The organism is Paenibacillus sp. FSL H7-0326, assembly GCF_001955535.1.
Lineage (GTDB): Bacteria > Bacillota > Bacilli > Paenibacillales > Paenibacillaceae > Paenibacillus > Paenibacillus shunpengii.
Genome location: NZ_MPVN01000001.1, coordinates 747,802 through 863,144 on the forward strand (window position 1 = coordinate 747,802; position 115,343 = coordinate 863,144).

117 protein-coding genes, 3 tRNA genes, 1 other RNA gene and 1 pseudogene (2 of these 122 only partly in view) are annotated in these 115,343 nt (G+C 45.3%); 39 read left to right on the plus strand and 83 right to left on the minus strand.

Going from position 1 to position 115,343, the window contains the following annotated elements; genetic code table 11:
- Nucleotides 1–69 carry the 5' portion of a response regulator gene (locus BK126_RS03475; RefSeq protein ID WP_256209552.1) on the minus strand. It extends 1,581 nt beyond the left edge of the window, so only the first 69 of its 1,650 coding nucleotides appear in the window; the start codon lies at nucleotides 67–69; its stop codon lies beyond the left edge, outside the window.
- A complete protein-coding gene (locus BK126_RS03480) occupies nucleotides 29–1,798 on the minus strand; it encodes a sensor histidine kinase (protein WP_076311306.1) in 1,770 nt (589 codons plus the stop codon). The genes BK126_RS03475 and BK126_RS03480 overlap by 41 nt, the downstream gene beginning before the upstream one ends.
- A gap of 185 nt (nucleotides 1,799–1,983) precedes the next feature.
- Here BK126_RS03480 and BK126_RS03485 point away from each other — a divergent pair, with 185 nt between their 5' ends.
- The gene (locus tag BK126_RS03485; protein WP_076311307.1) at nucleotides 1,984–3,180 is read left to right on the plus strand and encodes a glycosyltransferase family 4 protein; all 1,197 of its coding nucleotides are present in this window, start codon (nucleotides 1,984–1,986) and stop codon (nucleotides 3,178–3,180) included.
- A 145-nt stretch (nucleotides 3,181–3,325) separates the two neighbouring features.
- Here the strand turns inward: BK126_RS03485 and BK126_RS03490 are convergent, their stop codons facing one another.
- Nucleotides 3,326–4,519 carry an ornithine--oxo-acid transaminase gene (locus tag BK126_RS03490; protein WP_076311308.1) on the minus strand — a complete coding sequence of 398 codons (1,194 nt, stop codon included), beginning with the start codon at nucleotides 4,517–4,519 and terminating at the stop codon, nucleotides 3,326–3,328.
- 147 nt (nucleotides 4,520–4,666) lie between these two features.
- Between BK126_RS03490 and BK126_RS03495 the strand changes: the two genes are divergently transcribed.
- Nucleotides 4,667–6,067 (plus strand): hypothetical protein, encoded by a 1,401-nt coding sequence (locus BK126_RS03495; RefSeq protein WP_076311309.1) that lies wholly within the window; start codon nucleotides 4,667–4,669, stop codon nucleotides 6,065–6,067.
- A 121-nt stretch (nucleotides 6,068–6,188) separates the two neighbouring features.
- Here the strand turns inward: BK126_RS03495 and BK126_RS03500 are convergent, their stop codons facing one another.
- The 4 genes from BK126_RS03500 to BK126_RS03515 all read right to left on the minus strand — a co-directional run bounded on the left by BK126_RS03500 (nucleotide 6,189) and on the right by BK126_RS03515 (nucleotide 10,060).
- A complete protein-coding gene (locus BK126_RS03500; RefSeq protein WP_076311310.1) occupies nucleotides 6,189–6,842 on the minus strand; it encodes a DUF1796 family putative cysteine peptidase in 654 nt (217 codons plus the stop codon).
- 131 nt (nucleotides 6,843–6,973) lie between these two features.
- A complete protein-coding gene (locus BK126_RS03505; RefSeq protein ID WP_076311311.1) occupies nucleotides 6,974–7,171 on the minus strand; it encodes a YwbE family protein in 198 nt (65 codons plus the stop codon).
- Nucleotides 7,172–7,215: 44 nt separating this feature from the next.
- Nucleotides 7,216–7,974 (minus strand): polysaccharide deacetylase family protein, encoded by a 759-nt coding sequence (locus BK126_RS03510; protein ID WP_143757663.1) that lies wholly within the window; start codon nucleotides 7,972–7,974, stop codon nucleotides 7,216–7,218.
- 82 nt (nucleotides 7,975–8,056) lie between these two features.
- Nucleotides 8,057–10,060 carry a Na+/H+ antiporter gene (locus BK126_RS03515; RefSeq protein ID WP_076311312.1) on the minus strand — a complete coding sequence of 668 codons (2,004 nt, stop codon included), beginning with the start codon at nucleotides 10,058–10,060 and terminating at the stop codon, nucleotides 8,057–8,059.
- A 127-nt stretch (nucleotides 10,061–10,187) separates the two neighbouring features.
- On the opposite strand from BK126_RS03515, the gene BK126_RS03520 reads away from it, so the two are divergent.
- Nucleotides 10,188–10,487 carry a hypothetical protein gene (locus BK126_RS03520; RefSeq protein ID WP_076311313.1) on the plus strand — a complete coding sequence of 100 codons (300 nt, stop codon included), beginning with the start codon at nucleotides 10,188–10,190 and terminating at the stop codon, nucleotides 10,485–10,487.
- Between the two features lie 60 nt (nucleotides 10,488–10,547).
- Here the strand turns inward: BK126_RS03520 and BK126_RS03525 are convergent, their stop codons facing one another.
- Entirely contained in the window at nucleotides 10,548–11,006 is a 459-nt protein-coding gene (locus BK126_RS03525; RefSeq protein ID WP_076311314.1) for a MarR family winged helix-turn-helix transcriptional regulator, read from the minus strand.
- A 211-nt stretch (nucleotides 11,007–11,217) separates the two neighbouring features.
- Here BK126_RS03525 and BK126_RS03530 point away from each other — a divergent pair, with 211 nt between their 5' ends.
- Entirely contained in the window at nucleotides 11,218–12,312 is a 1,095-nt protein-coding gene (locus BK126_RS03530; protein ID WP_076311315.1) for an FAD-dependent monooxygenase, read from the plus strand.
- Between the two features lie 94 nt (nucleotides 12,313–12,406).
- Here the strand turns inward: BK126_RS03530 and murB are convergent, their stop codons facing one another.
- Nucleotides 12,407–13,438: a UDP-N-acetylmuramate dehydrogenase gene (gene murB / locus BK126_RS03535; protein ID WP_256702693.1), complete on the minus strand. Its 1,032-nt coding sequence runs from the start codon at nucleotides 13,436–13,438 to the stop codon at nucleotides 12,407–12,409.
- A 109-nt stretch (nucleotides 13,439–13,547) separates the two neighbouring features.
- The gene (locus BK126_RS03540) at nucleotides 13,548–13,997 is read right to left on the minus strand and encodes a hypothetical protein (protein WP_076312522.1); all 450 of its coding nucleotides are present in this window, start codon (nucleotides 13,995–13,997) and stop codon (nucleotides 13,548–13,550) included.
- 260 nt (nucleotides 13,998–14,257) lie between these two features.
- On the opposite strand from BK126_RS03540, the gene BK126_RS03545 reads away from it, so the two are divergent.
- From BK126_RS03545 to BK126_RS03555, 3 genes are all read left to right on the plus strand, one after another.
- The gene (locus tag BK126_RS03545) at nucleotides 14,258–16,030 is read left to right on the plus strand and encodes a DEAD/DEAH box helicase (protein WP_076311317.1); all 1,773 of its coding nucleotides are present in this window, start codon (nucleotides 14,258–14,260) and stop codon (nucleotides 16,028–16,030) included.
- On the plus strand, nucleotides 16,027–16,989 hold the full coding sequence (locus tag BK126_RS03550) for a YqhG family protein (RefSeq protein WP_076311318.1): 963 nt from the start codon (nucleotides 16,027–16,029) through the stop codon (nucleotides 16,987–16,989). Before BK126_RS03545 ends, BK126_RS03550 begins: the two co-directional genes overlap by 4 nt.
- A 262-nt stretch (nucleotides 16,990–17,251) precedes the next feature.
- Nucleotides 17,252–18,166, plus strand: a complete 915-nt coding sequence (locus tag BK126_RS03555) for a hypothetical protein (protein ID WP_143757664.1) — start codon at nucleotides 17,252–17,254, stop codon at nucleotides 18,164–18,166.
- Between the two features lie 85 nt (nucleotides 18,167–18,251).
- On the opposite strand, the gene BK126_RS03560 is transcribed toward BK126_RS03555, so the two are convergent.
- Complete coding sequence (locus BK126_RS03560; protein WP_076311320.1) at nucleotides 18,252–18,464, minus strand: YqzE family protein; 213 nt, start codon at nucleotides 18,462–18,464, stop codon at nucleotides 18,252–18,254.
- Between the two features lie 159 nt (nucleotides 18,465–18,623).
- Between BK126_RS03560 and BK126_RS03565 the strand changes: the two genes are divergently transcribed.
- On the plus strand, nucleotides 18,624–19,331 hold the full coding sequence (locus tag BK126_RS03565) for an N-acetylmuramoyl-L-alanine amidase family protein (protein ID WP_076311321.1): 708 nt from the start codon (nucleotides 18,624–18,626) through the stop codon (nucleotides 19,329–19,331).
- On the opposite strand, the gene BK126_RS03570 is transcribed toward BK126_RS03565, so the two are convergent.
- Nucleotides 19,306–20,094: a divergent polysaccharide deacetylase family protein gene (locus BK126_RS03570; protein WP_256702694.1), complete on the minus strand. Its 789-nt coding sequence runs from the start codon at nucleotides 20,092–20,094 to the stop codon at nucleotides 19,306–19,308. The two genes, BK126_RS03565 and BK126_RS03570, sit on opposite strands and share 26 nt — an antisense overlap.
- A gap of 247 nt (nucleotides 20,095–20,341) precedes the next feature.
- Here BK126_RS03570 and BK126_RS03575 point away from each other — a divergent pair, with 247 nt between their 5' ends.
- On the plus strand, nucleotides 20,342–20,713 hold the full coding sequence (locus tag BK126_RS03575; protein ID WP_076311323.1) for a YhjD family protein: 372 nt from the start codon (nucleotides 20,342–20,344) through the stop codon (nucleotides 20,711–20,713).
- Between the two features lie 70 nt (nucleotides 20,714–20,783).
- On the opposite strand, the gene BK126_RS03580 is transcribed toward BK126_RS03575, so the two are convergent.
- From BK126_RS03580 to BK126_RS03595, 4 genes are all read right to left on the minus strand, one after another.
- The gene (locus BK126_RS03580; RefSeq protein ID WP_371264511.1) at nucleotides 20,784–21,158 is read right to left on the minus strand and encodes a carboxymuconolactone decarboxylase family protein; all 375 of its coding nucleotides are present in this window, start codon (nucleotides 21,156–21,158) and stop codon (nucleotides 20,784–20,786) included.
- Nucleotides 21,159–21,228: 70 nt separating this feature from the next.
- Nucleotides 21,229–21,447, minus strand: coding sequence for a hypothetical protein (locus tag BK126_RS03585; protein ID WP_076311324.1), 219 nt, complete (start codon nucleotides 21,445–21,447; stop codon nucleotides 21,229–21,231).
- Nucleotides 21,448–21,549: 102 nt separating this feature from the next.
- On the minus strand, nucleotides 21,550–21,876 hold the full coding sequence (locus tag BK126_RS03590) for a hypothetical protein (protein ID WP_047909830.1): 327 nt from the start codon (nucleotides 21,874–21,876) through the stop codon (nucleotides 21,550–21,552).
- Between the two features lie 112 nt (nucleotides 21,877–21,988).
- On the minus strand, nucleotides 21,989–22,558 hold the full coding sequence (locus BK126_RS03595; protein ID WP_076311325.1) for a xanthine phosphoribosyltransferase: 570 nt from the start codon (nucleotides 22,556–22,558) through the stop codon (nucleotides 21,989–21,991).
- 185 nt (nucleotides 22,559–22,743) lie between these two features.
- Between BK126_RS03595 and BK126_RS03600 the strand changes: the two genes are divergently transcribed.
- Nucleotides 22,744–23,799: a YkvI family membrane protein gene (locus BK126_RS03600; protein WP_076311326.1), complete on the plus strand. Its 1,056-nt coding sequence runs from the start codon at nucleotides 22,744–22,746 to the stop codon at nucleotides 23,797–23,799.
- Between the two features lie 11 nt (nucleotides 23,800–23,810).
- On the opposite strand, the gene BK126_RS03605 is transcribed toward BK126_RS03600, so the two are convergent.
- A complete protein-coding gene (locus BK126_RS03605) occupies nucleotides 23,811–24,941 on the minus strand; it encodes a glycosyltransferase family 4 protein (protein ID WP_076311327.1) in 1,131 nt (376 codons plus the stop codon).
- Between the two features lie 104 nt (nucleotides 24,942–25,045).
- On the opposite strand from BK126_RS03605, the gene BK126_RS03610 reads away from it, so the two are divergent.
- The gene (locus tag BK126_RS03610) at nucleotides 25,046–26,422 is read left to right on the plus strand and encodes an RsmB/NOP family class I SAM-dependent RNA methyltransferase (RefSeq protein WP_076311328.1); all 1,377 of its coding nucleotides are present in this window, start codon (nucleotides 25,046–25,048) and stop codon (nucleotides 26,420–26,422) included.
- 163 nt (nucleotides 26,423–26,585) lie between these two features.
- Here BK126_RS03610 and BK126_RS03615 read toward each other — a convergent pair whose 3' ends face one another.
- The 4 genes from BK126_RS03615 to BK126_RS03630 form a co-directional block, all read right to left on the minus strand.
- Nucleotides 26,586–27,656: a hypothetical protein gene (locus BK126_RS03615; RefSeq protein WP_076311329.1), complete on the minus strand. Its 1,071-nt coding sequence runs from the start codon at nucleotides 27,654–27,656 to the stop codon at nucleotides 26,586–26,588.
- A gap of 96 nt (nucleotides 27,657–27,752) precedes the next feature.
- The gene (locus BK126_RS03620) at nucleotides 27,753–28,556 is read right to left on the minus strand and encodes a Cof-type HAD-IIB family hydrolase (protein WP_076311330.1); all 804 of its coding nucleotides are present in this window, start codon (nucleotides 28,554–28,556) and stop codon (nucleotides 27,753–27,755) included.
- Between the two features lie 44 nt (nucleotides 28,557–28,600).
- Entirely contained in the window at nucleotides 28,601–29,359 is a 759-nt protein-coding gene (locus tag BK126_RS03625; RefSeq protein ID WP_371264512.1) for a pseudouridine synthase, read from the minus strand.
- Nucleotides 29,356–30,936 (minus strand): RsmB/NOP family class I SAM-dependent RNA methyltransferase, encoded by a 1,581-nt coding sequence (locus tag BK126_RS03630; RefSeq protein ID WP_076311331.1) that lies wholly within the window; start codon nucleotides 30,934–30,936, stop codon nucleotides 29,356–29,358. The genes BK126_RS03625 and BK126_RS03630 overlap by 4 nt, the downstream gene beginning before the upstream one ends.
- Nucleotides 30,937–31,096: 160 nt before the next feature.
- Here BK126_RS03630 and BK126_RS03635 point away from each other — a divergent pair, with 160 nt between their 5' ends.
- The gene (locus BK126_RS03635; RefSeq protein ID WP_083655700.1) at nucleotides 31,097–31,672 is read left to right on the plus strand and encodes a thioredoxin family protein; all 576 of its coding nucleotides are present in this window, start codon (nucleotides 31,097–31,099) and stop codon (nucleotides 31,670–31,672) included.
- Nucleotides 31,669–32,160, plus strand: a complete 492-nt coding sequence (locus BK126_RS03640; RefSeq protein WP_076311332.1) for a PCYCGC motif-containing (lipo)protein — start codon at nucleotides 31,669–31,671, stop codon at nucleotides 32,158–32,160. The genes BK126_RS03635 and BK126_RS03640 overlap by 4 nt, the downstream gene beginning before the upstream one ends.
- 90 nt (nucleotides 32,161–32,250) lie before the next feature.
- Here BK126_RS03640 and BK126_RS03645 read toward each other — a convergent pair whose 3' ends face one another.
- From BK126_RS03645 to BK126_RS03655, 3 genes are read right to left on the minus strand one after another with little or no spacing between them, the layout of a single operon-like run.
- Nucleotides 32,251–32,730 carry a DUF309 domain-containing protein gene (locus BK126_RS03645; protein WP_076311333.1) on the minus strand — a complete coding sequence of 160 codons (480 nt, stop codon included), beginning with the start codon at nucleotides 32,728–32,730 and terminating at the stop codon, nucleotides 32,251–32,253.
- Complete coding sequence (gene yjbM / locus BK126_RS03650) at nucleotides 32,723–33,535, minus strand: GTP diphosphokinase (protein WP_076311334.1); 813 nt, start codon at nucleotides 33,533–33,535, stop codon at nucleotides 32,723–32,725. Before yjbM ends, BK126_RS03645 begins: the two co-directional genes overlap by 8 nt.
- A gap of 49 nt (nucleotides 33,536–33,584) precedes the next feature.
- A complete protein-coding gene (locus BK126_RS03655) occupies nucleotides 33,585–34,679 on the minus strand; it encodes a quinone-dependent dihydroorotate dehydrogenase (protein ID WP_076311335.1) in 1,095 nt (364 codons plus the stop codon).
- Between the two features lie 309 nt (nucleotides 34,680–34,988).
- Between BK126_RS03655 and BK126_RS29275 the strand changes: the two genes are divergently transcribed.
- Entirely contained in the window at nucleotides 34,989–35,135 is a 147-nt protein-coding gene (locus BK126_RS29275) for a hypothetical protein (protein WP_177178625.1), read from the plus strand.
- Here BK126_RS29275 and BK126_RS03660 read toward each other — a convergent pair.
- From BK126_RS03660 to BK126_RS03670, 3 genes are all read right to left on the minus strand, one after another.
- Nucleotides 35,132–36,604, minus strand: coding sequence for a L,D-transpeptidase family protein (locus BK126_RS03660; protein ID WP_083655701.1), 1,473 nt, complete (start codon nucleotides 36,602–36,604; stop codon nucleotides 35,132–35,134). The genes BK126_RS29275 and BK126_RS03660 overlap by 4 nt on opposite strands.
- Nucleotides 36,605–36,703: 99 nt before the next feature.
- Nucleotides 36,704–36,946 carry a ferredoxin gene (locus BK126_RS03665; RefSeq protein WP_076311336.1) on the minus strand — a complete coding sequence of 81 codons (243 nt, stop codon included), beginning with the start codon at nucleotides 36,944–36,946 and terminating at the stop codon, nucleotides 36,704–36,706.
- Nucleotides 36,947–37,068: 122 nt separating this feature from the next.
- Entirely contained in the window at nucleotides 37,069–38,349 is a 1,281-nt protein-coding gene (locus tag BK126_RS03670) for a DNA polymerase IV (protein WP_076311337.1), read from the minus strand.
- Nucleotides 38,350–38,641: 292 nt separating this feature from the next.
- On the opposite strand from BK126_RS03670, the gene cimA reads away from it, so the two are divergent.
- Complete coding sequence (gene cimA, locus BK126_RS03675; protein WP_076311338.1) at nucleotides 38,642–40,258, plus strand: citramalate synthase; 1,617 nt, start codon at nucleotides 38,642–38,644, stop codon at nucleotides 40,256–40,258.
- Nucleotides 40,259–40,320: 62 nt separating this feature from the next.
- Here the strand turns inward: cimA and BK126_RS03680 are convergent, their stop codons facing one another.
- A complete protein-coding gene (locus tag BK126_RS03680) occupies nucleotides 40,321–40,881 on the minus strand; it encodes a TlpA family protein disulfide reductase (protein WP_076311339.1) in 561 nt (186 codons plus the stop codon).
- Between the two features lie 244 nt (nucleotides 40,882–41,125).
- Between BK126_RS03680 and BK126_RS03685 the strand changes: the two genes are divergently transcribed.
- Nucleotides 41,126–41,551 (plus strand): M67 family metallopeptidase, encoded by a 426-nt coding sequence (locus tag BK126_RS03685; RefSeq protein WP_076311340.1) that lies wholly within the window; start codon nucleotides 41,126–41,128, stop codon nucleotides 41,549–41,551.
- Here the strand turns inward: BK126_RS03685 and BK126_RS03690 are convergent.
- Together BK126_RS03690 and BK126_RS03695 are read right to left on the minus strand one after the other, a co-directional pair.
- Nucleotides 41,537–42,274 carry an exonuclease domain-containing protein gene (locus BK126_RS03690; protein WP_076311341.1) on the minus strand — a complete coding sequence of 246 codons (738 nt, stop codon included), beginning with the start codon at nucleotides 42,272–42,274 and terminating at the stop codon, nucleotides 41,537–41,539. The genes BK126_RS03685 and BK126_RS03690 overlap by 15 nt on opposite strands.
- Complete coding sequence (locus BK126_RS03695) at nucleotides 42,271–43,353, minus strand: DUF294 nucleotidyltransferase-like domain-containing protein (RefSeq protein ID WP_076311342.1); 1,083 nt, start codon at nucleotides 43,351–43,353, stop codon at nucleotides 42,271–42,273. Before BK126_RS03695 ends, BK126_RS03690 begins: the two co-directional genes overlap by 4 nt.
- Before the next feature lie 437 nt (nucleotides 43,354–43,790).
- On the opposite strand from BK126_RS03695, the gene BK126_RS03700 reads away from it, so the two are divergent.
- Nucleotides 43,791–44,219 carry a MerR family transcriptional regulator gene (locus tag BK126_RS03700; RefSeq protein WP_076311343.1) on the plus strand — a complete coding sequence of 143 codons (429 nt, stop codon included), beginning with the start codon at nucleotides 43,791–43,793 and terminating at the stop codon, nucleotides 44,217–44,219.
- Between the two features lie 35 nt (nucleotides 44,220–44,254).
- Nucleotides 44,255–44,923: a zinc metallopeptidase gene (locus BK126_RS03705; protein WP_076311344.1), complete on the plus strand. Its 669-nt coding sequence runs from the start codon at nucleotides 44,255–44,257 to the stop codon at nucleotides 44,921–44,923.
- A 24-nt stretch (nucleotides 44,924–44,947) separates the two neighbouring features.
- Here BK126_RS03705 and gltC read toward each other — a convergent pair whose 3' ends face one another.
- Together gltC and BK126_RS03715 are read right to left on the minus strand one after the other, a co-directional pair.
- Entirely contained in the window at nucleotides 44,948–45,859 is a 912-nt protein-coding gene (gene gltC / locus BK126_RS03710) for a glutamate biosynthesis transcriptional regulator GltC (RefSeq protein WP_076311345.1), read from the minus strand.
- A gap of 92 nt (nucleotides 45,860–45,951) precedes the next feature.
- Complete coding sequence (locus BK126_RS03715; RefSeq protein WP_076312527.1) at nucleotides 45,952–46,566, minus strand: rhomboid family intramembrane serine protease; 615 nt, start codon at nucleotides 46,564–46,566, stop codon at nucleotides 45,952–45,954.
- A gap of 99 nt (nucleotides 46,567–46,665) precedes the next feature.
- Between BK126_RS03715 and tpx the strand changes: the two genes are divergently transcribed.
- Complete coding sequence (gene tpx, locus BK126_RS03720; protein WP_076311346.1) at nucleotides 46,666–47,184, plus strand: thiol peroxidase; 519 nt, start codon at nucleotides 46,666–46,668, stop codon at nucleotides 47,182–47,184.
- Nucleotides 47,185–47,268: 84 nt separating this feature from the next.
- Here tpx and BK126_RS03725 read toward each other — a convergent pair whose 3' ends face one another.
- The 3 genes from BK126_RS03725 to BK126_RS03735 all read right to left on the minus strand — a co-directional run bounded on the left by BK126_RS03725 (nucleotide 47,269) and on the right by BK126_RS03735 (nucleotide 48,955).
- Complete coding sequence (locus BK126_RS03725; protein ID WP_076311347.1) at nucleotides 47,269–47,664, minus strand: DUF1499 domain-containing protein; 396 nt, start codon at nucleotides 47,662–47,664, stop codon at nucleotides 47,269–47,271.
- A 188-nt stretch (nucleotides 47,665–47,852) separates the two neighbouring features.
- A non-coding RNA gene (gene ssrS, locus BK126_RS03730) (6S RNA) lies at nucleotides 47,853–48,043 on the minus strand.
- 123 nt (nucleotides 48,044–48,166) lie between these two features.
- Complete coding sequence (locus tag BK126_RS03735; protein WP_076311348.1) at nucleotides 48,167–48,955, minus strand: YesL family protein; 789 nt, start codon at nucleotides 48,953–48,955, stop codon at nucleotides 48,167–48,169.
- Between the two features lie 301 nt (nucleotides 48,956–49,256).
- On the opposite strand from BK126_RS03735, the gene BK126_RS29280 reads away from it, so the two are divergent.
- On the plus strand, nucleotides 49,257–49,394 hold the full coding sequence (locus tag BK126_RS29280; RefSeq protein WP_177178626.1) for a hypothetical protein: 138 nt from the start codon (nucleotides 49,257–49,259) through the stop codon (nucleotides 49,392–49,394).
- Between the two features lie 63 nt (nucleotides 49,395–49,457).
- Here the strand turns inward: BK126_RS29280 and cshA are convergent, their stop codons facing one another.
- Complete coding sequence (cshA, locus tag BK126_RS03740; protein WP_076311349.1) at nucleotides 49,458–51,041, minus strand: degradosome RNA helicase CshA; 1,584 nt, start codon at nucleotides 51,039–51,041, stop codon at nucleotides 49,458–49,460.
- Between the two features lie 321 nt (nucleotides 51,042–51,362).
- On the opposite strand from cshA, the gene BK126_RS03745 reads away from it, so the two are divergent.
- The 3 genes from BK126_RS03745 to BK126_RS03755 all read left to right on the plus strand — a co-directional run bounded on the left by BK126_RS03745 (nucleotide 51,363) and on the right by BK126_RS03755 (nucleotide 54,101).
- Nucleotides 51,363–52,184: a YitT family protein gene (locus BK126_RS03745; protein WP_177178627.1), complete on the plus strand. Its 822-nt coding sequence runs from the start codon at nucleotides 51,363–51,365 to the stop codon at nucleotides 52,182–52,184.
- 185 nt (nucleotides 52,185–52,369) lie between these two features.
- Nucleotides 52,370–52,558: a hypothetical protein gene (locus BK126_RS03750; protein ID WP_170862358.1), complete on the plus strand. Its 189-nt coding sequence runs from the start codon at nucleotides 52,370–52,372 to the stop codon at nucleotides 52,556–52,558.
- 184 nt (nucleotides 52,559–52,742) lie between these two features.
- Entirely contained in the window at nucleotides 52,743–54,101 is a 1,359-nt protein-coding gene (locus tag BK126_RS03755) for an MATE family efflux transporter (protein ID WP_076311351.1), read from the plus strand.
- 78 nt (nucleotides 54,102–54,179) lie between these two features.
- Here the strand turns inward: BK126_RS03755 and pfkA are convergent, their stop codons facing one another.
- Nucleotides 54,180–55,151 (minus strand): 6-phosphofructokinase, encoded by a 972-nt coding sequence (gene pfkA, locus BK126_RS03760; RefSeq protein WP_076311352.1) that lies wholly within the window; start codon nucleotides 55,149–55,151, stop codon nucleotides 54,180–54,182.
- A gap of 23 nt (nucleotides 55,152–55,174) precedes the next feature.
- Nucleotides 55,175–56,203, minus strand: coding sequence for a tetraprenyl-beta-curcumene synthase family protein (locus BK126_RS03765; RefSeq protein ID WP_076312528.1), 1,029 nt, complete (start codon nucleotides 56,201–56,203; stop codon nucleotides 55,175–55,177).
- Nucleotides 56,204–56,554: 351 nt separating this feature from the next.
- On the opposite strand from BK126_RS03765, the gene BK126_RS03770 reads away from it, so the two are divergent.
- The gene (locus BK126_RS03770; RefSeq protein ID WP_076311353.1) at nucleotides 56,555–57,892 is read left to right on the plus strand and encodes a multi antimicrobial extrusion protein MatE; all 1,338 of its coding nucleotides are present in this window, start codon (nucleotides 56,555–56,557) and stop codon (nucleotides 57,890–57,892) included.
- A gap of 136 nt (nucleotides 57,893–58,028) precedes the next feature.
- Here BK126_RS03770 and BK126_RS03775 read toward each other — a convergent pair whose 3' ends face one another.
- Entirely contained in the window at nucleotides 58,029–58,226 is a 198-nt protein-coding gene (locus BK126_RS03775; protein ID WP_047909861.1) for a cold shock domain-containing protein, read from the minus strand.
- Nucleotides 58,227–58,389: 163 nt separating this feature from the next.
- On the opposite strand from BK126_RS03775, the gene BK126_RS03780 reads away from it, so the two are divergent.
- The 4 genes from BK126_RS03780 (at nucleotide 58,390) to BK126_RS03795 (ending at nucleotide 61,954) form a co-directional block, all read left to right on the plus strand.
- Nucleotides 58,390–58,623 (plus strand): hypothetical protein, encoded by a 234-nt coding sequence (locus BK126_RS03780; protein WP_076311354.1) that lies wholly within the window; start codon nucleotides 58,390–58,392, stop codon nucleotides 58,621–58,623.
- A 6-nt stretch (nucleotides 58,624–58,629) separates the two neighbouring features.
- Complete coding sequence (locus BK126_RS03785) at nucleotides 58,630–58,812, plus strand: hypothetical protein (protein WP_076311355.1); 183 nt, start codon at nucleotides 58,630–58,632, stop codon at nucleotides 58,810–58,812.
- 237 nt (nucleotides 58,813–59,049) lie between these two features.
- Complete coding sequence (gene pepF / locus BK126_RS03790) at nucleotides 59,050–60,840, plus strand: oligoendopeptidase F (RefSeq protein ID WP_076311356.1); 1,791 nt, start codon at nucleotides 59,050–59,052, stop codon at nucleotides 60,838–60,840.
- Nucleotides 60,841–60,916: 76 nt separating this feature from the next.
- Nucleotides 60,917–61,954, plus strand: coding sequence for a M42 family metallopeptidase (locus BK126_RS03795; RefSeq protein ID WP_076311357.1), 1,038 nt, complete (start codon nucleotides 60,917–60,919; stop codon nucleotides 61,952–61,954).
- Nucleotides 61,955–62,082: 128 nt separating this feature from the next.
- Here BK126_RS03795 and BK126_RS03800 read toward each other — a convergent pair whose 3' ends face one another.
- The 8 genes from BK126_RS03800 to hemE form a co-directional block, all read right to left on the minus strand.
- Complete coding sequence (locus tag BK126_RS03800; RefSeq protein ID WP_076311358.1) at nucleotides 62,083–63,021, minus strand: hypothetical protein; 939 nt, start codon at nucleotides 63,019–63,021, stop codon at nucleotides 62,083–62,085.
- Nucleotides 63,022–63,048: 27 nt separating this feature from the next.
- Complete coding sequence (locus BK126_RS03805) at nucleotides 63,049–64,977, minus strand: ABC-F family ATP-binding cassette domain-containing protein (RefSeq protein ID WP_076311359.1); 1,929 nt, start codon at nucleotides 64,975–64,977, stop codon at nucleotides 63,049–63,051.
- 91 nt (nucleotides 64,978–65,068) lie between these two features.
- Nucleotides 65,069–65,884, minus strand: a complete 816-nt coding sequence (locus tag BK126_RS03810; RefSeq protein WP_076311360.1) for a DUF92 domain-containing protein — start codon at nucleotides 65,882–65,884, stop codon at nucleotides 65,069–65,071.
- 169 nt (nucleotides 65,885–66,053) lie between these two features.
- Nucleotides 66,054–66,680, minus strand: coding sequence for a fumarylacetoacetate hydrolase family protein (locus BK126_RS03815; protein ID WP_076312529.1), 627 nt, complete (start codon nucleotides 66,678–66,680; stop codon nucleotides 66,054–66,056).
- A 33-nt stretch (nucleotides 66,681–66,713) separates the two neighbouring features.
- Nucleotides 66,714–67,466 carry a glycerophosphodiester phosphodiesterase gene (locus tag BK126_RS03820; protein WP_076311361.1) on the minus strand — a complete coding sequence of 251 codons (753 nt, stop codon included), beginning with the start codon at nucleotides 67,464–67,466 and terminating at the stop codon, nucleotides 66,714–66,716.
- Nucleotides 67,467–67,489: 23 nt separating this feature from the next.
- Nucleotides 67,490–68,863, minus strand: coding sequence for a CapA family protein (locus BK126_RS03825; protein WP_076311362.1), 1,374 nt, complete (start codon nucleotides 68,861–68,863; stop codon nucleotides 67,490–67,492).
- A 216-nt stretch (nucleotides 68,864–69,079) separates the two neighbouring features.
- Nucleotides 69,080–70,024, minus strand: a complete 945-nt coding sequence (gene hemH / locus BK126_RS03830) for a ferrochelatase (protein WP_076311363.1) — start codon at nucleotides 70,022–70,024, stop codon at nucleotides 69,080–69,082.
- 27 nt (nucleotides 70,025–70,051) lie between these two features.
- The gene (gene hemE, locus BK126_RS03835; RefSeq protein ID WP_076311364.1) at nucleotides 70,052–71,110 is read right to left on the minus strand and encodes a uroporphyrinogen decarboxylase; all 1,059 of its coding nucleotides are present in this window, start codon (nucleotides 71,108–71,110) and stop codon (nucleotides 70,052–70,054) included.
- A 258-nt stretch (nucleotides 71,111–71,368) separates the two neighbouring features.
- On the opposite strand from hemE, the gene BK126_RS03840 reads away from it, so the two are divergent.
- Nucleotides 71,369–72,574 (plus strand): MFS transporter, encoded by a 1,206-nt coding sequence (locus BK126_RS03840; RefSeq protein ID WP_076311365.1) that lies wholly within the window; start codon nucleotides 71,369–71,371, stop codon nucleotides 72,572–72,574.
- 333 nt (nucleotides 72,575–72,907) lie between these two features.
- A complete protein-coding gene (locus tag BK126_RS03845) occupies nucleotides 72,908–74,110 on the plus strand; it encodes an asparaginase (RefSeq protein WP_076311366.1) in 1,203 nt (400 codons plus the stop codon).
- A gap of 84 nt (nucleotides 74,111–74,194) precedes the next feature.
- On the opposite strand, the gene BK126_RS03850 is transcribed toward BK126_RS03845, so the two are convergent.
- A complete protein-coding gene (locus BK126_RS03850; RefSeq protein ID WP_076311367.1) occupies nucleotides 74,195–74,827 on the minus strand; it encodes an O-methyltransferase in 633 nt (210 codons plus the stop codon).
- Between the two features lie 205 nt (nucleotides 74,828–75,032).
- Here BK126_RS03850 and BK126_RS03855 point away from each other — a divergent pair, with 205 nt between their 5' ends.
- Together BK126_RS03855 and BK126_RS03860 are read left to right on the plus strand one after the other, a co-directional pair.
- Entirely contained in the window at nucleotides 75,033–76,178 is a 1,146-nt protein-coding gene (locus BK126_RS03855) for a THUMP domain-containing class I SAM-dependent RNA methyltransferase (protein ID WP_076311368.1), read from the plus strand.
- 146 nt (nucleotides 76,179–76,324) lie between these two features.
- Entirely contained in the window at nucleotides 76,325–78,292 is a 1,968-nt protein-coding gene (locus BK126_RS03860; protein ID WP_076311369.1) for an LTA synthase family protein, read from the plus strand.
- A gap of 74 nt (nucleotides 78,293–78,366) precedes the next feature.
- Here BK126_RS03860 and BK126_RS03865 read toward each other — a convergent pair whose 3' ends face one another.
- The 12 genes from BK126_RS03865 to BK126_RS03920 form a co-directional block, all read right to left on the minus strand.
- Complete coding sequence (locus BK126_RS03865; RefSeq protein WP_076311370.1) at nucleotides 78,367–78,654, minus strand: hypothetical protein; 288 nt, start codon at nucleotides 78,652–78,654, stop codon at nucleotides 78,367–78,369.
- A 78-nt stretch (nucleotides 78,655–78,732) separates the two neighbouring features.
- Nucleotides 78,733–78,957, minus strand: a complete 225-nt coding sequence (locus BK126_RS03870; protein WP_076311371.1) for a YuzB family protein — start codon at nucleotides 78,955–78,957, stop codon at nucleotides 78,733–78,735.
- Between the two features lie 45 nt (nucleotides 78,958–79,002).
- Nucleotides 79,003–79,305, minus strand: a complete 303-nt coding sequence (locus BK126_RS03875) for a heme biosynthesis protein HemY (protein WP_076311372.1) — start codon at nucleotides 79,303–79,305, stop codon at nucleotides 79,003–79,005.
- A 141-nt stretch (nucleotides 79,306–79,446) separates the two neighbouring features.
- On the minus strand, nucleotides 79,447–79,698 hold the full coding sequence (locus BK126_RS03880) for a hypothetical protein (protein WP_076311373.1): 252 nt from the start codon (nucleotides 79,696–79,698) through the stop codon (nucleotides 79,447–79,449).
- A gap of 100 nt (nucleotides 79,699–79,798) precedes the next feature.
- Nucleotides 79,799–80,683, minus strand: a complete 885-nt coding sequence (locus tag BK126_RS03885; protein ID WP_076311374.1) for a M14 family metallopeptidase — start codon at nucleotides 80,681–80,683, stop codon at nucleotides 79,799–79,801.
- Between the two features lie 189 nt (nucleotides 80,684–80,872).
- The gene (gene racE, locus BK126_RS03890; protein ID WP_076312530.1) at nucleotides 80,873–81,679 is read right to left on the minus strand and encodes a glutamate racemase; all 807 of its coding nucleotides are present in this window, start codon (nucleotides 81,677–81,679) and stop codon (nucleotides 80,873–80,875) included.
- Nucleotides 81,680–81,874: 195 nt separating this feature from the next.
- Nucleotides 81,875–82,213, minus strand: a complete 339-nt coding sequence (locus BK126_RS03895; protein ID WP_076311375.1) for a YtxH domain-containing protein — start codon at nucleotides 82,211–82,213, stop codon at nucleotides 81,875–81,877.
- A gap of 6 nt (nucleotides 82,214–82,219) precedes the next feature.
- On the minus strand, nucleotides 82,220–82,681 hold the full coding sequence (locus tag BK126_RS03900) for a DUF948 domain-containing protein (protein WP_076311376.1): 462 nt from the start codon (nucleotides 82,679–82,681) through the stop codon (nucleotides 82,220–82,222).
- 111 nt (nucleotides 82,682–82,792) lie between these two features.
- Entirely contained in the window at nucleotides 82,793–83,692 is a 900-nt protein-coding gene (locus BK126_RS03905) for a DUF4261 domain-containing protein (protein ID WP_076311377.1), read from the minus strand.
- Between the two features lie 95 nt (nucleotides 83,693–83,787).
- Nucleotides 83,788–84,231, minus strand: a complete 444-nt coding sequence (locus tag BK126_RS03910; RefSeq protein WP_076311378.1) for a DUF86 domain-containing protein — start codon at nucleotides 84,229–84,231, stop codon at nucleotides 83,788–83,790.
- Between the two features lie 154 nt (nucleotides 84,232–84,385).
- The gene (locus BK126_RS03915) at nucleotides 84,386–84,673 is read right to left on the minus strand and encodes a Dabb family protein (protein WP_076311379.1); all 288 of its coding nucleotides are present in this window, start codon (nucleotides 84,671–84,673) and stop codon (nucleotides 84,386–84,388) included.
- 152 nt (nucleotides 84,674–84,825) lie between these two features.
- On the minus strand, nucleotides 84,826–85,410 hold the full coding sequence (locus tag BK126_RS03920) for a phage holin family protein (RefSeq protein WP_371264515.1): 585 nt from the start codon (nucleotides 85,408–85,410) through the stop codon (nucleotides 84,826–84,828).
- A 316-nt stretch (nucleotides 85,411–85,726) separates the two neighbouring features.
- On the opposite strand from BK126_RS03920, the gene BK126_RS03925 reads away from it, so the two are divergent.
- Entirely contained in the window at nucleotides 85,727–86,317 is a 591-nt protein-coding gene (locus BK126_RS03925; protein ID WP_076311381.1) for a helix-turn-helix domain-containing protein, read from the plus strand.
- 85 nt (nucleotides 86,318–86,402) lie between these two features.
- Here the strand turns inward: BK126_RS03925 and BK126_RS03930 are convergent, their stop codons facing one another.
- The 9 genes from BK126_RS03930 to BK126_RS03970 all read right to left on the minus strand — a co-directional run bounded on the left by BK126_RS03930 (nucleotide 86,403) and on the right by BK126_RS03970 (nucleotide 96,114).
- Nucleotides 86,403–88,091, minus strand: coding sequence for a ribulokinase (locus BK126_RS03930; RefSeq protein WP_076312531.1), 1,689 nt, complete (start codon nucleotides 88,089–88,091; stop codon nucleotides 86,403–86,405).
- Between the two features lie 191 nt (nucleotides 88,092–88,282).
- The gene (locus tag BK126_RS03935; RefSeq protein WP_076312532.1) at nucleotides 88,283–89,437 is read right to left on the minus strand and encodes a sn-glycerol-1-phosphate dehydrogenase; all 1,155 of its coding nucleotides are present in this window, start codon (nucleotides 89,435–89,437) and stop codon (nucleotides 88,283–88,285) included.
- 169 nt (nucleotides 89,438–89,606) lie between these two features.
- Nucleotides 89,607–90,755, minus strand: coding sequence for an ABC transporter permease (locus tag BK126_RS03940; RefSeq protein ID WP_076311382.1), 1,149 nt, complete (start codon nucleotides 90,753–90,755; stop codon nucleotides 89,607–89,609).
- Nucleotide 90,756: 1 nt separating this feature from the next.
- Nucleotides 90,757–91,881 carry an ABC transporter permease gene (locus BK126_RS03945; protein WP_076311383.1) on the minus strand — a complete coding sequence of 375 codons (1,125 nt, stop codon included), beginning with the start codon at nucleotides 91,879–91,881 and terminating at the stop codon, nucleotides 90,757–90,759.
- A 9-nt stretch (nucleotides 91,882–91,890) separates the two neighbouring features.
- Nucleotides 91,891–92,826: an ABC transporter ATP-binding protein gene (locus BK126_RS03950; RefSeq protein ID WP_076311384.1), complete on the minus strand. Its 936-nt coding sequence runs from the start codon at nucleotides 92,824–92,826 to the stop codon at nucleotides 91,891–91,893.
- A gap of 109 nt (nucleotides 92,827–92,935) precedes the next feature.
- Nucleotides 92,936–94,087, minus strand: coding sequence for a sensor histidine kinase (locus BK126_RS03955; RefSeq protein WP_076311385.1), 1,152 nt, complete (start codon nucleotides 94,085–94,087; stop codon nucleotides 92,936–92,938).
- Nucleotides 94,074–94,781, minus strand: coding sequence for a response regulator transcription factor (locus BK126_RS03960; protein WP_076311386.1), 708 nt, complete (start codon nucleotides 94,779–94,781; stop codon nucleotides 94,074–94,076). The genes BK126_RS03955 and BK126_RS03960 overlap by 14 nt, the downstream gene beginning before the upstream one ends.
- A 168-nt stretch (nucleotides 94,782–94,949) precedes the next feature.
- Nucleotides 94,950–95,033 (minus strand) — tRNA-Leu (locus tag BK126_RS03965).
- A gap of 178 nt (nucleotides 95,034–95,211) precedes the next feature.
- Nucleotides 95,212–96,114 carry a LysR family transcriptional regulator gene (locus BK126_RS03970; protein ID WP_047909894.1) on the minus strand — a complete coding sequence of 301 codons (903 nt, stop codon included), beginning with the start codon at nucleotides 96,112–96,114 and terminating at the stop codon, nucleotides 95,212–95,214.
- Between the two features lie 126 nt (nucleotides 96,115–96,240).
- Between BK126_RS03970 and BK126_RS03975 the strand changes: the two genes are divergently transcribed.
- The gene (locus BK126_RS03975; RefSeq protein WP_076311387.1) at nucleotides 96,241–97,170 is read left to right on the plus strand and encodes a S66 peptidase family protein; all 930 of its coding nucleotides are present in this window, start codon (nucleotides 96,241–96,243) and stop codon (nucleotides 97,168–97,170) included.
- A 108-nt stretch (nucleotides 97,171–97,278) separates the two neighbouring features.
- Here the strand turns inward: BK126_RS03975 and BK126_RS03980 are convergent, their stop codons facing one another.
- Complete coding sequence (locus BK126_RS03980; protein WP_076311388.1) at nucleotides 97,279–101,013, minus strand: alpha-L-arabinofuranosidase C-terminal domain-containing protein; 3,735 nt, start codon at nucleotides 101,011–101,013, stop codon at nucleotides 97,279–97,281.
- A gap of 203 nt (nucleotides 101,014–101,216) precedes the next feature.
- Nucleotides 101,217–101,738 carry a VanZ family protein gene (locus tag BK126_RS03985; RefSeq protein WP_076311389.1) on the minus strand — a complete coding sequence of 174 codons (522 nt, stop codon included), beginning with the start codon at nucleotides 101,736–101,738 and terminating at the stop codon, nucleotides 101,217–101,219.
- 190 nt (nucleotides 101,739–101,928) lie between these two features.
- Here BK126_RS03985 and BK126_RS03990 point away from each other — a divergent pair, with 190 nt between their 5' ends.
- Both BK126_RS03990 and BK126_RS03995 read left to right on the plus strand, forming a co-directional pair.
- Nucleotides 101,929–102,945 (plus strand): permease, encoded by a 1,017-nt coding sequence (locus BK126_RS03990; protein ID WP_076311390.1) that lies wholly within the window; start codon nucleotides 101,929–101,931, stop codon nucleotides 102,943–102,945.
- Nucleotides 102,946–102,963: 18 nt separating this feature from the next.
- The gene (locus tag BK126_RS03995; RefSeq protein ID WP_083655704.1) at nucleotides 102,964–104,076 is read left to right on the plus strand and encodes a TIGR03943 family putative permease subunit; all 1,113 of its coding nucleotides are present in this window, start codon (nucleotides 102,964–102,966) and stop codon (nucleotides 104,074–104,076) included.
- A gap of 24 nt (nucleotides 104,077–104,100) precedes the next feature.
- On the opposite strand, the gene BK126_RS04000 is transcribed toward BK126_RS03995, so the two are convergent.
- From BK126_RS04000 to BK126_RS04015, 4 genes are all read right to left on the minus strand, one after another.
- A complete protein-coding gene (locus BK126_RS04000) occupies nucleotides 104,101–105,612 on the minus strand; it encodes an FAD-dependent monooxygenase (protein ID WP_076311391.1) in 1,512 nt (503 codons plus the stop codon).
- Nucleotides 105,613–105,910: 298 nt separating this feature from the next.
- Nucleotides 105,911–105,983: transfer RNA gene (locus BK126_RS04005), tRNA-Lys, on the minus strand.
- Nucleotides 105,984–106,078: 95 nt separating this feature from the next.
- Nucleotides 106,079–107,059 carry a glycerophosphodiester phosphodiesterase family protein gene (locus BK126_RS04010; protein ID WP_076311392.1) on the minus strand — a complete coding sequence of 327 codons (981 nt, stop codon included), beginning with the start codon at nucleotides 107,057–107,059 and terminating at the stop codon, nucleotides 106,079–106,081.
- On the minus strand, nucleotides 107,056–107,424 hold the full coding sequence (locus tag BK126_RS04015; protein WP_076311393.1) for a winged helix-turn-helix transcriptional regulator: 369 nt from the start codon (nucleotides 107,422–107,424) through the stop codon (nucleotides 107,056–107,058). The genes BK126_RS04010 and BK126_RS04015 overlap by 4 nt, the downstream gene beginning before the upstream one ends.
- A gap of 168 nt (nucleotides 107,425–107,592) precedes the next feature.
- On the opposite strand from BK126_RS04015, the gene BK126_RS04020 reads away from it, so the two are divergent.
- On the plus strand, nucleotides 107,593–108,183 hold the full coding sequence (locus tag BK126_RS04020; RefSeq protein ID WP_076311394.1) for an NAD(P)H oxidoreductase: 591 nt from the start codon (nucleotides 107,593–107,595) through the stop codon (nucleotides 108,181–108,183).
- 110 nt (nucleotides 108,184–108,293) lie between these two features.
- On the opposite strand, the gene BK126_RS04025 is transcribed toward BK126_RS04020, so the two are convergent.
- Nucleotides 108,294–108,366 (minus strand) — tRNA-Ala (locus BK126_RS04025).
- A 118-nt stretch (nucleotides 108,367–108,484) separates the two neighbouring features.
- Nucleotides 108,485–108,910, minus strand: a complete 426-nt coding sequence (locus BK126_RS04030; RefSeq protein WP_076311395.1) for a VOC family protein — start codon at nucleotides 108,908–108,910, stop codon at nucleotides 108,485–108,487.
- A gap of 230 nt (nucleotides 108,911–109,140) precedes the next feature.
- Here BK126_RS04030 and BK126_RS04035 point away from each other — a divergent pair, with 230 nt between their 5' ends.
- Nucleotides 109,141–109,866 carry a cupin domain-containing protein gene (locus BK126_RS04035; protein ID WP_076311396.1) on the plus strand — a complete coding sequence of 242 codons (726 nt, stop codon included), beginning with the start codon at nucleotides 109,141–109,143 and terminating at the stop codon, nucleotides 109,864–109,866.
- Between the two features lie 153 nt (nucleotides 109,867–110,019).
- Here the strand turns inward: BK126_RS04035 and nrdR are convergent, their stop codons facing one another.
- Complete coding sequence (gene nrdR / locus BK126_RS04040) at nucleotides 110,020–110,487, minus strand: transcriptional regulator NrdR (RefSeq protein WP_047909901.1); 468 nt, start codon at nucleotides 110,485–110,487, stop codon at nucleotides 110,020–110,022.
- 115 nt (nucleotides 110,488–110,602) lie between these two features.
- Between nrdR and BK126_RS04045 the strand changes: the two genes are divergently transcribed.
- Nucleotides 110,603–110,821, plus strand: coding sequence for an alpha/beta-type small acid-soluble spore protein (locus BK126_RS04045; protein WP_047909902.1), 219 nt, complete (start codon nucleotides 110,603–110,605; stop codon nucleotides 110,819–110,821).
- Between the two features lie 80 nt (nucleotides 110,822–110,901).
- Here the strand turns inward: BK126_RS04045 and BK126_RS04050 are convergent, their stop codons facing one another.
- From BK126_RS04050 to polA, 5 genes and pseudogenes are all read right to left on the minus strand, one after another.
- The gene (locus BK126_RS04050; RefSeq protein WP_076311397.1) at nucleotides 110,902–111,465 is read right to left on the minus strand and encodes a lytic transglycosylase domain-containing protein; all 564 of its coding nucleotides are present in this window, start codon (nucleotides 111,463–111,465) and stop codon (nucleotides 110,902–110,904) included.
- Entirely contained in the window at nucleotides 111,462–112,058 is a 597-nt protein-coding gene (coaE, locus tag BK126_RS04055) for a dephospho-CoA kinase (protein WP_076311398.1), read from the minus strand. The genes BK126_RS04050 and coaE overlap by 4 nt, the downstream gene beginning before the upstream one ends.
- 10 nt (nucleotides 112,059–112,068) lie before the next feature.
- Nucleotides 112,069–112,752, minus strand: coding sequence for a sporulation membrane protein YtaF (gene ytaF, locus BK126_RS04060; RefSeq protein WP_076312534.1), 684 nt, complete (start codon nucleotides 112,750–112,752; stop codon nucleotides 112,069–112,071).
- Nucleotides 112,753–112,924: 172 nt separating this feature from the next.
- Nucleotides 112,925–113,755 (minus strand): annotated as a pseudogene (mutM, locus tag BK126_RS04065) (DNA-formamidopyrimidine glycosylase).
- A 63-nt stretch (nucleotides 113,756–113,818) separates the two neighbouring features.
- Nucleotides 113,819–115,343 carry the 3' portion of a DNA polymerase I gene (gene polA, locus BK126_RS04070; RefSeq protein WP_076311399.1) on the minus strand. The gene runs 1,136 nt beyond the window's last position, so the window shows 1,525 of its 2,661 coding nt (coding positions 1,137–2,661); its start codon lies off the right edge, out of view; it ends in the stop codon at nucleotides 113,819–113,821.

Below are 115,343 nucleotides of genomic sequence, written 5' to 3' on the forward strand. Positions count from 1 at the left end.
CAGACTCTCCGTAACATAGCTTTCATCATCAACCAACAAGATGTCCATGATTATGATCGTTCCTTTCATATCTAGTCGTATTCTCCCATTGAATGCTGGCACTGAACCCGCCCATCGCGGATGTATCAACGGACAAATAACTGCTGTCTCCGTACCTTAACTGCATTCGTTGATTTACATTCCATAAGCCGCAGCCTGAGTTCTCATCCATGGGCTTCGTTAGGCGCCCCCTCAATTCCTGAAGTCTGCTCTCGGAAATGCCGAGACCATCATCCTCAACTACAATTCGCATCATTCCGTTCGGATCCTGACAAGCCCCGATGCGTATAAACCCGGCATCCGGAGACCGTTCGATACCGTGAATGACAGCATTCTCTACAAGCGGCTGAATCACTAATGGTGGAATGGGCTGATCCTGCAGCTCGTCTGGAATCTCGATCACATAGTCAATTCGATTCATGCGCATCTTCTGTATCTTGAGATATGCGACTACAAAATCCATCTCTTCCTTTAGAGTGACCAGCTCCTTCTCCTGCCGGGTGGTATACCGATAGTAACGGGACAGATTATGGGACATGGCCACAACCGCGTCCATCTTACCGAGCTTTGCCATACTTGTAATGAAGGAGAAGCAATTATAGAAGAAATGGGGATTAATTTGAGACTGCAGCTGCTTCAGCCTCGCCTCTTTTACTTGAATCTGCTCCAGGTATACATGCTCAAACAGCTCCTGGATCTGCTCTACCATGGAATTGAAGCGTTCTGACAGGAAACTGAATTCATTCCTGCCCTTAGATACCACTCGCACGGAATAGTCCCCCATCTTCAGCCGCTGAAAACCGCGAATCAAACTTTTAACGGGAATTTGGACCTGTACGTACAGTAAGTAGGCAGCTAAGAAGCTCATGAGCAGTAGAGTTCCTACGGCCCCATAGAATAGCTGATTGGATTTCTCAATCGGTGCAAGCACATCCGTTAGAGGGATATAATCCACCAAATACCATCCTGTAGCTTGGGATAAGACCGTATGAACACTATAGATATTTCCATCCATCTCTACCGTCCGGTAATCGACATCATTCATCTCGGGAAATTTCAGCTGAGTGAGAAGTTTGGCACTTTGTGCAATATCCTGCGTTCGGTTATAAATAACACCGGTGCCCGGTTTGTAATAGAAAGGGTCCCTTCTTCCATTACTCTTAAACTTGTCCAGCATATCCTGTAAGTTCGTGCTGTCAAATTCGATCTTAACGATGCTGTTTGCCTTGGCGAGATCCTGAACCGAATATGGCGAAACCGTATACCAAGAAAAAAGATACTGCTCACTGTTGAGTCGCTGCACCTTCTCCACCTGCCACCCCGGTTTAATCTCTTCTTTCAGTTCTTTAGGATCGTACCGCTTAGCATTGCCTTCCGTAATCATCCTCTCCATGGAGGGGGAATAGAAGGTAAGGCTGCTGCGCCAATTGGATGAGCTCTCCTGAATGCCCAGCTTGTTCTGCACCCGCTTGACCTGATTAATGAGATCCAGATTCAAATAATCGCTGTCCATATAAATATCTTTGAAGCTCTCAATATCGGGATCATGGATCAGCAGATTCGTCCAGGAGGATAGTTCCTCGATGCTTGTGTTCACCTGACTTTGAAAAAAGGCAAGCTGATTACTGCTGGATTTGTTCAGCTCACTGACTACAGTATCGGTTGCCATTTTGTTGGAATAGCTGTACAAGAACACAACAGGAATAAGCATGATAATAATCAGCAATACAATCTTCGTAAACAAGGAATATCTGATCATAGTAGAATATACACCTCGTAGAATGATGTCGATGTGACTATTGTAAGCGTTTTATGTGGAAAATTAAATCAAAATTAACTTGACTCTGCTTTATCGCGATTTGTGTTAAAACGGCCGAGAACAGACATATCCCGCTGGATCCCACTGTACGATATAGAGGAATAATGATTGGGAGGCGGATCGAGATGCGGATTGCTATATTTACGGACACATTTTTACCCGAGGTTAATGGAGTGGCAAATACACTTGGCAAATGGGTCGAATATTTACGTGCACGCTCGATTCCTGTCCTTGTGTTCGCTCCCCAGTATGGAAGCCTAGTGAATACAGAAGGCGGACATGTTGAGCGATTCTTCAGTCTTCCTCTGATCTTCTATCCAGAATGTAAGCTGGCTCTGCCCGGTCGTATGCGAACAGAGCGAATCCTCCACAATTTTCAGCCCACACTGATTCATGTCGCTACTCCAGCCGCTATAGGTCTGCTCGGAGCAGGATATGCTGCCAAGCACGGAGTACCTCTTGTGGCATCCTACCATACCCACTTTGATCAATATTTGAAGCATTACAAGCTAGCTTGGATGGAGCAGGCACTGTGGAAATACATGCAGTGGTTTCATCGGAACTGTAAACGGATCTATGCACCTTCGGAGTCAACGAAGCTCAAGCTTGAGGAAAAAGGAATGAAGCATGTAGGTATTTGGAGCCGTGGAATTGATGCACAACAGTTTCGGCCAGCGGTGTCTGCCGAGGAACGCGCAAGTCTTCTTCGTAACCGTGGATTGGATCCAGAGCTGACCTATATGCTGTATGTCGGACGACTGGCTCCAGAAAAAAATATCGAACACCTAATCAACAGCTTTGCTTCTCTCCCCTCCCGTATCCTAGATAAGTCCCGGCTCCTCATTGCAGGGGATGGTCCCCTGTATGGTCATTCTCCCTCCGTACCCCACAACCTTTCAGAGGAACACATCCAGTGGCTGGGATATTTGCGAGGAAATGAGCTTCGAGATATCTACTCCATGTCTGATTTATTCGTATTCCCTTCATCTACGGAGACATTTGGCAATGTTATTCTTGAAGCGATGGCCAGCAGTCTCCCCGTTATTGCAGCCGGCGCAGGCGGCGTGCTTGATATCATTACACATGAAAAGACGGGCATATTGTGCCCGCCGGAAGAACCTTCTTCGATGGTGAACTCAATCATCCGTCTATATGATCATCCTCATCTGAGCAAGAGCTTGGGGGAAGCAGGGAGAGAGTACTGCCTGAATCGCTCCTGGGTTCCTATATTTGATCAACTGCTCAGCAGTTACAATGAAGTCATAGCTGAATCCAATTCAATGGTGAATATGAGCAGATCTCCACAGAAAAAGGTTAAATGAGTCGAAAAAAATATAATTCCCCCGGAATACCCGAATGTAGTTGTCGAACCCTAATGCTGGATAGAAGCAGAGAATCGTCACTATTCTGTACGATTCTCCATGCTGTCGTTATGGGTCAAACCATGTCAGTTAACCATCATAAATATTACGTAAACACTTGCTCTATACGCTGGATTGCCCATTCCAGTTCCTGATCCGTAATGATCAGCGGGGGAGCAAATCGAATGACGGTATCATGCGTTTCCTTGCATAGCAATCCTTGCTGCATCATTCGCTCACAATAGGGCCGGGCAGGTGTTCTTAATTCAATTCCAATGAACAGGCCCCTTCCCCTCACCTCTTTAATATCTTTGGAGGTGATCTGCTTCAGTCTGTGAAGCATTCGATTTCCAAGCACAAAAGAACGGTCCGCGAGCTTCTCTTCTTCTGTTACCTTAAGTGCTTCAATAGCAACCCGGCTCGCAAGCGGATTCCCTCCGAAGGTTGAACCATGTGAACCCGGTTCGAATAAGCCAAGAATCGATTCATCCGCCGCTACAGCCGACACAGGCAGCACACCTCCGCCAAGCGCCTTCCCCATAATATAGATATCCGGGACGACCTTTTCCCAGTCGCATGCGAATCTTCGCCCTGTTCTTCCGAATCCGGTCTGTATTTCATCTGCCATGAGAAGAATATTCTTCTCACTGCACAGGTTGCGAACCTCTGTCAAATACCCTTCTGGAGGAATCTGGATTCCAGCTTCCCCTTGAATAGGTTCAACCAAGAACGCAGCCGTATTCTGATGGATGGCAGACGCTAATGCAGTAATGTCACCATAAGGTATGATCCGGAAACCCGGTGTAAATGGTCCAAAGCCTTTTTGATAATAAGGATCGGAGGAAAAGGAAGTGATCGTCGTCGTTCTTCCATGGAAATTCCCTTCACAGACAATAATCTCTGCCTGATTATAAGGAATTCCCTTTACTTCGTATCCCCAGCGTCTTGCTGCTTTTACAGCCGTTTCGACCGCCTCTGCTCCCGTATTCATCGGTAAGATCATTTGCTTCCCCGTAAGTCCGCTTAATAGCTCCATAAGCTCTGCCAAAGGCGCGTTATAGAACGCCCGGGATGTAAGGGTGACTTCATCGGCTTGCTGTTTTAGAGCAGCAATAATACGGGGGTGACGATGTCCCTGGTTCAATGCGGAATAACCGCTCAGCATATCCATATAGCGATGCCCATCTGGATCTGTTACCCATACACCCTCAGCTTGTTGAATAACGATAGGCAACGGATGATAGTTGTGGGCTCCAAAACGTTCCGTCTTATTCATGATTTCTTGTGAAGAAAGCTTCATTAGACTAACCCCTCGTTTCCCTGTGTGCACTCGTTATTTGTGACCTTACATTCTATGCTGTTAGAAAAAGTAGGAGAACACCCGCCTTGGCAGCAGCATACGATACAACACAAGCATACTTGGTATCGTACGAGAGGGTGAAGCATTATGGACATTCATCTATTACCGCTCCATTACGTATATTTATCATTCATTATCTTTATTATGATCTTATTGATACGCAGACGGGATACGAGTGTCATCTGTATTTTGGGTATTATTTCCTTAGGTTTTCTCGCCTCGGACAGCATCGTAACCTCCGTTTCCGGGATCTTCGGGAGCTTCATCTACGCTGCGAAGGAACTGATCAGCACCATATTCATCATTTCGATCGTTGTAGCCATGAGCCGAGTACTCATCCGCACCGGGATCAATGAAATTATGGTAGCACCTTTAACCAAGCTGCTGAGGACACCGGCTCTCGCCTTCTGGGGAATCGGCATTATTATGATGATCGTTTCCTTCTTCTTCTGGCCGTCTCCCGGCGTCGCTCTTATCGGAGCTGTCATGCTTCCCGTAGCGGGAAGAGTCGGCCTTCCGGCGATTGGCACAGCGATGGCCATGAATTTGTTCGGACACGGTATTGCTTTGTCAGGTGATTATGTAATCCAGGGTGCACCTAAATTAACGGCAGACGCTGCCGGAATCCCCGTCTCTGATGTTGTGACCGCCAGTATCCCCCTAGTTATCACGACAGGCCTCGTTGCTACCCTCACAGCCTACATCATGCTCCGCAGAGATATGCGCCGCGGTACCATTACCAAGGAATCAGCCACTTCTCAACCAGCATCACCCTCTGATCTGTCCCCAGCATATGACATCCAAATTCCTCTTCGGACCAAACGGATTATCGCTTATACCATCCCATTGCTCTTTGTACTTGACCTGGCGGCCATGTACCTTATGAACCTGCAAGGTGGAGATGCAACAGCCCTTATCGGTGGTACAGCTATTGTAATCCTAATCCTGGTTACGATGATTGCCCACCGAAATAAAGGGCTCGAGGAAACGACAGATTATTTGATTAAAGGATTTCAGTTTGGCTTTAAGGTGTTTGGTCCTGTAATCCCCATCGCTGCCTTTTTTTATCTGGGGGACGCGGCTCTCACCGCATTATTCTCTAACCCCCTGCCTGAAGGTTCGCATGGGATCGTGAATGACCTGGGCCTCGCACTCGCACATACGGTCCCGCTGAATGAAGTGGTCGGGGCGATCAGCATGACTGTTGTCGGGGCAATAACGGGGATGGATGGATCTGGATTTTCCGGTATATCCCTTGTTGGCTCGATTGCTCAGATGTTCTCTGCATCCATTGGCTCGACTCCTATGCTCACGGCACTTGGTCAGATTGCTGCCATATGGATTGGCGGAGGTACGCTGATTCCATGGGCACTGATTCCTGCTGCTGCGATCTGCAACGTCAGCCCATTTGAGCTTGCAAGACGTAATTTAATTCCTGTTATTAGCGGACTGACCGCTGCAACCATTGTTGCGATTCTGCTCATGTAGAAGCTTATAGCTGAATTAACCTCATGTGACGACAAAAAGAGCCGCTTTTGTGCAATGAAGTACTTCTGTCTAATTGACAGCGAGTACTTCATCCTCGTGCACATCACGGCTCTTATTTAATTTAATCGCTAAGTCGATGTCTTAGCCTAATGGACTCGAGAAGCTTATTCCATGCCCCATCAGATCCACGCCAGTCCTTACCCTTTGGAATGGAATACCTGATGCATCCAGAAGGTTCGGCCCAACTGGACACAGGTGCATTCTCATCGGCAAGCGTATCTATAATGATCAGATCAAAGAAATGCTTGACTTGTTTTTTTAGACTATAATACAGTCGATCACCATCATCTTGTCCACCATTGACACGAACAAACAAGAGCCTCTCCCCTGTCTCCCATGCCTGCAGCATTCGCTCCGTCCTCCGACATAGCTTAGACTTGAATTCAGGATATGCCAGTGCCCAATCCGCTTCCTTCTCGGTAATCGGGAAATCATGATAGGACAAAATTCCATATCTTGTGTCGCGCACACAGTAGCAAGTCCTAAATGCACTTATCTTCTCCAGATTGCCTAAGTCCATAAAACCTGCAAACCTGGCGTCTATCAATCTGATGAGCTGATCAATGTTTTTGGATACAAACCAGTCGAGTGGACCTGCTTCCTTGCGAAGCGATAATCTTCTCAGCTGATACGCAGTCTGGCAATTGGATCCAAGACTAAACACGGCATCATATTCCTGTACGTCCATGTCATTAAATTGTTCATCTGTGCCCAAGAGCCGCATTCCCCCTTATATGTCTTTTGGTCATCATTAAATTAGACATATAGCAGTTTATGCTTAAAGACTCCGTCAGGATTGGACGATTCGGTGATGCATTCACTTCTACATCCTGCAGAAATGAGGTATTACGGCTGAATGATATGTTTAACTCTGCCTACTTCTCCACTTTGCAGGCGAACTTTAATACCATGCGGATGATTTGGTGAATTCGTCAAAATATCCTTTACCGTTCCCCTGGTGAGCTTGCCTGTTCTCTGATCCTGCTTTAACACAATATCGACTTCAAGACCTGGCTTGATGTCTGCACGATGATTACCATTCATTTGAGATTCCCCTTCCCTCTCCCTTATGTCACTCATTAAGCGCTTTAAGGAAGCTCCATCTCTTCTCTTTGCTTGGCCTCCAGCAGCTCGGATACCGTAACAAATCTGTAACCCTGCTTCATTAGCTCAGGCAAAATATGCTCTAATGCTTCAATCGTCTGACTCTTGCCGTGAACATTATCATGGAATAGCACGATGTCTCCATTTCGAGCATTTCGCAGCACCTTGTTAATAATACGCTGTTTTCCCGGACGGTTCCAATCCCCCGTATCCTGATGCCAAGACCATAGAACGATCGAGTACCCTCTCGCTTGAGCGCTTTTTACCACAACATCATTGTACACTCCTCCAGGAGGCCGAAAAAGCGTGGGTCTGACACCGCCCGCATCCTCAATGGCTTGATCCGCATCTGCAAGCTCCTTAAAATACGAATCCTCATCCTGGATCTGGTCTCCAAAGGTATGATAAAAGGTGTGATTGCCTACCTCATGTCCTTCGGCAATTTCTCTGGCAATCAGCTCTGGTCTTTCTTTCGCCCATTTGCCCAGCACAAAAAAAGTCGCTTTTGCTTTATGCTTTTTCAGAATATCCAGAATTTGAGCCGTTTCGTTTCGATCCGGACCATCATCGAAGGTTAACGCAATCAGCTTCTCCTTGATCGGAGCTTCCCAGACAATATCTCCTCTTGCTTCATAATAGGCACGGTCTTTAACAACAGGAGCTGAGCTGTGGTTCATCATGGGATAAACGAGATGCATGAAGGCTGCTGCTGCCACTGCTATTTTAAATCCGATAAGATTCATCCCATACCTCTTCTAGTTCTGTAATCAATTTTTGTCTTATTATCTCTTATGCTCAAGAAATATATAACCCGGTATCCAGCAGCTACTCCTCACGAAGCAGGTGTGATTCCAGCTGATTCACATATTGTCTCAAGATCGCTGCCATGCTTCGGTTAATCATTCCATTTTCAAACATTTCCTGAACTGTATTTCGCTGCTCTTGAACCGCCTTCATGTGAAGCTCCATTTTCTTCTCGTTAAAAGCATTGTCATCCAGCTCACTGCTTCCTTGCTCTAACCTGCTCAGTAGCCGTTCATATTGAGAGATCACCCTGATCGAAGCTGCTCGGTTTGTCTCATTCATATGTGCACGCAGTGCTTCGATTGCTCTCACGCTGGTATGAATCCGCAGATTTCGGGCAGCCTCGGCCCAGTCCTTCATGGGAGCAGCCGCTTCAGATCTTTCTATAGCGAAGAAGCGGGCCACAACTCTGCCGATGCTGCGCAGGGACGACCACAGCTGTGCTTTAAACCGATTGGACATGCGGATCTCCCGTCGATCGAGCACTTTCAAGAAAAACATGCCTGCTTCATCAGACACCATCCCTTTATTCATCAAGTGAATGATTTCTTTCCTCTCTGCCTGGAGTGCTCTCAATCGAACCTCAAGCTCCTGTTTCTGAAGCTCGGTAGCGGTCATTCCATAACTTCCTGCAGAGTCCCGGGACAAACAATGATTCAGCTCCGCTATAACAGATAGTGCAGCCGGCTTGGTATCCTCATCCGCTTCCAATTTGACCGCTTGAATGGATGCATGGAACATTTTGGCTAGAGCCCGTACTTTTAGAACTTCTTTGTCTTCACCTTCTTCTTTTTTGGCGATGATCGGCAATAAGAGGCTCGCCAGAATTAAGGTGAGAAGGATAACACCTGCCGATAAAAAGATAATCAGATCACGCTGAGGAAAAGGGGCTCCATCTGCCAGCACATAAGGGATTGAAAATGCCCCTGCAAGGGTTACCGCGCCTCTAACTCCTGAGACCGTAATCAGCGCCATGTTCCTGAATACCGGTTTGTCTTGCCTGGCCTTTTTCCACTCGAACAGTTCTAAGGCATACACCCACAAGAAACGCAGGACCAAGAGAAGCAGCGTTATGACAAAGACATAGAATAATACATCCATATGATCAAATACCGGATTGTCCCATATTGCACCCAGCACGAGAGGCAGCTGCAGCCCCAAAATAACAAATACTAATCCGTTTAATATGTAGACCATCACAGACCACGTACTCTCGGCCACCACCTGCATCTTGGGCTGAAGTGTTTCAGCTCGATCACGGTCAATCGCATGAATGATCCCTCCAGCCACAACCGCCAGAATTCCGGAAAATTCCAGATGCTCCGCCGTCAAATAAATGATAAATGGAGTTATGATCTGAATCAGCATATGGACCGTTACATCTTCCATTCCCCATCTTCGCAGCAGCATACCGAGCTTGCGGAACAAAAAGGACATCACAGCCCCAATAAAGAGTCCCCCTATTGCAATAACAAAAAAGCTGAACGTCGCTTCCGTCAGGGAGAATATGCCCGTTACTGTAGCTGCAATCGCAAATTTAAAAGCAACGAGACCTGATGCATCATTCATCAGTGCTTCGCCTTCGAGTGTTCGAAGTATATTTTTGGGCAGATGCACGCGCTCCGCCATCGCCCCCACGGCCACTGCATCGGTCGGTGACAGAATAGCCGCAAGAGCAAAGGCTGCCGGTAACGGGATACTTGGGATCAGCATATGTATGCCGTATCCGGCAACAAGTACAGTTAAAAAAACCAGCCCAAGGGCCAATAAGAGAATTGGCTTTCGAAGCTTCCATAATTCTGCTCTTGGTGTTTTGCGGCCGTCATTATATAAGAGAGGTGCAATAAAGAGGACAAAAAATACTTCCGGATTTAAATCCAAATGGACTCCAACGGGAACGAACTCAAATACGACCCCAAGTGCAATCTGGATCAGCGGAACCGGAATAAATGGAATAAATCGATTCAAGATATTAGATAAGCCAATAATAATCAATAAGATCAAAATCGTAATAAAGACTTCCAAAATGCCATCATTCCCTTCTCGTCACTTAAAGCCTATTGTTCGTATTATGGGGATTGGACATTCACGTCTTTTCTTTTTTAGAGTAAAATACAATTCGTAATCACTCACAGATAAGGATGAAGCTAAAATGGCGTTTGGCATATCACGGCAGGAGCTTGAGAAATGGAAGCATGAGGTGAAATCCGGGAAGCTGGCTTATCTAACCCACTATTGGATTGATCCGCGCTTTCCGGGCATTACAAGTGTCACCAAGGTGGGCTGTTCAGATCTCAAACGATTACGGAGCTGGTGTATCGAACATGGTCTGAATCCAAAATACATTCATCAGCGCAATCCTTTTCCGCATTTCGATCTTTTAGGTCCGAAGCAGAAAGAAATTCTGCAAAAAGAACAGCTCGATGAGCATATTGAAAGATTCCGGCTATAGATACCAGTAATGACAAAGAACCCTTGAGGCTTATGACGCCTCAAGAGTTCAGCCGCTTTGTTATTTCAAGACATCCATCATTCGGAGATCAATCTTCTTCACAATATCCAGGAATTGACTGCGTTCCTCCTGTGTTAACAAGCCAAGCAGCTCCTCATTGAAATGTCTGCGATTGGCACGCAGCGTATCCGCTGTTGATGCTCCCTCTTCCGTTAAAGATAACCAAACGATTCTTCTGTCCTCAGCACTCCGTTCCCGCATGATATAACCATCCGTCTCCAACTGATTAAGCACGATGGTTGTCGCTCCTGACGACAGCTGAAGTCTCTTGGCAATGTCAACTGCCATTAACCGCTCACGAGACAGCATATAAATGATTTGTATTTTCGTTGCATTAAGCTTGTGATTCAGGTCTTTTTGATGCTGGGCATACACTTTATTCTTATAACGCACAAATGTCGTCAGAAAATGATCAAAGGCTTCCAATTCTTGTGCTTGAAGTTCTTCTTCAAGTGACATGATGACTACTCACTTCCTTTTCCCCAATAGTTCTATGCCTATCATATCCTATCTGAGTAGAAATAGAAATTAATCCCCAGTAGAACAATATCCTTTTTTGAGTATATCCTTAAAAGGATTGCCGACTAGACCATTTTAATTTATAGTAGTATAACATAAGTTACTATTAATAAGTCAGTAACTATAATATATTGATATCAGGTGAAAGTTTATGAATATGTACACAGAGGTCTGCATCGTCGGTGCTGGACCGGCTGGAAGCTTTCTTGCTTATTTGCTGGTGAAACAAGGAATATCCGTCATCCTGTTAGAAAGGCAATCCACCATCCATAAGCGGTTTCGCGGCGAACTGATTAATACAGACGGTGAGTCCCTACTTAAAGAGGCGAATGTTTATCAAGAAATTGAGTCCTTGGGACTTCTTCCCCTTCAAACCGTTGAATATTGGCACAGTGGTAATATCATTCATCAAATCGCAGCAACCGATGACGAAGTACACAAAGGAATCCATGTGCCGCAAGACCATTTGTTACAAGCCATTCTTCATAAGGCAGGAGCCTTTCCACATTTGAAGATGTACACTGGTGCGGCCTTCAAGGATTATATTGTAGATTCTGACGATCAAATTATCGGGATTACTGCACAAATTCAAGGGCAAATGACTTCAATCCATTGCCGAATTATCGTAGGCGCAGACGGCAGAGCTTCCCATGTCCGGAACAAGGCAGGGATTGAGCCGGGAATCAAGCTAAGACCATTTGATGTATTATGGGCACGAATCCCTGAGCCCTCAGACTGGATTCCAGCTACACGAATGGCACTCATCGATGAACAGCAGCTCGCTTTGTTCTCGCAAACAGACGGTTACGTACAGATCGGCTGGAATATCGCTCAAGGGAGCTATCCTGAGATACGTAAAGGAAGCTTTGCCCCTTACATCGGTCGACTTACTGCTGCTTTCCCTGCGCTTGCACAGAGTGTATCGGCGAATATACATTCCTGGAGCGACTTCGTGTTACTCCCGGTGTTCAGCAGTTTAAGTGAAACCTGGACCAAGCATAACATTGTGCTAATTGGTGATGCTGCACACACAATGACTCCAACGGGCGCTTTCGGAGTGAATGCAGCGCTTGAAGATGCCTATCAATTGTCTGTGCTGCTGCAAGAGCTGGCCTCATCGCAATACTCCTCTTTAGAGATATTAAAGGACTTGGAGGCCAAGCGCTTGAGTAAAGTTATCAGACAGCTTGAATTACAGGTTCAGATGGAAGTCGAATTCCCTGCAAAGATCAAGTCGTTTATGTGAGGCCCTATGAGAATACTTGAAATCGATGTAGGCATAATAAAAAAACTTGCATGGTCTCAAACAAATTGAGTATCCATGCAAGCTGCACATTCACTTATGATTTGCTGTCCACAATTATAAGCTCTTCCTCTGGCACAAACCCAAAGGCTTCGTTAACGGAATGTTTAACCTGCTCAACCAAGTAGATGATGTCCTTTGCCTTCGCCTTACCTTGGTTTACAATCATATTTCCATGCCAAGCGGATATGGATGCTCCGCCGTAAACTGTCCCTCTCATGTTCAAGCGATCTACAACCTTGCCCATTGGCTCCCCAAAGTCGTAGTTATTCTTGAATACCGAGCCGCAAGAAGGATAGTCAAAGTGAAATTTGCTTCCCCGGTCCTTTACGACATTATCAAACGATTCTGGCACTACTCCGTTATTCTCCTCCGCCCATGTCTTCGCAAGCGTTGTATAATACTTGAAGAAATTGGGCAGCTGTGACGGATTTTTATATTCAACGATCTTCTCAAGTCTGGATATTTCCTTCATTCCTTTGGCAAGTGCCTCATAATCAGGATGTTTTAAGTAGCCGCCGACGATGATCCAGTTATTTTTCATAAAGATCGAATTCTTATAGCTGTAATCACAGGTATCCACATGTATGGATTGTACCTTGAACTCCGGATCGTTCATATCAATGTATAAAGCGGTATCCAGAATATCACAAATTTGCCGGTTGTAATATTTGGCATTCATATAAATTCCCGCGCCCAGTGTACCCGGCAGCAAGAAACAGAAATCATAATCTGAAGTGCCTGAAGATAATCCAATCAAGGCAAGATGCGACATCGGTATGCCTGCAGATACAAACCAGCCTTTATCGTCAATCTTCATTTCTCTCAGCTCTTTCAGGCTGATAAATAACATTTGATCCTTCGGTTCGTCCGGAAATAAAATGTTGGAGCCCATTCCGAATAAGAATGGAGTCAGCTTCTCTTGTCTTGCATATTCCAGAACCGTCTTTAACTCTTCAATGGTTTCAGGGGCAGCCAAGTACTTTGCCTTGCCACCAATCTCATAAGTTGAATAAGATGATAAATTCACATGATGTTGAATTAATGATTCCTGTTTGTGTGTGTTCACGTGTTTCCCTCCTACTTGCTGCACGAACAAATCCTTCATGATGGCTAATCATTATATACAATTATATAGTATGAAGCCATTATGTATACGCGCCTGCCCGAAGTCAAGTTTAAGCACTTTCATATTGAACATCTTGACGATACGCGGCCAGTGATTGCTCTAATATGATGTTGATAAATCCAGGTTCAATATCCTCAATCCATTTCAGTCCGTTCTCCCAAGCATTCTCTTCAATTCGAAGCGCAATTTGCCTGCTTTGTACATCGTCAGCAAGATCTAATTCTCTGCTCAGCGAAGCCAAATAAACATCTGCGGCATGACCTAGTTCATGAGCCAGCACGACCTTGAAATAATCATATACTCGTTCACTCGAGCCAAACAATTGCTGGCACTGCTGTTTAATCACTTCGGTGTACATTGTGATGCAATGAGCATTCAAGCTATATTTTCCACCGATCAGGCGTCCACCGGGGAAGTATGTCTCTATAGTAACGGCAGCACTGCTGCCCGAGCGTAACAATAGTTCTGAAACGATCTGATTTATAGCTGCTTTTTCCAAGTTAAGCATAGCCCCTTTTACCATTTTCGTAGGATGGGAAAACCATTTCATAACATTATAAGATGACATAATGAAAATATGCAATGAAAATTCCACTTTGTTTCAAACAAGCTATCACAAAAAAGGCCCGTCACAGTACGAAGCCACAGCATGATTTCTAGCGTTACCTTGATCTCTGTTATGAATATCCTCTCTTTCGTACATACTATGAAAAGTGCAAATCAGCTAAACATATAACGGGGGAGGCTAGCTTCGTTAAAATGAATAGAAAACAAACTGCAAGTCCATCTCAACAAGCAGCACATTCGCTGCCGATTCCTGTTCACTTTAATCAGAATTGGCTTTCAGAACTCAATACACGCCTTAACAAAGGAGGACCTTGGGGAGATTACCGTCTATTTGAGCTTGCTGTAAAAGCCGAAGAGGTATCGCTGGTCCCCAGCTTCGATGATATCCAATGCCTGAAGCATTTGCACGATCTGACCCCTCTTCCCCATCAAATTGATACTGCGCGCAAAGTACTCTTTGAAATGTCAGGGAGAGCGATTTTGGCAGATGAAGTTGGACTCGGAAAAACGATCGAAGCAGGTCTGATCTTAAAAGAATATATGATTCGGGGACTCGTCTCCAAAGTTCTAATCTTGGTTCCAGCGTCACTCGTACTGCAGTGGGTCAGAGAATTAAATTCCAAATTCGGAATACCTGCCGTTGCCCAAAAGAAAGCGTATTCGTGGCAAAACGATGTTGTCGTTGCGTCGATTGATACGGCCAAGCGAGATCCACATCAAGAGATTCTGTTAAGCAATGATTATGACATGATCATTATTGATGAAGCGCATAAGCTGAAAAACAAAAAAACGTCCAACTATCAGTTCATGCTCAAGTTGCGTAAAAAATACTGTCTGCTCCTAACCGCAACACCGGTACAAAATGACCTTAGTGAGCTGTTCAATTTGATTACACTGCTGAAGCCGGGTCAGCTCGGAAGACAAGGTGACTTCGCAGCCAATTTTGTAGTGGATAAACGGCTGGCCAAGAACGAGGATCAATTGAAGGACGAGCTCGCCAAAGTCATGATTCGAAACCGCCGTGGTGAAGGTCCTGTTCAGTTTACGAAGCGTAAGGTAACGAATATTAATCTAACACTATCACCTGAGGAGCAAGCACTATATGAAGGTGTAACGTCTTTCGTGAAGGACCAGTTCCATTCCGCGGGTGGGAATTTGAGCAGTATGTTCTCTATGGTCACCCTTCAAAGAGAGGTTTGCAGCAGTCGTGATGCTGTATTCGTCACCCTTGTCAATTTATCTAAAAAATTGCCGCCGGACTCTCCCTGGAGAGATCGAATATGGGATTTGGTAGCCAATATCAAAGCGATCAAGTCTAACACAAAAGCGGAAAAAACAATGGAGCTCATTAAAGAAATGAATGAGAAAGTCATTGTTTTTACCGAGTACCGGGCTACGCAGGAATATCTGCTCAATTACTTCCGTGAACGCGGACTGACGGCTGTACCTTACCGGGGCGGAATGAATCGCGGCAAAAAAGACTGGATGATGGATCTGTTCCGCGGACGGGTGCAGGTTATGATTGCGACAGAGGCTGGCGGTGAAGGCATCAATCTCCAGTTCTGTCACAACATGATCAACTTCGATTTGCCATGGAACCCTATGCGTGTAGAGCAGAGAATCGGCCGGGTACACCGCTTAGGACAGCAGAATGATGTCAAAATTTATAATCTAGCAACGTTAGGAACCATTGAGGAGCATATTCTAAATCTCCTTCACGAAAAAATCAACATGTTCGAAATGGTCATTGGCGGTCTGGATGTCATCCTCGAACGATTTGAGAAGCAGGAATCCTTTGAGAAGAGCCTGACCAAGATCATGCTGGAATCCAGCAGTGATGAAGAGATTCATCATAAAATGCAGTCGCTCTCACAAAACTTAAATTCGATTAAACAGGAAGTTGAACATATGGAGGATACTGCTCCCGTCAAAAAAGCAGTAGGCAAAGGGGGGTTACTGAAGTGACCATGTCCAAAGAAGAGGTTCACTCCTATGTTGTAACTTATCTGGAGGCGATGGAGTGCCAAATCTTAGAAAAGTCCCCTGCTCATGTTACCGTGAAACTGTCCGTTGAAGCAGACAAAGCACTGACGAACCGTCCCTATTATTGGGGATTTGTTGACCGAACCGGTGCCCCTGCAGAAACCATGTCGTTTACATTTATATTTGATGCGGAAGCTCACCTTCAGGCAGAGGAATCAGCCAAAAAGAAGGCTGAGGCTGAGACTGCCAAAGCATCTGGAAAAGTATCAAATGAAGGGAAAGACAGCATCTTGGGTCGTTATTTTGGCCACGTCCCTGCCCTCCCTCAGATTGGTCCAGGAAGAGTGCTGCGCGAGAACATCGCCTATGGAAGCTCGAGACTAAAGCAGATTTTTACGGCATCCCGTGAAGGCGGTGCTTACGTTAACCTGTTTGAGCAATCCTCCAAGCGCCAAATTAGTGCCTCCACCCCCAAATCCTATGAGCCTTGGCTTGGGGTTTGCTTTAAGATTGAGTTTTCCTGTGATATGCGTAAGGAAGAGCTTCATTTTCTTGGTGTATCCCTGATGACGGGAAGAATTGTCGAGAATTTTGGTCAAGTGCTTAGTAAGAAGGAGCTCAGTCCTCGTCTTCCCGAGAATATGCACGCACAAGCATCCAGAATTCCGCTGGCAGCAGCAGGAGAAATGCTGGAGCAGCACATCTATGCGAGATTAAAACTTGTCGATTACAGCTGGGCAGATGCCGCGAAGCAAAGACTTGAGGAAGAGCTGGCTGTTGTTGATATGTATTATGAGGATCTGCTGAAAGAGGAGCAGGAAGAAGAGAAGAAACAGGCTGTACAGGATCAGTACAACACCAGACGCAGTGAAATGATATGGCAATATGAACCTAAGATTCATGTGAATACGATCAGCTGCGGTATTTTTCATCTAAAGTGAATCAATTTCATAATACCTTTGGCTGCTTCAATCAAAATTCACCTCTTTTATGATTTATGAAATTGATTCAAGTGCTGGATTAATTGAATAAATAGGTTGTTTCGTCAAAAAAAGTGCTTGTCCGCGTAATTTTATAACACCATACAGCATCCTTTTTATTTCCTTATTATTACAATTAGGTTATGAAAAACGGGTGCTGTTATTTATTCTTCTAACCCGCTTCTAAAACAGTATCCGAAGAAATGAGGGTATTATAACGTTGATGAAACGTATATTACAACGTATGACTCTGGTAGTATCCAGCTTTATCATCTCATGCTCTATGACGAATGTTCCACCTCTCTATGCTTCAGCCCAGCTCACAGCTCAGCAGTATATGAACATTCCAGCTGCAGTCGAACAACTGGCACAGGACACATTGTCCAAGCTCTCGTTGGAACTAGAGTTCAGCTCATTTGCCAATGCGGAACTGCTCATCATGCCCTTGGGTCCAGGAACACACGGTTATATCGTACATATTCTTCAATCGGCTGAGCCGGTAGGTTATCTTATTATAACAGCCACCGGATCCAGTGGTTATGCTGTTACCGAATATGGTACAGGCAGCACTCCATTGTTCAGCTCTCTGCTCTATCCCAAAGATATGACATCTTCAACAGACATGCATGATTCACGGTTCATGAAATACAATGGTACACTCGCCTATTGGCAAGTAACAGACCATGATGGGCATTCCATTCATATCGATGCATCGAATGGAGATCAGCTTCCAGACTTTGTCTCCTATGCATCCTCCCCAATTACGATCAGCAAGAGCCTCGAAGGCATTCAGCCTGAAGATCAGCCTGGCAAATTGGAGCTTGCCTCAATTCCCTTCAACCCATCTTCTAATTTGCTGTGGCTGGTCTCGGATCCATTAATGATACACAATGCTGCAGGGCTAATGAAACAGCTCGATCGCCATGAGCGGCTTGTATTTTCTGCGCACAAGCAAAATATGTGGTATAGTGGACCACTGGCAATTACAGGGTATCACTCCTGGAATATCAAGCAATCAGATGAAGCTCTAATCTTCGCTCGAACGGGAACTTCCTCAGCACAAATACGTTATATTCCAATAGATAAGCTGCTCGGATGTGGCTCGTTTTATGTACCTGCACAACATAATGAAGAATGAAAAAAACAGCGCCGAAATCTGAACTGTAAACTCCATTTGACCATTTATCAATGGAGGTGCAGTTCAATCTAAGCGCTGTTTTTTATCATTTCGAGTCCATGTCCATCTTTTTCCGCTTAACTGGTTTTTTGATATCCTTCACCCACATTGATACGCCCATGGGCATCATGCCAAACCATTTCATATGCCACGGTTCCTTCACTTTGTTCCTTTTGTATTTCCGCTCTTCCTTTGGTGTTCCTATATATACGACAACCTGCTCAGTAATATATCTTACAAGCTCATCTCCCTTGGCCATTGACCTGTTCCATCCTTCCACATGATTGTGTATTCGAAGCTTCTCTATATTAGTGTGTACGGGAATAACCCGGATTAAACATATGCAAATCATTCATACCTGAATGAAACCCATAAATCTGCACAGTCTATTCATATGCCAGGAAGGGGGGAAAGCCGCGTGATTACATTTAGCAAATCGTCCATTCTGCTTGCGATCTTATGTATTTTGCTGCTCCAGGAATCATCATTAGCGGCTGCGGAACCGACACATAGCAAGGAGCCAGAAATATCAAATCACTTGTTTCGCCATCCTGTTATTATCATCGACGCCGGTCACGGCGGCATTGATGGAGGAACCTCTGCTGAGGATCTGCTGGAGAAGGATATTAACCTTGCCATTTCACAAAAAATATTCATGATTCTTAAAAGTAAAGGCTATCCTGTTGTGCTTAATCGGGACGATGATTATGCGCTGAGCGATGATAATCATTGGCTGCGGAGTCATTCACGCCATATGAGAGATCTGGCACAGCGCAAGGGCCTCAGTGATCATGTGCCTTCCGATTCGATTGTGAGCATCCATGTCAATTGGAGCAAGAAATCTCGCACCCATGGACCCATTGTGCTGCATCAGCAGGAAGCAAGAAGCTATATGCTAGCAGATTCTATCCAGCAATCACTGAACGAGATGTATGATACCAATCGGCAAGTTGAATGGGGCAAGCCCTTTTACCTGCTTAATCATGTGAATAAACCCTCTGTTATTGTGGAAGCCGGATTCATCAGCAATCCTGAAGACCGCTCTGTCCTAAGCAGCAAAGCAGGTCAAAAGAAGATTGCCCAAGCGATTAGCTCAGGCATTATTTATTACTTGTCGGTAATGTAGATTCTGGAGTCCATTGCCAGACCTGCTTGACCATCTCACTGATACTCATGGTTTCAATCTGACCAGACCAGCGATTAATGGAGTCTCGGATCACACCTGCTGTCAAATGACCCTGCGTTCCTACGTGACCGATCATTACACAGGTGTCCTGAGTCTCCAGCTTTTGTTCTGCGAGCCTCATCTGTCCAGTAATATGAGAAATCGAGTGATGATCATCCAGGAAGATATGATTCTCTACAGGCGGGAGCCCCTTCTGTACAGCCAATTCGGCCACAACGGACTTATGATCTGTTTTGCTGTCGACGAAGAACAGACCTCTTTCCTTACATACATCAAGCACGATGGACATAATACGCCGATCTGTCGTAATTTTCGAGCCCATATGATTGTTCATTCCAATGGCATGAGGCACATTATCAATCGCAGCCTCTACTCTTTTCCGTACCTCTTCATCTGACAGATCTGAAGTAATCGCTCCTGGTCCGAGCCATTCCCTCCTGCCTCTATGCGGCTCCATCGGCATATGAACGAGCACATCAATCCCTTTTTGGTGCGCAAGCTCAGCATCTTTTTTCGTCGTAGGCAGAAACGGCATAATTGCGACATTTACCTTCGCCGGTAAATTCATGATTTCTTGTGTCCCCTTCATCCCGTTTCCCAAATCATCAATAATAATCGCTACCTTCTTCAGAGGCTCAGCATGTGCAGCAAATCCGTCCACATTGATACATCCCATGCTTACAGTGAGCATTATCACGATCATTCGCAAACTTCCCCATTTAAAGGAAGAGAGTACTTTCTTTTTCAATCTTCTTCTTCTTTGCTTGCGTATTGTCATCGCTATAACAGTCCTTCGCGCTAAATTATTGAAGATATATACATTATTTGAATAAACAAGACGAATTATGTGAGATTTTTTATAAATAATGCAGGCATGAAGTTGATAAAACCAAGCTCATTAGCATAGAATAAGAACATAAGTTCGCTTTTGCAAACAAGGAGGGACCCTGATGACATCGGAAATGCTACCGGAAGAACATACACTGATTAAGAGCTATCTTCAGCTCTTGATGGTCATCAAAATTTTTAACCGCGATCTTCAGGTGATGAGTAGCCATGCGGGTCTGAAGACCCCTGAGCTGTATATGGAGATTATCCGGGCGGGCATCGCTCGTGTAGCTGTATTGCTTGAAGAAGTAGAGGAAGAATTTAGACGAATGGATATACATTTGAACAGAGTCAATTTATACGATGGTGAAATTCAGGCATTGGCTTCTATACGGGGACATCACGTTCACATCCATATTCCATGGACCATATATAAAGATGAGCTGTATAAACGGATGCAAATATATCTAGGAGGCATACCCCTCATTTTATAATAAAAACCACCGCAATCTATGCCTGCGACTCAAGAAAACCTTGAGTTGAGCATCGATTCGGTGGTATTTGTTAGTTGTTCAATGCAGCTTGGACACGCATAACGCCTTGAGATAAAGCATGTCCACCGCCGATCGCAGCAGCTACGGCAACCGTCTCCATAATTTCTTGCTTGCTGGCCCCTTTGGAGAGCGCTTCTTGCACATGATATAGGGTGCACACTTCATTATTGGCGAACAAGCCGATTCCGAGCGCAACGAGCTGTTTTGTCTTCAAATCGAGCTCGCCTTCCTTAAAGCATTCTCCCGTAAAATCATGATAGGACTTCAGGACATCCGGCAGCGTCTCTGACAAGTGCCCGATTTGATCCTTATACGCATGAACCTTATTATTGATTAATGTCACATCAGCACATCCTTCGTCAAAAGAATTATATAGACGTATCATTGGTACTTTCTCCACTCGGACTATATCTATGCCGATCTTTGACGAGGTAATTTTTGGACTGATCTGCAGCTTACAGCTCGGTCGGTTTTTGTCTGGGCTCTGAATAGAGCTGAATGCTATAATTTCGATCCAGCTTAACGACTCTGCGGTTACGCCGGCGAACAAGAATCTGGTCGCTGCTCCAGGCAACAATAATGCCGATGACATCATTACTCTCCAGATCATCCCTCACCACACGAATTCGCTCACCTGATTCACGCAAATGGTTTAATTCCTCATCACTTATCATGAGTATCCCCTCCAATACATCCCTATTATTTGTACAAAAAAAGACCTAAATGCGCGCATTTAGGTCTTACGTTGTTATTTACGTGATAAAACCTTATATTGCTTAACGTGAAGCGTGCTCTTTACTGTCATTTTTCTCAAACCAGAAATCAAGCACCTTCGCCGACATTACCCGTTGCTCAACATACTCTACCTGATGAGGTGTAAACTGCTCTCTCCATGAGAAGGATAATTCTTCACACAGGTTCACTACTGTTAGAAGCTCCGACCATGCGACGTAACGTTTATACCAGAAGAACTGAGGATGTTCAAGCATATAGGGATAAAGGTCATCAAACTCCGTGTGCTTACAATCAAGGGCCCGTTCAAAATGAACTTTGGATTTGACTAACTTGTCAAGGAAAAACTGTTCGTTTGCTTCTTTCCCCATTGTTGTTGCCTCCTCTCCCTACTCTTATTTCATTATAAGCCATTATCCTGCCCCGTGCAAAGATAATGAGCAAAAATTAGGCCATTCTAATAAAAATTACCCATCTATGAACTTAAGCAAACTTTACGAATCCGTCTTTGAGTGATTCGATCTTCACAAGTGATTCAACCCGAATCCCTTGTTCACGGATCGCACTCGCTCCGGACTGGAAGCATTTCTCGACAACAACACCAAATCCGGCAAGCGATGCACCGGAACGCTCAACGATTTTGATGATCCCTTTGGCCGCATCCCCGTTTGCAATAATATCATCTATAAATAATATTCGATCCTTCGGATCTATAAATTCCCGCGATACCATAATATCGGTCACAATACCCTTCGTAAAAGACGGCACCCGTTCACAATAGGCGTCAGGATCGGCCAGCAGCGTCTTCTTTCTTCGTGCAAACACAAGCGGTACTCCCATATGAACCGCTGTTGCGAAGGCCACCGGAATTCCCGAAGATTCAACAGTGACAATTCGAGTAATGCCCTCCGCTTCAAAACGCCGAGCGAACTCTCGTCCCATCTCCATCGTCAATTCAGGGTCAATCTGATGATTAAGTATAGCATCCAGCTTCAGCACCTGATCCGATACGACAACACCCTGCTCTACAATTTTTTGTTTTAATATTTCCATGCATATGACCTCCCAGCCTATCCTATGACGTAAAAGTATCACACCTCACCAGCTTCTTTCAAGAAGTTTATCTTCATTTCAGAGTCGGGTCATGTCCAAGTGGACAAGTGCATACCTTGTAAGAGGGCGTATTTACACCCATGAAGGTGCTGCTCTGGCATTTGTAGATAACAAGGAGGAGAAGCATGAGACAGAGTACCAAGGTGCTGCAAGTCGCATTCACCTATGTTGGAACTATTGTTGGTGCAGGATTTGCCACCGGACAAGAAATATTGCAGTTTTTTACCGAATATGGAAAATGGGCAACTCTTACAATATTACTGTCCTGTCTGCTCTTCGTTTGGCTGGGTACCAAAATGATGCTGGTGGCACATGATACCGGAGCTAAATCATACGAAGATCTAAACAGCCACTTGTTTGGCAAAAATGCAGGAAAATGGATCAGCTTCTTCACCTTGTTCGTGCTGATCGGCGTCAATAGTGTCATTCTTGCAGGAGCAGGCTCGGTGTTTATGGAGCATTTGCATCTGTCTTATCAAACTGGACTGTTAATTACGCTTGTCGGCACCTATCTTCTGCTTGGACGAGGTATTCATGCCATCCTGCAGATGAACAGCATCGTCGTCCCGCTTATGATGACACTATCTTTATTCATCCTTTTCCACACCACGGGTCATCCGGGCGCAGCCAATTTTGTGAGGCTGGAACCCGATCGCAGCATGTTCGCAACTTGGCTGTCACCCATTTTGTACAGCTCATTCAATCTAGCTATGGCACAGGCCATTCTTGTACCGCTCGGCAGTCAGATCACCGACAGACGCGTCATTAAATATGGCGGAATACTCGGGGGAATCGGAATTGGGTTCATGCTCATGACAGCCCATTTTGCCATGTCGGCGTATATGCCTGGCATCAAGCAATTTGAAGTTCCCATGGGAAGCATTGCATTCGCTCTCGGCGCAGCCATACAGCTCATGTATATTTTTCTGATTTTCATGGAAATCTTCAGTACTTTTGTTGCCGATATTTACGGGATAACCTTACAGGTACGGGAGCATCTCAAAGTATCGCCTAAGCTCATCACTTTATTTATTATGCTGTCCTGCTTCTTGCTCAGCCAATTCGGCTTCAGTTCACTTCTGTCGATCTTATACCCGATCTATGGAACGCTGGCCGTCGTATGGGTAGCTCATTTGATCAAGAGCCCGCTCGGGTCCTTCAAGAATAAGGACAATAACTAACACAGCTGGTGTCAATTCGCAGGCTCAAACTTCAAATACAGCTTCTTCAGCATATGAACAGACCTTCTTAGAGAATATTCAGTTTTCGCCTTTTCGCTCGCTGATCGGGCAAGCTCATAGCGGTATAGAGGATCCTGGATGACCTTCTCCAATGCATCTGCTAGTGCTACAGCATTGTCTTTGGGAACGAGCAGCCCGTTAACACCATCCTCAATTTGTTCGCTTATACCCCCAACATCAGTCCCAACTAACGCCAGTGAGCTCAGTGCTGCCTCGGCAAATACGGAACCAAACGCTTCAGCTCTTGATGGGAGGACGAAGATGTCAAAGAAGGGGACGAACTCTTCAGGATGAAGGGTGTAGCCATAAAATATCGTTTCATTGTAAATACCGAGCTGCTGGGCCAATTCCTCCAGTTCGGAACGGATCGGACCATCTCCAATGATATGAAGTACATAATCATGACCCCGTTTTTTCAGTTCGCAGCAAGCTTCAAACAGCACATCAATCCCTTTTGCCGGAACGAGACGGCACACTGTTACCAGCTGGGGCACCTCATTCTCATGAGGAATCGGCTTGAATCTTTTCTCATCAAAGCCATTCGGCACGATCCCAATTTTTTCAGGAGATTTAACATAGGGCGACATATATGTGCGGAACGATTCGGATACGGTTAACATGCAATCGGCCGCATGTTCCAGCTCACCATAGAGAGAGGTTAAGAAGCGATGCTCTAACCCATTCTCTTCTATTTTGCCATTCAGGATCAGTTCCCGCTCATAGCTGGAGTGAATGGTTTGAATCAGCGGCGTTGCTGGAAAAGCCTTCTTCATCGCCAGTCCTGCGATCGGATGATGTGCATGGATCAAATCATAGGGCTTATGTATGCGAAGCTTGATCCACCATAAATAATCGCGGAAGGTTTGGATATATTTCTGAACGATCGGACTCTCGCCGTACTGCGTCCAGTCAAAAGTGTCAAAGCGGATCTCTTCGCTGCCCTTGTTGCGGATTCGTTTCGGAAGGGAGAACAGCTCCATCTCCCATCTCGGGCTGTTGAAGCGTTCCTGCAGGTAAGGAATCATAGATGATACTCCCCCTGGCTGCTCAGGAGGGAAAAATAAAGCTTGGAGCAATCGCATCCTATAGTGCCCCTTTCGTGGTTTCTTTTGAAAGCAAGTCTGTAATCATGATATATTAGCTCATATGTTCCAGTAAAGAAGATACGAAGGAGATTTGAAAAAACATGAGTAAGGAAACACTGCCCCAGGACTTTATCGAACAGATGAAATCCATGCTCGGGCAGGAGACTACTGCATTTCTTGATAGCTACAACAAGCCGCGCACCCAAGCTCTACGGCTCAATACCCTGAAGCTCAAGGAAGAAGATATACAGCTCATTGCCCAGCAGTTCCAGCTTAGCAAGGTTCCTTGGTGCAGCACAGGATACTATTACAATAGTCAAGAAAGACCTGGCAAGCACCCTTATCACACTGCCGGGTTATATTATATTCAGGAGCCTTCAGCAATGTCCGCGATTGAGCTGCTCGATCCTCAGCCATACGAAACGGTCTTAGACCTGGCAGCAGCACCTGGCGGCAAGACGACGCATATGGCTGTCAAAATGAAGGATACGGGCCTGCTCGTCTCTAACGAAATTCATAACGGCCGGGCACGAATCCTTGCGGAAAACGTAGAAAGAATTGGCCTGACCCGGACGGTGGTCGTGAATGCCGCTCCTGACGAGCTGTCCGCCCGGTTTCCCGAAGCATTTGATCGGATTATGCTTGATGCGCCCTGCTCTGGTGAAGGCATGTTTCGTAAAGATCTTGAAGCCATTAACGAATGGTCTCTATCCTCTGTTCACATGTGTGCTGCCCGCCAGTGGGACATTCTGCAGGAGGCCTATAAGATGCTGAAGCCCGGAGGACATCTCGCCTATTCCACCTGCACTTTTAACCGACAGGAAAATGAGGATACCGTAGAACGTTTCATAAACGAATATAAGGATATGGAGTGGGTCCGGACCGAACGAATCTGGCCGCATCGGAGTGAAGGAGAGGGACATTTTGTTGCTCTGCTCAAGAAAAAGGCTGCCAGTGAAGGAAACGAACGAGCCCATGAACAGCTGCCTGCAGCCAAGCTTCGTAAAAGAGGAAAAAAGAACGCCGCAGCCGGAGTTACTGAAGCCTGGGCCGGATATCAAGAATGGGCGGGCACGAATCTCCCTGGTTTCTCACTTCAGCCAGGAAGGCCTCTCCTCTATGGGGAAGCACTATACTATTTGCCCGAAACGAGTGAGCTGAGCATCTCAGAGGAACAACTGAAGGGATTAAAAACTCCCCGCCCTGGCCTTCATCTCGGAGATTGGAAGAAGGGAAGGTTCGAGCCAGCACACGCGCTGGCGATGTCAGCTGCTCCTGAACAGGCACTGCTGTCCTATGATCTTCCGCCTGACTCCACGGAGCTGTTGGCTTATCTTCGCGGTGAGACCCTTACTCTTGATGCCCACCTTCAAGGCTGGGTAATGGTGACGACGAAGGGTTACCCTGTCGGCTGGGCAAAAGCAAGCAGCGGTCAGCTTAAGAATAAACGACCTAAGGGTCTGCGTATAAACTTATAAGCAGCTGTTACACAGCTCAGAGACAAGATATCTCTCTATTCAAAACACAAACAGCACTCGAACGGGACTTTGCCCCCCTACAGGGGAAGGCCCGATCGAATGCTGTTTGCTCTATAACTGACTATATCCATAGATGATGCTGGGCTTGGCTTCGAATCAATTTCTAATCTAACTCAGCAAGCTCAATCTCATCAATTACCGCATTACGGTAGAGCATCGTCAGGTGAAGCTTATTAACATCCGTTTCTTTGTCAAGCTCCCGAGCCATGAGCAGGAACAGCTGTTCACGCTGTTCTTCACTCGGATGGATGTTAAAGTCGATGTATCCTGAGATTTCATCATCACTAATATCGACCGTCGCTGTTGCTGCCGGATATCCTCCATTTTCCTTAAAAAACAGCTCATATGTCAGGATATCGCGGTCATGACGAATCAGAGTGGCGTAGCAGTTCTCATTAACAGATTCGTGAACCGTCATATTCAGCTCCATGCCGTCTTCATCCCAATCTGGTCCCTCTTCAGTCTCCTCATCATCCAGCTCAACGAAATCCCGATGCTCCAGCTCTAACAGCGCAACGCGCTGACCTTCAAATTGCATATCTATCGTTATTGTATCAATTTCTTCATCGTTAACCTCGGATACTAGCAGCTCTTCCGCAGTTTCAAGGTCCTCTTCGTCAGGGTCAATGAGCCACTCCACCATTCCCTTGATATCTGTCCCATACTGCTTAAGCACAGCTTCAGCAATCCTATAGCCATTTCCTGTTTGCAGCTCATATGAGGACACGTTCCGGCCACTACTTATCAGTTCAATCTGCATTTCACCAGTCTCAGCCTCATACCGAAAAACTGATGGCTCCTCCGTATGAAAAGCCCCATGCTCAATCAAGCCTTCTTCAGAGCTCTCATCCATAACATCATCAAGCGTATACTCTTCGTATACCTCTTCATCACCTAGAACGCACTCAACCCTGCCCCACGATAACATAATATCAAAGTGCTCAGCGGCTACTGCATCACGGAATTGAAGCACATATTCTTGCACGTAGGCAATAATCTCATCCTTAGCATCTCCGGGAATACTTTCTGCATCCAGCTGGACACTGCCTGCCAGTCTTTGTCCTTCCCGGAATACAAGGATTAGTGAGCCTGCATATTGATGTTCTACCATGATGTCATGGACTTCACCATTCGATGTTCTTAGATCAGGTCTTAGCCGAATATGATAGCTCACGATCTAACTACCTCCTATTATGCCGGAAATTATAACTGTAACCATGTGTTAGCTGGCTATGCATCTAGAATGCCCTAATGAGAGGAAGAATATTACTTACACATTGACCACATGCTTAACTAACGCATGATGAACCCCGCTGTCATTGTTAGACAAAGTAATCTCATCGGCTGCCGCCTTCACTTCGACAGGTGAATTATCCATTGCAATCCCTTTACCCGCATAGGTGAGCATTGTAATATCATTATAATAATTCCCCATTGCGAGCACTTCCTCTGGGCGATATCCTCTTTTCTCAGCCAATCGCTGCAGAGCCGCTCCTTTGGAAGCATCCTTATGCATCAGATCGAGGAAAAAATCCCCGCTGCGAACCATATAGAATGGACTGTTCCACGTTCTCCACTCTTTCTCCAGTGCATCCATGGCTTCTAAGCTTCCAAAGGCCGAGAATTTCACGACAGGCTCTCTTAGATCAGCCCATACAGGAAGATCCAGTGGTGTAAGGAATACAGCCTCATACATGCTGCGAACCTCAAGCGTCATTTCGTCTGCACGGTCAACATACAGCCCGAACGCGGTATTCACATCAAAATGAATGCCATGATCACGGCAGTAATCTATATATGGCATCAGCTCTTCAGCCTGTATCGGAAACTGATCGACCACTTCACGAGACTTGATATCCACCGTTGCTGCACCATTGTGAGTAATGACGTATCCACCAAGTCCCATACCCTCCATAATAGGAATCGTATTCACAGGACCTCTGCCCGTACATAGAACAAATTCTGCGCCGTTCTTGGCAGCCTGCTGTATACTTTTCTTATTTGCCTCTGACAATTCATGATGGTCATTTAACAGCGTTCCGTCCACATCAAGTGCGATTAATCGATATGTCATAACCTATCCATCCTTATTCTCTATTTTATAAAATACATCAAAAATCAATTGATAAGACTGTTTAGTTCTTCTTCTGTCAACTCACGATAGGATCCCATCGGAAGCTCCGGGTCGAGCATAAGACTTCCCATCGAAATCCGTTTTAAATAGAGCACTTTAGAGCCAACGGCTTCGAACATCCGCTTGACTTGATGGAACTTGCCCTCATGAATCGTCACCTGAATATATGAGATCATTCCCGTATCTGTCTGTTCTTCCGAGGTAACCATCAGTTCTGCCGGCTTCGTGACATAACCATCATCAAGCGTAACTCCACGCTGAAAGGCTGTAATTTCCTTATCTCCAATGCTTCCGAGGACCTTTGCCTCATACGTCTTCGGAACATGCTTCCTTGGAGATAGCAAATTATGTGCAAGCTGTCCGTCATTCGTGAGCAGCAGAAGACCTTCCGTATCCTTGTCCAGCCTTCCAACAGGGAAGGGCTGAAAAATGACGTATTCTTCATCCAATAAATCAATAACTGTTTCTTCTCTTAAATCTTCTGTAGCCGAGATGACTCCAGGAGGCTTATGCAGCATCAAATAGATAAACTCTCTATATTTCACGACTTCCCCATCAATTTCCACAACATCAAAGTCTGGATCGACCTGCATACCGCTGTCTTTAATCGTTTGACCATTCACCGTAACATAGCCATTCTTAACAGCTTTCTTAATTTCAGATCGGGTCCCGTACCCCATGTGGCTCAGTATTTTATCAATCCGCAGCTTTTTGACTGTTTTTTTCATCGTGTTCTCACTCATACCGAGGTCCACCTCCATCCTGCCGGATATTCATTTTTGAGTCTGCCATCCTGCCATTTCGCCCAGCCAACGGAATGCCCGTTAACGGTCACGAGAGTGTATCCTTTAGGGGAAGCAGTGCCTGACTTAACCAGTCGATCCTCATCCAATTCCAGTGTGTCACCCTTTAAATATTTGACTGCCTCGCCGCTCTCTGCAATAAGCTGTACACTCCGCTTCACTTCCTCTGCGTTCAGAGCAGATGCCAGTGCCTGGGAGGGCGTAAATCGCCCATTTTTAACCGATCCCATAAACCAGCCTGCGCGAATGACCCGAAGCCCTGCCAGCCGTTCCGGCTGGGTGGGCGTCTGGTATACCTTCTCTCCATACAATACTGTTTGTCCCGGCAGATCCACACTCAGCTGCTCAGCGACAAATGACCGAAAGACCAACTCCGCATCCATCGGCATTTGATCAGACCGATTTCTGTGCTTTGCTCCCCCGTGCTTCTCGTTGTGCTTCTGTTTTTTACTCTTAATGTTTCTGCCGTGAGCGGCTTCCTTCTCCACTGTACTGTGCACATATAATGGCTGATCAGCCGGTTTATCAAGAGGAGTACCGTCATGCTGAAGCACGGCGACGAAATGACCTTCTCCTTCCACTAAATGCGGCCATAATCTGCCCGTGCCTTGAAGCTGTGCATACAGATCAGGATGTTCATCCTGCGATACAGGCTCGATCTGAAGTCCCTCAAATTGCTCTTCAGCTGCAGCCTGCTCTATCCACTCAGGATGTCCACCAGATATTCCACTCACATTACGGATAGGAACAACTCGGAACGATGGGTTCTTCCGTAGAAACTCTCCAATCATTGCCTCGTTCTCCTCTGGTGCAAATGTACAGGTTGAGTAGACGATTCTTCCCCCAGGAGCAAGCAGCCTCGCAGCGGTATCTAATATATCGCGCTGCATCAGTACACACCGCTCTATGGAGTGGTGCTCCCATTGCCGCACCATGTCCTCATCCTTACGAAACATTCCTTCCCCGGAGCAAGGTGCATCTATCAGTATTTTATCAAAATAATGCGGGAACGCATCGGCTATGCGCTCGGGGCTTTCATTTAGAACCACTGCATTTCGAACACCATACATCTCTATATTTTTGGCAAGCGCCTTGGTCCGGTCTGTACTGATATCATTTGTCACCAGTACCCCGCTTCCTTTTAGATGTGCGGCAATCTGAGTCGATTTTCCGCCAGGGGCAGCACATAGATCAAGCACATGATCACCCGGCTTGGCTTCCAGCAGCTCCACGGGTGCCATTGCACTAGGTTCTTGAACGTAATACAGACCTGCATGGTAGTACGGAGTGAGACCCGGCTTGCTGCCTGCAGGAATATAATATCCTGTCTCACACCATGGGATGGGTTTCAATGGAAACGGAGAGATCTCGGCAAATGAAGCAGGATCTATTTTTAACGTATTAACACGGATGCCTGCACGAGGTGCACTCTCATAGGACTTCACAAATTGTTCATACTCATCGCCAAGCATCTTCTTCATTCGTTCAGCAAATTGTATAGGCAGGCGTATCGCCATTTTTTCATCATCCTGTTCTGACATAGTTCATCATTTTTATGATTCATCGATGTAGTTCACAAATATAACTTGCTTCCCCTGTTTCACTACACTGTGTAATGTTGTATAATGAATGGCATCTAAGGCTTGTCCTTAGTATTAATTATGACGGGGGATGGATATGAGTTCAAAATCGAAAAGCATCACAAATTCCAAAGCAAAATCGAATACCAAGGCTAACAAAAAGCCAAGCAAGGCCATTATCGCCTTTATAGCCGTATTTGTCATCCTGATTGGTGCACTGATTACCATGAATGAGCTGAATAAAAATAACATTAATGAAGTGTATGGTCTTCCAGAATCAGATCTTGCTCCAGCAACACGTGAAATTTTAGAGGATCCAAATTATCAGAATATCATATTACCTGAGGAGCTTGATACTAAAATTTCGAACAAAGAAAGCTTCTTTACTTACTTTTTCGCTTCTGACTGCCCTCACTGCCGGGCAACCACACCGCAGCTGATGCCAATTGCTGATGAAGCAGGCGTCGATCTTCCTCAATTTAATCTTAAAGAATTTGAGGACGGCTGGAGAGATTACAATATCGAGTTTACACCAACACTCGTCTATTTTGAAAATGGCGTAGAGAAGGATCGCCTGGAAGGCGGAATGCAGGCCGAAGGCGCAAGCGCAGGATATACTGCTGAACAAATTGAAGAGTTCTTTACCAAATATAAAGGGACTGCTGCGGAATGAAGCCAAAAACTTATGGAATTCTGTTTACAGGTCTGATGATAGGCAGTTTGGTGCTTGCTGCCTGCGGTGAGAAGGGAGCTTCCCACGATCACAGTATGCACGGTAAAGATAATGAACAATATGAGGCAAGTGCTTCTATATCTGAAATGCCAGCCTTCCTTGCCAAATACACGGATAATACTCAAGCAACCTATGCGCTTGTATCCGAAGTGCAGGAAGAGCTCAAAATGCTAAACTGCTACTGTGGCTGTATGGACTATGAAGCAGCCCATGACTCGCTCTATCGGTGCTTCATATCATCGACAACATCGACCGAAGTAACATGGACTGATCATGGTGCACAATGCGGCATCTGCCTGGAAGAGGTTAAGGATGCCGCTCGTCTGAAGGCAGAAGGCAAGTCCATCGAAGAAATCCAGAAGTTCATTGATGATAAGTATGCCCCGGATGGGGCTCCTACATCTAGTGAAGTGCATCCTGTCATATAAGTAAATAATCCCCCGGTGATTGGCTGGACAAAATGTCCATTCACCGGGGGATTTACTTTTGTAGATAAGCATTATGATTTTAGATTAACATTATAAGTTCTGACCTAAAGCCTTCATTCGTTCTTCATATATTCTTCCCCGTGTTGGGCTCCGCCTTTGAGGAATGTTAGGCTTAATTGTCTGGGACCTTGCACGAACAGCTTCTTCCAGCTCATCGTCACAGATCACAATCGTGAAATCCTGATAAGAGATCGGATGGCTGTCATAGTTCCGAAGCTTCTCCGCAAGACTGCGGCTTGTGTCGACCAGCAGCTCCAGCTCAATACCCAGGGTCTGCGCCGGATACTTCTCCAGAATCTCCACCGCGCTCTCAAGCATCATGTAGGCGCCGCGTATATTCTGATTACGGAAATGATACATGCCGACGGCGACTTGCAGCAAGCCTTTATAGACGGGCTCCTTGTTCTGTTCAAGCCACAGCTCCTCGAGCACTTCATGACATTCGAAATAATCCTGGTCCCGATTAAAATACACCAGATAATCTAAATAGAGGGCCTCGTATTTAGACATCGCCGTTGTCGCTGCCTTTTCTAGCCTTGTTCAGCAGCTCCTTCACTTCATCAGACAATTGCTTGATGGCTTCCATATCATGCTGCTGCCAATATTCGTTGAATTTGGCCTGAGCGTCAATAGCTTCATCAATAAGGTGATAGAAATAAAGCTGGTGTATGATGGCAAGCGTTTTGGTAATGATGTTGGACTCATCTTCGAATGTTTTCTGTGCATCAAGAATTTCAAGCCGGATGGCTGACATCTCATTATCCAGAATAAAGGCGGCTTCCGCTGTTTTCTTCAATCTGCCTCTTACATCCTCGGGCAAGGAGTCCCTAAATTTGTAATTTAAGGAGTGCTCAATCGTCGCCCAAAAATTCATCGCCAGTGTCCGAATCTGAATCTCGGCCAATACATGCTTCTGACCTAGCGCTGTCTGCACTGGATACTCCACAATCATATGGAAGCTGCGATAGCCGCTCTCTTTGAAATTGGTGATATAATCCTTCTCATACAACACCTTCAGATCTTTGCGTTCCCGGATATACTCGGCAACTCTTCGGATATCTTCAACGAATTGGCACATAATCCGAATGCCTGCAATATCCTCAATGCCGGTTTCGATCTGGTTCATAGGTACATCGAGACGTTTGGCTTTATCGAGTATGCTCGATATTTTCTTGACTCTTCCCGTCACAAATTCTATAGGGGCATATTCTTCACGTTTTTTGAGCTCTGCCCGCATCGTCTTAAATTTAACTTTAAGTTCTTCTACGGCCTGTTCGTAAGGAAGCAAAAATGTCCCCCAATCTCTACCGTCCATAAGTATGCCTCCTGTCTTTTGCTTCAAACCTTCTTATATCCCCGCATCTTTATCTGTGCAGAGCGCCGACGGCTTCCGATATATGACGATATCCGTCTCTCTGCAGCAGTTCACGTAATCCGGAATGAAGCTTTTGATTAATTTCGGGACCTTCATAAATTAATGCCGTATAAATTTCAACCAGACTGGCTCCCGCCTTGATCTTCTCATAAGCATCCTCACTCGTGAAGATTCCTCCGGACCCAATGATGGGCAGGCTTCCCCCCGTCTGACGATAGACGCGGCTAATTATCTCAGTAGACCGCTCACGCAAGGGCTTGCCGCTGAGTCCACCCGTTTCCTTGGCATTCGCATGAGTTAAGCCGTCACGGCTAATGGTCGTATTGGTAGCTATGATGCCCGAAACACCACTGTTTGAAATCGTATCAACCATATATTCTAGTTCAGCTTCTGTCACATCTGGCGCAATCTTGACCAGCACCGATTTGGAACGCCCATAGGCACGCGACTGCTGCTCCATTTCGTCCATTACCGCGGATAATAACTCCGTCAGCTCACTTCCATGCTGCAGGCTTCTTAAATCCGGCGTATTCGGAGAACTGATGTTTACGACAAAAAAGTCTGCGTACGGATACAAAATCTGGATGCATTTGCGATAGTCTCCTGGAGCATCCTCATTAGAGGTAGCTTTATTTTTACCAATGTTGATGGCAACCGGAATGGAAACATCTTTAAGCTTAGATAAGATTCCCGCCATCGCTTCCGCTCCATGATTGTTGAAGCCCATACGGTTCACAAGTGCTTCATCCGGCGGGAGTCTAAACAGCCTTGGCTGTTCGTTCCCCGGCTGCGCCTTTGGTGTTACCGTTCCCACTTCCATGAATCCAAATCCGATGGAAGAAAACCCAGGCACCGCTTCCCCATTTTTGTCGAGTCCAGCTGCAAGCCCTACCGGTGAAGGGAAGTGTAATCCGAACAAATCGGTCGCAAGATCCGGTGTTTCCTTAACACCGTACATGATCTTGAGAAGGCTGGTGCCTCCGGGAAATGAGCCTGCTTGATTCATTCCACCTATTACAAGATGGTGTGCTTTTTCCGGATCCATTTTGAAGAATAGAGGTTTACCAATATTACGATACAGCAAATGACCCACTCCGTTTACATATTCTTATGGATAAACTGCGCTCTCGAAAAAGGAAACATTCACTAAATGTATCAATGAAATGAATGCATGTTAAGTCCTGTTCGTTTACGTGCAGTATTCCTTCTAAATTTCAGTTTAGCTGTTTTCGTTCTAAAAGAAAAGGGAGAAGGACCCAAGGGAATAACGCAGCTTTGAAAATACTCAGTAAATTGACTACAATGAAGTATACCATCCATTTTAAACGTAGAAACTTATGTATTTAAACGTCTGTTAACATTTTTCCAATACGAGAAAGGAGATTCCCCTTACATGGCAACCAAACGTCAGAAGCCCTCATTACAGCAGAAAAAAGAAGAAGTGAACCGCAAGGCTGTTTTATGGACCGCACTCAGTGTATTGCTGCTCATCATTCTCATTGTTGCACTCGTTATTATCGGAGAAATGACAACCTCTTAATTGAGCCAGTGATATATTTTGTCCGGATTCGTCTGTCCGGGGACAAGCTCTGGCTGAAATCGGTCCCCGGCCTGTTCCGGAGCGATGATTTGTGTTGGAGTGTTGGCGCTGTCTTTAATCGTAACCTGAGTACCTGGCGGTACAAGCGCAAACAATTCTTCTACATCCTCTTGATGCATGCGTATACAGCCCAAGGATTCATCAAGCCCGATACTTCCCGGATCGTTCGTGCCATGAATCGCATAATCCGTATCTGACAACTGCATGCCTCTTGTACCGAATTCACCGTCTGAACGTCCATTCGGATTCACTACCTTGTCTGATATAACAAAATCTCCCTCGGGAGTTTTATTGCCTCCTAGGCCAACTTCATAATTTCGTAATACGATGCTTCCGCTCAGCAGCGTCAATCGATGGGTCTCCTTATTTACAATGATAGAAAGAGCTTCCTTCATATAAGGTTCACCGCCATAGGTATCCTCAAAGCTGGGCAGTAACGGCCCGTCTTCGCTGGACCTCTCTCCGATGGTAGGATCAGACTCAGAATCCCTGTAGTCTCCTGCAAGAGATTGGATATAACCCAGCATCTCCGGATACAGCTCCCGCATAGGAGAATTTACACCGCCAATGTGATTATTCGGAAAAGGCTTCATTAACTGCTCGATACGCTCCGGATACACACCATTTAACTGTTTGTATGCTGTTATTGCACTCCGTAGAGCGATCGCCTGCTCTTCTTTTTGTCCCCACTCTATGGCACTTGCAGACAGACCCTTAAGATCATCAGGCGTGCATTTACACCACTCGGGCAGCAAGGATTGACTCGTCACTTCACCCTCCCCGTTACTACGGAATTGATACATCAGAGGTTTTGCAGGCGAAGTGCCCCATAAGAGAAATTCATTCTCCTGCTCCAGACCAAGCGTTATAATTGTTGCATCCGTATGTCGCAGCTGATTCATCATTCTGCCTGCAGCTTCATCCGTAATCTCGTCGTTGATCAGGGGAATTCCCGTAAACACAGGTGGTTCTGGACCTGCCTCAACTGCTTCAGATTCATGTGCTGCACCCTGCTCATCGGTGTAATCTATACTTTCAAGTCCTTGTTCAGGTGATGATTCATCTGCAGGCTCTGTAACAACGTCAATATTCATGGCATCAGGTGCCATCGCTGAAGGAACAATGCCAAGCAACAACAGCCATAACATTATAGCCGCAGATCTGCGCTTGAACTGTTGTTTTTTTCGCTGCTGTTCCAACTGCATGAGCTTATGCTGATATTCGATCCACACCTGGGCAGGGGCTTTGCTGTGCTCAAAAGCTTCATATACTCCTCCTGAACGTTCAAAGCAATAGTTAGCCTTCGCTGTCTGACCGGATCGTTCATAATCCTTCCCCAGCAGATACCAGGCCATTTGATTATCCGGATGCTTCTGAACGTAGGATTTCAGATCGTGCGGCATGCGCATGTCTTATCTCCCCTTGATATAGGTTATGAATGATATATCGGATAAAACAAAAAAAACCTGATACCGCATCGGTATCAGGCCTTAAATGAAGGACGTATATTAGCCTTCCTTGTTAAAAGGATCGTCCGCAATTTTGATGGAGTCTGTAGGGCAACCATCACAAGCATCTTGCATATCATCATGAAGATCTTCAGGAATTTCAATAATTCCACGGTTGGAATCACCATCAAAGATAACTTCCGCCAGACCCTCGTCGTCGTAGTCGTAGATATCAGGTGCAGTCGCTCCACAAGCTCCACAAGCGATGCATGTATCTTTCTCTACCCAAGTATATTTAGCCATTTCTTCTCTGCCTCCTATTAATTAACACCAAACAGTAGGTTCAACTATGCTAACAATCATATTAATACAAAGTGAAAACAAATACAAATCATTTTGGGTTATTATACCTCTTATAATCCACCCTATTCTGGTCTCGGGAGATTGTCTTTTTGCAAGGAAGTTCCACGTTCCTTATAGTTTCTGATCAGCACCGAAGGGTCATTACCTAACATGCCCGCAGTTAATACTGCATTCTCTCCGAACTTGTTCCGAAGCTCGTCCATAACATGGGTTAAGGACTCTCGCTTGAATTGCTGCTCATAGTCGAACAGATCCAATTGCACGGCGGATTCACTCTTTGGAATTAAACTGTGAAGTGTAATCCCGAGCAGTCGAAGCGGCTTGCCTGCTCCAAATTGGCGATAGAACAGAGAAGTTGCTTCTTTATATATATCCTGCTCATGATCGGTCGGGGTATGCAGCATTTGAGAGCGGGTCATTGTCTTCATATCAGGGGTGCGGATCGTAATTTGAATTCCCTCTGCCATCATGCCATGCCTGCGAAGTCTTCGGGTCACCTGATCACTTATATTGAGCAGCACACGATTAATATCTGCTTCGTTCGAGATATCCTCAGGAAGTGTTGTCGTATGGCCAATGGATTTATTTGGCTCTCGCACCGGACTCACTTCAGAATCACTAATCCCATGAGCTGCCTGTTTCATCCACGTTCCGAGCACTCCAAAGTAATCCCTCAGCAAGCCCTCTTCCGCGTTTGCGAGTTCTCCAATCGTATGGATGTTGATCTTGCGCAGCTTCTCTTCTGTTTTGCGGCCAATACCGAATAACTCACCACATGGTCGATGCCACAGCTTCTTCTGGACATCCCGCAGCCGCAGCACCGTAATTCCATTTGGTTTTTTCATATCTGAAGCCATCTTGGCAAGCAATTTGTTCGGAGCAATTCCGATGGAACATGGGATACCCAGCTCCTCGTTAATCCTATTTTTAATCGTCTCTGCAATCTCCATCGGCGTTCCAAATTGCTTGGAACCGGTAATATCAAGATAACATTCATCAATGGAAGTCGCCTCTAGCTGGGGGGTATATTCATAAGCAATGCTCATGAAGGCTTTAGAGTATTTTCGATACAAATTAAAATCAGGTTTAATGATCATGAGCTCAGGGCACTGACGTAGTCCTTGGTTGACCACCATACCCGTGCTGATTCCACGTCCTCTTGCCTCGTATGAACATGTGACTATTACCCCCTTGCGCTGTTCACTGCTTCCTGCGACAGCCGTTGGTTTACCTGCATAAATATTCGGTTCTTCTGCGGCATGGACCGAGCAATAAAAAGCATTCATATCCACGTGTAAAATAACGCGTCCATTGGCAGGATAATAATCGTTAACGTTGTTCACATCACATACCCTCTGTCTATTTAATCAAATTTCCTGCTCACTTTAGAATAATAAAACTTAAATTCATTCTATATAATAATACAACGATGCTTCAATCTATTGAATCAATTTCATAAATCATAATAATCTTTTTGATCTATATACTCTTGATTGAAGCAGCCAAAGGTATTATGAAATTGATTCTATTATTTTATAATTATAAATTATCAAATTTCCATCTTACATTCCAGGTGAGAACTGCTATAATAAATTATTAAAAACGGTTTTAGTGGACTTCCAAAGGGGGATCAACATGTCTAAGAACATCTCAATCTTCGATACGACACTTCGTGACGGTACACAAGGGGAGGGAATTAGTCTATCGGTTGATGATAAGCTGAACATTGCCAAGAAGCTCGATTATCTGGGCGTTGAGTACATTGAAGGCGGAATTCCGGGAAGCAATTCGAAAGATATTGAATTTTTTAAGCGTGTTCAACAATTGGGTTTAACCTCGAAGATCGTTGCTTTTGGCAGTACTCGCCGGAAGGGCGGAAATGCCGAGACCGATGCTAACCTGAACCGAATTATTGAATCCGGTGCGGATGCAGCTACACTGGTCGGCAAGTCATGGGATTTTCATGTTCATACGGCACTGCAGACGACTTTGGAAGAGAATCTGGACATGATTTATGATTCGATTCATTATTTGAAACGAAACGGTTTAGAAGTCATTTTTGACGCCGAGCATTTTTTTGATGGTTACAAGAATAACCCCGAGTATACGCTCTCTGTAATGACAAGAGCCTACGAAGCGGGTGCGGATTGGCTCGTAATGTGCGATACAAATGGAGGAACGATGCCTCATGAAATTCAGGAAATCGTAAGAGCCGTTGTATCTCATCTTCCCGAAGCGAACTTTGGCATTCACACGCATAATGATTGCGAGTTAGCCGTTGCCAATACACTAGCCGCCATCTCTGCCGGGGCAAGACATGTTCAGGGAACGATAAATGGTTACGGCGAACGCTGTGGTAATGCCAATTTATGCTCTGTAATTCCGAACCTGCAGCTTAAATTAGGTTATCATTGTATTGAGGAAGACAAGCTGGCACAGCTAACCAATGTCTCGCGTTATGTCAGTGAGATCGCCAATGTCAATATGCCGGTGAATCAGCCTTATGTTGGCAGTGCAGCTTTTGCGCACAAAGGAGGCATACACGTATCAGCCATTTTACGTGATTCTCGTACTTATGAGCACATTGCCCCAGAGCAGGTCGGGAACAAGCAGCGGATTCTTGTATCTGAACTGGCCGGTCAGAGTAATATTATATCCAAGGCCCAGGAGCTGGGCATTGAATTAGATCCCACCAGCTCCCACTCCCGCCAAGTGATTGACAGAATTAAGGATATGGAGCATCAGGGCTATCAATTTGAAGGGGCAGATGGATCTCTTGAGCTTCTAATCCGGGAGGCCAATGGAGAAGTCAAGGAACTGTTCACCTTCGAATCCTTCAAAATGCTTGTTGAGAAAACGGCAGGAAAGCCCGTCGTATCTGAAGCTTTTGTTAAATTAAGCGTCGGCGGTCGAAGTCACTATACAGCAGCGGAAGGCAACGGGCCGGTAAATGCGCTGGATAACGCGCTTCGCAAAGCTCTTGTGACATACTATCCTTCTCTGCAGGAAATGCATTTGTCCGACTACAAGGTTCGGGTGCTTGATGATAAGGATACGACGGCAGCCAAAGTAAGAGTTCTCATTGAATCAAAGAACTTCAGCGACGGCTGGAATACAATTGGGGTATCGGAGAATGTCATTGAAGCGAGCTGGGAAGCACTCGTTGACAGCTTTAGATATGCGCTCCTGGACGAAGTACCCTCAGAGATTATAGAACCGGATACCTTGGCTCAAGGAATGGTCAATCATTAAGCATGATAGAAAAGAGGCTGCTGAGATGGTCAGCAGCCTCTTTCTGTTCATGGTCTATAGGGTTACTTCAGTAAATCCTTGATTTTATTTTCAAGCTCTTCTTCGGACAGGATGCCGAGAATGACCTCCTGAATGACTCCATTTTCATCAATCAATACATTGGTAGGAAACGCCATTCCCTTGTACAAATCATAAATTGCGCCGTCTTTATCCATCAGTATTGGAAAATTAACATGAAAGGTATCTACAAACTCAGCTGCATCCTTTTCGGTGTCATATTTAGTAACATTAATCCCGTAAATATCAAGCTCATCTTTGTATGTTTCAGATAGATGATTCAGTGTAGGCGCCTCCATTTTGCAAGGCTCACACCATGAGGCCCAGAAGTTCAGCATCACAGGTTTTTCACGCTTCCCGCCAACTTTATATGTGCCTTCTTCCATTCCATTTAATTGAAAAGAGGGCGCAAGCATCCCGGCTTTTGCTCCTACTTCTGTCGGCACAGGCTCTTCTGATTGAAAAACAGATTGAAGCTGAATCAGGCTGCTCCCTCCGCCGGCTTGCCATATTGCAATGCCAACGAGCAGCAATACTCCGATGATAATATATAGGTTACGTTTCATTTGTCCGTCCCTTTTCATTGATTATAAAGTCATGAATCCATCTCATCATACCCTGAGCTGCTTCATTTAAGGGTATATTAAGCAAAATGGTTGTTGTTCATTTTTTATCATTCTACCCTTTTTTTGAAGATTGTATCAATCCAACTGACAAAAGAAGGATGGAGGTGAAATAAAAAAAGCTCCTGCTCAGGAGCCTTATCAGAAAAAAATGATATCATGATAGCGAATCATTAGGAGAGTATAGATGATTATTACACAAGAAGTATTTACGGCTCTGGAAAGGCATCTCTTTGAAAAGCACCCTTATGAAGCTTGCGGCATACTTCTCGGCCATATGGATCAGCATCATGTCATTCGCCTGCTTCAATATATCCCAATACCGAACACCGCACCTAACCCATTACACCATTTCGAGCTGGATCCAGGCATCTGGGTGAAACACGTGCTTGGCACAGCCAATATGATAGGCATATTTCACAGCCATCCTAATTCGTCACCTTATCCTTCGCCTGAGGATTTGGAATCACTTCAGCAGTATGGCACCTTGCTCAAGGCATACCTCATAGGCTCACTAACTTACGATAAGAAACAAATGGAGCTCAAGGGATACACGATCCAAAAAAATGGAGAGCAGCTGACTCTTAACGAATCTTCACTAAGCATGACTTAAATGGTCATACAAATCAGACAGGGTATGAACCTCCATCTCGGCAATATCATCCAAATAACAACCCCATAAGCGAGCCGTCATCATGGCATCCTTAAGTGCATGATGTCTTCCGTGAATGGGAATTCCCCGAGATTCCAGGCATTCATCAAGCCCGTATCCATTCCGCTGAGGCTCCAGCCATCTGGCCAGCATCATTGTATCAATAACCCGATGACTAAGCCTTACTCTAGATGTCTTCCATAATGCCGCATTCAAAAAGGATTTATCATGTGCGCTGGCATGAGCTACCAGGACACGCCCACCGACAAAGGACATAAAGTCATGCAGTCCCTCCAATATAGGCGGTGCATCACGAGTCATATCAGGTGTAATACCTGTCAATTCAGTGATATGTTCTGGTATAGGGACTTTGGGTCTGACCAGCGTATAGAACTGCTCATCTTCAATAATCTCACCGCCTACAACCCGAACTGCACCGAAGGATAAGATTTCGTCTCCATGTTGGGGCGCAAAGCCTGTCGTCTCCAGATCAAATACAACCGCATCCAGCTCCGATAAAGGTGTTCTAAGCGCTTCTGGCTTACGATTCTCCCGCATCAATGAACGTAAAAAGGCCATCTGCTGTGCGGTAGGGGCGCCGAGCATAGAAGCGATTGCCGAGGGCACCCCTCCCTGCCTAAACGAGTTCCAAAAACCGTTATTGCCCCTTACCGGGTCTTTCATGAGCGTCTCCTCTCTACAAATCGAAGCTGTCGCTGTAGGTTACGGTGCACTTTTTTCACTGTGCTCAAGCCTTCCCTAAGCTCATACAGAATCGTTCTTTGTTTTAATTGTTCTTCGCCAATGTAGCCGCTGCTTGAAATGATCCCATTCTCATTTTCAACCTCAGTAACTCTCCTCAGCTTCAGAGCAATTTTAAAGGCATCTTCACATGCATCCACTGAATGAAGAGGAACTGCTTCAAGTCTAGCAAGCTTGGTAAGACGTTTAATCGTATTCGTATCCTTCAGGCCATTCAGCAAGGCCATGTAACGAGCACTGTTAACAAGCGGAATATACATGCCATATTTGATATCAAATCCGCCCGCATGCTCACCAAATCTCTCGGTTACCACCCGTCCAAGGATGTTCAAAGTTGCTTTGTGCTTTACCGTATTTCTCAATACGGCTGAGGCAAGATCTGGCGTGGATTGGAACAATTGACTAAAGTGACTGCGAAAATCCTCCGATAGTGTGCGGTCTCCTCCCACATGCCTTAAATCTGCTGCGATAATCAAGTATCGAACAGGCTCCCACTTCAGATCGTCCGTCCAATCCGCAAGCTGCTGCTTCCAAGAGGCAAGCGTACGTCTCCATAAAGGCTCCGAGCACATGACCTTACCTTCACACTTGGCATAACCTACACCTTCGAGTGAATCGGATATCCTTTTGCCCAGCTCCTCAAAGTACGCCTCTTTACCTGGATGAGGCAAGTCACTAATAATCATACCGTTGTCCTGATCACTCCACAGGGTGGCTTCACCTCTGCCAGAGCTCCCAAATACAACAAATGCATAAGGGACAGGCCGGCGCCCATAACCTTCGGCTTCCATCTCGTTCTCGCATATTTCTATGACTTGTCTGGCAATATAATCATGCAAATCATTTACCATTTGATACCATTCAATCAAAGATACAATTGCTGTTAGGTCTTGCAATTCCTCTTGCTTCTGCATTCGAGCTTGTTTCAGTGCAGGAATAGATTGCACATTCTTCAAATCATCCAATAAGAATGCTTTGCCCGTAGATTTCAGAGGTTCCATAGTTCTGTCCCCCTAGACGTGTTCCTCTTCATCATACCATGATAGGCCGAAAAGGTGTCGTTCTAATTAGTGTTTAAGATGACAATATAACTAAGAATAGCTTACACATTTGGTATTAATAATTGGGACCACTTGACATGTAAAACAAGAACAAAAGAAATCATGTGTATTCTAATGTTAATTTTTATAACATATAATGAAAAATATATTCCCATTGCAATTATAAAAGAACACCAATATATTGACAAGGGCATTTTTGGAAGAAATCATGTTATTGCGATGCAGTCATCTTAATCTCCGGATCCAGCCTTAACCACCGAAATCCAGCTGCACTCTGGCTGTTCACAGAAAAAGCGTCACGTTTGACTGTATGGTTCTAGATCATGTATCATGTTTATGTAGAGTATATGGAAAGGTGAGTGTTTTGGGATGGGGATATGAAGCTGTATCGAATCGGTGAATTGTCAAAGGCTGCCGGTGTCAGCGAACGTACAATTGACTATTATACGAAGCTCGGATTAATTACTCCAGAGCAGCGTACTCAAAAAAATTATAGATTATATAATAGTGAAACCTTAAACCGAATTGAACGTATTATCCAGATGAAACTAGAGAAATATAGTCTCGAAGAGATTAAGAATTCTTTAGATAAGTGGAGTAACGTTTCGGCTAATGAACAAGTAACCAGCAAGCTTAACAGCTTGGAGATTCATGTAGAGCAGCTTGAACGTGAGATGAATGAGCTCAAGCCTCTTCTCGAGGAAATGAAGCCCGCTCAACAACGTAAAGTCGTCACTGCTCTTCTTACCAAGAGTGCCGCTTGCATGGAAGCACTAAAAATTATGCTTGAGAGCTCCATGATGTAATTTCATCTTAATAGAAGTATGGGGGTATGGTGTGAATGATGTTTGTATTGCTGATCTTAGCCATCATACTGTCGGTTTGGGCGCAATTCCGCGTTCAAGGGACATTTAAGAAATGGGCTAAAGTAGATAACTCAACCGGTTTAACAGGTTATGATGTAGCTAGACATATGCTGGACACGAACGGTTTGCATGATGTTCCGATTGAACCTGTAAGAGGAGCCTTATCAGATCACTATGATCCAATCCACCGTGTCGTCCGATTATCTGAGCCAGTATATTATGAGAGAAGCATATCCGCTGTAGCTGTTGCATCTCACGAGGTAGGACACGCAATCCAGCACAAAGAACATTATCCGATGCTGGCGCTTCGTCACCGGATATTCCCAATCGTTAATTTTGCATCCGGTATTGCTCCGTTTCTTCTGTTGGCAGGCTTTATCTTCAACGCATTTAACTTGATTGGTCTAGGTATTATATTCTTCTCCGTAACTGTAGCCTTCCAGCTCGTTACCCTGCCAGTCGAATTTAATGCAAGTAACCGGGCTCGACGTATTATCGTCGAAGAAGGTTATGTACGAAGTGAAGAAGAACGCGGTGTAGGTAAAGTGCTTAACTCCGCAGCGCTCACTTATGTAGCAGCTGCACTGATTTCGTTACTTGAACTCATTCGCTACATTGGAATTTTTACGAGCAACCGCGAATAGAACCGCATAAAGAACCCCGGTCATTTATTTGACCGGGGTTTTGCTATTGTCTAGTCCAAAATAGTCAAGCAAGAACGTTCGAAATGACTGTGCTACTAACGGCAGCTTCTCATCACTACGGTGAATGAGCCCAATCGTTCGCGTCACCGTTGGACTCTTAATGCGAACTCTTGCAGGCTGAAGCGGATTCGTCTGAAATAAAGCCATCTCCGGCAATACACTTACCCCCATCCCCGCCGCAACGAGGCCTCGAATGGTATCCGTCTCTTCACCCTCAAAAGCAATTCGAGGTGTAAATCCGGCCTCCAGACACGCGTGCCATACAATAGGCCTTAACGAGTAGCCTTTACTGAACAAAATAAATTTATCATCTCTCAGTTGATCTAAGGTAATCGATTCCTCTGTAGCGAGAGGATGATTCTGAGGTAAAATGGCAAACAGCTCTTCTGTTAATACGATATCCCCTGTAATTTGATCATGCTTCTCCGGGAACGGTGACACAAAAGCCAGATCAACCTCAGCAGATAATACATCTCTAATTAAAGTCGGGAACATCCCTTGCTTAAACTTAAATTTAACGTTAGGATAGCGTTTGCGAAACTCTGATACGATGGTGGGAATTAAATGAATTCCCAGGCTGTGTGGGAACCCGATTCGAATCTCGCCTTTTTCCGGATCCAGAAATTCATGAACCTCACCAACAGCTCGATCCAGGTCTTTCAGAATACCCTCAACTCTTTTGCAAAACAATTGCCCGACAGGGGTTAGCTGTAGATTACGCCCCTTCTGCATGAACAAGTCGATACCGAGTTCTTCCTCTAGATGATGAATTTGCCTGCTTACTGCGGATTGCGCTACATGCAATTCCTCCGCAGCCTGCGTTACATGCTCTTTCTGCGCAACTTTCAAAAAGTATTGCAACTGTCTAAGTTCCACTCGATCAATCGCTCCAATCTGCTTAAAACAATCCCAAGTCATTCCATGGAAAGCAGTTCATGTCTTTAATGTATCATGACAACCAGAATGAATCAACGGCGCTTTAACAGTCTGATGATCAGACCATAAAGGAAGAAACCGCCGATCAGTCCGCCTAAATGGGCAGCCATATTGATATTGGCCACACCCAGTGAAAAGATAATACCAAACCCAAGAATGGTATAGATCGTTTTTCTCGATGCATCATCCATTAGGTTGCGTTGAAACAGAACGATATAGAGAAATGCACCGTATACTCCATAGATTGCTCCCGACGCCCCAATGGACAGAGTAGGATTCGTTAAATTGTTATAGTAAGCCTGTGAAATGATATTTCCTACCAAACCACTTCCGATATAAAGTATTGCGTACCGCCAGAAGCCAAGAAGCCGCTCAAGCGGCGGAGCAAATACAAGAAGAGCAAAGCAGTTGAACAACAAATGGGAAAAGCCAGAATGAAGGAACATCGAAGCAAATAAACGCCATATTTCTTCATTCCATGGTGGAATATTGGTCAGTGCACCATATTTCATAAGAGTAAGCGCATTATTAGGCCCACCGTCAATTAACAGCACTACATACATCATAATATTCGCTGCAAGCAGTATTGAAGTTATTGGGTAATATCGCAAATACCCTTTCCAGTTCTCATATCGTAAAAAAATCATGGCCTCATCCTTCCATTGTCCTGTGTTGGACATGAGCTTCCTATAAAGATTATAATAGATAGTGTCCAAGATCACCAATCTCAAGGAGGTACATAATAGATGACTCAAGAACGTACAGGTGTAGCCGCTTTTAAAGGAAATCCCATTACGCTGATCGGCCCGGAACTTAAGGCTGGTGACCAAGCACCGGATTTTACACTTAATCTGAATCTGCTTGAAGAAGCACATTTATCAGACTATGCCGGCAAAATCAAACTAATTAGTGTGGTCCCTTCTCTTGACACAGGGGTCTGCGATACACAGACTCGTCGTTTTAATGAAGAAGCGGCTGATCTAGGCGACAATGTTGTTGTTCTAACGATTAGCGCAGATCTTCCATTTGCTCAAGCACGCTGGTGTGGTGCAGCAGGAGTTGATAAGGTCATCACCTTATCTGACTATAAGTCTAAGTCTTTCGGCCAAGCTTATGGCGTACTGATCAAAGAATTCCAGCTCGACATGCGCTCCATCTTTGTCATTGACGCTAACGACAAGATAACTTATGTGGAATATTTGTCTGAAATGTCAGAGCATCCGAATTACGAAGCAGCGATTGCAGCTGTTAAAGAACTGCTTTAATTTACGCAGCGAAACGGGATAACCCCACGCAATACATGCAAAAAGCGAGAAAAGGACGTGCCTTTATCTCGCTTTTTTTGGATCTTACTCGCCTACAACCTTGTGTTTGCCGATCTTCTTATCTATAATATCGAACAACTGTAGAATAATGCGATAATTGGACCCCAGATCCCCCAGCGAACCTCTTGAAGCAGAATAAATATCAATGGCACTTCGAACAGGCGTGACCTGAATAATGGACACGGTAATATCTAGTGTACGTCCAAACGATGTGCGCTTCTCCATGGTAATTTCCCCAACTGAGGGTACTTCATGAAGAACTTTGAATCCAGGAACCTTCTTCATCAGCGATGATATTTCTTCCCACGCCTTATCCTTGGACAAGTTATAATAGCGTGTCTTCATTTTTGGATCCTTGGCTCGGTCACTTGTTCCTTCCATACTGCGAACAATGCCGACTAGTGTTCTTTTGAGTGACAAGACCCTTCCTCCTTTGTATGTAGCCGTACCTATATTCTCTCTTTAGTGTATCATTGTTAACTCCTTAGCAAAAGACATAATCTATTCTCCCGCTAGAGACACATCACTACTGATAACAACAAAAAAGACATCCCCAAATGCACCCTTATGTAGAGTACGTGTGAGATGTCTCTAAAATTCATCCAAAAAGGATACCCGCTAATGCCGTCCGATTATATTGTCTTCTGAACCTGCTGTAGCAGGTGGGTGACCGCAGAAATGGTTATGAAGTCCCCATGTCATATAGACAGGGCATGTCAGCTGCATTTCGTGTTGATCTCCCGAGACATAGTCATTGGTTCAAAACAACGAATAACCGAAACGAACATCGCAGGATGTAGAAACATTATATCGCTATTCTACAAAAAAGTAAATGTATGATCAGCAATTGCTAAAATTCTCGTGAGGGATAAAATCATTTATCTCCTTCTAAGCAGTTAAACACAAGTACATGCAATGCCTTTTATTTTGTATTGTCCTGTGGCTTGGAGGCCGTCTCTAACGAATCACTCTCCTGTGACTCGCCTTCTTCTTCACGGCTGGCCTGCAGCTTCTCAGCTTGCTCCTGCATCTTAGTGAAAGTGGCATAGAAGTTAAAGAAAGCAAACCATGCAATCAGGCTTCCGATGAAGAAAAAGAACAATGCAGGGTACTGCATGCCGATGTAGCATAATAGTCCGGCACCGAGCAATGATGAAAACACGCGGAACGGCCGAATCAATGTAATCAGTACAGCATTTTTAATGATCATTCCAATGGACATATGATAATGGACTACCATCGAGAAAAAGTTGAACATTGACACACATAGCAGGAGCAGCAGGATCAGCATGATAATTCCGATTAACTGGAGGTTCTCGAACTGAGTCATATAAACTGTATAATCCAAATACATAATGACTACCAGCAGTGTATAGAAAACACCGCCGATCATACTCTGTTTGTAGTTTTCCTTATATCCTGTAAAAAATGTTCTCATTATCGGCACATCTGTATCACCCATGACCCATTTACGAACTACGTTAAACAGCGCAGATGTCGCAGGGAAAAATGTAAACGGTGCCACAATACCCAATGCCCAGTTCATTTGAATGGATTCATTCGTCATACCTTGACCCATAACAAGAACCTTGATCACCAAAAAGAAGAAAAATGGCGAGGCACACAGTACCCACAATAGGTTCGATGCTGCGAATCTTGTTATCCACTCCGTCAGGCGATATATACCACCCATAGCTCCTTTAAATTCCAAAACACGTCTCCTCCTTAACACATACGCGAGACTCATTCCACTCGCCTGTATGCATCATCTTAGGTGATTATCTCTCGCTAATTCACATTAACTTAACCTAACTATCACTATACAGCATAACCGCACGCAAAAGCTAGACCAACGCGGAAATCTCGGCTTAAATATATCCCTTTAAGAGACGATCAGGATAACAGCCTATTTTCATGAATTTGTGGGCAGGCGTCTAATCAATCGGTACAGTTCTACCATAGGATATGGCGTAGTCGATGAGCCACTTCACTTTATAAAGGAGGTGACTGCAATGTCCTATGGATACGGATGCGGAGGTCAGGTTGGTGGTGTTTCTACTGGCTGTGGATACGATGGATGGTTCTCTCTCGGAACAATTCTCGTGTTGTTCATTCTGCTGGTCATCATTTCCAAAACGTTCTTCTGCTAAATAATCAAATGCAGCAGCAAAAAAAGACGAAGCATAGGGTGCTTCGTCTTGTCTCTGTATTAATTATTGAAACGAGCTGTCGTCACGACGTGTTGATGGTCTGCGATTCTCGTTATTGTTGTTGTAAGGACGGGATTTGCGATCGCGATCGCGGTCACGATTGTAACCACCGCTTCCGCCATCTCTTCCCCCATCTCTACGATTACCGTATCCGCCTTTATTACCGCTTCCGCTTCCGCTTCTGTTGTATCCACCGCCACTACGGTTGCCATAGCCACCAGAAGGCTTGCGTCCGCTAGAACGAACATCTGGCTTACGGCGTTTAGCACGGATTGGATCCTCAGGAGTCAGCTCAATGGCTGCATCCTTCTTGTCGCCTGTGAGCAGCTTCAGAGCTGCTGACAAGAGCTGCACGGAATCATATTGCTCCAATAGCTGAATAGCGATACCTTTGTATTCGTTAAGCTCTCCGTCTTGTACAATTTCCAGAAGACGTTCAGCTGTAACGCGTTGCTTCCCTTCAATCGCTTCAGCAAGTGTAGGAAGCGGTTTGCGTGGAATACGATGACGTGTTACACGCTCGATGAAATGCAGGTGGTCAATCTCACGAGGTGTTACAAAGGACCATGCAGCTCCTTCTTTACCTGCACGACCTGTACGGCCGATACGGTGTACATAGCTTTCCGGATCTTGCGGAAGATCAAAGTTAACAACATGTGTTACTCCAGATACGTCAAGTCCACGTGCTGCCACATCCGTTGCAACGAGTACATCAATGCTTCCATCACGGAATTTGCGCATTACAGTATCACGTTGATTCTGAGACAGGTCACCATGAAGTCCATCAGCAGAGTAACCACGTTTTTGGAGTGCTTCTGACAATTCATCTACACGGCGTTTTGTACGACCAAATACGATTGCAAGCTCAGGAGATTCCATATCCAGCAAACGGCTGAGTGCATCAAATTTCTGACGTTCAGGCACTTCAATATAAGCCTGGTCAATAAGTGGTGCACTTACTTGCTTCGGAATAACGGAAACGTGCTCTGGATTTTGCAAAAATTGCTGAGCGAGCTTCTGAATGTTAGGAGGCATCGTTGCAGAGAACAGCATCGTTTGACGATCATCAGGAACCTGCTTCAGAATCGACTGAATGTCTTCCATAAAGCCCATATCCAGCATTTCATCTGCTTCATCCAGCACGACAGTTTGCACGTCTTCAAGTTTGATGGTTTTGCGGTTAATATGGTCCAGAAGTCGACCAGGTGTACCGATAATAATTTGAGGCTTCTTCTTCAATGCACGAATCTGGCGAACGATGTCTTGACCGCCGTATATAGGAAGTGTACGGATACCTTTGAAGCGGGATAGCTTCTCAATCTCTTCTGCCACTTGGATGGCAAGCTCACGAGTTGGTGCCATGATCAGGGCGCGAATCTTCTCATCCGTCTTGGAAATTTTGCTGATAAGCGGGATACCAAAGGCTGCCGTTTTACCTGTACCTGTTTGGGCTTGACCAATCAAGTCACTTCCATTGAGAGCAACGGGAATGGATTTTGCTTGAATTGGTGTTGCTTCTTCAAATCCAAGCTCGGTAATTGCCTGCAGAACCTTAGGTTCCAGATTAAATTCTGAGAAAGTTGTCAAATTTATTCAAACTCCTTCTATTATGGTGGACATGTAATCCACTGTATTTCTCTGTATTCTTAAGTAGCGTTAATATATAGGCTGTCCCATCATGCACGATAAAAATGGGATTGCATGATCTCACAATTTCACTATAGAGAGAATAGATTCTCTCCCAAATCGTCTAAACTACATATGATGTTTATTGAAACTTACTGAAAACAAAACATGCTTTTTTCGAAAAAAGGCGATCTACTCAAGAACATCCACAAAATATTATATCACAAAACAATTTACAATTACCAGTAATCAATATAGTATGATACTTCTGAGGTGAAATTGGTGCTAAAATTAACTACAAAATCGCTAATCGTATTTCTAGGCGGTGCTATTATTGCAGCAGGATTCAACCTGTTTCTGCTGCCACATGAGCTGCTTAGCGGAGGAATCTCAGGTATATCCATGCTCATCGGATATTTTACTCCGCTTAACTTTAATGTCATGTACTTCGTCTTTAACATTCCACTGCTTATTGCAGGGTGGTTCTTGCTGGGCCGAAGATTTATCAGCTTCAGCATTATAAACGTTATTGCTACGACCTGGATGCTAAACGTTCTGCCCGTTACTGCAATTGCTCATGATCAGCTGACTTCGGCTGTGTTCGGCGGCGTGCTTATTGGAGCTGGGACAGGACTTGCATTTCGTGCTGGCGGTTCTTCCGGTGGTCTCGATATCGTCGCTTCCATTATTACACGGTTTCGTGACTTCCCCGTCGGAGCCGTCATTGCCGTCATGAACGGAATGATTATTCTGCTCGCCGGTTATTTGAACAACGACTGGAATATCGCGCTGATCTCGGTGCTTTCCATCTACATTACCGGTAAGGTGCTTGATTTAATTCATATTGGACATGTGAAGGTTACCCTATTTATCGTTACCAATGAGACAGATAAAATGCTTGAACAATTGTTACCAAGACAAAGAGGTGTAACGAAGATTAAAACCCAGGGTGCATTTACCGATCATGAAAAGGACATGCTCATGACGGTTACTACCAAATACGAGCTCGATGAGGTCAAGCAGATCATAAGAGCTACGGATCCCAAAGCTTTTGTCAACATCGTAGAAACAGTAGGAATAATGGGCTCGTTCAGAAGAAATTAGATCATTTGTCAAGTATAATTTTAATTATTTTTGTGATATAATAATGGTGCGTCGTTCCTATTAAGTGCAAGCCTTCTCATGAGGACCTTTTTTATCCGGGTATTTCACAGGCAAATGGCTTTTCCGAGGCAATGAATGATTCTTCTCGAATGATTCTTAGTTAGGAAAGGGTGATTAATGTGGAAATGGAAAGGGTAAAACTGTCAGAAATCGTCATGAAATGGTATCCGGAAATGCTTCCGACCCTTCGGCAGAACGAACTGAATTCATTCATTGTGCTGAGGGATGGTTTCGGATTACTCGAAGCAGAGGATGCAATGGAAATTATCCAATACAGCATCTGCGAGCATCAAGACGACTCCTATCTTCAATAATCTTTATAAGTAAAACCACCGCTTCTTCGGCTACATCGCTGCCGGGGGAGCGGTTTTTTAATGCTCATCTTCTCCCTCTCTCTAACCTCCATAAATTAAACTGTTCAAATCAAACGTTATGTTTTAAAATATTTTTTTGTGCAATTCATTAGTGAACTATAACTTATCGCATGGAGATCAACAAATGAAACCAACACTTAACAATGCTCAAAAGTGGAAACAATTCTTCGTTATATTGCTTCCCATACTCATTACCCAAATCTCATTATCGGCCATGACGTTCTTTGACACGAACATGTCCGGACATTTTAGTCCGGTGGATCTGGCCGGCGTTGCCATCGGAAGCAGTCTGTGGATACCAATTCAAACAGGCCTCAGCGGTATCTTATTGGGCATCACCCCGATTGTTTCCCAGCTTGTGGGGAGTGGTGAGAAAAATAAAGTCCGGTACAATGTAATACAGGCGCTGTATCTTGCTGGCGCTCTCGGAATCGTGGTCATTGCCGCTGGCATGATCCTGCTGAATCCCGTTCTTCAGTTTATGAACCTAGAGCAACGGGTCGAGGATGTCGCCTTCTATTACCTGTTTGCCATGGCCTTCGGTATCGTTCCCTTATTCGGGTACACGGTACTCCGAAATTACATGGATGCTTTGGGACAAACTCGAATTACAATGATGATTACCCTGATTTCATTACCCGTCAACATTTTACTGAACTATGTGCTCATCTTTGGAAATTTAGGTGTTCCTCAGTTTGGTGGGATTGGTGCCGGTATTGCTTCGGCAGTCACCTATTGGGTTATTTTTATCATTTCTATCTTTTTTGTCCACCGGGTTGAGCCGTTTGCTCAATATGGTATATTTCGTGAACGGCACAAAATTTCTATTCAGAAATGGAAAGAATTAACGCAGATTGGAGTGCCCATTGGATTTGCTATTTTTTTTGAAACTTCGATCTTCTCTGCTGTTACCCTGCTAATGAGCAGATTTGACACGAATACGATAGCAGCACATCAGGCTGCCTTGAATTTTGCTTCCACTCTATATATGCTCCCACTGAGCATCAGCATGGCTTTAACGATACTTGTCGGATATGAAGTCGGGGCACAACGGGCAAAGGATGCGAGAACATACAGCAGGATCGGCATCGGGTCAGCGATCATACTATCACTTGTCACAGCAGTCATTCTGATGGTATTCGGCGAACAAGTGGCTCGAATATATTCTACCGAAAGAACCGTCATTGAACTAATACAGCATTTTCTCGTTTATGCCATTTTCTTTCAAATTTCGGATGCAGTGGCGACACCGGTTCAAGGTGCTTTGCGTGGATATAAGGACGTGAATCCTGCATTTTTCATCACACTAGTCGCTTATTGGCTGATCGGACTGCCTGTCGGACATCTGACAGCTACCTATACAGAATTAGGGCCATACGGGTACTGGATCGGATTAATCGTAGGGCTCGCGGTAGGTGCTGCAGCTCTAATGTGGAGATTGATCGCCGTTCAGCGTAAGTTCAGCACACAGACGAATCGTTAAATTTATAAACCTTAATCAAAAAAAGCTGACTCGTTGATACCTGCAGAGGTAATTCGAATCAGCTTTTTTATTGATGTGTTATTGAGAAAGACGAATGGCTAGCTCATACATGTCCATATCAATAGAGCTCTTTGTATTAACAACAAGGTCGATATCCGTAAGCGTCAATTGATTATTAATAATACCACAAGCCTTGTCCGATTCGCCCTCAATCAGCTTACGTACAGCAAAATCACCTAATTTGCTTGCAAGATTGCGGTCAAACGGAGTCGGAGTACCACCACGCTGAATGTGTCCAAGCACCGTAACACGCGGCTCATAAGATGGGCAGCGAGCCATAATCTCTTTGGCTACATCCTCACCTTTACCCACACCCTCGGCAACAATAATGATACTGTGGCGCTTACCGTGCTCAAAATTCGACTGCATACGCTGAGCAACCTCATCCATATCGAACGGAACTTCAGGTACGAGGATGGTTTCTGCACCCGAAGCAAGTCCTGCATGCAGCGCAATATCTCCGCAATGACGTCCCATAACCTCAACAATGGAGGAGCGTTCATGAGAACTCATCGTATCACGCAGCTTGTTCACTGCATCCACTACAACGCTGACGGCTGTATCGAAACCGATCGTATAATCTGTGAAAGAAATGTCATTATCGATCGTGCCTGGGAGTCCCATTGTTTTGATGCCCAGCTTACTCAGCTTGTTAGCACCTTGATAAGAGCCGTCACCACCGATAACGATGAGGCCATCAATACCACGCGAGCGCAAAACATCCGCACCCTTCTGCTGGCCTTCAAGCGTCATAAATTCTTTACAGCGAGCGGATTGAAGAATTGTTCCTCCACGCTGAATGATATCACCTACACTGCGCAGATCCATCGGGAATATGTCATTGTTCAGCAGGCCCTGGTAACCACGCTGGATACCAAAAACCTCTAAACCATAATACAGACCGCTGCGAACAACAGCACGAACGGCTGCGTTCATCCCTTGCGAATCTCCTCCACTTGTCAATACTGCGATTCTTTTGACTGCTGTCATTGATGACTTCCTCCTCTTAATTCTCAATACATATGTTTACGAATCCATTTGGAATTGGCTAGAAAAAAGCGCCTTGTGACAGGGCTGTTCTTCAGCAATCTTTTGGATACGGAACGAACTTCCTGCTGCTCACTGACTTTAGGATCAGATAAATACAGGGCAAGCAGCCCTTCTATGATCATACGATGAAAAGAGCTTGCAGGGATAGCTGAAACATCCTCCTGCGCCTTATCAACAATGTAGGCAATACGCTCGATCATCTCATTCTCACTTTCGTAATAATTACAAAAGTTCAAATCACCGCCCTGCCTGTCTTCTTCCTGATCAATCAAATAATCCAGCATGATGTGCAGTCCCGTCACATGCGGAAAATAAGAGGCATGTATGGAGGATGCTCCATCATCATCAAGATGCGGGTCTGAAGCAGCAAGGAATAGCATGAATACTCCCAGTGTGGAACCCGTAGCTGCTGCAAATTCATTCCAGTTCAGCTCAGGTGTGCGGTGCTTGTGAAGCTCCCACCATTCAAGCAGCGCTTTCTCGCGAAGCTCGGGATGAATGTGCTTGTACACCTGCAGATCTACATACAGACCGGCTAGATCCGTTACATACGATTGCGCTTGATTGTAACCTGGCAGCTTCTTTATGCAGGATTGGCAGGTAAGTACTAGGCTATGCAAATATCCGTCATCTACCTGTTCGTCACGCAAAGCGTAATAGTTCGTCAGCTCTGCTTCAGGATTAACCGCATCAAGCATTGATTTATGTAACAGCCTGAAGTCTCCTTCATCCATGGAAGTGCTCCGATCACATAAGTTGTCCAGGTAGTCACTAATCGTCTGATAAGAAACAATAAGAGGAATGAGCACATTCCGCATTGGCAAGTTAACAGCTGCATAAATGGAGCCGCCCTCACAGTGGAACTGTTTGCTTGCTATGCTTGCAAGCGCTTGGGTTCTAAGCTCTTGGTCAGGAATTTGTTCTGCTCTCGTCTTTATTAGTTTAAGCTCTTTTCTTGCTTCAGGCAGTATATATTTATACACCCGATTCATCAATCCGATGGGCCCCCGTGGAACATTGCGATTATGTTGTTTTTGTTTAATCAAATAACGGTGCCTCCACTATGTTATCTACATATTCATACCTGTTCAAACCACTTTCATTATAATATGACATGTGAATTTGTACAAATAAACGATAGGAAAAAGTCCATATTACCATATAAAGCGAATACATTTTTTAGAAACAATAGGTCGCTAAATCCATACCGCTTCTTATTCTATAAATGAAAACGCATAACTCATGCATTGGGGGTTCGAAAATGAAGTATCAAAATTAGGTTGTCGCCGTGACTATTTATGATATAATTTCCATATTTCAATGTAAAAAGGAGTTTACACAACATGTCATCCGATGAACCCCTGTCGTGGAGAAGACTGCTCGCTTTCTTCATTCCTCTAGGAATATCAGCCTCTCTTGTGACCATCTCTCATGTCATTATTAACAGCACACTGGCGAGATCCGACCAAGCCGAGGTCGTCATTGCAAGTTATGCACTGGCTGGAAGTTTGCTCGCAGTTACCGAACGGCCCTCTACCTTATTGCGCCAAACATGCTCCGCACTGGTCAGGGACCGGCTTTCTTTTCAGGCCCTCATTTATGTAACCAAAATCTTTCTTGCAGCTGTGCTGCTGCTTGGCGGTGCTATCGTATACACCCCTATAGGAACCTCAATCTTCAAGTACTTGTTTGGTGTGGATAAAGCTCTGCTCGAACCGGTTATCCAGGTCTATCAAATTCTCATGTTTGTCAGCATTTTCTCAGTTATACGCAATATCTATCAAGGCGTCATTATTACTAATAACAAGACCAAATGGCTGACGATCGGAATGATAATTCGGCTCGCTGGCATGTATTCATTATCGCTGTACTTTATATGGACGGATTCAGTAACCAGCGGCACAGTGGGTGCGATTATTTTCGCCGCAGGCATGCTTATCGAAGCCGCAGTCAGTTATCTGGAAGGACGTAAAATAGTACAGCACATGCCGGAACAAATAGAAGAGCATCACATTAAGACGAAGGGACAGGTATTCTACTTCTATAAGCCGCTGCTCTTATCCAGTCTTGTCGCAATGTTTATAGGCCCCATCATTAATATCATGCTTGGAAAAACCGAGGGCATCGCCCTGGCGATCTCCTCATTCGCTATTGCAGGGAGCATCATGCAGCTCATGCTGAGCTTCTTCACCTATATTCATCAGATCGTACTGAATTTCCACAATGCTTATCCTAGAAAGGTAAATCAGTTTGCCCTTACAATGGGATTCATTCCATTTCTGTTAACTTTGACGGTTGCCTACACCCCGCTGGGTCCTTGGTTTCTTGAACATGCAATGAATGTTCGCGGTGAGCTGCTCGAGGAGAGCCTGCGCACTTTACGGGCCTTTATTTTGTTCACACTCATCACACCGTTCCTGGATTACAGTAATGGGCTCATCCTGCTGCGGGGACAAACCAAGACCATGTTCCGATCGCAGACAGCCAATGCCATCTGCACAACGATCGTGCTCATTATCCTCGTTCTTGCCGCTCCAGGGCTGAACGGTGTTATAGGCGCTGTCGCTCAATCCACCGGCCTGCTTGCAGAGCTGCTGATCGTATGGATGGTTATTCGCCGAACGAATCGCGAGCCCAGCTTACAATCAAAATCATCACCGAACAAATCCATAGATGCTTAATCACATAGATGTGAAGATTGTGTGAATAAAATCACAGCAAAGACCAAAAAAGCACAGTCCCCCAAGTGGGGAACTGTGCTCTCAATTTTCGCTTTCATACAAACTTGTATAAGAAATCCGGTAACCGGAACAATTCTTACAGTTTGATTACGTTAGCTGCTTGAGGACCACGGTTGCCTTCAGTGATTTCGAATTCTACCGCTTGACCTTCTTCCAAAGTTTTGAAACCGTCACCTTGGATTGCTGAGAAGTGAACGAATACATCGTCTCCGCCTTCTACTTGAATGAAGCCATAACCTTTTTCTGCATTAAACCATTTAACTGTACCTTTCAAATGAACAACCTCCTAAAAATGCCGCCATCTATGGCGAATATCTACATTATACTTTATTGATTTTTACTTTGCAATTAAACTTTTTCGGTTTCCGTAAAATAATTTGCTTTGGCATCAAGGGTAAGGTATCATTTTACCAAAACCGCAAATTGGAGAAATGCACATGATTAAAAAACATCAAATATACAAAAAAGACAAGTGGAATATGATGACTGTAGAGGTTCAGGGACGTTACCTCGTTCTTCGTGAAATCTCAGATCAATGGGGCGAGGAAACCCACACCTTTATGAGCAGACCCGCACTTATGCAATGGGCTGAGAACCGTTTTCCTAAGGAGAACTATACCGATAATGAAGAAGAATGGATCGAGATTATGAAAGCCTTCAAAGAGGTGTAACTATAAATGGATGTTGGCATGAGCTATGTCATTTTTATTGTTGCGGCCTTCTTGCTGGGCTTTGTCATTATCACGAAGAGAGACAGTATACCCGATAAGCTGCGGCGACCGCTTGCCATCGCTGCCTTGTTAATGGTCGTGCTCGCTTTTATCCTCATTGTATACAGCATGGTATCACTCGGGAGCTAACCTCTGAATTTCAGATTGGTCATATACATAAGCTCCCTTTCAAATATTTCAGTATCATGTCGGTCATACTAAGCGTTAGTGCCTTAATTATAAGGAGGATACGCTCTAGTGAATGCGAGAAGAACCATCTCCATTGCTGTCATTGCTGTATGCATCTTGTCTCAGACCGCTTCAGCCTATGCACAGACTGACCGACCTGAACCGTCGTTATCGTATAATCATCAAAGGAGGATGAATATGAGTAAAGTGTTAAAACGCAGTGAAGTACCTGTAGAGAACCAGTGGAAACTAAGTGATATTTTCGAGAGTCAAGCTGCCTGGGACAAGGAATATGAAGAAGTCAAGAAGCTGGCTCAGCAGGCTGGGGAATATCAAGGGAAGCTGAATAATGAGAACAGCATAAAGTCCTGCTTCGAGCTGGAGGATGACATTTCACTCAAGACCGAGCGTTTGTACGTGTACGCTCATATGCATCATGATGAAGATACAGCCGATCCTACATATCAATCCCTTCTGCAAAAAGCAAAAAAATTAAGTGTTCAGGTCAGCGAGTCCCTGTCGTTTGTTGTGCCGGAAATTCTGGCGCTGCCCGAGGATCAACTAGACGCATTTATTGCCAGCCCTACACTCAAACCATTTAAATTTACGCTCGTTGAGATGAAACGTGAGAAGGCACATGTTCTATCCAAGACAGAGGAAGCGCTGCTTGCACAAGTCGGCAACCTGTCTCAGGCACCGCAAACGATCTTTGGCATGCTGAACAATGCAGATATGAAATTTCCGAAGATCAAGGATGAGAACGGCAATGAAGTGGATCTCACTCACGGCAGCTACATTCAGTTTCTTGAGAGCCCAAATAGGGAAGTCCGGGAACGCGCATTCAAGGCAGTGTACAGCACCTACGCCAAGAACAAGAATACAATTGCCGCTACACTGAATGCGAATGTAAACAAAAATATATTCTATTCCACAGTACGTAAATATCCTTCCGTCATGGAAATGTCTCTATACGGGGACAACATTCCGAAGGAAGTGTATACGAACCTGATCGATACCATTCATGAGAGTCTGCCCCTTCTGCATCGTTATATGAATTTGCGTAAAAAGCTGCTGGGTACCGACGATCTCCATATGTATGATCTGTTCGCACCACTGGTCGAGGAATACAAGATGGACATCACCTATGATGAAGCCAAGAAAACAGTTAAAGAAAGTCTGAAGCCGCTTGGAGAAGAGTACTTGACTGCACTTCAGGAAGGCTATGATAACGGCTGGATCGACGTATATGAGAATGAGAACAAACGTACAGGTGCATACAGCTGGGGTGCTTACGGCACTCACCCTTACGTGCTGCTGAATCATAAGGATAATCTGAACAGCATGTTTACTCTGACGCATGAGATGGGTCATGCGCTGCACTCCTATTTCTCAGACAAAGCTCTGAAATACAGAGATGCACAGTACACCATCTTCCTTGCAGAGGTCGCTTCTACAACAAACGAGGCATTGCTAATGGATTATCTCCTTAACAAATCAACAGATCCCAAAGAGAAGCTGTATCTGCTGACCTATTATGCGGATCAATTCCGTACTACGGTGTTCCGTCAAACGATGTTTGCTGAATTTGAGAAAATCATTCATGAGCGGGCAGAACAAGGGGAATCTCTGACTCCTCAATTGCTGTCTGAAATATACTATGATCTGAACAAAAAGTATCATGGTGAAGGAATGGTCGTGGACCAGGATATTGAGATGGAATGGGCTCGTATTCCTCACTTCTATACCAGCTTCTACGTTTATAAATACGCAACAGGCTTCTCAGCAGCGACCAGCTTTGCGAAGCAAATTCTAGAAGAAGGCGAGCCGGCTGTTGATCGCTATCTCGGCTTCCTGAAGAGCGGCGGCAGTGACTATTCAATCAATATTCTGGAGAAAGCCGGCGTAGATATGTCCTCTCCAGAGCCAATTCGTGAAGCTATGACTGTGTTCGAAGATGTTATATCGCAAATGGAGCAGCTTACTAAATAAAGCTTCAATCCTATGATCCCTTGCCCATATCGGCAAGGGATTTGATTATGTACACATGAAGGAGAGATCTCGGACGATGACAATTCAAATGAATGAGCAATACACACTGGATTTGTTAAAAAAGCTGTTGGAGACACCTAGTCCCAGCGGCTTTACTCACCACATTATGGAGCTGATGGAAGCCGAAACAAAAAGTTTAGATGCCGCTTATGAAAGAAATGCCAAAGGTGGACTCATCATTACTATGCCTGGAGAAGACAACAGTCGTACCATCGCGCTAAGTGCACATGTAGATACGCTAGGCGCAATGGTCCGTTCGGTTACAAATCACGGCACACTGAAGCTCACTTCAATCGGAGGCTTCATGATGCAATCCATTGAAAATGAATACTGTCAAATTCATACTCGCAGCGGTAAAGTATACACCGGTACTATTATGTCTACTCAGCCATCCGTACACGTGTACAGTGGAGCAAGAGATTTCAAACGTGAAGAGAGCGTAATGGAAATTCGAATTGATGAAGTGGTCGAGAGTAAACAGGATGTGCTTCAGCTCGGGATCGCGGTGGGTGATTTCATTTCTTTTAACCCCCGTGTAGAATTCACACCTAGCGGTTATATCAAATCCAGACATCTTGACGATAAAGCCAGTATCGCTGCCTTGTTTGCCCTGCTTGAATCCACAAAGCGTGAAGGCTGGAAGCCTCGGCATCAGGTTAAATTACTGATCAGCAATTACGAAGAAGTCGGACATGGAACGGCTTATATCCCTTCGGATATCGACGAGATGATTGCGGTTGACATGGGTGCGATGGGTGACGATTTAAGCTGTAAGGAGACCGATGTATCCATCTGTGCCAAGGACTCCTCCGGTCCATATGATTATGAGATGACGACCCGTCTGATCGAGCTGGCTAAGAGTGCCGACATTCCATATGCCGTGGATATTTACCCTCACTATGGTTCTGATGCATCTGCTGCACTGCGTGGAGGCAACAATATACGAGCAGCTCTGGTTGGTCCAGGTGTACATGCTTCTCATGCGATGGAGAGAACGCATAAGCAGGCTGTTCTGAATACAGCCCGACTGCTAGGAGCATACATTACCAGCTAATTGGATATACCAGAACAAATTCATTCATTCGTTAAAATAGAAGGACTCGCCGCAGACCTGTCTTGGGTCTATATCGGCGAGTCCTTCTTAAATATAACTAAATCGGTCTCATCATCAGCAGCTGCCAGCTATTCAGCCTCTTCAACAAAGCTTCTTCGCTCCTGCTGCAACTTATCAAGTTCAAGCTTGAGACTGTCTCTTGTGGAAGATAGGGACGACAGGACACGTTCAACCTCCCTCACGCCCCGGCCAACCTGCTCTTTACCTTCATTAATTTTATTTTGTACCAGCCAATCTGTGAAGAAGCCATCCAGAAAATAATCAGCAAAGCTCAGCATACCGTCAATCTTTAACTGACCTTGAATGGATAGATCTACATCTCTCAGCTCTTCCTGAAACTCACGCAAATGATATTGTGCAGAATGCACATGAGATTCAGCTTCATCCACACGACTATGCTTAATATAGGTCGAGAATGCTCCCCCGCCGAGCATATCATAGGTTCCCCAATTTCCGGCGGAACGGAGTGCTTCCTCAGCCTCATGAAGACTATGCAGCACTCTATGTCCTGCCCTCTCTGCTTCATCAACCTCTTTGATCTGACCCTTCAGCTTAGCTTCGTGCTCAAGCGAGGTTAGAATGAATGGAGAGGTATCCAGCAGGGTATCCTGCTTCTTATTCATCAGCTGCTCATATTCCTGCTCCCAGTTCTGCCACTCTGACAATGCGGCCAGCTCTTCGCTTGCGACTGTCATTTGCTGACGGATGTTGTTCAAGGCATGGACAGCTTCGTCATACCGTCCTTTGCTCTCGAGAAGCTCAGCCTCTTCCTTTTCCAGCCTTTGCTCTTTTTTTCCTACAATGCTGTAGAATACAGAAGAAATTGAGGTACGAGTCAGCGCATCTACATCCTTTTGTTCTGCAGCCAGATGCACTTTACGTCCTGCCACCAACTCTTCTTTTTGCTGCTCAAGCTCTCTCAAATGGTCAAGTCTGGAATTCCATTTAGACAAGAGCCTTCCCTTTTCCTTCAGAAATGCCAGTCGCTCATTCACTTCCTGGTACATAGACTCCTCCTGTTCGATATCCGTCGTTTACTTCTTGCTAAGCTCAATTTGCTCCGCAAGCTCATTAAGATAAGTCCAGCGTTCCATCAAGTATTCAAGATGCCCCTCTGTTTCGGCCTGCTCTTTCATAAGCTCCTGAAGCCTGGAAGCATCACTGAATGCTTCCTCCATCTGTGCAGTAATCCTCTCAAGCTTACTCTCAGTCTCCTCAATCTGGCTGTCTATGAGTTCATATTCACGTTGTTCCTTGAAGCTGAATTTCAGCTTCACTTTAGGGGGCTCTGGTGCAGCTGACGAAGATGAATCGGGCTTCACTGCCTCTTCCTTTTTGCCAATCGGCTTTTGCTGATTGTGTGCGTTTTTAGACAGCCACTCGGCATATTCCGAATAGTTCCCTACATGCACGCGTACCTGACCTTCTCCTTCGAAAGCAAGGACTTTATCTACCGTCCGGTCAAGGAAATACCGGTCATGGGATACCACGAATACAACACCCGGAAAATCATCCAGATACGCCTCAAGCACACTTAGCGTTTGAATATCCAGATCATTCGTCGGCTCATCCAAGAGCAGAACGTTAGGCGCAGACATTAACACACGGAGCAGATACAAACGGCGCTTCTCTCCTCCGGATAATCTTGAAATGTAAGTCCATTGAGCCGCAGGAGGGAATAAGAATCGTTCCAGCATCTGTGCAGCAGTAATCGTCTCCCCTTCTCCGGTTCGGATCACTTCTGCTTCTTCTTTGATGTATTCAATGACCCTCAGATTCTCATCCATCTCCTGATGTTCTTGAGTGAAATAGCCCAGCTTGACGGTAGGCCCAAGGATGATCTCACCGGCATCCGGCTGAATTCCACCTGCAATCATATTCAGCAGCGTAGATTTACCGGTTCCATTAGGGCCCACGATGCCAACACGATCCCCTGGCACCGCAATATAGCTAAGGTTCTCTACCAGCTTCTTGTGCTCTGTACGCTTGGTCAAGCCTTCAATTTCAAGAATTTTCTTGCCGAGCCGGGTTGATGCCACAGACATCTCCAGATTACCTGAACGCTGTACACCCTCCTGATCCTTTAACTGTTCATACCGGTCAATTCTTGCCTTCTGCTTCGTCGTTCTTGCCTTAGCTCCTCTACGGATCCACGCGAGCTCATTTCGCAGTAAATTCTGGCGCTTCTGTTCAGAAGACGCTTCTCTTTCTTCACGCTCTGCCTTGAGCTCAAGAAACCTGGTGTAATTCGCTTCATAACGAAACAAACGGCCATAATCCAGCTCCAGCATCACATTAGCCACACGATCAAGGAAGTAACGATCATGCGTAATCATGAGTAGTGCACCGCGGCGCTTCTGCAAGTACTGTTCGAGCCATTCCACTGAATCATTATCAATGTGGTTCGTTGGCTCATCCAGAATGAGCAGATCCGAAGGATGGATAAGTGCCGCCGCCAGAGCTACTCTTTTGCGCTGTCCACCAGATAATGAGCCCATTCTCGCATCATATTGCGTAATCCCCAGCTTGGATAGAATGGTTTTTGCCTCACTCTCAAGCTGCCAGGCATCATAGGCTTCCATTTGCTCACTCCGCTTTGTAAGCCGCTGAAGTAAAGCTTCATCGCTCGGTTTGAGCGCGAGCAGCTCCATCGTTTCCATATAATCACGAACGGCTTGCATTTGAGGTGTATCCCCTTGAAACACTTGCTGCAGAACAGTCATATCTGAATCGAAGTCGGGATTTTGGGCAAGCATTTGAACCCTTACTTGATTACCAATCGCAATATTTCCTTCATCCGGCTGTTCAAGCCCCGCAATAACGCGAAGAAAGGTCGATTTACCTGTGCCGTTAACACCTACAATCCCAATCTTGTCCTGATCGCTCATTCCAAAGGATGCATTCTTGAAGAGAATTTTCTCTCCATAGCTTTTAGATAAATTCTCAACTGTCATTATATTCATATCTATGTCCCTACTCTTTTCTATGGATGGAATCCGTTTCTTTTAATACCTAATGATTCGATGATAAAACACAACTTGTGCCTGATGAAATTTATAGTAATAACCATCCCAGCAGGATGGCGATACCTCCACCGATGAGTGAGCTGAACAGATTGACCAGGTCATTACTCATCCAGTTGAGCCCCTTGCCCCGCACAGTATTCTGTCCGCAATGATGATGAACTTCTACATCCTTGCCACAGACATTACAGTGATACATGCGCTGAATGGTCGCTCCCATCAGAGAATCGGCATACGCTCCTATGAAGCCGGATACCACTCCGATGATCGCAAATGCGATAAGTGCAGTCAATGAACCCTCTGCTCCAGAGCTTAATACCAGAAACAGATAAGCACATCCCCCAATCATTAGAGCTCCAGCTGCGGCAGCTGCATTCCCCGTTACGGTGACACCTCCCGATGACCCCGGAGGAATAATATTCCATGTTCTCACTGAACGAGGAGGCTTGGAGCTTAAGCTGCCGATCTCCGTTGCCCAGGTATCTGCCGTAACAGTCGCCATGATGCCGATAAAGGCATATATCCAAACCGGATCGGGAAATATGGCGTGCAGCAGAACCAGCACCATCCCAAGCCCGCCGTTCGCAAGTACTTGACCTGCATCCCGATTTCCTGTCTTTGCATACGATTGTTCGAGCTCCTGCTTCTCCCGCTTCTTGTACTTGGATAGTACCGTCGACGTTATAAAGAAGAGAAGCAGCGTTCCAAACCACATGAGATCGCCTGCCCCATAATACACGGCACCCATGATAACCGCAGCTATGCTGCCCGATAAAGTGAGCGACCGCTTGTAATATGCAGCACCGGCGACAAGGAATGCACACAGCGTTCCAATAATCCAATCCATCTGCCGTCTCCTGATTCTATAGTTATTTTAAATATAGTATACCATGTGCAGCCCGTGATATAGACAAAAAGACACGTCATATACAATCCTGAGGAGGATTAGATAAGCGTGTCTATAACTTCTTACAAGGATAACACAATAATTTCTTTAATTATTTCATAATTGTGCATTAATAACGAACGATCACACTTCCCTTAGCTTCATCTGCCCAGGTCAACTCCAGTCGATCTCCTGGCTCAACAGGACCAACACCAGCCGGAGTTCCTGTAAATATAATATCCCCCGGTCCGAGTCCATAATGTTCGGATAGATAATCCGCTATATTTTGAATGGTAAAAATCATGTCGCGAATGTTTCCGCGCTGCACTTCTTCCCCGTTCTTATTCAGTGTAAATTCGAAATCGGTTAAAGACTGAATAGATTGGACAGGCTCGAATTTGGAGATCGGAGCTGAATTTTTAAATCCCTTTGCTGCTGTCCATGGATGACCTTTTTGTTTGATCACAGACTGTACATCACGCAGTGTAAAGTCGATTCCGAAAGCATAAGCGTCGATGACTTCATCAACATTTATACCGGGAGTATGGTCTGCTCCAATTCTCACAACCAGCTCTGCCTCATAATGGATCTCACCTCGGCCCCCTGGAAGAGTAAGCTCTTGATCTTCCATCAGAACGACCGCATGGGAGGGCTTCATAAATATCATAGGTTCGTCAGGTACTGCATTTCCTAGTTCTTCGGCGTGCAGGCGATAGTTGCGGCCAACACAATAGACATTTCTGATCTGTGAATTCATCTTCATCGTAATCCTTTCGCCTTAATGTCTAATTTAAGATTTAAACCATTTCATTGCTTTTTTAGCAAAAGCCTTTTGCCATAATTCCGGATTGTTCGTACACAACATAATATCCTGATCTATTACTGCCAAATTGCGCATAATTCTGGACGAATCTACGGTCCAGGCCATGACATCAATTCCGCTTTTTTTCATGTCGCTTATGAGCTGCTTATTCACATGAGGATAACCTATAGACAGCAGATCACATTTAAGCTCAATAAGTTGACGTGCAAGATCGGGCGGATATGCATTAATGATAAGTCCTGTTCGAGCAAACCGATGAATTAACTTTACTTTAACAAGTGATCTGCGGTCAAATGAAGTAATCACATAATCTGCTTCGTTCCATCTGCCGAACAGCTCCCTTAACACTGCTGCTGGCATGTGAGGATACATATCCCCCGTCGTCTTGAGCTCAATATTCAGCTTGACCCTTCCCCTTATCCGCTCCAATACTTCAGCCAGAGTTGGAATTCGTTCGCCCGCGTATTTCTTCGACTTCCAGCTGCCTGCATCCAGCTGTTTAAGCTCGTGCAAGGTCATGTCCTTCACAAACCCCTTGCCGTTTGTCGTTCGCTCGAGCCGATAATCATGGATGACAACAGGATAGCCGTCCCGGGATAGCTGAACATCCAGCTCGATCCATTGAACCTGCGCCTGCTCCATTGCAAGCTCAAAGGCAGCCATCGTATTCTCCGGAGCAAGTGAGGAATAACCACGGTGTGCTACACAAGGATTGTTCATCTCCATCTCCTTACACCTATAATTTAATCTGCTGCCGATATGGAGCCATCTGCTCCTACCTTTACGTCAAACGATCTGAGCTCCAGCTCTTTCAAAAGAGCAGCCCCATCCTTATTCTCCATAGGGACCGGCTGCCCCAGCTCGGCATGATAAGGGGTAGCCTTCATCGTGCAGGCCCCATTCTTCTGGCAGCGGGCCTGGAATACGGCGGTTCTCCATGTCTCCTCATTTGTGGATCTTGAGAATATAAAATTGCCTGTACTGTAAGCAATCCATTTTCCTTTATAAGATTCCAGTCCCTGCAATACGTGAGGGTGTCCGCCAATGACCAGATCTGCACCTGCATCAATAAATTCATGTCCCAGCTGTGTTTGGATATCGTTTGGCATCGTCTGACGCTCCTCGCCCCAATGAGACATGACAATGACGAGGTCAGCCTCTTTTCTCGCTTGCCCTATCGCCTTAACAGCATCTGTACTATTATATGCATCTGCAACACCTGGTTTTCCTGATTCAGCTCGCCAGCTTGCTTCAGGAATAACTCTTGTGAAGCCGAGCAGTGCTATGCGCATTCCCTTGACCTCATAATAGACGGGAGCATAGGCAGTCTTGCGATCCAATCCAGCACCAACATAATTTATTTGATAATCCTTCAAATATTTGAGTGTATCGGCAAGTCCTGCCTGCCCTTGATCCAATATATGATTGTTTGCCAGATTAACGATGTCCACTCCTGCTTCCTTCATCGCTTCAAGGGCCTTAGGAGAGGATTTGTACACGTAAGATTTGCCGAGTGCCGCCTCTCCTCCTGTTGTCACCGGTGTTTCCAGATTGATGAACGTAAGATCATCGTTCTTAAAAAGATTGCCTAGATGAAGGTATGGATAATCAAAGCCTTCTCTCTCAAGCAATTCCTCGACTTTACCTGAGAACTGCACATCACCCGCAAAGCTCATAACGACGAATTCACCATCCGCAGGTTCAGCAGACTTATCGGCAGAATCACCTTCGCCAGTCTTCGGGTCTGATTGCTCTTCAGCTTGCTCGGCGGTCGAGGAAGTCGTATCCTCTGAAGCTTCATTCAGCTCCTTATCTTCTGATGATGAAGTGTTCGAATTATCCTCTTCGGATTCAGATGAGGCCCTCTCTCTGTTGTCAACCTCTGCTGTATTCCCAGTCTCATTCGACTCCTGCTCATCCTGGTTCCCTTCAATACTGGATAAGGATACGCCCGGATCTTCCGCAGGACCTGTCAGACCCCCTACTGAATTAAAGTATATGATAATACCTGCGATACATAAAATAAGGACAACGTTCAATGTAACCCACATTTTGCTTCTTCTGCGCTGTTTCGCTTTTTTCGCAGCCGAATGCTTCTCTGATCTTGACGGCAGCATACTCTCTCCTTCTACTTATTCCTGTTCTTAATGAATCAATTAATTCTAATAAAATCCAAATCTATTATACCAGTAAAAGGATATTTCTTGAATCCGGCTATATACTCAGGCTGACGATAGATCAGCAATAAAAAAGAGCCTGCATCCGGAGTGGATGCAAGCCCTCATAGTCTAGCAGACCTTTTATAAAAGCTCCCTACAGTATTATCTAAGAGCTCAGTTTATTCCTTGCCATGATTTAATGACACAGTCACTCAGCGTCTCCATATACAATGGATCATTGTTAAGTGAATCGATCCGCATTAGACGCATATCGAGCTCCTTCGCGATCGCTTTCGCTTCAATATCCAGATCGTACAGCACTTCAAGATGATCAGATACAAAACCTACCGGTGCCACGAGAACATCCTCAACCTGTTCCTTGCTCAGCACCTGCAGGGTGTCGAGAATATCTGGTCCGAGCCATGGGGTAGCTGTCTGACCGGCACTCTGCCATGTAAACTGCCAGTTCTCTATACCTGCCTGCTTGGCAACTGCCTTGGAGGTTTCCAGCAGCTGCTCCGGGTATGGATCTCCCATCTCTACAATCTTCTCCGGCAGGCTGTGCGCACTAAACAGAACGCGAACCGAATCGCGCTTCGCTCCTGCTTCTTCAAATTGATCGAGCTTCGCACTAACGCGTATAGACAATGCTTCAATCAGCTTCGGATGCAGATGATAGGATTCTACAAAGCTCATTTCAATCCCATGCTCTTCAGCCTTCGCTTGTGCTCTTTTGATATAGGACCCAATGCTCATCATAGAGTAGTGAGGGGCTAGAACGATACCTACCGCTCTCTTAATGCCGTCCTTAGCCATTGCATCCACACCATCTTCAATGAACGGACTTGCATGCTTTAAGCCTTGATAACATCGGAATTCTACCCCGGAGGCTCTCTCATCCTGCGCTAACGTCTTCTCAAGGGATTCCACCTGATTGTTCGTATGCTCGCGGAGAGGGAAGACCCCGCCGACGATGGCTTCATATCGCTCCGTAAGTTCGCGAAGCTGCTCCTCAGATGGCTTATTGCCTCTTCTAATATGTGTATAATAAGCTTCTATATCTTCCATACTTTGTGGTGTGCCATACGACATGACAAGCACGCCTACTTGGTTGCTCATAGTAATTCCCACCTTGTCTCTATATGTTTATAGGTGTGCATTCTGAACCTTCAGCGCTTCAGCTGAGTATTCGTGCACATAATCTGTCAGCTCCTTGAGCTTGTCAATAGAAGCCTCGGGAAACAGACCATGCCCCAGATTAAATATGTATCCAGGCTGCTGAATTCCTTCGTCAATAATAGTTTTTGCATACTTCTTAATGACTTCAATAGGTGCTGTAAGTACGTAAGGATCGAGATTCCCTTGAACAGCGAACTTATTCCCCAGTCTTCTTCGACCTTCATTAATGGACACTCTCCAATCCAAGCCCACTACATTCGCCTTGATGTCTGAAAGTGTAGGAAGCAGCTCGCCCGAGCTGACGCCTGGAAAATAAATTTTCGGAACGTCCAGATCAGATAATTCTTCGAAGATGCGCGTAATGGTTGGCAGGACGTAAATTTGGAAATCGGCAGGAGACAAGGCCCCAACCCAGCTGTCAAATACCTGGAATGCTTTACCGCCATTCTGAATCTGATGCCTTACATAAGTAATAACCATATCGCCGAGCTTATCCATCAATTGAAACCAAACTGCTGGTTCGCTGTACATCATTTCTTTGGTTCGAATATACCCCTTTGAAGGGCGGCCTTCGATCAAATAGCTGGCAATGGTAAACGGCGCGCCGGCAAAAGTGATGAGAGGAACCGTGAGCTCCTTATCCAGAATACGTATCGTCTCCATAATGTGCGACAAATCCTGTTCAACATTAATTGGACGAAGCTTCTCTACATCGGCTGAAGAACGGATCGGGTTGTGAATAACAGGTCCTACATCCTTCACAATATCAAAATCAATACCGATGGAAGCGACCGGATTCATAATATCTGAATATAAAATTGCCGCGTCTACTCCCAATTTACGTACAGGCATGAGGGTTACTTCTGCAGCGAGCTCCGGCTGCTTGCAAATCTCAAGTAAAGTGTACTTCTCTTTGACCTTGCGGTATTCGGGATCGTAACGCCCAGCTTGTCTCATATACCATACGGGGAGCTGATCTACAGGCTGCTTATACCCTGCTCTAATAAACCTATCGTTATATGCCATTTCTTGGCCTCCAATAATGTCGTTTCTTTAATTTCCATTATGCCCTTTTTAAAACCAGCTAACAAGTAAGCGAAATCGAACATCCATTGACAATTGGATGAAGGTTCCCTTAAGCAAATGAATGCAATCTGAAGAACCGATAAAGCAATGATTCATCAAGTACCGCACAAAAACCACTCCTCCTGTAGTGTGTTATACTAAAATAATGGCAACAATTGAACCGTACGTAAGCGGCAGAAAGGAAGTGACCCTCATCAATTGAAATCATGGAAAATTAACCTTATCGTGCTATGGTTCGGACAATTTCTAGTAAATGCCGGCATGACAATGGTTACTCCCTTTCTATCATTATACCTTGCCCAGGATTTGGGAGTAACCGGTGAACGTGAGATCGGACTGTGGGCGGGATTTATCTTTGCAGCCAATTTTGTTACCTCCTTTATATTTCAGCCCCTATGGGGTAAGCTTGCTGACAAATACGGCCGCAAAATCATGCTGCTGCGCTCAGGCTTTGGCATGGCCATTGTTATTACCCTCATGGGTTTTGCACAAAACCCATGGCATTTGCTGTTTCTTAGATTACTGAACGGAACAATCTCAGGCTTCAATCCGGCAGCCGTCGCACTGATTTCGGGAACGACACCAAAAGACCGAATGGGATTTGCCATGGGAACTGTTCAATCAGGTCAGGTTGCTGGAACTATTCTGGGCCCCTTAATCGGTGGCATATTAGCTGACCTCGTGGGCTTTAGACCTATTTTCTATATCACAGGCATTCTGATCTTCTCTGCTTCACTGCTGGCATTGTTTCTTGTCAGAGAGAACTTTGACCGTGAAGAGGCTGCACAATTGCCAGCACAGACGGTACTGGGAGGACTGCACCAGCTGACCAAAACGCCTCAGCTGCCGGCGCTGTTCGCCGTCACCTTCTTGCTGCAATTTGCTATGATCAGTCCCATGTCTTTACTTCCGCTATATGTACTTCACCTGCATGGTACGGTAGAGAATCTCGCCTTCTTTGCGGGGATGGTCAGCGCTGTTGCAGGCATATCCAATATGATCGCTTCACCCCTCCTTGGGAAGCTGAGTGACAAGATCGGTTCGCATCGAATACTTACCTTTGCCCTTATCGGAGCAGCCTTGACCCTGATACCTCAAGCTTTTGTACAAAATGTCGGTCAGCTGATCGTGATTCGTTTCTTAATGGGCATATTTATGGGCGGCCTTCTGCCAAGTGTCAATTCCTTGATTCGTTCCTATACACCGGACGGAATGGAGAGCCGTGCGTTCGGGTTCAACAGCAGCACTCTGGCGTTAGGAAATATGATAGGTGCTGTAGCAGGCGGCTTCTTATCAGGCTTTATAGGCATTGAAGGCTTGTTCATCATCTCGGGCTCGCTTCTGTTGGTCAATGTGATCTGGGTGCGGATGAAGCTGTACTCACGGAAAAAGTCATCTGTATAGCAGAGCATCAAACATAGCTATTTATCAAAAAAAGACATTCTACCTGCAAGTTATCAGAGTAGAATGTCTTTTTTATGTGTATACGTATCTCGCCATAAATTGTGTGAGGATATATAACACAAAACTCGTATTCATCGATTTAATTGAAACTTAAAACATTCGAAACAAAGTTTATTTTCCTTAGATTTCTTTAACTATTATGGTATTATCTCTTAATTTCTATAGTTATCAGATGTTTACTCTGTTTTTTATAGTTTGTAATTTTATCTAACATGAATATAGAATACTCCTCAAGACTACATACCAAAATTTGCATTAGAGGAGTGTAACGGAATGAAACCTAACAACAGATTCAGTAAACACTTTGCCCTAGCCGCATTGACCGCCTTAACCTTGTCTCTATCCCCCATCCCATCTACTGCCAGCGCGGCGACCGTTGTCGTGCAAGGAACAACCTCTCCTGTTCAGTCCACTACACCGATCCGCAATACGACGATCCCTCCTCTCACTGAGGCTGCCAAAGCCTCCGAATTACCCAATGTTCTTGTCGTTGGAACAGGCGGTACGATTGCAGGACAATCTACTGATGAGACCAGCTTCACCAGCTACAGGGCAGGTTCACTTGCGATCGGTGACATGGTGGGCTCTCTTCCTAACCTGGACAAGCTGGCTGAAGTGAACACGCTGCAATTTGGCAATTCAGGCTCTTCTGCCTATACCATACCCGACCTATACGATCTGTCGATGTCGGTAGATAAAGCGCTTGAAACCTATGACAGTGTCGTGGTTACAACAGGTACCGATACCATGGAAGAGATTGCTTACTTCCTTGATCTTACGGTTCAAAGCGATAAGCCGGTTATTATTACAGGCTCCATGCGTCCTTGGACAGTTATCGGCTCTGATGCACAAGCCAATCTGTTCAATGCGATTAAGCTGGCTGCAAGCGGACGCACAACTTCCTTTGGAACTGTATTGATGCTCAACGATACGCTGCATTCTGCACGAGGTGTAACCAAAACGAATGCTTATCGTACCGACACCTTTGAGACCCCGGTGCTTGGCGCTCTCGGATACATAGATGGAGATAATATCCGTATCTATCGTGCTCCTGCCCGGGCAATGAAGCCGGAAGGTACAGCGAAGCCTGTCTTCAACCTTTCCAAAATTTCAAAAGAAAAGCTGGCCGATACTAAAGTTGAGATCGCGATCTCTTATCAACAAGCAGGAGCTGGTGCGATCAGCGGGTTCGTAGCGAACGGAGCCAAGGGTATTGTCACCTCCGGAACAGGTGCAGGCGGAATCTCCAGTGCGATGAGTGCCGAGAGAAAAACAGCCATTGAGGAAGGCGTTGTCTTCGTAACCACGACTCGTACCGGTTCAGGAAGCGTCTATAGCGGCGGCGAGGGTATCATATCGGGAGATAATCTCAGCCCGCAGCATGCTCGCATCCTGCTGCTTCTCTCTTTGGCATTCACAGATGACTTCGATACAATCAAAGGCTGGTTTGAAACCTACGGTAAATCCGAAGTATAATCGGCATCATTATTTTCTTATCCGTTGTTATACATGAACGAACACCCTCGATAACAAGCATTCGAGGGTGTTCTTTGTCATTGTTTATTTTACATATGCAATAGCAAGTCCGTCATATGCCGGAATCAATGTACTGATTAATCGGTCATCCGAAGCCATCAGCTCATTAAATCTTCTGACAGCCTGGACCGAAGGACCATTCTTCTCATGATTTAAAGTTCTTCCGCGCAGGAAGCAATTATCTCCAACAATTAGAGCACCTGGATTTGACAATTCAATTGCATATTCTAAGTAAACCGTATAATTCAGCTTATCAGCGTCAATAAAAAAGAAGTCAAACTTCTTCCCTTCCTCCTTCATGCGTGCCAAGCTATCTGCGGCCGGCCCTATTCGATATTCCACTCGATCACCGAAGCCTGCTTTGCTCAAATGCTCGTAAGCCAGCGCAGCGTACTCTTCTTTAATTTCAAGTGAGGTTAATCGGCCTGTCTCCCCTAATCCTCTGCTTAAACATATGCCGCTGTAGCCACCCAGTGCACCGATCTCCAATATCTGCTCTGCACGCGAGGTCCGTACAAGCATTGTGAGGAGCCGCCCATATGCCGCTGCAACCGATACTTCAGGCATACCGCGCTCTTTAATGGCTTCAAGCACTTCCTTCAGCATTTCATCCTCTTCATATAATTTAGATACATAATCATCTGGTGTAATCATCATCGGATATGGAATCCCCCTTAAATAACTTTCCTTCTTCATTTAATTAATTTATAATAAATGTTTGTTTAATTAAGCTGAGAACGGTGCGTACCTTATTGTACTGGTACAAGCCTTGGCAAGCAAGGCTTGCTGAAAATATATTGGGGCATCCTATTCGTAATTGAACTCAAATAGAATGTCACCAGGATGGAGCTGAAGCAATTCAATGCAACCTTTGCAATTAATCGCAACAACACCGATGGGACTAGAAGCTGTCGTATCTAGAGAATTAAAACTGCTCGGTTATGAAGATATAACTGTAGAGAACGGTCGAGTAACCTTTGCGGCCGATTTCATCGATATTGCCCGGTGTAACCTGTGGCTTAGAAGCGCCGACCGCATACTTGTTAAGATGGGCGAGTTCAAGGCTACCACCTTTGATGAATTATTCGAAGGAACCAAAGCCCTTCCATGGCAGGAATGGATCCCTCAAAACGGCGAGTTCCCCGTAGAAGGAAGATCTCATAAATCTCAGCTTAGCAGCGTGCCTGCATCTCAAGGGATTGTCAAAAAAGCAATCGTCGAGAAGCTGAAGCAGACCTATCATACAGAATGGTTCCCGGAGAACGGCGCCCGCTTCGTCATTGAAGTTAACCTTCATAACGACATCGCACTTCTGACCCTGGATACAAGCGGAGCAGGCCTTCACAAACGGGGCTATCGCAAGCTGGTTACAGAAGCTCCGCTCAAAGAGACATTGGCTGCTGCTCTCATTCAGCTCAGCCGCTGGGGCCCGCACCGTCCCTTTTACGATCCATTCTGCGGGTCAGGAACACTGCTTGTTGAAGCGGCAATGATCGGCTGGAATATCGCTCCTGGTCTTCGTCGTTCGTTTAATAGCGAGCATTGGCCGCTCGTATCCAAGGAACTATGGGATGAAACGCGTGAGGAAGCTTTTGACTCGGTTAAAGATGACATCCCTCTGCAGATTGCCGGCAGCGATGTAGACCCGGGAGCAATTGAGGTTGCTCAAGCTGCGGTCAAGAGTGCCGGCTTCGCCAAGGAAATTAAGCTCGATGTTCTGCCTGTAGCCAAAGTCCGCTTGTCCGGAGAGTACGGATGTCTTATTACCAACCCGCCATATGGTGAACGGCTTGGAGAACAAGCTGAGGTAGAGAAGCTCATTCGTCAGCTTGGACGAGTGGCAGCCGAGGTACCGACCTGGTCCTTCTTTGCCATTACGTCAACCAAATCGTTTGAACGATACTTCAATCAGAAGGCCGATAAGCGCAGAAAGCTGTTCAACGGACGTATCGAGACCCAGTATTATCAATTCTTAGGTCCTCTGCCTCCCAAACCCGCTCGAAACTAATGCATGCATCTTGAACACAAAAGAGTAAACCTTATGACGTTTACTCTTTTTGTGTTCAGTATGGTGCATCATTCGAATTTCATAAACAACTGTACGGAGAGATATAATGTAACTTGTATCATGTACGTTCAAAGGAGGAACCATGCTTGTCCAAGCGATTTAACACACCTTCATATACATCCTCCCGATACATAAAGTGGAGGAGTTCACGTTATTTCTATTACCTCATATTTGTGATCCTGATGATTCTCAAGCTGGGATACTTCCACAGCCAGCTTAATGCAAGAAATATTGATATGAATTTTCTCGATTATGTGATTAGTTTCGGATCTTTGCTGCTCGTCTCCTTCTGGGTGCTATGGCTCCCGCAGCGTGCAAGAATGATCGCCCTGATTGTCCTGGATGTGCTGCTCAGTGCACTCATCTATGCCGACCTCGTCTATTATCGGTACTTCCAAGATTTCATTACCATTCCTGTACTGCTGCAGGCTGGTCAATTAAGCTCGGTGGATGACAGTATTTTCTCACTTCTGAGATTCGCTGATTTGTGGTTTTTTGCAGATCTACTGCTGCTTGCCGTATATTCTGTATGCGTTCTCCTCCTCTCTAAGCGCACAGTTAGAGCACGAAGCGCACATAAAGAATATGCACCTAAGTGGCAGCGATTCCTCAGCGGCACTCTTGCACTTGTGATCGGTGCAGTTCTTACCTTTGGACCCATTGAATTTTACAATCGCACATGGGCGGTCGGTTTGTTTACAGGCAACTGGTGGAACCTCAGCCTATATAACGTGACTGGCTTGCTCGGATTCCACGGCTACGATCTATACCGGTATAACAAGGAGCGGCAGAATAGCCAAGCAGGCCTGACAGATGAGGAAATGAACGAGGTTAAGCAATACTTTGATCATAAGCAGCAGCAAGCGCTAAAAGCCGCCTCATCGGACACTTTTGGCCAATATAAAGGTAAGAATGTCATGCTTGTCCAGGTTGAAGCTTTGATGAATTTTGTGATTAACAAAAGTATAAACGGTCAGGAGGTCACCCCGCATCTCAATGCATTAATGAAGGACAGCTTATATTTCAAAAATTTCTATCATCAGACCGGTCAAGGACGAACCTCCGATGCTGACTTATCTGCCAACATCTCGCTGCATCCTCTGCCGACAGGCTCTGTATTCACCCGCTACCCGGATCATATGTATGACTCACTCCCGTCTGTTCTCGGAGAGCAAGGGTATTACACGGGCGCTTATCATGCTTACGAGAGCAGCTTCTGGAACCGATATACGATGTACAGCCACATGGGATATGACGAATTCATGAGCAAAAATGATTACACGATAGACGAGCCGATCGGCTGGTCGCTGGGAGACAAGTCTTTTTTCCGGCAATCGCTGGATCAACTGACTGGCACCAATGAAGAGCCCTTCTACTCCTTTATGATTACATTAACGAGCCATCATCCCTATACGCTTCCAGAATCTATACAAGAGCTGGATGTGGGCCAGTTTAACGGAACTCTGTTTGGGGACTATCTTCAGGCCGTACATTATTCAGATGCGGCACTCGGAGAGCTTATTGAACGGCTGAAGAAGGAGGGGCTGTGGGAAAATACCCTATTTATGGTCTACGGCGATCATGACAATTCTCTGAAGGAGCAATCCAACTATGAGGCCTTTCTCGGCAAGAGGATTGATGAGCTCCAGATGCATCAAATCATGAACCAGGTGCCACTTCTCCTCCATCTACCTGATGGAGCACGTTCTGGAGTATATCTGGAGCCAGCAGGTCAAATGGATATCGCACCAACCCTTCTTCATCTGCTCGGTATACCGACAGATTCGAAGTATTTCATGGGGAATGACCTGCTGAACAGCCGAAATCGGATGGTTGTACTTCGTACAGGCGCTTTCGCTACAAGGGAATTGTATTACATCCCTTCAGACGATTACCGCTTTGAACATGGGGGCTGTTATGATGCTGAGTCAGGAGAGCAAACAAACGTAAACGCATGCGAAGCTACGTTTGATAAAGCAAAGAACCAGCTGTCAATATCTGATCGTGTAATTACTTATGACCTCATCGCGAAGCTTCGTGATTCGTCGAAGTAAGGGCTACTGATTTTAATATCGATCATCAACAAACCCCCGTCTCTGATGAGAACGGGGGTTCATTGGTATGCAGGTCAGTTGTCTTCCGGCTTCTTCGATGCCAGGCTGGCATGGAGTGATGTGAGACGTTCCTTTTCTTCTGAGAGGATTTCCTCTGCAAACTCAGTACCGCTGTAGTTCAGCTGCTGCCGGGCTACCGCTACTGCATTCTCTGCACGCAGCAATCGCTTATTCGCTTGATCGAGCATATCTGGTGTAGGATGCGACATCGCTTGGGATACCGCATGATGCAGTTTTTTTACTGAGTTGGAGGCTTGCGCCACCGTCGTGAAGGATTGCAGACTGGAATGATCGTGTTTCATATCGAAGCACACTCCTCTCTCAAAGTCCCTGCTACACCTGTTAGCATGGATATTAAGAAAGGTCGTTATGCACAGAACTTAATTTTTAATGAATGGGGCTGCCTTGGCAAGCACTTCTTCCTCTGTCGGTGCGCTGATGTATCGTCCATTAATAAATACAAAAGCTCTTTTGCCGCAGGGTCCGCAATAGGATTTGCAGCCTACCTTGATCTCGGCATCTGGAGCCATCTTCTGAAGCTTAGGCACCAAAGACTTTAATTTGACATGCTTACATTTATCACATACTCGAATATCGTTAGCCATGTACTCCCCTTCTCACAAGAAAAACATCATTCGGCTTCTTAACAATTAGTCGTGGAAATGATTCCCTTGCGCAGGATTTGTAATAACAAAACCTTCTTTAGGGAAGTACAAATAATCCACTTTGATGCCATCCAGCATCGGCTTGCCAGTTTCAAGGATCAGGTCGATTTCTTTATCTGTAGATACAACCTCATCATTCTCTTTAGGTGTATCAAAGTCAATTCCATAGTGTACATGATCTCCATGGTCGAGCGTAATCAGGACGCGTACATATTTACCTTCATTCTCAGGAAGTGCCAGCTCACGCTTAAGCACTTTAGCGGCATTACGAGTAATTTTTGCTTTCATTATAATTTCATCTCCTAGTGTCATCTATATATAGAAACTGTTAGCAATTTATAATTGGCTCAATTTCAATACCCTATATTTTAATCAAGATGCGTGTATTTAGCAATATCTGCAGATTGAATCCATTTCATCATTCATCAATTATTTTCGAACTGCTACATTAGGATATTTGCGTTCTGCCCTCTGAACAAACCAGTTCATGAGAAACATCGTGACCCCGATATCATCAATCGGGAGGAGTGGCAGCACATCAGGCATAACCCAATATACCGCGGCAGGAACCAAGAAGAGAAGCTTGTCCTGCAATTTAACTTCTGAAGACATTAGAAGAGCAGGCATCCTTTTAAACACATGAGACCACGACTTTAGTGAAAGCAGCTTCTTCCATTTCATGATGATCATTCTCCTTCCGGGTTATTACTATCATAACATACGTGTAAATTCAGGGGAGGTTTCCATACCTCCCTTAGATCATTGCTCTTAACTCGAGAGATCAGCGAAGAAGCAAGCGGATGGCAGACACCATAAGACGCTCGACCTCAGCAGCAATCGGAGTATATTGATGAACCGGCAGCGGATTAGTCCCGAGTCCGGTTTCAACGGTAAAGCCCGGTCTGCCATACTCCTGAATAAACCAATCTTTATATCCTGCATCACTTTCCGTCAATTTAACCGGAGCATACCCTGTTGCTGCAGCAAGCTGCTGTGCCCATTCCTCACTGAACGCAGGCTCGTAATCACGATAGTTCCAGTATATTTCTTCCCCTTGACTATGCAGTGCGATAATCATGTCAAATTTCTTATCCTTCGTCCATTCTGCCAAGGCTCTGGACTCGGGTTCAGTCAGGGGATGTTCTCCTCCATAATCTCTGGGTCCAGGGCAAGTGACGGAACGGCGTCTCGCTTCTTCGTAAAAATGAGCAGGAAATTGATCGTTGAGATCTATGCCCCGAATGTTCGCCTTCCAGCCCGAGAAGTCAGAATTGCCGCCATTCATTTCTAGGAGCTCTGTGGAGAAGGGATGAGCATCTGGTCCATTAAGAACCAATTCTATGCCATCAGGATTAAGCATCGGCACCACCCATAGGGTCACTTGTTCAGACCATCCATCGGATAAGCAGCCCTGCCAATCCTGTTGTTCTTCTAGAGCGGTCATATATTTTTTGACAAATTGCATCAGACAAGGAACGTTCAGCCACTCATTCGCATGCATACCTGCATTGACGTGAAGCTGAATCGGGCCCTTTCCGATCCTGATGTATGGTATCTTTTTTCCAAGCACACTGCAGCCCATAGTCCCCAGCTCACTCATCGACATTCTTAAGCTTTTTATGTGATCAAGGTCTTGTTCAAGCTCATGATACCCGTATAGATTCATCCCTTATCTCCTCCTATAAACTAAGTGAAGGTCAAGAACCATATTTACGTGCAGTATATGCTGCTATTCATTATATTCGTGATAAATCCCTAGGGAGGAATTGAGATGTCACTAAAATATGCATAAAAAAGACAGCCTTGTTCTTTGAACTCTGCAGTTCAATGTCAAGGCTGTGTTATTCTTCAAGCGTTACAGTTTGGATACCTGCCATACGACCGGGGTATTGCGGATCTGCTCTCCTAGCCAGGATCTTGCAATGCTTTGAAACATGACCGGATCACCTGAGCAGAAAAACTGATGAACTGGCGTTTCATCGCCAATGGCGAGCTTTCCCTTGTCATATAAGATCGTGCTCGTTTCTCTAGCAGTCTCATCCGCAGAACTAATTAATTTGACATGAGGACCCATTACCTGACCAATCGTCTCCATCAAGAACGGATAATGAGTACAGCCTAGTATAAGGGTGTCGATTGGTTTGTCTTTCATGCCATTCAAGGACTCACTGACAGTGGATCTCGTATGCTCGGACCTGAAATCCCCCTGCTCTACCAGCGGGACAAGAGCGGGACAAGCCTGACTCATAACGTTGATATATGGAGACAGCTGCTTAAGTGCTGTGGTATACGCTCCGCTGTTGATTGTACCCATCGTACCGATGACTCCAATATTACCTGTCTTGGTGGCCGTTATTGCTGCTCTGGCACCAGGATGAATGACACCGATCACCGGAATATCTACTTTCTGGGATATATGGTCCAGCGCAGCTGCTGTTGCCGTATTACAGGCAATAACGATAACTTTTGGGTCAAATTGAATCAGAAAATCTACGATTTGTTCAGTAAATTGTTTTACTTCCTCGGACGATCGGGGTCCGTATGGTGTGCGGGCCGTATCTCCAAAATAAATGACTTTTTCCCGCGGAAGCTGACGCATCACTTCTTTGGCTACAGTCAGCCCCCCAACACCAGAATCTAAAATTGCGATAGCTTGTTGCACGAACACACCGCTTCCTTCTTTACATATTTCCATCCCTTTTCAATCCTACCCTATGATTCGGACGGCAAAAAGGTACCTACATCTTACCCGATTTAGTATAGACGTGTAAACCAAGCTCAGCGCAAAAAGGCCTTTTGCCTCATCCCTACACTTACAAGGGAGCGGCAGCAAGGCCTTTACCACGTATCTTTACGCCTATATTGTATCATCCTTTGCTGCTTCGTCAGCAGCCTGCTCAGTCTTTGCAGTTTCACTGATACCAGACACTTTAGCAACCTGATTTTCTGAACTGACGCCCCGGATTTCTTGCAAAAAGACTTCTGTCGATTCCTTCACTTTGGAAGCAATCTTTACACTCTGCTCGCTGACTTTCTCGGCCAGGTTCTGCCCCTTCTCTGTAACCAGCTTGGCGTTATCCGCAATATCCTCGCGAAGCTCTGCTCCGGATTTGGGGGCAAATAGCAGCGCTGTAATGGATCCAGCAATCGTTCCAATCAGTGTACCCCATAACAAGCTCTTGTTCGTATCTTTCATACCTGCTCACTCCTTCTCAAGCGGGCGGGAAGCGCCCGGAGCAGGAGTATTACGCTGCCATGTGTGCCATACCGTCATGGCCGCATCAACGTATCGGAACATTTGCCCCAGACGCTGTTCATTGTCCTGGTGTGCACCATCCACATGCTTGTGCGCTGAACGAGACAGCTTGAGGCTGATCTCATCCATTGTACGACTTACCTGCTGCAGCACCATTCCAAGCGAAGCAATCGATTCAAAGAGAGGGGCTGACTTCTCCAGATGTCCCTGCATATCCGATATCGCTTTATTCGTACCTTGAATCATGGCTGAGGTATCTGCAGCGAGTAAATCTGTTTTCTCTTCAAGCTGACTTACACTGCGTTTAACCTGCTTCATCAAGCTTTTTGCTTCAATAAGCACCAGTACACCGGCCGCTGCCAGGATAACAAAAGCCCCTGCCATCAGCGCTACACTCCATGCGATCATGTTCCAACCCTCCTGCTAACCGGGCGAACGCCCATTTTTTAGTTAATGCATTATAAGCAGGAGGAGTCTGAATTGACACAACAAAATTCAATAGATCACAAACCATTCAGATTAGGACGAGATGTTCCCGGCGTAATAGGGTGCTCCTGGGTCCAGATCAATGACATATCGTAGAGGTGAAACCAATGATTCCTGATGTTCACAGCGCCAGCGTTGTTCCCCGGATGAGCCCAGCAGCTGACCATCCTGTATCACATCACCCTGATCAAATATATAATAAGCCGCACCGTATAAGGTACGTGCTACGACGTCCGGATCCATTCCTGCAAAATGACATTGAAAATCAGGCACCCCTAGTGAGGATAAACCAACCGTATCCATCACCAGCTCACGTCTAGCTTCACTGCCTCCCGCTTGATACAGCCTTACATTCATCGCACCATATAGATGATCCCCATTTTCGAGCGCTTTGACATAAGCAGAAGGCTTCACCAGTTTGTCACTGCCGTAAAAGTAAACCGCTTCACAAGGCGTAACTTCTAAAATAGCGAGTAACGCCTGCTGGAACAGCTTCAGTCGTTCTTTATGCGGCAGGCCCGCCGTAAACATATCATGGATGCGAATCTGATACTGGCACAGGCCCGTAACCTCATTTGCTTCGCTCCAATGCCAGGACTGCTCCACAGCACCCTTGAACCGGTTCTTGTCTTGAATCTTGTGGACAGGCAGAATACAGGTCTGTGCAGGAACGGTCCCGTCTTCAAAATTAACCATATGCTCCATATGCATTATGACCAGAAGATCCTGTTCTTTATCTGCTGCCTCGGCCTGATTCTGAGCCTTACTCACGGCGTCCTTGTTAACAGGTCGTTTCATCACTCTTGCTTTCCCGGTCAAACGCTTCATGACCTCCATCAGCTTCTCTTCTTCCAGCTGAGGCATGTCCTTGAATAAAAGCTCGGCCATATATACCGGATGAAATCCGGAGTTGTCTTTCTTACGATCTGACATGATATATCCTCCAAACCAAATAGGTGAATCCATTACATTACGAAATTTGATATTACAAAAATTTGATACAACTAGAAATTTTTAATCTATTATTTCTAGTTCCGTGATTGTTGGAACGGTCCGAGTTCTTTTTCAAGATATAAGCGAATTTGATCTGCGAACCGATCCAGCACATCAGGAAGCGTCCGGGTTACCTTATGCAGGCTTGTCCGATCCCATGCATAATAATCCTGTACGAGCGGCTTCCGCAGCGGCACAAGCTCCATAAACAGCTTATAGCTCTCCTCATCAAATGCCCCTGCTTCATGAACGATTTCAATGATGTCTTCGTAGCTGCTCGCGTCCCGGAGAATAAATCCATCAATCAGATAACTGCCTACGTCGGTTACAATCTCTAGAGCCAAATGCAGGGAGCGCTCCTGAACGAAGCCAAGGATAATTCCCCCATCCCAGTTCTCCTGTGCATGACGGAGTCCAGCTGTAATCTCGGGAATAGCTGACAAGCGTAATTCGATTTGATCTGTATTTACATAGTACAATACGTTCACATCCGTTTCGTCGGTAATCAGTTACGTCTATTTTTTCGTTTCAGCCAAAAGAACATTACCGGGCATGCAATTAAAATGACGATCAGTATTAACATCGTTTCCATTACATCTTTTAAATCGCCCACCTGCTACTCCCCTTTGTAAGTTAGATTTCGTAATCGACTGCAACAGAAGAATCCTTCACAACACTCATGTGCTTAATAATCTCTTGATGAACGGGATGAACCTGATAGGCCTCCAATGCCTCCAAGGAATCAACGACTGCGGTCAGAGAAATGTCGAAGGAACGCTCCGATTTCAAGACATCCACTCCAATCTCCAATGATTTCAGCAGCTCAATTCTGCCATCCATGCTGCGCAGTATACGAGCTGTCTCCTGAATGCTTGCCTCTGAGCGGTCCTTTAATTTGAAAAAAACAATATGTTTAATCATTATAATAGCTCCTTATCCTATGTCATGAGTTAATAGAGTTGATTCCGTTTACAAAAAATATAACATAAACACGAATAAAGTGGTAAATGAATCACTGATCGTTTTCTGATGTGTAACTTGTCCAAGATCTTACTCCAGCAAAAAAAAGGCCTCTATTGCTCAGGCCCTTGTGATTCTGCTTCCTGATTCTCCCTTCGATCCTTCCGCGGTCCAAATTGACTTAATATATCTTCGTCAACCGAGTATTTGACTGCTTCAAGCTCTGCATCTTCAGGATCTGGTCCGGTGGTATCTGTCGTTTCATCCTCCTCTGCGCGTCTGCGTAATGCTGCTTCTTCATCATCCTCTGCCTGCTTCTTAACCAGCTCTATGATCTCTCTTAATTTGGCGGGGAGTGGAAGCCCGATTCGGCTGTAATTCTCGGTAATGGAGATCAATTCGTTCGCCAGATAAAAGTACATCGCCCCTCCTTTAATGACATCTGTTCCAATCAGCTGATCGATCTGGTGGGCAAGTAAAATAACAAGCAGCATCAGACCTTTGCGAGTCAATCCCCAAAATCCAATCTTGCTGTTCAACTTGCTGCCAGTACGGATTACAGCCGCAACCCCGGTAATATAATCAATGGCCATCGCAATACATAGCAGGATAAGCAGCTGTGTCCATCCACCAAACGCAAAGGTGAAGAATGCCCCTACGAATCCGAGGAGCATATTGATTAATGCCGGACTCATCATGCCCCCTCCTCTTCTTTTTCTCTCTATTAATCTATGAAAATTATGGAAAGATGACACGATTATATTTGATTTTTATGAAATCAAATGTTTGTCCATTTTTGAGTCTTTAGGCCTATTTTTAATCGGCTTTACCCTGTTTTCGTTGGTCTATACTAACTCCACATACAATTAATAGGAGAAAAACGAGCGGATTCATAGTCCGATTTTCCCTTAACAAGGCTCCTCGTATATGAATATGCTTTCAAAGGTGGTTATGTCGACACTTGAAACGACTGCTTATTTTGTTGTAGTATTTGTTTAAAAAATCGGAGGAAATATGCCTAAACAACAAGAACAACATTCGATCCAGGCGTGGTCTCTGATCAACCGCAAATATCTGGGAAAAGGCGTACGCGTAAAGCGATTCCGCAGGCCGACACGCTGTCAGGTTCGCAACCGTATATTGCTTGCCGTGCTCATGGCAAACGACATCAAATTATCACAGTTGGCTGAAGATCTCTCGATCTCATCAAGAAGTGTCAGCGCATGGGTGTATGAAGGTCGAATTCCTGGAAGCACTAATCTGGATAAAGTATGTCAATTACTCGGTTATCCGCGCCATATTTTGTTTAATGAAGATGTCATTAGAAGCAGTCCTGTCATTTGTCAGCCGGAACCATCCCGATTTATGAAGCGAACGGTTACGCGCTCGCCAGTGAGCAATCGGATCTTAACCGGATTATGCATGGTTCATGACTTATCCGTTACAGATGTGAGTCACTGGATTGGAGTACACCCGGGAACATTCCGTAAATGGCTTCATCAAGGAACGATGCCCTCTTCGGCTTTCCAGGATCAAGCAGAACAGTTTTTCAAAGTTCCAAAATCGATTCTTTTTGCTGATATCATTTTAAAACAGAATTCATAATATCTCCCTTATGGGTAAGAGAGCACTCCCTGCATGAGCTGACTGCTTCTGCAAGGAATGCTCTTTTTTTACCTTCTTACCTTGTTTATACACGTACGGTTTGCCCAGCAGCTTCTTCCTTAAGAGACTTCAGCTTCTTCATCACAGAATGGGGATCATGACCGAAATAATCGTGCAGTCGATTATACTCTGCATATATTTTTTCATAAACCTCAGAATGCGCTGGTATCGGTTTGAAGGTCTCATCTCGAACTCTCGCCATCCTTGCCGCTGCGTCTTCAATACGATCATATCCGCCTGATTTCGCTCCTGCGGCAACAGCTGCGAACATAGCTGCTCCTAGAGCAGCCGTTTGGGTTGAAGCAGCTACTCTGATCTCACGTCCAATGATATCTGCATATATTTGCATGAGAAGTTTATTTTTCTGAGGCAGCCCTCCGCATGCGTATACGATATCTACATTCAAACCACCACGCTCAAATGCATCGATGATCTTGCGAGTACCGAAGGCCGTTGCTTCAAGTAATGTTCTGTACAACTCTTCCGGCTTCGTCTGCAGCGTATACCCTATAATCAGTCCGGTCAGATTGGCATCCACCAAGGTGGATCGGTTGCCGTTCCACCAATCGAGGGCGAGCAGCCCGGTCTCTCCAGGCATGTATGAAGAGGCTTTATTCTCCAGCCATTCATGTACGGTGAGTCCTTCCTCTTCAGCCCATTCCTTCACTTCAGAAGGCACACCGTTCTCTACAAACCAGGCAAAGATATCGCCTACAGCTGTCTGACCGGCCTCATAGCCATAGTATCCAGGAATAATACCATTTCGAACGACACCACATATACCCTCTACTTCCAGCTCCTCTTCTCCGAGCAGCAGATGGCAGATTGAAGTACCCATTGTCATCACCAGTTTACCCGGCGTCACAACGCCTACAGCAGGCACTGCCGCATGAGCATCCACATTCCCGACAGCTACCGCAATCCCTTGGGCAAGGCCCATGGCGTTCGCCATCTCCCGGGATAATCCGCCAGCCCAGCTCCCCTGTTCAAGAATATCGCCTCGCAGCTTCGTTTCTATCACATGTTCAAGTCTTGGATCGAGAGATTTGAAGAATTCATGGTCCGGATATCCTTCATCGTGATGATAGAACGCCTTGTAGCCTGCTGCACATTGGCTGCGCTTCAGCTCACCGCACAGCTGCATGATTATCCAGTCTCCCGCTTCAACAAATCGATCTGTAAGCTGATAAATATCCGGTGCTTCATTTAGGATCTGCCAGACTTTTCCGATCATCCATTCCGATGAAGATTTACCGCCATATCGCTTAAGAAAGACTTCTCCGCGCGCTGCTGCAGTCTCATTAATCCGGTCAGCCTCACCCTGAGCCGCATGGTGCTTCCAGAGCTTTACCCAGCTGTGCGGATGGCTTGCGAGCTCGGGCCTTAGACAGAGGGGCTGACCTAACAGATCAATAGGCAGCATGGTGCATGCGGTAAAATCGATTCCGATTCCAATGACGTCTTCCTTGCCTATACCCGCTGCCTGCATAACTGCCGGCACCGAGGTCATAAGCACCTCCATGTAATCCGCAGGATGTTGAAGTGCCCAATCCATTTCCAGCTTGTGACCGCTTACAGGAAGCCTCTCATCAATAACACCGTGCCGATATGGAGTAACATGAGCAGCTGCTTCGGTTCCGTCAGACAGCTTCACAAGCACTGCCCGACCCGATTCCGTTCCATAATCAATACCGATCGTATATTTTTCGCTCACTTCGCACATTTCGCTCTTCTCCTTCAACTCCTATGTCAATACCATCTATTATAAATTTGTACGTACAATTTAACTGTTCTTAACCTATTGGTTCTATAATTTATAGATTCGCGTAAATAAAGGACCTTTTCAACTTCGGTAGTTAGGAGAAAAGGTCCTCGCTGCTGATATTACAGCCTGCAAATTCCCGACTATGCCTCGTGCCCTGTCTTTATCTCATTTAAATATTTGAGCCCTGTGTATCTCGCTCTTAAGGTATGCGCGGTCCTCATCGCACGCTCCAGTTGTTCATCGGTTACACCGAGCTCTTGGATCGTAGAGGGGCCTCCTGTGCGGCTGAGCCATTGCTGCATTTGCTCTCTCGCAGGCAAATCCTTGTAAGCATCAAATGCTTCTTCCTGCCCGCTCTCATAGAGCGAACGGTATACATCTGAGAGCAGGGCTGATGCAACGCCAACTTTTGCTCCATGCAGAATTGCTTTTTTACCCTGCTGAAGGAACTCCATCTCCAGACGATGAGAAATATGATGCTCCCCTCCGGAGGCTGGACGGGAGTGATCAATGATCAGCATCGAGATGCCAGAAGCAATCAGCGCTTCCATCAGAATTCTAACTCCCTGTTTGCTGCCCTCGGCGATCTCATTCACGTGATGAACACACTCCATCAGCGCTTCTTCCGTCATCCGGTAGGCAAGCGGACAATACGGTTCTTCTCCAAGATCACGTGATATTTTCCAGTCGGCAAGGGATGTGAATTTACCGAGCATATCACCAAAGCCAGCAGCCGTCATCACTTGTGGAGCCTTCGCCAAAACGCTCAAATCTGCAAAGATCGCCTCCGGCGGGATCGCTTGAAAGGTCTGTTTCGTACCATCTACAATAAGAGGGGCACCTGCGGAAGTGAAACCATCCACAGACGCCGCTGTGGGAACAGATACAAAAGGCTTGTTCATCTTGAAGCAAACAAATCGGACAAGGTCATGAATCGTACCGGAGCCAACTGCGATGACCGCATCGGTATCCTTCGAGACACCTAACAGAACTTTAACGATAAATGCTTCGTCTGCGACAACCTCACCTCCAGTGTTTCCAGGCAGGAACAGCTCTTTAGTAATGACTCCCGCTGATTTTAGATAAGTGATGATTTCATCGCCTGCAGCTTGTTTGGTATGCTCATCAAAGACAACCGTCACTTTTTTATAATTCTGCTTGCTAAGATAAGGGGTCAATTGCGCAAGTGCCCCATCCTCCAGACATATATGCATTTCTACCGTACGGTGCGGATTACCGCATGTACATTGACCTGCTTCCTTATTCCACTCTGCAATACGTTCATTCAAACTTATACCCATCATCCAAACCTCCTGTATGCTCGTTTCTACTCCTAGTTTCCAATATGTACGTACAAATTGTCAAACAAAAATAAAAGACAGCAAGGATGCTGTCTCTTATTCAGGAACCCAGCTTAACTCAGGGTTATTGATGTTCTTCTCGAGATTAGGCGAAATCCTGAATTTAAATAAAGGTTCTTGTATCATTGTTTCGACTGAAATTATAGATTGCGACCAGCGTAAGTGCAGCAGCAAAACCGATCAGAGTAAGCAAATTCAAATATAGTCCGGCCAGCGAAGCTCCGTTCTGCAGCTTGTTGACAGTCTCCAGAAGCCAGTATTGCGGCATGAAGCCTGAGAGCTGTCTGAAACTCTCTGGAATGATCTCGAGAGGAAAATAACATCCGGCAATCAGACAGCTGGGTGTAATAATCAGATTTTGGAGTGCTCCTGCCATTCTGGCCCCTTTGGCAAAAGAGATGATCAGGAGTGCTAAACCGATGGCGGTCAAACCGAATAACATCATAATGATAACAAATTGTATCGCAGGTATTCCCGAATCAATGTGCAGCACTTGTTTCATGAAGAACACTGTAATGATGATCTGCACAAACAACATGATAAAATTAACGATCACATTAGATAAAACGTAAGTTTTGGATGATATCGGTGATGCCATGATCCGGAAAAATGTCCTGTTTTCTTTCTCTTTTAAAATAAAAGAAGTCAAGTTAGCCGAGGAGAACATCATAAGCGCAACGAGGAAGCCAATCGTTTGGTACGTCGCATTTTTAACTGCCGCCGTATCCTCTACCTTCACGGAAGAGAGCTTAAAGCGCTGAGTACTGTAATCCTCGTAGAGCGACATGAAGACTTCCTGATCTCCTGCAGCATATTTTCCGAGCGCTGCAACATTACTAATATAGCTGTGAAGCATGGATTTTACATAGGCGGTTACCTCGGCTCCCTTTACAGATATCATTTCGATATGATCCGGAGCACCCTTCTGGACACTTGCTGCAAAGCCTTGCTTAAAGACGACCGAAGTATCTGAATTTCCCGCTGCAATATCCTTCTTCATGGTCTCTTCATCCGTAACTGTAATCTGAACCTTGTTTAGCTGCTGTAAAAAAGAGATCGTATCTTGTGTGATCTTATGCTCTCCATCCAGATTAACGAGGGTCACCCGCAGAGGAGCACCGCTGCCTCCGCCATAAATCGCCATACTGACTAATGCCGCTGCTATAGGAAGAACAAACAGAATTAAAATATTCACTTTTTTTCGAAGCACGCTAAGTATGGTTTTTCTCGTCAGCCATAGCAGATCCTTCATTCTATTCTCCCCCTGTCTTATGCATAAATGCTGCTGAAAACACAAGCAGGAGAGCACTAATGCCCACATTAAGAGCAATAACCGGAATAACGGCTGCTGCATTACCTGCAAATATAACTTGCATTAGTGCCTGGTTAGACCAATAAATAGGCGAGAAATGAACAATATAGCTAAGCAGACCATTCTCTGTATGGATCGGGGCATAAGCTCCCCCTACAAAAGAGGCAATTTGGATGATGATGACCAGAATGGCATGACTTGCTCCATCTTTAAACAGATAGCTGCAAGCAAGACCCAAACTGACCGCGAGGAGAACTTCAGTGAATAACAGTCCAAATACGGCAGTATAGCTTGAGCCCCAATCTGCTTGGAATACATACTTGCTAAACAACACAACCACAGCAACACATAGAAAGTTTATCCACGTAGATGACAAGATTTTGCCTGTGAATATCGCTTTCTTGGAAACAGGAGAGGCGTACAAGCGAATATAAGTTCGACGAGACACTTCGCCTCGAATTAAATAACTTGCAGATAATGCACTGTAGAGAGCAATCATCGTAGACATGGTAATGGCGTAATAATCTATGGAGCTGGGTTGCTTATCCGGGATTAATGAGGCCTCCTGGATGAAGCTGCCATAAGCGTATTTTGCCTCTATAATTTGCTCAAGCGCCGCTGGGTCAGACTTTCCTACTGCAGAGAAGAGATTATACTGATCCACGAACGAGGTAAGCATCCCCTGGACAATGTTATTCTCAATAGAATTTGTCGGATTACCGAAATACAATATCCCATCATTGGTTAGCTCTGCATAAGCGGTATGCTGATCTTCCTGCATCAACTTCTGACCATCGATCTCTTTTGTTGCTAAAGTGATCGCTACCCCTTCCTGCTCAAGCGCATCCATAAAGCCCGACCAGGAAGCACTCAGCTGTTCTTCACTAGTATGATCTGTATACATCAAGCTCAAAGAGTCCATTTCGTAATCGCTGGAGAAGGCATTCGTTAATGCACTCCCAAGAATAAGCATCAGAACGATGGGGAAGGCGATCATGAATATAAACGTTTTAAAATCCCTTAACTCTGTCAGCAATTCTTTCCGAATGATATGAATAATGTTCATTTTATCCCCCTAATCCCGCAGTTTACGACCTGTTAAGGTTAAGAATACGGTTTCCAGATTAGGAGCCTGCTCTTCAACAGAGCGAATCTCAACTTCATGAGTCATTAATTGATAAATCAGCTGATTGAGATTATTTACTTCGGATTTAGACCTGATTTGAATCATTTGATCGTCTGCCTCCACCTCGATCACTCCGTGGATCTGCTTCAAAAACTCGATATCAAGTGGAAGAGCCGACTTATATCCGATCCAAATATCCTTCGTGTCTGTAATGGTTGAAGTAAGCTGTTCCTTCGTTCCCTCCGCGATGATCTTGCCATGGTCTACAATCGCGATGCGGGTACAGATCTCTTCGACCTCCTCCATATAGTGACTCGTATATATGATTGTACAGCCCATCTGATTCAGCTTCCGTACAGAATCCAAAATATAGCTTCGGGACTGCGGATCAATACCCACCGTTGGCTCATCCATAATGATCAGCTTCGGCTGATGAGCGATGGCACAGGCAATATTCAATCTGCGTTTCATACCACCCGAGAAATTTTTGGGATATTGTTTAGCTTTATCCGTGAGTCCGACAAAATTTAGTGCTTCCAAAGACCTCTCTTGCAGCTCCTTTCCCCTTAAACCATACAAGCCTCCAAAAAAATGAACATTCTCATATGCGGTCAGATTCTCATAAATAGCTATATCCTGCGGTACGATACCAATATTCATCTTGGCAAACCTGCTGTTTTTGGCAATATTTTTACCGAGCAGACGAATTTCACCTTTGGATGCACGAAGCAGAGAAGAGATCAAATGAATTGTTGTACTCTTTCCCGCACCGTTGGCACCGAGAAAACCAAATATTTCTCCTTCACGAAGCTTTAAATTCATATGATCTACAGCTACAAAATCCCCAAATTTCTTGGTAAGTCCCTCAATTTCCAGAACGTTCATTGCAATCACTCCCACTTCCCTGAATCTTGCTTTCCTTTTCTTTCTATAGCATAAAGAAAAAGGATGAACCTACAACAGTGCATAAGTTCATCCTTTGATATGAGAAGTTTCATGAAGAACGAAGATGAGAATTCTCCGGCGCTTGTCCATGAGGCAGCAGAGTAATGACGCTGAAGCCGTTCGATCCATCCACGACGACCGCCCCTCCCAGCGCTGCTGCTCTTTCCTCCATTCCAGAAATACCGAGCCCTTTTACAATCCGGCTAGCGCCGATTCCATTATCGGAAACGACAGCCCGGATCAGCTGATTGAGCACCTGGATTTCAACATGAATCTGATCCGCATTCGCATATTTAATCGTGTTCGTTACGGCTTCCATCATATTTTGCTGAATGATTCGAAAATGAAGAGGCGTAATATGCTCAAGATCACCGCTATGCACAAACGACGTATGAATCCCATGCTTTGCACTTATCTCATCGACAAACAGCCGCAGCCGGTTCATCCCCATTTCTTCAGGCCTAGGCTTCATCTCCTTCAGGGTAACTCTGATTTGTTCAAGTCCCTCTTTTGATATCCCGATCGCATTGTCCAGCAGCTCTGCCGCTTTGGCAGGATGGCTGACTAGCATGGTTTTGGCTGCCTCCATCTGAATGAGTGCCCCAGCCATTGAATGACCAATCTCATCATGGATGCGCTGTGATAATCGGTTCCTTTCTTCCAGCTTAATTGTATATTCCGATTGCTTAAGGAATTCCTGGTTCTCCTGCAAGGATCGCCTCAACCTGTCCATATCAGCCTGGATTGATTCGTATTTCTCGAATTGATTATTCACCACCGTTTTATAGTGCCTGACAGCAGAATAAGCCAGAAATATGAATCCTGAGGTGAGCAAATAATGAAACAGAATAGAGCTTGGAACTAAGCCCAGTGTTATAAGAAAGAACAGGAACGGATACACCAAATAATTTTTCAGGGAGACGGATATCTCATAGAGGCTGATTGCTAACAGCAGCAGAAAAGAAACATGAATAAATACTGCACATCCAATAATCCACCCGATGGTTAATACATGAAGGCAGAGTATAGATTTGTGATTCCTTAGAATAAGCATCATGCAGTTAAGAGATATGTATATCAGCACAGAAAAAATAAACCATCTCTGATCTTGATCAGCGCCGAGCACCGTGCCTGAAATATAGACAAGCAGAATCAGCCTGCAGCCGACCATCCACAATTCGTAATAATTAAAGCTCTTCATCTGAAACCCGTACTTCACCAGTTAAATAGTAAATCGCAATTTGCGTTCGATGGGCAAGTCCCGTCTTGTTCAATATAGAAGTAATATGGTTAGCTACTGTTCCCTCCGATAAAAAAAGCTTCTTGGCGATCCCTTTATTAGACAGCCCTTTTGCGATACAGCCCATAATATCTAATTCGCGGTCCGTAAACAAACTACGGTCTATATGATCCGTATGACTTGGTATGGATACAGATTCCGGGATCGTTTTCTGATGGGCTGAAATTGGGTGGCTTGAGCTAGGTAAGCTTGACTTGATCTTATCAAGTACAGCACCTTGCAGCACATGATGATTCCGGTTGACACTTTTAATCGCATCTCGGATTTGCTCTGGGTCATTATTCTTGAGGAGATATCCTCTAGCCCCAGCCTGTATCGCTTCAAAGACAAACTCATCATCGTCAAACGTCGTTAATATGAGCGGTCTTGTCTGTGTCAGCTGTACAATCTTCCTTGTGGCTTCGACTCCATTCAGATTCGGCATCCGAATATCGAGCAGGGCCACATCCACTTCGTGCTGCTGACAATATTGCACAGCCATAGCACCATCCTCGACCGCTGCCACGATTTCAAATTCCTCAAAGCTGGACAATATAATTCTCATTCCTTCGCGAATAAAGGAATTATCATCTGCTATCAATACTTTGATCTTCATATTAAGCCCCTTGTATAACCGAATTTAATCTCTACATTCATTATATGCGAATCCCTATTCATAATTAAGACCATAATCCCTATAAAATGGAAGTATTGAGGCGATGCAGCTCGGCATCTGTACAACAAAAACAGGCTTCCGGTATTCCGGAAGCCTGTCTGGATAGGATGCGGTCGAGAGGACTCGAACCTCCACGGGGGTTAGCCCACACGGACCTGAACCGTGCGCGTCTGCCAATTCCGCCACGACCGCATATTTAATTGACTACTCTCATATTATAGCGATTAAAGGTATACATTGCAAGTTATTCAGCAAAATTTAATAGATTCTTGTGAACGACCGGTTATATCTAACATTAGAGAAGGAGCAGATCAACCAAGCAAACCTATAAACAACCGCTTATGACCTTCTCCTTCAACTCAATTACATTTTATAAAATCGCTTCATGCAGCGCATCTACGTAGGCAGCCGCCAGCTTGGACATCATTGCATTCTTATGAGCGATCCAACCCACGTTAATCGTTTCCTTGCAATCCAGCGGAACGGGAATAATATCATTTCCATTTAAGTCTGCACTTAGTACACCCGTTGAGATCGTATACCCATTCAGGCCAATTAGCAGATTAAACAGTGTTGCTCTGTCATTGACTCGTATACTCTTCTTGTGTGACAGCGTGCTTAAGATCTCCTCGGAGAAATGAAAAGAGTTGTACTCACCTTGATCAAAGGACAAATAAGGATACTCCTCCAGCTCCTCAATGGTCACTATGGACTGCTTCGCGAGCGGGTTATGAATACTGATGAAGATATGCGGCTTCGCTACAAACAAGCTATGAAACTGCAAATTGGCGGAATCCAGGAGTCGATTGATAACTTTGGCATTAAACTCATTTAAATACAAGATCCCAATCTCGCTGCGCAGTGTTTTGACATCTTCAATAATCTCATAAGTCTTCGTTTCCCGTAGCGCCAGCTCATATTCATCTAATCCGTGCTCCTTCACCAGCTTCACAAAAGCGTTGACGGCAAAGGCATAGTGCTGGGTAGAGACTGAAAAATGCTGCGGAGACGGCTTGGCGTTCCGATATCTGCTCTCCAGCAGCTCTGCCTGCTCGGTCACCTGTCTGGCATACCCCATGAATTCGGCACCCTCCATTGACAGCGTAATCCCCTTATTTGTCCGCTCAAATATAGTAATGCCGATCTCTTCCTCCAGCTCTTTAATCGCCTTGGACAAGCTCGGCTGAGATATAAACAGCCGCTTGGCGGCCTCATTCATGGAACCGCGGTTCGCAACCTCAATAACGTATTTTAACTGCTGTAGTGTTGTCATAAATCTCCTACTTTCGTAAATTAAACTAATCCTCATCGGGAAGACGGAAGAACATAATTTATCGTAAATTGCCATACACATCATTTAAATACACACTTGAATCGGGATTTAAAGGAGGGTCGAAATATGGCTGTTGCTCCCCCTATTTTACAAGCAGGAGACACTGTGGGTCTAGTCACATTAGGCAGCCCATTAAGCGCCGCCACGATTGATGCCCGCATCGAGGTCCTTCGAACAACGGGGCTCAATGTGGTTATTGGCAATCATGTATATGATCAGGACGGGTTCCTCGCAGGTACAAATGAAGAGCGGGCATCCGACCTGATGAGCATGTTTGAGAATGAAGAGGTCAAATTAATTCTGGCTACACGCGGCGGAACCGGGGTGGCCGGCATTCTCCCTTATCTTGACTATGATGTAATTCGCAATAATCCTAAAATTGTATCCGGCTATAGTGATATTACGATTCTGCTGAATGTCCTCTATCAATACGCAGATCTTATTACACTGCAGAGCCTCATGCTTATTGACTTTGCACCACAAACACCTGCATATAACTTCGATCAATTTTTTAACGCGACTTCTACTATTCAGCTCACAAGACAAATTACGAATCCCCCAGGCATTCCTCAAATCAGCAGAATTCAAGGCAATGTGACCGGACCGCTTGTGGGAGGGAATTTAGCCTCCTTCATGGATTCCATTGGTACACCATATGAGATTGATGTGCGGGACAAAATCATATTGCTTGAAGAAACGCATGAACCAACAAATACGATTTATCGTTATCTAAACCACCTCTTGCTGGCAAATAAACTGCAGGAATGCGCGGGAATTGTGATGGGGGAATGCACTGGATGCATGGAAGCCTATGGAGTCTCCTACCAGCAGTTAATTGAAGAATTCATCGTCCCCTTAGGCAAACCGCTCATGACTAATGTGACAACCGCTCACGGATTATACAAAGCCGCAATTCCCATTGGAGCGACGGTAAATTTAAACACCTATGAGAACACACTGACAGTCATCGAACCAACAGTCAGTGCTGAACAATAATTAGCACAATGCAGAATTTTATTTAACATTCACCCTATAGACAGCGTCAATTATAGATTTAATTGCAAAAAAAAGAGGAGCGAACCATTCGGTTCCTCCTCTTTGTTATTATATGAGTTCTAATACTAGTATATTGACAGAGTTTGCCGGCAGGGAGATCACCGCAGAGGCTTGTGCTACCTCAACCTCCGTTTGATAAGGCTGTATCTTCTCATCGTCTCTCTTGTTCACGTTAGGAACATGAACCAAGGACTCATCCCCAGTTAGAACGGTTAACTGTGCTTTTGACGATACATTTAGGCTGTTCAGATCAACTTTGATTGACTTACCTGATGCATCCGGGTTCACAAGCTTCACATAGACATGCTTCTCGTCTTTCGTTACTGAATGATAGACCTCTCGGTTATAAGCTTCCAGCTTGTAATCCAGCACTTTGCTCACCGTATGCCCGTCTGTATAGAAGCAGATGAGGTGTTTGCCATCATTGCCCCCATAATTCACCGTAATGGTATATTCGGTGTCATTTGCAAGCTCTTCGTAGCTTGCCGCACGCAAATTACCTGCTGCAGTACTGGAGGAATAGTCACCCAGCGTGTAGGCTTCAACTCCGTTCTTAAACACTTTGACGCCGGTTGCATTTCCGTTATAGCCAATCGCGTATTCAATGACATTCTTATGCTCTGCTGTAATATCCGTGAGTCCTGCTCCAATGTAAAAACCATCATCCCCAGGCGCCTTCTTCGCCGTAACTTCCACTGTATAATTCGTCCAAGCCTCATTCATGAGGTAGATACCGTTGCGACCGCTTGGCTGAGCTTGGAGGACTAGCCCCTCCTCGGAATCAAGCTCATAACCTGCAGAGCCAGGAATGACCTGCCATTCTGGGTTCAGCGGCTTCGTAAAATCTTGATCCAGCAGAACGCTGCCGTCTGTGTTTGAAGTAACGACGACCCGTTTCACGTGAACCTCTGCTTTTCCAGCTGAAATTTCAATTCCACCATGCGGAATCAGCTTAGTCTTCTCCCCGTTTCGATAGGTTGTGAATGATGTGGCCAGCCCTTTGGTACCGATATATTTGGCGAAGAGCTGCTGCACATAGTAGTTCGGCGTATACCAGACCGTTTCATCATCAAACCATATGCAGTCCGGCGTCCAGCGATACAGATTGTCTGTCCGTATTTTATTGAACAATGGAGCGGTCGCCGCAAGTCTGACAACATCTGCATTATTCTCGAAGCTGGTCATAATCGCTGCTTCTGCTACCGCACCCGCCAGTGTATTCTTATCTGTGGAGGCATACTCTCCGACAAACACTTTGGACGTCTCGGCCTCGTTCAAGCTGCCATCTTCGTTGTAAGCACGGTAGTAGTAATTGTAACGGTCGGCGTTTTCCAGCAAATACTCATTGGAACGGTAATAATGCTCATCCGCGATGGTATCCATATAATTCGGCTGCTTGCCATACCAAGTGATGGTCTCTTCAATACTTGTCTTGCCATCGGTAAAGCTTACTTGAGCTGAGCCCTCGAGCCCTCCGCTAAGGAATCTCCACCCTTGCTGGTAAGCGTCATCGTCCGCCTGTGCCCCAACGGTAGAGATGATGTGAAGCTCATGGTCCGGGTAGTACTTCTGCATATGCTCATCAATCGCCGCTTTGAAAATTTCAAAGTTAGCGAAGAATTCTGTTCCCCAGTTCTCGTTCCCTACACCCAGATATCGAAGATCGAACGGCGCTTCATGGCCCATATTTTTACGTAGAGCAGCCCATTCATTATTCTCATAATCCGTGCTGATCGCAAAATCAATCAGATCTGTAAAATTACTGATATAGTAGTCTCTCAGCGCTCCTCCGGCTGGATTTGCATAATCAGAACGTGCTTGACACAACACACCGCAGGCCATAACTGGAAGCGGAGTCGAATTCAAATCCTCAGCCAGCTGGAAGTATTCCATATAGCCAAGGCCCATCGTCATCATATAGCCCCAAACGTTATAGTTCTCCTTGCGCAGCTCTACATCACGGACGGATTCTTTCCAATCATAAACATTCTCCCAAATGTGTGAGCCTTCGGAGATACAACCGCCTGGGAAACGCAGAAATTTAGGGTGCAGATTGACCAGTGCCTCAACCAGATCCTTACGCAGACGATAGTTCGGGTTCCCTACATAGTTGGAATGTGCAGTAGCAGAGCTTTCTTCCTCTGCAGCACCCCATACATTTGCTGGGAATAACGAGACCATATCAATCGAAATCTCTCCACTGAAATGAAGCGATAACTGCCCCAGCGCATTCTTCGTTCCTTGAAGTACGATGGGTGATTCCGCTCCGTATTTCTTCCAGCCCCCTGCCTCGACGTGAATAACGACTTGGTCACTGAGTTCGTCTCCATCCTGATCCAGCAGTTGAAGCGTAATGCTCCCCGATCGGCCTGCTTTGGCCCAAATGGAGAACAAATATTCCTCGTCTTTTTTAATAGACATGGCGCAGTTATGGTTGAAATCGTTAAACCCTTTATTATAAATGACAGCGCCATCCGCTGCAGTCACATAATAGCTGTTAACATCCTTGTCCTGAATATCAAAATGCTCGTTAAGTCCGCCGCTGTGATGAACCGTGAGCTTATCTGTGTCGCCATACCATGCAAACAGAGCATCGCGGTTCCGTCCTGTAGAGACGCCGCACTCGCCGCATACATGAGAGTAGCTGTCGTATTCAAACGCTTCGAAGGAGCGGTTCTGCACCAGCTCTGCGTAGATCCCTCCATCAGCCGCATTGTTGATGTCCTCATAGAACAATCCGTACATGACCTCGCTGATATCGACGACCTCGTTATTTCCTTCAATCGTCAGCGTATGGTCCGGGACACCTTCAGGCAGCACAGAAACGACATAGCTCTGGGAAGCATCATGCTCGCCAGCGCTAAGTTTAGCGGTAAGTGTAACACCAGCAGGCTGTTGGATGTTCTTGTTTACTTTTCCCTGATTCGTAATCGCTTCCGGATTGTTGGAGCTCCACTCTACTTGGACTTTGCCCCCCATAAGTGAAGATGGAAGCTCTATATCGGCTTTGATAGTAGAGTTCGGTGCACTTAAATATTTGCTCTTGGCCAGCTTGACAATCTGTTCATCGGACAGGGATTCGCACATGACCTCAATGACTTCATCCTCTGTAAGCGCTGCTTGATAAATGCGGACATCGGATATAGATCCCTGGAAATCGGCATCCACACTAAACTGAGATTTGCCAATGAAGTTTCGATTATAGTTCGTACCATTTGTAAACGTATCAAACCATGCTCTCAGTTTCGCATAGGTTCCGCTGGAGGTCTGGCTGATCGTTCCGTCCCCAATCGGTTCTCCGTTAGCATATACGACAGGACCGGCACTGCTGAGTGTACCGCCCTCGGTACCCCGGATTGAAATCGCAACATGCATCCATTCACCCGCTGGGAAGATCTTGCCTGGATCTGCGACAATCTCGTTCCCGGCATAGCATACTCCTCTGAGGTTGCGGGTCAAGAACAGATATGGGTTTCCCTCGCCACCGCCAAAGTCGATGATACGCTCCCACACACTGTTAACTTTGCCAGGATGAATCCAGGCAGCTACCGTAATCCCCGTATGATCACTAACTCCCTTCAGCAGATCAGATGGCAGCTCCACATAAGATGTTCCATTGCTGCCACCCGCCAAAGTTAGTGCAGACCTGCCGTCTACATTATGTATTTCAGGAAGCTTGCTCCCTTTAAGCACACCGTCGTTACCGTTATTTGTCGTATCCTTGCCTGCATTTGTCTCGTCCTCAAACTTGTAATGTGCGATTAGTTGCTCGTTCTTTATCATGCTGCAGCTCTCCTGTCTTGTCATAATAGAAAATTAAAAAAGCAGTCGTTTAATGCATATGCAATCAATAAAGTAATATAAATGCTAACTTATTAATATAATAACTAACATTTAACGAAAACGAAAGCTTTTTTTCTCATATGCAAAAAAAGAAGCCCCATACTAGGGACTTCTTCTGACAGATGGATTTATTCTTGCATTCATCATTCTACTACTTGATTTGAAGCTGCTGATGGTGACTCTTTCTTGATAAACACTCTGCACAGCTTCCAGAGTAAATATCCAATAAACGCCCCAGAGGTGTTAAGCAGCAGGTCATCCACATCAAAGGTCCCCATACTAAAAACAATCTGAGCGCATTCGAGCAGCAAGCTAAAGCTGAAGGATAGAAGCATGACGAGGACAAAGCTCAGCTGTTTGATGATCGTTCCAGCCAAAAATCCAAAGGGGATAAAAATCGCAACATTGCCAAACAAATTGATTAAATTATGCGTTGTCGGATGTTCCAAGCTGTCTTTTATCGTATGCAGCAATATCATATTGGATCTATAGCTCATCGTTTGACTCAGCGAAGCGGGATTCTCTATGACCCTGGATAACATCTGGCCCAATATACTGACATCAACAGCTCCGAATTTAAACAAAATGACCTTGATCACTACATAAGAGTAGAACAGCAGCAAACCTAGTATGAGTACTGGATAGAAATGGATTTTTTGTTTCATAATCATTACTCCCTTGTTGTACACGTGAATTCCTTATGGAATACACAATATACGAATCTTTTTAAGATCAAGGGAATTAATTCTTAATTCTTTCTTAAGAGAATCTCGTAGTTCTTCTTCTAGTATGACCAACATATAGTGGAATAATAGAAAAGTTAATAGAGTCAATATTTTTAAGAGGGAGGTAATTATGTACCGTCTATCACGTATTTCATATGCAGGAATCAGCGGAATCCTTCTGCTCGGTTTCTCATTATTGCTGGTTCTTGTTGTTTCCATGTGGCAGGGAGCACTTCATATTCCATCAAGTCTTCTTCAGCTGAACACCATTTTCATGAGCATACTCATTGAGGCATTACCGTTCGTACTCATTGGGGTGCTGATCGCTGGGGTTATTCAAATCTTTGTGACAGAAGATCATATTCGAAGATGGCTCCCCCGCAGCAAGCCTGCCACGATCCTCATGAGCTGTGTTATCGGAGCCCTCTTTCCCGCCTGTGAATGCGGCATTGTACCGATTACAAGACGGCTTGTTCAAAAAGGGGTCCCGCTCTATGCGGGTGTTGGTTTTATGCTGACGGGTCCGCTCATTAATCCGATCGTCATCGCTTCAACGTACATGGCTTTTGGCAACGATCTGCAAATGGCTGGACTTCGTATGGGCATCGGATTCTTGATTGCATTACTGATTACTTTTGCTGTGAGCATGTCTTTTCAAGGAACTCAATTGAGAAACGCTTCCTCATCGTCCACATCCACAGCTCATCAGCATGCTCACAAGCAGCATACCTCCCCTTCCTTCACTGCTCGCTTTAAACATATGCTTCATCATTCTATTGACGAATTTTTTGACATGGGGAAGTTTCTCATTATTGGAGCCTTCATCGCGGCAGCGGTTCAGACCTTCGTCTCTGCCAAATCCCTTGTCGATATAGGTACAGGTATGGCTTCTTCTACCCTTGTTATGATGGGACTAGCCTATGTTCTGTCGCTATGCTCTGAAGCAGATGCCTTCATCGGTTCATCCTTCCGTCATTTATTCAGCACAACGCCTATTCTCGGATTTCTGATCTTCGGACCGATGCTGGACCTGAAGAACACCATAATGATGCTTAGCGTATTTCGGGCCCGATTTGTTGTCTGCCTTCTTGCTCTTGTCGTGCTGACTATATTTACTACACTCATGCTGCTTCAACCCTATATATAAGGAGGTTACGTCCTGCATATGAACATCAAATGGAACGGACAACAGCTCTTTCGAGCTGGCATCCTGCTATTGTTTTCCATCATGCTGTTTCAGCTGCATTTCACCGGGGAAATATTGAAATTCGTTAATCCAAAGTATGAGCCGCTCAGTCTTAGCGCTGCTGTCCTATTTGCATGCCTATTTCTGATTCAGCTCGGAAGAGGCTGGGACGAGGTAAGTCATGAGCACAATCTCCATGAACATGGCCATCACGAGCACATCGATCATGAGCATAACCATCATGAGCATGAACATCATGAGCATGAACATCATGAGCACCTTCATCACCCTTCTATCGAAAATCAAGACGATTCAATGCAGCGGCATGCACCTCACCATTGCGGAGATGACCACTGTCATCACGATCATGGAGATGGAAAGCTCAATTATAAGAAACTCATCACCTATGCCATTATTATCTTCCCGCTGGCTGCAGGATTTCTTGTGCCTCCCCAAGTTCTGAATGCTTCCATTGCAGATAAGAAAGGCGGCTTGATGCTGTTAACCGGCTCACAGCAGAATTCCGAAGCAACAGAAACAACTCAATCCACAGCGTCAAATGGAGAGCTTGCCCTGAATACTCAGCCCACAGATCTTATTGAGCTCCCTGGATATGAAGAGGCAGTCACAGATGAACATGCAGAGGACGAAGGCGTAATGGAGAACACCGTATCGAGGGATGAGTTTAATCAGATGATGTCGGATTTGGAGGACAAACAATCCATAGTAATGGAGGAGCATATTTTCGCCTCATATTTTGAACGTATTGCTAACACGCCGGATGAATATGCGGGCAGATCCATCCAGCTATCCGGTTTTGTATTTCGAGATGAGGAGCTTTCGGACAACCAGCTTGTGATTTCGAGATTTTTAATTACCCATTGTATTGCAGATGCGGCCCTGATCGGATTTCTGGCTGAATTTCCGCAAGCAGCCCGGCTTGACGAGGATACATGGATTGAAGCAACCGGTGTCATCGATACGACGGTGCATAACGGAACTAGGCTGCCCATGATACGCATCACAGAATGGAAGGAATCGGCAGCCCCCGATCAGCCGTATGTCTATCCGCTGAGTGTAAGGATTTTATGAGACGAGTAGTTTAGCTGTGCTTCGTTAGTTCGATATCTTTATTTTTATCTTGTTGAGATAGGCGACAAGCTGTTCCACATTTTGCTCCGCTTGTGCAAAGCCGATATATCCGTCCGGCCGGACGAGAAATAGGGAGCCCAGAGGAATGCCTGCTTTTTTAATAGCCACGATGTTATTAAACTCATGTAATGGAATGGAGTTATCTTCAGCAAACAGGGTTAATTGCGGATCTGCTTGACCATAGACATGAAGCTGCCACTCCATGCATTGTAACGGCTTAAAATTATCTTCTGACATCTGTACCCATGGCAAACGGTCACCTGCCTGCAGATGGCCGGCTTTGCCTTCACTCAGCAGGCTGTCCGGATAATGAATCCGCGTTTGGGACAGGATTTCAAATGCTTTTCTCCGGGCCGGCGGAAGATGGAACAGAACAGGTACAAAATACGGAATAATGACTTCCATGGCTAATTTGGAGTTTATCCCTTTGCCCACCATAATCTGAAAAGCGCGGTCTGTCGTTGCTACAAGGGTCTTCGCGAATCCGATTCTTTCTGTTTCATAGGAATCCAAAATTTGCTCGTCTGCTTCTCCTTGAAGAACAGCGGCGAGCTTCCAGGCCAGGTTCATCGCATCCCCAATGCCTGTATTCATCCCTTGTCCTCCAGCGGGACTATGGACATGGCCTGCATCACCTGCAATAAAAATACGCCCTTTTCGGAAACGCTCACTGACCCGGTGATGAACCTTGAAGGTAGAGAACCAGTTCACCTCTTGAATATCTGCTTCCGTATTTGGTGACGCATAGGGGGCAATGACATTAAAATCATCCGGGAGACCCTGCTCCAGTACCGCTTTCGGTATAATACCGATCAGCCTAACATAGCCGGTTGTACGCACCGGTGCGGTGAGACAAAATCCGTCATTGTTAAAGCTTATATGCAGACCCTGGATCGGGACAGCGCTCTTCACATCCGCAACATAAAACATTTGTTCATAGGTTCCGCCGGCAAAGGAAAGCCCCAGTCCTTTACGAACGGTACTATGAGCCCCGTCACAGCCACAAATATATTGAAATACGGTCTCCTCGCGCACTCCTTGCTTCTCGAGAACCGCACGAACCCCTTCTCCCTCTTCTCTGAAAGAAACTAATTCCGTATTCCACTCCACACGGTCTCCTCGCTCCTTCAGCGCACTTTCCAGAATGGCCTCATGCTCATCCTGAGGAAGGCTGAGTACATAAGGATAAGGACTGATCCCAAGGCCAATATTCCCCAATTTCATGCTCGCTTTTAGCTCCCCATCTTTACGAATTTGTAGTTCCTGGATGGGAATTCCCCGCTGTGCCAATTCATCTGCAAGTCCAAGCTGCTGGTAATATTCCAGTGTTCGCGCATGGACGACAATCGCTCTAGAGGCTTCCCCCGTTCCACTTGTTTTGTCAACAATTCGAAACGGGATTCCCTGCTTCTGCAATGCCAATGCCATCACTAAGCCGGTTGGACCGGCGCCGACAATCAATACTTGAGGGTTCATATGTCTTATTCCTCCTGCACTTCATCCTGAAATAAGGGAAAAGATTAATTCATATTTACACATTACGAATGATAAGTTTGCTTTATTATAACCTTACGCCATCACTGCTAAGCAATATATATGACCTGAGCATCCCATTATGTACTGTCAGCCGCAATGACTATTGGGATACGAGAATTGGTGTAAGAGCAACATATAAACGCACGCGCAGAAAACTAAAGATACTCAAACACCATTTGATTATCTAGTATAAAACATAAAAAAACCCTTACTCGACGTAAGGGTTTAGTCAGATATATGGACTCTCAGGGACTCGAACCCTGGACCAATTGATTAAGAGTCAACTGCTCTACCAACTGAGCTAAGAGTCCGTAAGCTCATGCCGCTAAGGCAGTTGTTACATTCATGAATGTTAACAACTCAGTAAAATCTATTATAACAGATAATAAATAATAATCAAGCATTTTTATTTAAAAAGTGGAGCAATGCGATCAATACGGTTCGTCCATATACCTCCAGTATAATGATCCGGAAGTTTTTTAATATCCTCTAGTGTATCAAATCCTCCCGAAAAGTCACTTCCATCTCCCGCGACGATCATAATCCGTGTATCCGCTTGTTCCATCCGGCTCAGAAATTTGTCAGGCCACCCCCACAGCAGAGGTGCAATCTTATTCGGAATATGGAGCTGAGTATGCTCGCAGGCGGCAGGCATGTAACCGGTCCAGCCAACAGACAAATAAGACAGCAGACAACTTTTCATCGTGTCCTTCGACATCACCCGAAGCTCAGGTAACCTTTCCTTCAATGCGGCAATGGGCTCGTCACCTCCGTAAACCGCAAGCAGGTTTTGCTGCTGCTTAGGAAGCTTGGATAAATACGCTGCCAGAAGCTCTCCTTCTGCCGGATCACTGCTTTTGACATTAATTAATAACGCTTTATCCGGAAATTGCTCTAACACTTCTGTCATTGATGGCATCTGACCTATTCCCTTTCCCCGAAAAGGGTACGTCTGTCCTCCGTCAGCAGTATAACCATACCCAATATCGAGCTTCTTTAATTCAGCCATTGTATAATCTCGGGTAACTCCCTCCCCATCCGTTCGGCAGCCTATCGTCCAGTCATGAAATACTGCGAATTGATCATCCTTAGTGATGTGCACGTCAAATTCAACGATATCTGCCCCAGCTTGAAACGCAGCATTCATGGATGCGATCGTATTCTCCAAGTATGGATGCTCTGGCTGATGAATTCGCTCTGCCGTACAAGTATCATTCTCGATGCCTTCCATTGCAAAAGTTTGTGCAAGTCCACGATGTGCTAGAAGTATCGGCTCTCCGCTTCCCTGTTTTACGAACAGGGAACTATTATTCAAATAAATTAAGATAACGAGTGCGGCTAAGATCATAAAGGTTTTGCTTCTTATTATCTTCTTCAATCTATTCAGGCAGGATCCCCCTCCTTATCTCCGTTTGGATTCTTGTTTAAGTGAACACTAATATAGTGCTCGCCCCACTCACCCAGTTGGTCTAATATTGACTTCAATGATTTCCCTAATTCACTCATTTCGTAGACAACTTTCGGCGGTACTTGATTATATATCGTCCGAGTAATGAGTCCGTCATCCTCCAGTTCTCGAAGCACCTGGGTTAAAATTTTTTGAGATATATCTGGGATTTCCTTCCTAAACTCGCTCGATCTCATTGATCCGCAATTTAAATAACATAAGATCAACAGCTTCCATTTCCCTCCAATGACCTCCAAGGTCGCTTCTGCAGGGATATTATGGACTTGAGTCGATTGCTTCTTCATTATCCACAGTCCTTTAATACAATATAGTAGTTACCTTTCAGTGCCTATAGCACCTAATGGTTCTATAAAAACAAAAAAGTGCGTTATTCCTCTATTTTACATCGTACTGCATAATTAAAATATTATCATAGGAGAGTGTAATAAACATAGAATGGAAGGTGACAAATCGTGAAAGTATTGATCGTTGTATCCCACCCAAGGGTGGATTCCTTAACCTTTTCTGTTGCTCATAAATTCACGCAAGGTCTCATAGATGGAGGTCACGAAACGGAAGTGCTGGATCTGCATCGCAGCGGATTTAATCCCGTACTTGGAGAAGCAGATGAGCCAGATTGGTCGTCTGATCATAAGGTGTATTCGCCTGAAGTAGAAACAGAAATGGAACGTATGAAGAACCATGATGCTCTCGCATACATCTTCCCAGTTTGGTGGTATAGTTTACCGGCTATGCTCAAAGGATATATTGATCGGGTCTGGAACAATGGTTTTGCATACGGTTCAAATAAACTCCATCATAAACAAGTACTCTGGCTTGGTCTAGCAGCAGATTCGAAGGAAGGAATGGAGAAGAGACAATACGAGAAAATGATGAACCAGCAACTGAACATCGCAATAGCTGGTTACTGTGGAATTTTAAATAGCAGGGTTGAAATTCTATATAATACCTTGGATTCTAACTCGGAAACCCAAGAGAGACTGCTTACGCAAGCTTATCATTTAGGACTGAATTATGACAAAGCAAGAACGAGCCCGCTCTAATCCCTTTGGAATGTCCAATTCTTGAACCCACCCACCGAGAGTGTCACCCTGTGACTGCGTAAAGGAAAAAATCCGCAATCCCATATCGGATTGCGGATTTTCTACGGTTATGGAGCCTAGGGGGATCGAACCCCTGACCTCATCGCTGCCAGCGATGCGCTCTCCCAGCTGAGCTAAGGCCCCGCCAAATTAAATACATACAAGACACATATGAAATCATTCATCTTGTACACAAAAAGTAGTGTAACATAACTCGGTATATTTAGGCAATATGTCACCCTACTTTTTATTTTCATCGTTATCAACTCTCTCTTACATCCCAAGCAGGATTCCAGACCACTTCCCACAAGTGACCATCCGGATCCATGAAGTGCCCGGAATAGCCTCCCCAGAACGTTTCATGTGCAGGATCACAGATCGTGGCCCCGGCTTGACGTGCCTGCTCCATTATAGAATCCACCTCATCCTTGCTGCCCACATTATGTCCAATCGTCATTTCAGTCGAGCTAGGAGGAGCTAGCGGCACTTTAGCTTCAAAAGAAAGGTCCCTTCGATCCCAAATTGCCAGCTTCATCCCACCTTGCAATTCAAAAAAGGCAACCGCTCCGTGTTCAAATTCCTTGCCTATGATCCCCTCAGTGGGAAATCCGAGTCCGTCCCTATAAAATTCAAGCGATCTCTCCAGATCATTCACTCCAAGCGTTAGTACGGTTATATAAGGTTTCATAACGAATGCTCTCCTCTACAGTATACATTGCCTTTTTTACTTCTTCCTAAAGTACCCAAACTCCTTTTTTTTACTTCTTCCTAAAGTACCCAAACTCCTTGTTGATAAGAATGCTGAAGTGTTCACATATATACGAATGAATTCTCAACTGAAACTCTAGGCACCAACCTATGCTAAGCTGAATAACTTAACTCGTGGATTATAATATCGAAGTGGAGGAATGAATAGCAATGGCAGTGTCTTACATGGATTTTACTTCCCCGGATGTGCAATTTTTTGATGATGTCAATAAAAACCGGTTCTTTACCAAAGACAGTGGTAACTACATTAATGTTCTTGGCCGAACACAACTGAATACACTGGGTAATGCCTCTCTGCTGGATATTACGCTCACTAGAGGAAATGTCGTTGAGCCTCACGTTCATCAGAATGCTTCCGAACTCGTCTATGTTGTTTCGGGAGAAGCGATTGTATCTTTTGTTAATCCTTTTACCAAAGAAGTTCTTAACTTTACGGCTAAACCTGGACAATCGGTATTAGTGCCTCAAGGATGGATTCACTGGGAAGTCGCATCACAGGACAATACAAAAATCATTGCCATTTTTGATGCGCCGGAACCGCTATTTATTGGAATATCTGATTTCCTGCGCCTAGCGCCAACGAACACGATTGCCCATACTTATTGTCTGGATGAAGCCATGCTGAAACAAACTTTGGCTCCCATCAAGGATACGACCGTCATTGGCCCTCCTGCAGACTGCAACAAGTACCATCAGCCGCAAACGGGAGTTCAGGGTACTTCCTACAACAACCACATGATGGCTCCGCAAGGATATCAAGGTCATATGATGCAAGGTCCTCAAAGTATGCAAGACGCTAACGTTTATCAAGGCCATATGAAAAAGGAAGGCTATTCCCGGCAAGTGATCGGCAATGGACAACGTCAAAATTACTAAGAAGTAATTTGATAAATACGTTGTATAAGACTTACATCAATCCCTTTAAAATAAAAGCCTTCGGAGCTCATAATAATGAGTCTGAAGGCTTTTATTTTAGTTGCTTGAATTGTTGCTTATTTTTCACCTGATTCATTATCATAGCTTTACGATCTAGTCTTCGTTTACACCCTTAGACAACAGCGTCTTTAATTCCTTCATAAACATGTTGATGTCTTTAAATTGTCTATAGACCGAAGCAAAACGGACGTAAGCAACCTCATCCACAGGATATAGCTGCTCCATGACGAGCTCCCCGATCTCCCGACTCTCCACTTCGGCAACCGCTGTATTACGTAGAGACTTCTCTACTTCTGACACAATCGAATCAAGCTGCTCCACGGAAACAGGTCTCTTCTCACAGGCACGAATCAATCCTCGCAGCAATTTCTCTCTGCTGAATTCCTCTCTGCTTCCATCCTTCTTGATTACGATCAAAGGTGTCTCTTCAATCGTTTCAAAGGTTGTAAATCTTCGATTACACTTCTCGCATTCTCTGCGCCGGCGTATGGATTTGTTCTCATTGGCTGGGCGAGAATCAAGCACCTTGGTACCGCTATATGTACAGTACGGACACTTCAAGCTCACTCACCTCCTTAATTGTATATAGTTACCAATCATTTTTTAAAATAAAATGTTATGAAAATTCGAGTTGCGAGACATAATACTTTTACCAACCCGCAAGGAGGTGAAAGCAATGGCACAAGGTAATAACTCCAACAACCTGGTAGTATCTAAAGCACACGGAGCTCTCGAACAAATGAAGTACGAGGTAGCTCAAGAGCTTGGAATCAGCATCCCACAAGATGGTTACCAAGGTAACATGACATCTTATGAGAACGGTTCTATCGGTGGTTACATCACTAAACGTCTTGTAACAATCGGTGAACAACAACTAGCTGGACAATTTCACTAATTAGATTTCATTAGAAGTATTGGGCGCGGCTTAATCAGATTAAGCCTGTCCAATGCTTCTTTTGCTATTCACAATGGAATTTAAAATTCCTTATAAATGTCCTTATACTGATTATAATAATAAACGACCCGCTGAACATAGTGTCTCGTCTCACCGATCGGAATTTCCCCAATGGTGTCCAGATGACCGTCCCATTTGCCTTCCTTGATCCAGCTTCCTACATTTCCTTGGCCCGCATTGTATGCAGCAATCGCTGCGATGGGATTGCCTTCGAAATGGTCTGACAGATAATCAAGATACCAGGTTCCCATCTGGATGTTGGCATCCGGTTCATGCTTCAGCTCATCGAGTGTAACATTGTCCAGCCTTGCTGTTTCCAGAATCCAATTAGCTGTGTCGGGCATGAGCTGCATTAAGCCGATCGCACCTTTTTTGGACTCCCTGCTCAGCTTGTAGTTGGATTCTACTCGAATGATGGAAGCGACCAAAAATGGATCCACCTCATAGTTCGCTGAATGGGTGCGAATTTGTTCTTTATAATGGATAGGATAGAACCATGACATCCAGTTCGTATTTAAAAATAGCAGCAGTACAAAGGCAATAAAAAGGACGAGCAGGCTTCTTTTTTTGCGTAGTAGCTTCATGACAAGCCTTTGTCATGCCAAAACTTGATTATTTGCGCCTTCGTTTCTTCCACTGTTCCGCTGTTGTCGATCACAATATCGGCTCTTCGCTTCTTCTCCTCGATATCCATCTGTGCATTCAATCGGCTCAGAGCATCCGCTTCGCTGATTCCATCCCTTTCCATCAGTCGCTTCAGCTGAATTTCAGCGGGTACATAGACCACCATCACCTGATCAAATTGCTCTGACAGTCCAGACTCATAGAGTAATGGGATATCGGAAACAACCAGCTTATCAGGCTGTTCCTGCTCAAACATCCGCATACGTTCCTGCATCTCTAGCCGAATGGCAGGATGCGTAATGTCATTGAGTGCCTTTAATTCGGCAGCATTCCCAAATACGATTTCTCCCAGTTTTTTTCGATGCAGCGTTCCATCCTCATTCAGAACAGCTTGTCCAAATCTTTCAATCACAGCAGCGAGCACGGGGTGCCCGGGAAGCATCACTTCCCGGGCAATTTGATCGGCATCAATAAGAATGGCTCCGAGGCTCACAAGATACCTGGAAACACTGCTCTTCCCCGTAGCAATTCCGCCTGTAAGTCCTATATTCATGTGTTTCACCTCAAATCAGCTTCAATAGACCCATAATAATCAACATCACGGCCGGGAGAGCAGTGAATGAACGAATCCAGCTTGCACTTGCAAACCGAAAGCCTGCTCTTAACCCTAACACAAGAAATGTACCACTGAAAAGTGCGATCATCACAGATGTCAGCAGGGGCGGCAGTCCAAGCAAGGCTGCTCCAAGCCCTGCTCCAAATGCATCTAGTGACAGGGCAATACCTAACCACATCGCTTCATATCCCGAAATACTGCCAGAGTCGTCCATATCTGCAGCTGAAGGTTTCTTTAAGATTTGAATGACGATGCCCCACTTCTGGATTTCCAGTAAAAACACCGTCTTCTTCGATTCCTTCATTATATGCTGCTCGTCTTCATCCCATTCTTGCTCCTCTGTAACAGGCGCGCCGTTTACAGTCTCCTCCTGCCCTGGCTGCGCTGATGCCCTCAGTGATTGAATAAGCGACCACGCACCCATGCCAATAAGAATAATAGCCCCTATATATGAAGCAACATCAGGAGATACGAGGTGCGACAGCAGCACACCGAGCTGCATCGACAGTCCAATCACAAGACCCGAGCATACCGATATAATGACGATGGACAGCCAAGGTATTTTCATTTTTCGAAGACCATATGTAATACCTATACCAAATCCATCCAGGCTTAATGCAAAGGCGAGCATTAGCAAAGTTAATAAATGAGGCACCCTCCATTCCTCCCGTCCGGCTCAAGTTACATCTACCCTTCTTTCTAATTTAAAGGTAGCGAATGTTTGCCTTAACTGCGTTGCCCTAGCAGTATATGGGAACCTGGTCTAAAGGGTGCCTATTCATGCATTTGCTCTCTATGACATGCTAAACAAGAACCTGACACTTAGGACAGGTATGAGTACCGCGTCCTCCGACGACACTCTTGACAATGATCGTACCGCACTCCGTACAAGGCTCGTCTTTTCTTCCATAGATCTTAAGCTGATGCTGGAACATCCCCATTTCACCCTATCCGTTAACATAGGACTTGATGGATGAGCCTCCGGCTTGCACCGCTTCAAGAAGTGTATCAATAATGGACTGATGCAACAAAGCGAGCTGCTCTTCACGAAGGGTATTTGCTGGCTGCTCAGGATGTATTCCTGCCCTGAACAATGCCTCATCTACATAGATATTTCCAATTCCGACCACATACTCCTGGTTAAGCAGCGCAATCTTGATCTTCGTCGTTCTTGCTCCGATGACCTTGATAAAAGACTCAAGTGTAAAAGCCTCATCAAGCGGCTCCAGACCAAGCTTCATAAGTGGTTTATTCGCCAGATCCTCGCCGATCTTGAACAGATGCATGGTGCCAAACTGTCTTACATCCTTGTAACGGAGCTCTGTCCCATCTGAGAAGTGGAACACAACATGGGTATGCTTCTCAAGCGGATCACCCTCTTGATACATCCCATAACGGCCCTCCATTCGCAAATGAGAAACAAGCACGAGGCCGTCAAGCATAATACGCAGGAATTTACCTCTGCGCTCTACCCCTTGAATCGTGTGGCCTGCTAGCTCCATGGCAAAAGCTTCAATGTCATCCGGCCGCTGAATAATACGCGGCAGATGTACGGTAACGCGATCTATATACTTTCCGACAATGAGTGTATTTAATGTTCTTCTGACGGTTTCTACTTCCGGAAGTTCCGGCATGATGTCTTCACCTCACGTACCATTATACCGGAAGTTTGTACGGACTTGTAACCTAAAATTAGATTACTTCGCCTCGTACCAGTTTCTTCCGTAGCTAACCTCTGCCTTGAGCGGAACCGACAGCTCGAGCGCTTGCTCCATCACTTCCGGAACGAGCTTCTTCATCGTTTCCAGTTCCTCTTCAGGGACTTCAAATACAAGTTCGTCATGCACCTGAAGCAGCATCCGGCTCTGCAGTCCCTGCTTGGCAAGAGCAGCATCCATCTGAACCATGGCAAGCTTGATGATATCTGCAGCTGTACCCTGAATTGGTGTATTCATTGCAGTCCGTTCTGCAAAGGAGCGAAGGTTAAAGTTGCTTGCGTTGATCTCAGGCAGATACCGGCGCCGACCCATCAGAGTCGTTACGTAGCCGTCTTTTCTTGCTTCTTTTACAATATCATCCATGAACCTGCGAACGCCCTGGAATACGGCAAAATATTGTTCAATAAATTGTGCTGCTTCTTTGCGTGTAATATTTAGATTTTGTGACAGGCCGTAATCACTGATTCCGTACACGATACCAAAATTGACGGCTTTGGCAGAACGTCTCATATTACTGTCTACAGCATCCTTGTCCACCCCGAATACATCCATGGCCGTCTTCGTATGAATATCCATGTCATGCACAAAAGCTTCCTTGAGCCGCTCATCGTCCGAAATATGAGCCAGAACCCTCAGTTCAATCTGCGAGTAATCGGCAGCAAGAATGTACCAGTTCTCCTCCGAAGGTGCAAATACTTTACGAATCTTCCGTCCTTCTTCAAGACGAATCGGAATGTTCTGCAGATTCGGATACTGACTGCTCAGCCTTCCTGTAGCCGCGATGGTCTGACGATAATAGGTATGGACTTTGCTGGTCTCTGGAGAAATTTCTTTAAGAAGTCCCTCAATATATGTGGATTGCAGCTTGGCAATCGTACGGTATTCCAATATATACTGCACAATATCATGATAGGGAGCCAGCTTCTCCAGCACGTCTGCCCCCGTCGAGTAACCGGTCTTCGTCTTCTTGATTACTGGCAGTCCCAATTTATCGAATAGTACCTCGCCCAATTGCTTCGGCGAGTTCAGATTAAATTCTGTACCTGCAATTTCGTAGATCTTCTCCACCAAGCCCCGGATCGTCTTCTCGAACTCTGATCCCAGCTCCTTCAGATCGTTGATATTGGCCTTAATACCCTGCTTCTCCATGTCAGCCAGTATTCTAGACAGCGGCATTTCCAAATCGTAGAACAACGCATGCATGCCTGTCTCCTCCAGATCCTTCTGTTGAAGCGGGATGATCCCCAGCAGTGAGGCTGTCTTGCGGGACAAGTGATCGGCCAGGACCTCCATATCAGGCACCTTATACTTCGCTCCCTTACCCAGCACTTCGTCATCGGAAGCAAGCCGCGGCAGTGCATATTTGGCAGCAAGTCCTGTCAGGGTCTGATCGCTGTCGGTCGGATCAAGCAGATATCCTGCTAAGTGAGCATCAAAGGCAGCTCCGGCAAATTCAATACCACTTGCATGAAGTGCAAGATCTACCCGGTGCAGATCATAACCA

What these genes read in the sequence shown, in the direction of transcription:
- BK126_RS03480 (WP_076311306.1), bottom strand. Translation starts at nt 1,798, where the DNA reads ATGATCAGATATTCCTTGTTTACGAAGATTGTATTGCTGATTATTATC.
- BK126_RS03485 (WP_076311307.1), top strand. Translation starts at nt 1,984, where the DNA reads ATGCGGATTGCTATATTTACGGACACATTTTTACCCGAGGTTAATGGA.
- BK126_RS03490 (WP_076311308.1), bottom strand. Translation starts at nt 4,519, where the DNA reads ATGAAGCTTTCTTCACAAGAAATCATGAATAAGACGGAACGTTTTGGA.
- BK126_RS03495 (WP_076311309.1), top strand. Translation starts at nt 4,667, where the DNA reads ATGGACATTCATCTATTACCGCTCCATTACGTATATTTATCATTCATT.
- BK126_RS03505 (WP_076311311.1), bottom strand. Translation starts at nt 7,171, where the DNA reads ATGAATGGTAATCATCGTGCAGACATCAAGCCAGGTCTTGAAGTCGAT.
- BK126_RS03510 (WP_143757663.1), bottom strand. Translation starts at nt 7,974, where the DNA reads ATGAATCTTATCGGATTTAAAATAGCAGTGGCAGCAGCAGCCTTCATG.
- BK126_RS03520 (WP_076311313.1), top strand. Translation starts at nt 10,188, where the DNA reads ATGGCGTTTGGCATATCACGGCAGGAGCTTGAGAAATGGAAGCATGAG.
- BK126_RS03525 (WP_076311314.1), bottom strand. Translation starts at nt 11,006, where the DNA reads ATGTCACTTGAAGAAGAACTTCAAGCACAAGAATTGGAAGCCTTTGAT.
- BK126_RS03530 (WP_076311315.1), top strand. Translation starts at nt 11,218, where the DNA reads ATGAATATGTACACAGAGGTCTGCATCGTCGGTGCTGGACCGGCTGGA.
- BK126_RS03545 (WP_076311317.1), top strand. Translation starts at nt 14,258, where the DNA reads ATGAATAGAAAACAAACTGCAAGTCCATCTCAACAAGCAGCACATTCG.
- BK126_RS03555 (WP_143757664.1), top strand. Translation starts at nt 17,252, where the DNA reads ATGAAACGTATATTACAACGTATGACTCTGGTAGTATCCAGCTTTATC.
- BK126_RS03560 (WP_076311320.1), bottom strand. Translation starts at nt 18,464, where the DNA reads ATGGCCAAGGGAGATGAGCTTGTAAGATATATTACTGAGCAGGTTGTC.
- BK126_RS03570 (WP_256702694.1), bottom strand. Translation starts at nt 20,094, where the DNA reads ATGATCGTGATAATGCTCACTGTAAGCATGGGATGTATCAATGTGGAC.
- BK126_RS03575 (WP_076311323.1), top strand. Translation starts at nt 20,342, where the DNA reads ATGACATCGGAAATGCTACCGGAAGAACATACACTGATTAAGAGCTAT.
- BK126_RS03580 (WP_371264511.1), bottom strand. Translation starts at nt 21,158, where the DNA reads ATGATACGTCTATATAATTCTTTTGACGAAGGATGTGCTGATGTGACA.
- BK126_RS03585 (WP_076311324.1), bottom strand. Translation starts at nt 21,447, where the DNA reads ATGATAAGTGATGAGGAATTAAACCATTTGCGTGAATCAGGTGAGCGA.
- BK126_RS03590 (WP_047909830.1), bottom strand. Translation starts at nt 21,876, where the DNA reads ATGGGGAAAGAAGCAAACGAACAGTTTTTCCTTGACAAGTTAGTCAAA.
- BK126_RS03595 (WP_076311325.1), bottom strand. Translation starts at nt 22,558, where the DNA reads ATGGAAATATTAAAACAAAAAATTGTAGAGCAGGGTGTTGTCGTATCG.
- BK126_RS03600 (WP_076311326.1), top strand. Translation starts at nt 22,744, where the DNA reads ATGAGACAGAGTACCAAGGTGCTGCAAGTCGCATTCACCTATGTTGGA.
- BK126_RS03605 (WP_076311327.1), bottom strand. Translation starts at nt 24,941, where the DNA reads ATGCGATTGCTCCAAGCTTTATTTTTCCCTCCTGAGCAGCCAGGGGGA.
- BK126_RS03610 (WP_076311328.1), top strand. Translation starts at nt 25,046, where the DNA reads ATGAGTAAGGAAACACTGCCCCAGGACTTTATCGAACAGATGAAATCC.
- BK126_RS03620 (WP_076311330.1), bottom strand. Translation starts at nt 28,556, where the DNA reads ATGACATATCGATTAATCGCACTTGATGTGGACGGAACGCTGTTAAAT.
- BK126_RS03625 (WP_371264512.1), bottom strand. Translation starts at nt 29,359, where the DNA reads ATGAGTGAGAACACGATGAAAAAAACAGTCAAAAAGCTGCGGATTGAT.
- BK126_RS03630 (WP_076311331.1), bottom strand. Translation starts at nt 30,936, where the DNA reads ATGGCGATACGCCTGCCTATACAATTTGCTGAACGAATGAAGAAGATG.
- BK126_RS03635 (WP_083655700.1), top strand. Translation starts at nt 31,097, where the DNA reads ATGAGTTCAAAATCGAAAAGCATCACAAATTCCAAAGCAAAATCGAAT.
- BK126_RS03640 (WP_076311332.1), top strand. Translation starts at nt 31,669, where the DNA reads ATGAAGCCAAAAACTTATGGAATTCTGTTTACAGGTCTGATGATAGGC.
- BK126_RS03645 (WP_076311333.1), bottom strand. Translation starts at nt 32,730, where the DNA reads ATGTCTAAATACGAGGCCCTCTATTTAGATTATCTGGTGTATTTTAAT.
- yjbM (WP_076311334.1), bottom strand. Translation starts at nt 33,535, where the DNA reads ATGGACGGTAGAGATTGGGGGACATTTTTGCTTCCTTACGAACAGGCC.
- BK126_RS29275 (WP_177178625.1), top strand. Translation starts at nt 34,989, where the DNA reads ATGGCAACCAAACGTCAGAAGCCCTCATTACAGCAGAAAAAAGAAGAA.
- BK126_RS03660 (WP_083655701.1), bottom strand. Translation starts at nt 36,604, where the DNA reads ATGCGCATGCCGCACGATCTGAAATCCTACGTTCAGAAGCATCCGGAT.
- BK126_RS03665 (WP_076311336.1), bottom strand. Translation starts at nt 36,946, where the DNA reads ATGGCTAAATATACTTGGGTAGAGAAAGATACATGCATCGCTTGTGGA.
- cimA (WP_076311338.1), top strand. Translation starts at nt 38,642, where the DNA reads ATGTCTAAGAACATCTCAATCTTCGATACGACACTTCGTGACGGTACA.
- BK126_RS03680 (WP_076311339.1), bottom strand. Translation starts at nt 40,881, where the DNA reads ATGAAACGTAACCTATATATTATCATCGGAGTATTGCTGCTCGTTGGC.
- BK126_RS03685 (WP_076311340.1), top strand. Translation starts at nt 41,126, where the DNA reads ATGATTATTACACAAGAAGTATTTACGGCTCTGGAAAGGCATCTCTTT.
- BK126_RS03690 (WP_076311341.1), bottom strand. Translation starts at nt 42,274, where the DNA reads ATGAAAGACCCGGTAAGGGGCAATAACGGTTTTTGGAACTCGTTTAGG.
- BK126_RS03695 (WP_076311342.1), bottom strand. Translation starts at nt 43,353, where the DNA reads ATGGAACCTCTGAAATCTACGGGCAAAGCATTCTTATTGGATGATTTG.
- BK126_RS03700 (WP_076311343.1), top strand. Translation starts at nt 43,791, where the DNA reads ATGAAGCTGTATCGAATCGGTGAATTGTCAAAGGCTGCCGGTGTCAGC.
- BK126_RS03705 (WP_076311344.1), top strand. Translation starts at nt 44,255, where the DNA reads ATGATGTTTGTATTGCTGATCTTAGCCATCATACTGTCGGTTTGGGCG.
- BK126_RS03715 (WP_076312527.1), bottom strand. Translation starts at nt 46,566, where the DNA reads ATGATTTTTTTACGATATGAGAACTGGAAAGGGTATTTGCGATATTAC.
- tpx (WP_076311346.1), top strand. Translation starts at nt 46,666, where the DNA reads ATGACTCAAGAACGTACAGGTGTAGCCGCTTTTAAAGGAAATCCCATT.
- BK126_RS29280 (WP_177178626.1), top strand. Translation starts at nt 49,257, where the DNA reads ATGTCCTATGGATACGGATGCGGAGGTCAGGTTGGTGGTGTTTCTACT.
- BK126_RS03750 (WP_170862358.1), top strand. Translation starts at nt 52,370, where the DNA reads ATGGAAAGGGTAAAACTGTCAGAAATCGTCATGAAATGGTATCCGGAA.
- BK126_RS03755 (WP_076311351.1), top strand. Translation starts at nt 52,743, where the DNA reads ATGAAACCAACACTTAACAATGCTCAAAAGTGGAAACAATTCTTCGTT.
- pfkA (WP_076311352.1), bottom strand. Translation starts at nt 55,151, where the DNA reads ATGACAGCAGTCAAAAGAATCGCAGTATTGACAAGTGGAGGAGATTCG.
- BK126_RS03765 (WP_076312528.1), bottom strand. Translation starts at nt 56,203, where the DNA reads ATGAATCGGGTGTATAAATATATACTGCCTGAAGCAAGAAAAGAGCTT.
- BK126_RS03770 (WP_076311353.1), top strand. Translation starts at nt 56,555, where the DNA reads ATGTCATCCGATGAACCCCTGTCGTGGAGAAGACTGCTCGCTTTCTTC.
- BK126_RS03780 (WP_076311354.1), top strand. Translation starts at nt 58,390, where the DNA reads ATGATTAAAAAACATCAAATATACAAAAAAGACAAGTGGAATATGATG.
- BK126_RS03785 (WP_076311355.1), top strand. Translation starts at nt 58,630, where the DNA reads ATGGATGTTGGCATGAGCTATGTCATTTTTATTGTTGCGGCCTTCTTG.
- pepF (WP_076311356.1), top strand. Translation starts at nt 59,050, where the DNA reads ATGAGTAAAGTGTTAAAACGCAGTGAAGTACCTGTAGAGAACCAGTGG.
- BK126_RS03795 (WP_076311357.1), top strand. Translation starts at nt 60,917, where the DNA reads ATGACAATTCAAATGAATGAGCAATACACACTGGATTTGTTAAAAAAG.
- BK126_RS03800 (WP_076311358.1), bottom strand. Translation starts at nt 63,021, where the DNA reads ATGTACCAGGAAGTGAATGAGCGACTGGCATTTCTGAAGGAAAAGGGA.
- BK126_RS03805 (WP_076311359.1), bottom strand. Translation starts at nt 64,977, where the DNA reads ATGAATATAATGACAGTTGAGAATTTATCTAAAAGCTATGGAGAGAAA.
- BK126_RS03810 (WP_076311360.1), bottom strand. Translation starts at nt 65,884, where the DNA reads ATGGATTGGATTATTGGAACGCTGTGTGCATTCCTTGTCGCCGGTGCT.
- BK126_RS03815 (WP_076312529.1), bottom strand. Translation starts at nt 66,680, where the DNA reads ATGAATTCACAGATCAGAAATGTCTATTGTGTTGGCCGCAACTATCGC.
- BK126_RS03820 (WP_076311361.1), bottom strand. Translation starts at nt 67,466, where the DNA reads ATGAACAATCCTTGTGTAGCACACCGTGGTTATTCCTCACTTGCTCCG.
- BK126_RS03825 (WP_076311362.1), bottom strand. Translation starts at nt 68,863, where the DNA reads ATGCTGCCGTCAAGATCAGAGAAGCATTCGGCTGCGAAAAAAGCGAAA.
- hemH (WP_076311363.1), bottom strand. Translation starts at nt 70,024, where the DNA reads ATGAGCAACCAAGTAGGCGTGCTTGTCATGTCGTATGGCACACCACAA.
- hemE (WP_076311364.1), bottom strand. Translation starts at nt 71,110, where the DNA reads ATGGCATATAACGATAGGTTTATTAGAGCAGGGTATAAGCAGCCTGTA.
- BK126_RS03845 (WP_076311366.1), top strand. Translation starts at nt 72,908, where the DNA reads ATGAAACCTAACAACAGATTCAGTAAACACTTTGCCCTAGCCGCATTG.
- BK126_RS03850 (WP_076311367.1), bottom strand. Translation starts at nt 74,827, where the DNA reads ATGATGATTACACCAGATGATTATGTATCTAAATTATATGAAGAGGAT.
- BK126_RS03855 (WP_076311368.1), top strand. Translation starts at nt 75,033, where the DNA reads ATGCAACCTTTGCAATTAATCGCAACAACACCGATGGGACTAGAAGCT.
- BK126_RS03865 (WP_076311370.1), bottom strand. Translation starts at nt 78,654, where the DNA reads ATGAAACACGATCATTCCAGTCTGCAATCCTTCACGACGGTGGCGCAA.
- BK126_RS03870 (WP_076311371.1), bottom strand. Translation starts at nt 78,957, where the DNA reads ATGGCTAACGATATTCGAGTATGTGATAAATGTAAGCATGTCAAATTA.
- BK126_RS03875 (WP_076311372.1), bottom strand. Translation starts at nt 79,305, where the DNA reads ATGAAAGCAAAAATTACTCGTAATGCCGCTAAAGTGCTTAAGCGTGAG.
- BK126_RS03880 (WP_076311373.1), bottom strand. Translation starts at nt 79,698, where the DNA reads ATGAAATGGAAGAAGCTGCTTTCACTAAAGTCGTGGTCTCATGTGTTT.
- BK126_RS03885 (WP_076311374.1), bottom strand. Translation starts at nt 80,683, where the DNA reads ATGAATCTATACGGGTATCATGAGCTTGAACAAGACCTTGATCACATA.
- BK126_RS03895 (WP_076311375.1), bottom strand. Translation starts at nt 82,213, where the DNA reads ATGAAAGATACGAACAAGAGCTTGTTATGGGGTACACTGATTGGAACG.
- BK126_RS03900 (WP_076311376.1), bottom strand. Translation starts at nt 82,681, where the DNA reads ATGATCGCATGGAGTGTAGCGCTGATGGCAGGGGCTTTTGTTATCCTG.
- BK126_RS03905 (WP_076311377.1), bottom strand. Translation starts at nt 83,692, where the DNA reads ATGTCAGATCGTAAGAAAGACAACTCCGGATTTCATCCGGTATATATG.
- BK126_RS03915 (WP_076311379.1), bottom strand. Translation starts at nt 84,673, where the DNA reads ATGATTAAACATATTGTTTTTTTCAAATTAAAGGACCGCTCAGAGGCA.
- BK126_RS03920 (WP_371264515.1), bottom strand. Translation starts at nt 85,410, where the DNA reads ATGATGAGTCCGGCATTAATCAATATGCTCCTCGGATTCGTAGGGGCA.
- BK126_RS03925 (WP_076311381.1), top strand. Translation starts at nt 85,727, where the DNA reads ATGCCTAAACAACAAGAACAACATTCGATCCAGGCGTGGTCTCTGATC.
- BK126_RS03940 (WP_076311382.1), bottom strand. Translation starts at nt 90,755, where the DNA reads ATGAAGGATCTGCTATGGCTGACGAGAAAAACCATACTTAGCGTGCTT.
- BK126_RS03945 (WP_076311383.1), bottom strand. Translation starts at nt 91,881, where the DNA reads ATGAACATTATTCATATCATTCGGAAAGAATTGCTGACAGAGTTAAGG.
- BK126_RS03950 (WP_076311384.1), bottom strand. Translation starts at nt 92,826, where the DNA reads ATGAACGTTCTGGAAATTGAGGGACTTACCAAGAAATTTGGGGATTTT.
- BK126_RS03955 (WP_076311385.1), bottom strand. Translation starts at nt 94,087, where the DNA reads ATGAAGAGCTTTAATTATTACGAATTGTGGATGGTCGGCTGCAGGCTG.
- BK126_RS03960 (WP_076311386.1), bottom strand. Translation starts at nt 94,781, where the DNA reads ATGAAGATCAAAGTATTGATAGCAGATGATAATTCCTTTATTCGCGAA.
- BK126_RS03970 (WP_047909894.1), bottom strand. Translation starts at nt 96,114, where the DNA reads ATGACAACACTACAGCAGTTAAAATACGTTATTGAGGTTGCGAACCGC.
- BK126_RS03975 (WP_076311387.1), top strand. Translation starts at nt 96,241, where the DNA reads ATGGCTGTTGCTCCCCCTATTTTACAAGCAGGAGACACTGTGGGTCTA.
- BK126_RS03980 (WP_076311388.1), bottom strand. Translation starts at nt 101,013, where the DNA reads ATGATAAAGAACGAGCAACTAATCGCACATTACAAGTTTGAGGACGAG.
- BK126_RS03985 (WP_076311389.1), bottom strand. Translation starts at nt 101,738, where the DNA reads ATGAAACAAAAAATCCATTTCTATCCAGTACTCATACTAGGTTTGCTG.
- BK126_RS03990 (WP_076311390.1), top strand. Translation starts at nt 101,929, where the DNA reads ATGTACCGTCTATCACGTATTTCATATGCAGGAATCAGCGGAATCCTT.
- BK126_RS03995 (WP_083655704.1), top strand. Translation starts at nt 102,964, where the DNA reads ATGAACATCAAATGGAACGGACAACAGCTCTTTCGAGCTGGCATCCTG.
- BK126_RS04000 (WP_076311391.1), bottom strand. Translation starts at nt 105,612, where the DNA reads ATGAACCCTCAAGTATTGATTGTCGGCGCCGGTCCAACCGGCTTAGTG.
- BK126_RS04015 (WP_076311393.1), bottom strand. Translation starts at nt 107,424, where the DNA reads ATGAAGAAGCAATCGACTCAAGTCCATAATATCCCTGCAGAAGCGACC.
- BK126_RS04030 (WP_076311395.1), bottom strand. Translation starts at nt 108,910, where the DNA reads ATGAAACCTTATATAACCGTACTAACGCTTGGAGTGAATGATCTGGAG.
- BK126_RS04035 (WP_076311396.1), top strand. Translation starts at nt 109,141, where the DNA reads ATGGCAGTGTCTTACATGGATTTTACTTCCCCGGATGTGCAATTTTTT.
- BK126_RS04045 (WP_047909902.1), top strand. Translation starts at nt 110,603, where the DNA reads ATGGCACAAGGTAATAACTCCAACAACCTGGTAGTATCTAAAGCACAC.
- BK126_RS04050 (WP_076311397.1), bottom strand. Translation starts at nt 111,465, where the DNA reads ATGAAGCTACTACGCAAAAAAAGAAGCCTGCTCGTCCTTTTTATTGCC.
- coaE (WP_076311398.1), bottom strand. Translation starts at nt 112,058, where the DNA reads ATGAATATAGGACTTACAGGCGGAATTGCTACGGGGAAGAGCAGTGTT.
- ytaF (WP_076312534.1), bottom strand. Translation starts at nt 112,752, where the DNA reads ATGCTCGCCTTTGCATTAAGCCTGGATGGATTTGGTATAGGTATTACA.